Origin of the sequence: Curtobacterium sp. 9128 (assembly GCF_900086645.1) — a bacterium.
Lineage (GTDB): Bacteria > Actinomycetota > Actinomycetes > Actinomycetales > Microbacteriaceae > Curtobacterium.
Map to the genome: position 1 here is coordinate 341106 of NZ_LT576451.1, position 111679 is coordinate 452784.

Genomic DNA, 111679 nt, shown 5'->3' on the forward strand with positions numbered 1-111679 from the left:
GCGACGCGATGGCGGCGGACGACGGCATCGTCGTGCGGATCCCCGAGACGGACGCCGAACCGCCGGGCGCGGACCTGTTCGTCTTCGAGCGGGACGACCTCGAAGCGCTCGTCACCGACGAGGTCGGCGGGTCTGCGCTGTTCGCCGCGCGCTTCCGCGAGTGTGCTGCACGTGCGCTGCTGCTCCCGCGCCGCAACCCGGGCCAGCGTTCGCCGCTGTGGCAGCAACGGCAGCGGGCATCGCAGCTGCTCGAGGTCGCACAGAAGTACCCGTCGTTCCCGATCGTGCTCGAGACCGTGCGCGAAGTCCTGCAGGACGTCTACGACGTGCCGTCCTTGCTCGGCATCGCGGACGAGATCGCCCGCCGGAAGATCCGCCTGGTCGAGAGCGAGACCGAGCAGCCGTCGCCCTTCGCCCGCTCACTGCTGTTCGGGTACGTCGCTGCCTTCATGTACGAGGGCGACACCCCGCTCGCCGAGCGTCGTGCGGCGGCCCTGTCGCTCGACTCGACACTGCTCGGGGAGCTGCTCGGGCGGGCCGAGCTCCGCGAGCTCCTCGACCCGGCCGTCATCGCGTCGACCGAGCAGGACCTGCAGCGGCTCTCCCCCGACCGTCGAGCACGCGACGCCGAGGGGCTGGTGGACGTGCTCCGACTCGTGGGCGCGCTCGACCTCGACGAGGCGGTGGACCGGAGCTGGGTCGCTTCCGCGGAGGACCGCGACGCGGCTCGGGCGACCGTCCGGACGACGCTCGAATCGCTCGAACGCGATCGTCGCGTGCTGTCGTTCTCACACGCGGGGTCCACACGCTGGGCCGTCATCGAGGACGCCGCCCGGCTCCGCGACGCCCTCGGCGTCCCGTTGCCCATCGGCGTCCCCACCGCGTTCATCGAGCCCGTGGCCGATCCCCTCGGTGACCTCGTCGGCCGGTACGCCCGGTCGCACGGCCCCTTCGCCGCGCAGGACGCCGCGACGCGCCTCGGGCTCGGCGTCGCCGTCGTCCAGGACACCCTGCGTCGGCTCGTCGCGGACCGGCGACTGGTGGAGGGCGAGTTCCGCCCGGACCGTCAGGGAGCCGAGTGGTGCGACGCCGAGGTCCTGCGGCGCATCCGCACGCGGTCGCTCGCGGCGCTCCGGCACGAGGTCGAGCCGGTCTCCCCGGACACCCTCGGTCGGTTCCTGCCCGCGTGGCAGCACGTCCAGACACCAGGCGTCCGCGGGGGCCTTCGCGGGATCGACGGTGTGCTGCAGGTCGTCGACCAGCTCGCCGGGGTCGCCCTGCCCGCCAGTGCCTGGGAATCGCTCGTGCTCCCCGCCCGCGTGTCCGACTACGCCCCGAGCATGCTGGACGAGCTCACCGCCACGGGAGAGGTCCTGTGGTCCGGCGGCGGGACCCTGCCGGGGAACGACGGCTGGGTCCGCCTCCACCTCGCCGACACGGCACCGACCACCCTCGCCGAGCCGGCTGGTGACGAGACGACCGAACTGCAGCGCGACGTGCTCGGCGCCCTCGCTGGCGGTGGCGCGTACTTCTTCCGGCAGCTCGGGCAGGCCGTCGGCAGCACCGACGACCAGGCGCTCACGACCGCGCTGTGGGACCTCGTGTGGGCCGGGCAGATCACGAACGACACGTTCGCCCCGCTCCGCGCGATGCTCGGCGGCAAGGCCCGGTCGAGTACAGCGCCGCGGACCAGGGCGTACCGCGGGCGTCGGCGTCCGACGATGCCGTCGCAGTCTGGGCCGCCCAGTGTCGGCGGCCGGTGGTCGCTCCTGCCCCTGGCCGAGGCGGACGCGACCGTGCGGGCAGCGGCGACCGCGGAGCAGCTGCTCGAACGGTACGGCGTCGTGACCCGCGGCGCCGTGCAGGTCGAGGGCGTCCGCGGCGGGTTCGCCGGCGTGTACCGGGTGCTCTCGCGCTTCGAGGAGTCGGGTCGTGCACGGCGCGGGTACTTCATCGAGGGGCTCGGGGCGGCGCAGTTCGCGACGAGCCCGACCGTCGACCGGCTCCGCACGTTCGCCAGGGACCTCGACGACGACGAACGCGCGAACCCGGACCGCGCACGGACGGCCCTGGTGCTGGCAGCCACCGACCCCGCGAACCCGTACGGGGCGGCGCTGCCGTGGCCGACCGAAGCGGATCCCGACGACGGATCCGTCGCGACGACGGCCGAGCCGAAGTCCCGCGGGCACCGCCCCGGTCGCAAGGCGGGTGCGCTCGTCGCGCTCATCGACGGGGAACTCGCGGTCTACGTCGAGCGCGGCGGCAAGTCCGTGCTGACCTTCACCGAGGACCCGGCCGACCTCGCCGCAGCTGCCACCGCCGTCGCGGGCGCGGTGCGGAGCGGTCTCGGCAAGCTCTCCGTCGAGCGGGTCGACGGCGTCTTCGTGCTCGAGGCCCCGCTCGGCGAGGCACTCCGCGCCGCGGGGTTCACGGCGACACCGCAGGGGGTCCGGCTCCGTGCCTGAGGGTGACACCGTCTTCCGTGCCGCCGGTCGACTGCACGCCGCGCTCGCCGGCAAGGTCCTGACGCGCAGTGACTTCCGGGTACCGGCGTTCGCCACGCTCGACCTCGTCGGGCGCACCGTCGACGAGGTAGTCCCGCGCGGGAAGCACATCCTGCACCGCATCGGTGACCTGACCGTGCACTCGCACCTCAAGATGGAGGGGCGGTGGGACGTCTACACCCCCGGCGACCGCTGGCGTCGACCGGCGCACCAGGCCCGGGCGATCCTCGACGCGGACGACGTGTCGACGGTCGGCTTCGCGCTCGGTGTCCTCGAGGTCGTCCCACGCGACCAGGAGTCCGAGATCGTCGGGTACCTCGGACCCGACCTGCTCGGACCCGACTGGGACGCCGGACTCGCGGAGGCGAACCTCACCGCCGATCCGGCACGCCCGGTCGGACTCGCGCTGCTCGACCAGCGCGTGCTCGCGGGGCTCGGCAACGTCTACCGGAACGAGCTCTGCTTCCTCCGCGGGGTGCTGCCGACGCGCCCCGTCGGCGAGGTGCACGACACGGCGCGGATGATCGACCTGGCACGCCGGCTCATCGTGATGAACCGTGACCGCAGCGCGCGGGTGACGACCGGCGTCGATCGGCCGGGGTCGCGGTTCTGGGTGTACAACCGTCGCGGCAAGCCGTGTCTGCGGTGCCGGACGCCGATCCGCGCGGGGGAGCTCGGCGATTCCGAGCTCACCCTGCGCGACACGTACTGGTGCCCGCGCTGCCAGACCTGAGCGGGGTAGGGCGGCGCTGCCGAACCTGAGTCGCGGGGGCCGCCCGAGAACGACAGAGTCGCTGTCGTTGCTTGCGGACGCAACGATCCGAAGGACGCGCACCGGGCGCTGGTCGCGCCCGGCGCCGGACGGGAGGCTCGGTGCCGGACACGAGCCGAGCCTCCCGTCCGGCAGACGCGAACCCGCCCACCCCACCCGACCCAGAACGACAGGCTCGTTGTCGTACGACGACGATCCTGTCGCTCGTTGCGGACGCAACGGTTGCACGCGCGCCCTTGCGACAGGCTCGCTGTCGTACGACAGCGACGCTGTCGCTCATTGCGGACGCAACGGTTGCACGCGCGCCCTTGCGACAGGCTCGGTGCCGGACACGAGCCGAGCCTCCCGTCCGGCAGACGCGAACCCGCCCACCCCACCCGCTCCAGAACGACAGAGTCGCTGTCGCTCGTTGCGGACGCGCGTCAGGCGGACGCGGAGCGGTCGCCGAGCGAGCGGCGACGCAGCGTCGGCTGCAGGACGGCCGGCGGGTTGTACTGCTGGTCGAGGCGACCGACGTCGGTGCCCGGCGGGACGATCGCGTCGATGCGGTCGAGGACCTCGTCCGAGAGCGCCACGTCGGCACCGGCGAGCAGGTCGTCGAGCTGCTCCATCGATCGCGGTCCGATGAGCGCGCTCGTCACACCAGGGTGCGCGATCGCGAACGCCATCGCGAGGTGGGTCATCGGGATGCCGGTCTCCTCGGACAGCGCGACGACCTGCTCGACGGCGTCGATGCGTCGTTCGTCCTGGTTGTGCCGGAACATCCCGACGCGCGCGAGGTCGCTCTCCTGGCCCTTCCGGAAGCGGCCGGTGAGCATGCCCCCGGCGAGCGGACTCCACACCAGGGTGCCCATGCCGTAGCGCTCGGCGGTGGGGAGGACCTCGCGCTCGATGCCGCGGTTGAGGATCGAGTAGGTCGGCTGCTCGGTCCGGAAGCGCTCGAGGCCGCGACGCTCGGACGTCCACTGCGCCTCGACCTGCATCGACGCGGGGAAGTCGGAGCTGCCGATCGCGCGGACCTTGCCGCTCCGGACGAGGTCGGTCAGGGCGGACAGCGTCTCCTCGATGTCGACCGTGTCGTCCGGGCGGTGCGCCTGGTAGAGGTCGATGTGGTCGGTCTGCAGACGGCGGAGCGAGTCCTCGACGGCGCGCATGATCCACCGGCGGGAGTTGCCACGGCGGTTCGGGTCCTCGCCCATCGGACCGTGGAACTTCGTGGCGAGGACGACGTCGTCGCGGCGGCCCTTGAGCGCCTTGCCGACGAGTTCTTCGGAGCCGCCCTGTGAGTAGCGGTCGGCGGTGTCGATGATGTTGATCCCGGCGTCGAGCGCACGGTGGACGATGCGGATGGAGTCCTGCTCGTCGCCGTTGCCGATCCGGCCGTCGGTGCCGAGCATCATCGCGCCGAGTGCGAAGGGGCTGACCTGGATCCCGGTCTTGCCGAGGGTGCGGTACTGCATGGTTCCTCCTGTCGATGGCGTCCGCTGCGTCCGTGCCGTATCGTGGGCCGAACTGGAACGCTCTTCCGGAACTATACGGAACGGCGTTCCGTTTACGCAAGCAGCAAGGAGGACTCTGTGCGCGCCGATGCCCGACGCAACCTCGACGCGTTGACCGACGCCGCGAAGGCCGTCTTCGCGACGGACGGGGTTGACGCACCCGCGAAGGTGATCGCGGACCGCGCGGGAGTCGGCGTCGGCACGCTCTACCGGCACTTCCCGCAGCGTTCCGACCTGGTCGTCGCCGTGTTCCAGCGCGCGGTCGACGCCTGCGCGGACGCCGCCCCCACACTCGCGGCCGAGTACGCACCGGACGAGGCACTCGCCCGGTGGCTCCAGCGGTTCACCGAGTTCGTCGCGACGAAGCGCGGGCTCGCCTCAGCGCTCCACTCCGGAGATCCTGCCTTCGAGGCCCTGCCGGACTACTTCCTCGGGCGCCTCGGCGACGCGCTCACCGGGCTGCTCGACGCCGCCGCGGCAGCCGGCACGATCCGCGCCGACGTCGACGCACGCCAGCTCCTGCACGCCGTCGCGAACCTCTGCCATGGTGCACCGACACCGGAACAGAGCCAACTGATGGTCGGACTCCTGGTGGACGGACTGCGCTACCGCGCGACCGTCTGAGGCCTCAGCGCCCCGGGTGCAGGCGTGACGCGGCGGTCGAGCGCACGGCGTCGGTGACCCGGTCCAGCAGGGGCGAGGCCAGGTTCCAGCGCTGCCACCACAGCGCGACGTCCGCTCGACGCCCCGGGGTGAGTTCCACGAGCGCCCCCTGCGCGAGGGCGTCGAGACACTGGGCCTCCGGCAACAGCCCCCACCCGAAGCCGAGCGTCACGGCCCGTGCGAAGTCCGCCGAGGTCGGCACGAAGTGTCGCGGTGCCCGGGGCGCGTGACCGACGACCCGGCGCAGGAAGCCCTGCTGCAGGTCGTCGTCGTGGTCGTAGTCGACGAGCGGGACGCGATCGAGCCGCTGCAGCATCCGCCGTTCGGTGTCCGCGCCGTCGAGGTACCTCGTGACGAAGTCCGGCGATGCCACGGCGCGGTACCGATCGATCCCGAGCAGGACCGACGAGCATCCCTGGACGGGCTCGGCCTCTGCCGTGACCGCGGCCATCACCGTGCCGGCTCGCAGCAGCTCGGCCGTGCGGTCCTGGTCCTCGCGGTGCAGGTCGAACACGACCTCGGTGTCCGCCCGGACCAGGGCGAGGGCGTCGAGGAACCACGTGCCGAGGGAGTCGGCGTTGACCGCGAGCGGGATCGACGGGATCCCGCCGGCGTCGGCCCCACCGCCGGCGCCGAGGGAACGGGCGGTCTCCTCGTCGAGGAGCCGGACCTGTCTCGCGTGGCGGAGCACCACGGCGCCGTCGGCGGTGGGGACGATCGGCGTCGTGCGCTGCACCAGCACCCGGCCGACGAGCTGCTCCATCGCCTTGATCCGCTGCGACACCGCGGAGGGAGTGATCGCCAGCGCCCGGGCGGCCGCGTCGAAGGTCCCGAGGTCGACCGCGGCAAGCAGCGTCTCGAGGTGGTCGCGGTGGAGGCACAGCATGAGCAGAGCTTATGGTGCATCAGGAACGTGAGCTGTACTACACGACTCCGTGTCCGTACCGTCGACGTGTGACCGCACTCCTCCCCGCTCTCTCCGGCCTCGGTACCGGGCTCGCGCTCATCGTGGCGATCGGTGTGCAGAACACGTACCTGCTCCGGCTCGCCGTGAGTGCTCGACTCCGGGTGGTGGCGGCAGCGGTCGTCGTGTGTGCGGTGTCCGACGCGGTGCTCATCCTCGCGGGGGTGCTCGGCGTGGGCGCGGTGGTCGAGCGGTTCCCGGTGGCGCTCGTCGTGATCCGGTTCGTGGGTGCGGCGTTCCTGCTGACCTACGGCGTGCTGGCCGCGCGTCGGGCGTTGCGGCCGTCCGGGGACGCGATCAGGGTCGGAGCCCCGGACGACGGGGTCCCCGTGGGGTCGGGGTCGGGGTCCGCCGTGATGGCGCCCGCTGATGGACCTCGCGCCCCGGCACATGCGGGCGCGACGGTCGTGGCGGGGTGCGATGCGGTCGCGGACGGGGCGGACGAAGCGGACCAAGCCGGCCGAGCCGGACGAGCCGCACCCACCCTGCGCGCCGCGGTCCTGACCATGCTCGTCTTCACGTGGGCGAACCCGCACGTCTACCTCGACACGCTCGTGTTCCTCGGGTCCGTCGCGAACCAGCAGGGTGTGGACGACCGCTGGTGGTGGACGATCGGTGCCGTCGCCGCGAGCTGCCTGTGGTTCGGGGCGCTCGGGTTCGGCGGGCGGCTGCTGCGCCCGCTCTTCGCGAAGCCGATCACATGGCGCGTGTTCGACGCGGTGGTCGCCCTCGTGATGCTGGCGTTCGGGGTCGCGCTGCTCGTCGGCGCCTGACGCACGCCGGGTCCGCGGCCGTTCGCACAACCAAGAGCAGTCCGTGCCACGGAACGTCGTGGCGCGGACTGCTTCCTGTTGTGCGGGAGCGATCGGCGCCGCGCGCCCGTTCGGGCGCGGCCGCCCTGACGCGACTACTGCAGCCCGCGGCCCACCCGGCTGTGCCGGCGGCTGTACCCGAAGTAGACGATGAACCCGATCGCGAGCCAGATCACGAAGCGCAGCCAGGTCTCGACCTCGAGGTTGAGCATCAGCCAGAAGCACAGCACCGCCGACAGGATCGGCAGCACGGGCGACCACGGCACGCGGAAGGATCGCGGTGCATCCGGCCGCGAGCGACGCAGCACGACGATGCCGATCGACACGAGCACGAACGCGGACAGCGTGCCGATGTTGATCATGCCCTCGAGCTTGTCGACCGCCGTGAACCCGGCGAGTACCGCGACGACGACGCCCGCGACGACCTGCACCCGGACCGGGGTCTGCGTCTTCGGGTTCGTGACCGAGAACCAGCGGGGCAGGAGCCCGTCGCGGCTCATCGAGAACACGATGCGCGACAGGCCGAGGAGCAGCACCATGACCACCGTGGTGAGGCCGATGAGCGACCCGATCGCGATGATGCCGGCGGCCCACGGGAGCCCGACGAGGTCGAACGCGGTGACGAGCGACGGCGAGTCGGCCGATGCGAGCTGCTTGTACGACACCATGCCCGTGATCACGACGCTGACGCCGACGTACAGCAGCGTCACGATGCCGAGCCCGATGAAGATGCCGCGCGGCAGGGTCTTCTGCGGGTTCTCGGTCTCCTCGGCGCTGGTCGCGACGACGTCGAAGCCGATGAACGCGAAGAACACCAGCGACGCCGCGGCGAGCAGCCCGAAGACGCCGTACTGCGCCGGCTCGGAGCCGGTGAACCACGAGACGAGCGACTGGGTCCAGACGCTGCCCTCCTGGCCCTTCGTCGGCTGGGCCGGTGGGATGAACGGGGTGAAGTTGGCCGCCTTGACGAAGAACGCACCGACGACGATGACGAACACGACGATCGCGACCTTGATGATCGTGATGACGGCCGAGACGCGCGACGACAGCCGGGTGCCGAACGCGAGCAGCACGGTGAAGATGCCGACGATCAGGACCGGCCCCCACGTGAAGCCGATCGGCCCGAGTGCGATCGTGCTCGGCAGGTCCACGCCGAACACCTCGAACGCCTGGCTCAGGTAGATGCCCCAGTACTTCGCGATCACGGCGCTGGCGGTCAGCGTCTCGAGGATCAAGTCCCAGCCGACGATCCACGCCAGGAGCTCGCCCATCGTGGCGTAGGTGAACGTGTACGCGGAACCGGCGACGGGGATCGTCGAGGCGAACTCGGCGTAGCACATGATCGCCAGGCCACACGTGACGGCGGCGAGGAGGAACGAGATGATGACGCCGGGTCCGGCGAAGTTCGCCGCGGCGTTCGCGCCGACGGAGAAGATGCCGGCACCGACGGCGACCGCGATGCCCATGGCCGCGATGTCGAAGGTCTTCAACGATCGCTTGAGCGACCGCCCCTGTTCTTCGGAGTCGGCGAGGGAGGCCTCGATCGACTTCGTGCGGAGCTTCGTTGCCATGGGTGGATCCCGTCATCGGCTGGCGGTGGACCCCGGAAGGGTACTGGTGTACCACCCCGGCACGCAAAGCGTGCGTCGGCCTGTTCGGCCTGCTCGGCCTGCTCGGCCTGGAGGCTCGGTGTCAGTCCGCCGCGCGACGCCAGTCCGACAGGTAGCGGGCTCCCGCCTCGTCGTGGATCACGCCGTCGGGTGCGGTGAGCACCGGGTACGGCGTCGCCGGGACACCGTCGGACGGACGCACGTCGACGTGCGCCACCTCATGGCCGTTCGCGTGCAGCCAGTCCGCCATCGCGTAGTCGCTGCGCGAGTCGCCCATCGTGCGCCACGCGAGCGGCAGGTCGCCGTCCTCGGCCAGGAGCTCGAGGGAACGCTCGGCTCCCATGTCCTTGCCGCTGCGGTCGGCCTCGACGTCGGTGGAGATGATCGTCGGGTCGATGCGCCACTGCACGGAGCCGTCGGCCGCCGGACGGACGTCGTCGAGTCGGCGGACCCCGAGTCCACGGCGCTGGAGTGCGGCCATCGCCCGCTCGTCGAACTCCGACTGTCGGGCGAGGTACGTGGCGTTCGGGACCTCGACGCGCTGCTCGATCGACACCATCGCCCGCTTCGTCTCGTCGAAGAAGACCAGATCGGCGTAGTCGCTCCTGACGAGCTCGCGCATCTCGTCCGCGTAGTCGCGGGGCAGCGCGAGGTCCTCGGCGACCGTGATGTCGCCCATGCCGTCCTCGTACTGCGGGCCGATCGAGCACCACACGGCACCCTTCTCGCACACCGCGTGCACCCGACCGCCCGGGGCGAGGCCACCGGCGAGCAGGGGCTTCACGACCTGCTCACGGATGAAGGCATCGCTGCGGCCGGTGTTGAACACCACGGGGATGCCCTCTGCGGCGAGCGCGATGAGGTCGTCGACGATGCTGGGGATCGCGATGGTGCGGGAGACGGGACTGGCGATGGGGCCGTCGACGTCCAGCAGGAGTCCGAGTCGTGGTGCGCTCACCCGACCATCCTCCCCCACGTTCAGCGCTGCAGTGCCCCGACCCGGGTGAGGAGCCCCTGGAGGGTGGCGGCATCCGGCGAGTGGTCCTGCCCGGGAACCACGACGAGTTCCGACCCCGGGATGGCGTCGGCGGTGGCCCTGGCGGCGAGGCCAAGCCAGCCGGCGCTGTCGGTGCCGGATCCGACGACGACCGGGACCCCGACAGCGGACAGCGTCCGTTCCGGGATCGCGAGGCCGTTCAGCATCCGGACGTCGCGGGCGAGCACGTGCGCGTCGGCGAGGAAGGTGCGCCAGAGCGCCGGTCGCAGGCGGTAGGCGCTGACCTGCCCCATCGGGAGCCCGAGCACCTGCGCGAGGAACGCCCGGACAGCAGCTGCTCGACGGCCGGCCGCGACGTGCTCGTCCAGGCTGTCGGCGAAGACGACGTCGTCCGCGTGCGGGTCGACGGTCGCGCGGTACGGCGGTTCCCAGAGCACCGCGGCCGTCACCGGCAACCCGGTGGCGAGGGCGTGCAGGACGACACCGGCGCCGACGCACACGGCGACGACGGTGACAGGACCCTCCACGGAGTCGACGACGGCACGGAGGTCGTCGACCTCGCGCTCGATCGACCACGGGTCGGTGTCGCCGCTGTCGCCTCGACCGCGCCGGTCGTAGGTGACCACACGGCGGTCGACCGCGAGTCCCTGCACGACCTCTTCGACGAAGGGGGTACCGCGGTGGCCGAAGGCTCCCCCCACGACCACCACCGCCGGGCCGGAGCCGGCGTCGGACACCGCGATGCGGGTGCCGTCGGTGGAGACGACCGTACGGTCGACTGATGCGTGCATGGAGTCCTCGGAGGTGGGTCGACGGCGCTGCGTCGGGTCCTCGGGTGGACCGTGCGAGTCGGTTGTCTGCAGTGTCGCAGCAATGGTGACCGTTGCAACATCCCACCTTCCGGGGGCAGACAGTTCCGACCCGGAACGGAACCGGGGTACCTCAGCGGTCCCGGTAGACCTCGCGTCGGTGCGCCGCTGCCACGACCACCACGACGAGGCGACCGTCGTCGATGCGGTAGATCACGCGGTACTCGGCGACGCGCACACGCCACTCCGCACTGCCGACGAGCTTGCGTGCGGCCGGCGGTCGGGGTTCCTCAGCGAGGAGCACGAGGACGCCCTCCACCAGCCGTCGGGCGTGCGGCGGGAGTTTCCGGATGGCTCGTCGCGCGTGTGGTTCGACATCGACCTCGTAGGTCATCCGAGCCCGAGTTCGCGCTTGAGGTCCTCCCACTTGACGTTCTGGCCGCCGAGTCGGGCGTTTTCACGCTTCGCTTCTTCCACGGCGCGGAGATCGTCGAGTTCCTCGGCGTCGTCCATCAGCCGTTCGAGGATGTCAGCGTCCACCACGGCCGCGACCCGCTTGCCGCGGCGCGTGAGGTAGACCGGTTCCTTCCTGGCGTCATCGATGATCGACGCCAGGCGGGTGCGTGCTTCGGAGATCGACACTTCGCTCACTCGTACATTCTAGAGCGTTTTGTACAAGTCAGACAGGTCAGACGAGCGCCGTGGTGCCCACGGACTCCCGCTCGAGCAACGACCGCTTGACGTCGACGCCCCACGCGAACCCGCCGAGCGAGCCGTCCGAGCGGAGCACCCGATGGCACGGCACGAACAGCGCCGGGGCGTTCCGTGCACACACGCTCGCAGCCGCCCGGACGGCCTCGGGACGCCCCATCGCCGCGGCGAGCTCGGTGTACGTGAAGGTCGACCCCGCGGGGATCTGCCGGAGCTGCCGCCAGCCTTCTGCGAAGAGCTCGGTGCCGAACTGCCGGACGGGGACCTGCATGGCGTGCTCGATCTCGCCGGCGTAGAACGCGTCGACGGCATCGGCCGAGGAGACGGTGCCCGCGCGCACGAGTGCCGGTCGGTGGCGGGCGACGACGCGGGCGACGATGCGCTCCGCGGAGTCCGTCCAGCCGGATGCGAGCACCCGGCCGTCATCGTCTTCGAGCACCGTGAACGGGCCGTCGGGGGTGTCGAGCGTGGCGATCACTGCGTCGGTCATGGGGTGTCCTTCCGAGGGTTGTGGTGAGCTGCACGGGCGGCGAGGGCCGCGCGGTCGACGATCGGCCGCCAGCAGTGCATCGTGAGGTAGCTCCGCCAGGGGGCGACCTGCTCCGACCATAGGGACAGCTCGCGCGCCGAACCGGGCAACCCGAGTTCCTGTGCACCGTTGCGCACGGCGAGGTCGGTGTGGAGGAACAAGTCCGGATGGTGCCGGACCCGCAGCGCGACGTAGTCCGCCGTCCACCGCCCGATGCCGCGCACCGCGAGGAGCCCGTTCCGGAGGTCGTCGAGCGACTGCCCGCCGTCGACGACGAGCGAGCCGTCCGCCAGCGCCTCGGCGACCCGCAGGATCGTCTGGATCCGGGCACCCGGCCCCCGCAGGACCGCGCCGCCACGCGACGCGATGTCCGCCGCGGAGGGGAAGAGCAGGCCGTCCGATGCGATCGCCGTCGGCACCGGCGTCCCGAGCGCGGCCACGAGTCGGCCCTGCGCGGTGCGGGCCGCCGCCACCGAGACCTGCTGGCCGATGAGGGTGCGGAACACGACCTCGTGCGCGTCGACCGCGCCGGGCAGCCGGATGCCCGGGACCCGTTCGACCGCTGGCACGAGCGTCGGCACCGACGCGAGGACCGAGTCGACCGCGACCGGGTCGGCATCGAGGTCGAAGAGTGCCCGCACCCGCGCGACCAGCGTGGGCAGGTCACTGAGGTCCGTGACCCGGACGACCAGGTCGATCCCGGCGCCCCGGCCGGCCGCGTCCGGGACCGCGGCCGACGCGCTGAACCAGCCAGGGCCTCCAGGCAGGGCGACCAGGCGACCGTAGGAGGTGACGGTGCCGTCGGCGGACCGGACCACGTGCTCCAACCCGGGGAGCGCGTGCAGGGCGTGCCAGTCGAGGAGTCCCTGCCCGTCGAAGGGCGCCCGTGCCGGCAGGTGCACGTGCAGGCCGCCGTCGGCGACCGGACGGACCCGGCGTCGGGCACGGAGCTCCGACGGTGTGACGGCGAAGACCTCGCGCACAGTGTCGTTGAACTGGCGGACGCTCGCGAACCCGGCTGCGAACGCCACGTCCGCGATCGGCAGGTCCGACGAGGTGAGCAGCGTCCGCGCGGTCTGCGCACGGTGGGCACGGCTCAGGGCCTTCGGTCCGGCGCCGAGCTCCTCGGTCATGATCCGGCCGAGGTGCCGCTCCGAGTACCCCACGCGGGCAGCGAGACCGGGAACGCCCTCCCGCTCGACGACGCCGTCGAGGACCAGCCGCATCGCGCGGCCGGCGACGTCCTCGCGCAGGTCCCACTCCGGGCTCCCAGGGGTGGCCTCCGGCAGGCACCGCTTGCACGCGCGGAAACCGGCGAGGTGGGCGGCGGCACTGGTCCGGTAGAAGGTGACGCCCGTCGAGCGCGGTGTCCGGGCGGGGCAGCTCGGCCGGCAGTAGATGCCCGTGGAGTGCACGGCGGTCACGAACTGCCCGTCGAACCGGGCGTCGCGGGACGCCGCGATGCGGTACCGCTCGTCGTGCAGCGGGTCGGGTCCAGTGGCGGTCATGTGCCAAGCCTGACACGCGCCACCGTCATCGACTGGCGGAAATCGGACGCGGCAGCGGCCGGGCGGTCACCGTCGGACTGGAGGCACGGCTAGCGTCGTCCGCATGGCTTCCGGTGTCGACGCGCGCGCGTCCAGTGCCCTGGTTCACGTCGCGCAGGTCGAGGTCGCCATGCTCCTCGTGTCCAGACGGCACCGCTACGAAGGACGTCCCGCGGACGGCGCGCTGCCCGTGGACGAAGAGGAACTCCGCGACCGGATCTCGCTTCGCGCGGGGCTCGGCATCGTCGGCGACCGGTACTTCGCGTCACGGGCGCACGTGCACGCGTCGGTCACCGTGATCGGACTCGAGGCGCTCGAGGACGTCGGCCGCTCCCTCGGCACCACCCTCGACCCCGCGAAGACCCGGCGGAACGTGTACCTGCGCGGGGTCGACGTCGAGGCGTTGCGCGGGGAGTCGTTCTCGCTCGACACCGGCGACGGCCCCGTGCTGTTCCGCGGGTACCGCCCGGCGAACCCCTGCGCCTGGATGGACCACGAGCTCGCTCCTGGTGCATTCCGGGCGATGCGCGGTCGGGGCGGGGTGCGGTGCGACCCGGAGTCCGACGGGGTGCTCACCCTCGGCGCGGCGGTGCTCCGCACGGCCGTCCCCGTCGCGCTCGCATAGCGCGTCGGGGCGTCGGCGTTTCGGGGCGTCGGCGCTTCGGGGCGTCCTCCGGGCATCGAGTGCGCAGAAACGACGACCAGCCTGCCCCGGAGCCCGCCACTTCCGCGCACTCGACCGGAGAACCGGCGAGCGCCCGCCCCGGAGACCGCTAGACGGAGGCGGGGACGAGCGCCGCCTGGATCGCGTCGACGAACGCGGGCAGGTCGTCCGGGTTCCGCGACGTGATCACGGTGCCGTTCGTCTCGTCGACCTGGACCTCGCGGTCGACCCACTCGGCGCCGGCGTTCCGCACGTCGGTCTGCAGCGACGGGTACGAGGTGATCGTGCGACCCGGCAGGACCCCTGCTTCGACGAGGGTCCACGGCCCGTGGCAGATCGCCGCGACGGGCTTGCCCTGCTCGACGAAGGCCTTGACCAGGTCGATCGCCGCCGTCTCGCCGCGGATGGTGTCCGCGTTGATCGTGCCACCGGGCACGACGAGGGCGTCGAAGTCGCCGGCGGAGACCGCGTCGAACGTGGTGTCGGGGTCGAGTGACTTGCCCGGGTCCTTGTCGCCGACGAGGGTCTGCACGGTGTCGGTGGTCTTCGCGGCGATCGTCACCGAGGCGCCGCGCTTCCGGAGTTCCTCGGTGGGGACGATGATCTCGTCCTGCTCCACGCCGTAGTTCGTGGTGATGACGAGGACGGTGGTTCCGTCGAGGGCTGCCATGGGTCGCTCCTTCCGCGGGTCGGGGTCTCCGACCACACCTCCACGGTGCTCGGTCGCGCTGGACGCCGACTCAGCCGCGCGGGCGACTCAGCCGCGCAGGCGGAACGTGCCGTCCTCGGCCGAGACCTCGATGCCGTCGAAGCCGTGCACGCGGGCGAGGCCGATCGTGACGTCGTCCTCGAGTTCGCCGACGACCACCGTCGTCGCTCCCGAATCCACGGCCGCCTGGAGACCGGCAGGGGCGTCCTCGAACGCGACGCACTCCTCGGCACGCAGCCCGAGCAGCGCCGCCCCGCGGACGTAGCCGTCCGGGTGGGGCTTGCCGTGCTCGACGTCCTCCGAGGTGACGACCGCCTCGGGCACGTCCACCCCGGCGGCTCGCATGCGGTTCAGGGCGAGGTCACGAGGAGCACTCGTGACGAGCGCGACGGGCACATCAGCCTCGACGAGCCGTCGGACGAACGCCGCCGCCCCGGGGATCTCGATGATGCCGTGGGTGTTCTCGACCTCGTCCGCGACGAGCTCGTCGGCCAGCCGGCGCTGCTCGGTGGGATCGAGGTCCGGCAGGAAGTGCCGGACGGTGTCGATCGTCTGCCGCCCGTGCGAGAACGCCAGGATGGTCGACGGCGCGATGTCGTGCTGCGCGCCGAATCGTCCCCACGCCCCTTCGACGATCGCGGTCGAGTCCACCAGGGTCCCGTCCATGTCGAAGAGGACCCCGGACGCCACGATGTCGATCACGCGCCCGACCCTACCTGCCACTGCCCGGTCGGCAGCCGGGCAGGTACTACCCGAGGCTGGTCAGCGATGCCTACGGCGGCGTGCACGGATCGCGACGATGAGTGCGGCGACGAGAAGGACGAGTGCGCTCGCCCAAACTGCGATCGGAGCACTTCGGACGCCCGGCACGACCTGGCCGAGCGCCATCACGATCCCGGCGGCGAGACAGAGCACCGCCGCGGAGCGACTCCCGTTCCTTCGAGCACTCATCGTCATCGGCCTCCCTCTCCGCGGTCAGGTTATCCGATGTGTAACACTTCAGTCCGCGTGTCGGACGTAGCGGGTCAGCAGCACGTCGCCCTCGCCGCGGAGCACGTGCGCGAGCCGCATCCGCCGTAGGTCGGGCGAAGAACCCCGGGCGATCCTGGGCCCGGCGCCACCTTCGAGGGACGGGTCGATCGTCAGGCAGAGCTCGTCGACCAGGTCCGCCGCGATCAAGGAGCCGAGGAACGACGGTCCGCCCTCGCAGTGGATCCGTCCGAGGCCGCGCGACACCAGGGCGTCCCGCACGAGCCCGACGTCGACGGAGTCCTCCCCGCAGGACACGACGTCCGCCACGGCTGCCAGCGCCTCGCGGCGGTCGGCGGGCGCGGACGACGAGGTCAGCACGAGCGGACGCACCGGCGCTTCGGTGAACACCGGCGAGGACGGATCCAACGACAGCGACCCGGACACGATCGCGAACACCGGGTGGTCGGGCATCCCGTGCGCACGACGCCAGGCGACGTCGGCGTCCCGCACCCGCATCGGGCCGTAGCCCTCGTCGCGGACGGTCCCCGCGGCGACGAGCACCACGTCCGTGACCCGGCGCAACAGGTCGAACACCCGCAGGTCGTCCGGGCCGCCGATGCCCGCCGTCACACCGCCGGCCGATGCCGACCCGTCCAGGGTGGCCACGAAGTTGACCCGCAGCCACCCGACGGCCGACGTACCGGACGCAGGCCGGGCCTCCAGCCCGGAACCGGGACGACCGCCGGCCGCAGTGCCGGACCCGGGCCGAGCCTCCAGTCCGTACAGGGCGACCACCTGCTCGTCCGAAAGGTCCGCGATCGACGGCGGGAGCACCGCCGACGGCAGCCCGCTCACGTGTTGTGCCGCGCTTCCACCGGCTCGCGCCAGCCGAGCGTCGCCTCCACCATGCGCATCGCGTCGACGGACTCCTGGACGTCGTGCATCCGGACGATCCGCGCGCCGAGCATCGCGCTCACCGTCGCGACCGCGAGCGATCCGGACAGCCGCTCGCCCCGGGGACGGCCGAGGGACTCGCCGACGAAGTCCTTGTTCGAGACCGCAGCGAGCACGGGGTAGCCGAGCGCGACCACCTCGGGCAGCCGACGGGTGAGCTCGAGCGTGTGGACGGTGTTCTTGTTGAGGTCGTGCCCTGGGTCGACGATGATCCGCGACTCCGGGATGCCGGCGGCGAGCGCCCGGTCGACCCGTTCTCGGAGGAACGCGACCACCTCCCCGGCGACGTCGGCGTACCGGGGCGGGGACGCCAGCGCGGTCCGTGGTGCCGCGAGCGAGTGCGTGATGACGATCGTGGCCTCGGAGTCGGCGACGACGGACGCCATCCGCGGGTCCGACAGCCCCGTCGTGTCGTTGACGACGCTCGCGCCGGCGGCGATCGCGGCCTGCGCGACCTCCGGGCGGAAGGTGTCGACGCTGATCGTGACGTCCGATTGCCGGACGAGCTGCGCGACGACGGGGACCACGCGGTCGATCTCGTCGGCGGCGGGGAGCTCGGGGCCCGGAGCGAACTTCACGCCGCCGATGTCGACCCAGTCGGCGCCCTGTTCGGCGGCGCGGACCGCTGCGGCCACGGCGCGGTCGAGCTCGAACGTGGCGCCGTGGTCGTGGAAGGAGTCCGGCGTGCGGTTGACGATCGCCATCACCGCGATGCGGCGGTCGAAGTCGAAGGTGCGTCGGCCGATGGTGCGGACCGGGTGGCGCAGGGCGGGGACCACCCAGCCGGGTCCGGTGGCGGCCTGGAGGCTCGTGGTGCGCCCGTCGGCGGTCATCGGTCCGCCTCGGTGTGGGTCCCGATCGGTGCGGCGTGCGTCCCGACCGGTGCCGTCGCCGCGGCGTGCGTCCCGACCGGTGCCGTCGCCGCGGCGTGCGTCCCGATCAGGGCGATCGCCTCGGCACGTCCCGCCGGGTCGGCGAGCGCCCCGGTCGCGGCGACCGTGACCGTCGTGGACGCCGTCTGGCGCTCACCCCTGGTCGTCACGCACTGGTGTTGCGCGTCGAGGACCACGAGGACCCCGCGCGCGGCCAGCCCTTCTTGCACCGCGGCGACGACCTGCTCGCCGAGTCGCTCCTGCAGCTGCGGACGCGAGGCGAGCGCATCGACGACCCGCGACAGCGTCCCGAGCCCGATGAGCCGCTCGCCGGGGGCGTACGCCAGGTGCGCGACACCCGTGAACGGCAGCAGGTGGTGCTCGCACACCGAGCGGAAGCGGATGTCGCGGACGACGACCAGCTGCCCGCGTTCGGCGTCTCCGGCGTGCACCGTGCCGTCCCGCGCGATCGCCACCGCGTCGACGCCGGCGCCGTGGAAGAACTCAGCGAACGCGTCCGTGACCCGCTCCGGGGTGCGGGCGAGTTCGGGGCGGTCGGGATCCTCGCCGAAGGCCACCAGCAGCTCGCGCACCGCGGCCTCCGCGCGGGCACGGTCCATGCGCGACGTCACCCGTCCATCCAACACCAGGCCGCCGACGTTGCCAGCGTCCTTTAAACTTCGTTGGTGAGCGCCCCGCAGACAACCGAAACGCCGTCCCGGAACCGAGTCGCTTCCGGCCTCGACCGCTTCTTCTCCATCACCCAGCGCGGTTCGACCATCCCCCGCGAGGTCCGCGGTGGCCTCGTGTCCTTCGTGACGATGGCGTACATCGTCATCCTCAACCCGCTCATCCTCGGTGGGTTCAGCGCCGACCAGGCCGCGAAGGACGTCACGGGCGGCTGGCTCGAGAACGCCCAGGTCGCCGCGGCCACCGGGCTCGTGGCTGGGCTCATGACGATCGCGATGGGCGTGATCGCGAACCTGCCGTTCGGCATCGCGGCGGGGCTCGGGATCAACTCGTTCCTCGCGGTGAGCGTCGTGCACCAGGTGACGTGGGCCGAGGCGATGGGCCTCGTGGTGATCAACGGCATCATCATCGTGATCCTGGCGCTGACCGGGATCCGGACGATGATCTTCACCGCGGTGCCGGCGCAGCTCAAGGCCGCGATCACCGTCGGCATCGGCCTGTTCATCGCGTTCATCGGCCTCGTGGACTCCGGCTTCGTCCGCTCGTCCGGCCTGGCGTCGCCCCCGCTGCAGCTCGGCGAGGACGGCTCCGTCGGCGCGCTGCCGACGATCGTGTTCCTCATCGGCCTGGTCATCATCGGCACGCTCATGGCCAGGAAGGTCAAGGGCGCGCTGCTCATCGGCATCATCGCGACGACGATCATCGCGATCATCCTGCAGGCGATCTTCAACGTGCCCACCTCGGTCGACTCGAAGACCGGCTGGAACCTCATCGCCCCCGGCCTGCCGAGCGCGCTCTTCGCCTTCCCCGACCTGTCGCTCGTCGGCCACTTCGACTTCGGCGCGTTCAGCCGCATCGGGCCGTTGGCCGCGTCGATGCTCGTCTTCACACTGGTCTTCACGAACTTCTTCGACGCCATGGGCACGATGACCGGTCTGGCGAAGGCCGCCGGTGTCGCCAAGCCCGACGGCACCTTCCCCCGCCTGCGTTCGGCGCTCGTCGTCGAGGGCGCAGGCGCCATCGCGGGCGGTGGCGCGTCGGTGTCGTCGAACACGGTGTTCATCGACTCCGCGGCCGGCATCGGCGAAGGAGCCCGCACCGGGTTCGCCTCGGTCGTCACGGGGCTGCTGTTCCTGGCGTCGATGTTCCTCACGCCGCTGACCCAGGTCGTCCCGCTCGAGGTCGCCGCCGCCGGGCTCGTGGTCGTGGGTGCGCTCATGGTCGCCCAGGTGAAGGACATCGACTGGACCGACTTCGGCTCGGCGCTGCCGGCGTTCCTGACGATCGTCGTGATGCCGCTGACGTACTCGATCGCGAACGGCATCGGCGCGGGCTTCATCAGCTGGGTGCTCATCAAGGCGCTGTCCGGCCGTGGCCGCGAGGTCTCGTGGCTGCTCTACGTCGTCGCCGCCGGGTTCCTGCTGTACTTCGCGCGCGGCCCGCTGGAGTCGGTGCTCGGCGTCGGCTGACCCGCCGGTCCGTCATGCGAAAGCGACAGTTCCCTGCCAGGATCCGGCGGGGAACTGTCGCTTTCGCGGTCGCGGCGGGTGAGCGGGCCGACCGGGAGGCCGTGAGTCAGCCCGGCTGGTCGGCCGGGGTCGCCTCGTGGTGGCGTCGGCCGTGCGTGCGCCGGTCCTCCTTCATGCCCGCCTCGAACAGGTGGCGGCGGCCGTCGACGAGTTCGTCCCGTGCGGTGCGCTCCAGCTCCTTGGCGAGGGCGTAGTACCCGTCGTCGTAGTCCTCGACGACCTGGAACGTCCACCATCCCGCGATGACGTTCCGACCGACGAGCTCCGTGTCGATGCGGTCCGCCAGGTCGGTGTGCCCGGCCTTCCTGAGCTGTTCGACGGCCTCGCCGAGGTCGAGGTCCGCGCTGCCCGTCAGCCGGTGGAACCCGTAGAGCAGCCCGCGTGCGTGCTCGATCGTCTCGAGCGCTGCCGACAGGGTCCCGAGTGCCTCAACCGTCGCTTCCGACACCCCGTCGGGTACCTGGTGCTGGTCGTCCGGGCCCTGTTCGTCCTCATTCATGCCCTCCCGTGTACACGGGCTCGCCCGCACGGTCGCCGAGACTCGGCGCGGGGCGCTCCATGAGGCGCCATGAGCCACCGAGCAGGGGCGCGAGCGTGACCACGGTGTAGATGCACGCGACGACGCCGAACGTCATGGAGACGCCGATGCCGTCCGCGGCGACCCCGGCGAGCAGACCACCGAGCGGGATCCCCGCCCACGAGCCGGCCCCGAGCAACCCGAAGACCCTGGCGCGCATGTGCACCGGGATCCGCTCGAGCTCGACGGCGCCGAGGATCGGGTTGAGCGCCCCGGCCGCGAGTCCGGACAGGGCGGCAGCCCCGAGGACCCACGGCAGCCCCAGACCGAGCGCGGGGGCGAGCAACGACGGGCCGCCCGCGAGCACGAAGCACACCACGAACGTGATCCGCCGCGGGACCCGGTGCGCGACGTACCCGAACACCAGCGAGCCGAGGAACGCCGCCCCACCGAACGTCCCCGTGACGAAGCCGAGCGACTGCGCGCCGCCGAGTCGTTCGTCCGCGTAGAGCGGCAGCAGGGTCGTGGACCGTGCCGCGTCGAGCAGGTTCGTGACGAGCACCAGCGCGATGATCAGCCGGAAGAACGGGTCCCGCACGCAGAACCGGAAGCCCTCGGCGATGTCACGCCAGTAGCCGGCCGACTCCGGTGCCACGGCCGCGACGTCGGCGACCGGTGTCGGGGCCTCCCGCACCACGAGCGCCGTCAGCAGTGCGGCGGCGCCGAACACGAGCGCCGTGCAGGCGAGCGCCGCCATCGGGCCGAGTGCCGCGACCAAGACCCCACCGACCGGTGCGCCGACCAGCACGGACAGACGCGCAGAGGCCTCGAAGTGCCCGACGGCCCGTTCGAGCGGCACACCCGCCGCCGTCGCGAGCCCCGGGAGGAGCACCCGCCGGGCCGACTCCCCCGGCATGTCGAAGAGCCCGCTGACGAAAACCAGCGCCAGCAGGGCCCAGAACGGCAGTCCGACGGTCCAGGCGAGCACCGGCATGGCGAGGAGTGTCGCGCCGCTGATGACGTCCGACCAGGCACTCGACCGGACGAACCCCACGCGCTCGACCAGCGCGCCACCGAACGGTCCCCCGAGCACGATCGGGACGGTCGCCATGAACGCGGTGATCCCGACGTCCGTCGCCGAACCACCTCGCGCGAGCACGGCGAACGGCACGGCCACCGTGGTGACGACGTTGCCCACGCGCGAGACGACCTGGACGGCGAGGAGCGCCCGGAGCCGTCCGCGCGGGCTCAGGTGCGCGGCCATCGGTACGCCTGCTGCAGCACGAAGACCTGTTCCGATCCGTCGTCCGCGGTGTGGTCTGCACTGACGGGCAGCCAGCGCTCGACGACGTCGCGGAGCTCGGCGCCGAACCGCTCGAGCTCCGGCGCGGTGAGCCGGAGGACACGGTCGGCACTCATCGCCGCGGCCACCCACTCGCGCTCCATGCCCGGTGCCCGGTCGACGAAGGCCTCGTAGTTCGCGGCGTAGACCCGGGCGACGGCACGGTCCAGCGCGCTGGCCGCCATCAACTGGTCCGGGTCGTCCATCGCGTCGGCCAGGTACCAGGACGACGAGGTGTGGGACGCTCGCCACCAGCGCTCGCGGCGGTCGGTCCCCTGCCCCTCGGCGGGCTCGATGAACCCGGCACCGGCCAGGCGCGTGCAGTGGTAGCTGATCGTGCCGGGTGCCTCGTCGATGAGGTCGCCGAGCATCGCGGCCGTCTGCGGACCGTTCGCCCGCAGCAGCCCGAGGATGCGCAGCCGGGTGGGGTGCGCCAGGGCCCGCATGTGTGCCGGGTCGTCGATCCGTCCGTCGTCCATGTCGCTCAGCGTAGATCCACAAGACATGTTGTGCAAGAGTTCTTGTAGACTTGGGCCCACGTCATCCGCGCCACGCCGTGCTGTTGCACACCGTCGAGACGCGACCTAGCATTCGAACACACGTTCGAACGAGGGAGGACCCGATGATCGTCATCGATGCGGCCACGACGGTCTGGTGGGCGGACGGGGCACCGGTCCGTCTCGTCTGGCAGGGGCGACGCTGGCGGGTGACCGACCACCCGACGCGGCTCACCGTCACACCGGCCGCGCTGCCGACCGCGATCACGCACGCCCCCGAACGCACGGTCGGGTGGCGCTTCCAGGTCACGGCGGAGGACGGCGAGACGCTCGTCGTCGACATTGTGCCCGACGGCTCCGCCTGGACCGTCGCGCGGACGTGGAACTGACCCCGGGATCCGGGTACGGTCGCGACATGAGCAGGTGGATCGCGCTGCTGCGCGGCGTGAACGTCAACGGGATCACGATCCGGTCCGCCGAGCTGCGGTCCCTGTTCGAGTCGCGCGGGTACCGCGACGTCCGCACCGTCCTCGCCTCGGGCAACGTCGTGTTCGACGCGGACGCTGGCGCCGCCGAGCTCAAGCGGGACGTCGAGCAGGCGCTCCGTGACCGGTTCGGCTACGACGCCTGGATCGTGCTCGTCCCGCACGACGCACTGGCCGCCGTGGTCGACGGGTTCCCGTTCGAGAGCGCCGCGGACCGGCACGACTACGTGGTGTTCGGGTCGGACGACGCCGCACTCGACGACCTGCTCGCGGACCTCGAGCTGGACCCCGCGCTCGAACGGGCCGCCCGCGGGGACGGCGTCGTCTACTGGTCCTGCCCGAAGGGGTCGAGCACGGACACGCCCTTCGCGAAGCGAGCAGCGGCAGCCCGGTTCAAGCGGACGACGACGACCCGGAACGTGAACACGCTCCGGAAGCTGCTCTGAACCCGAGGCCAGCAGCCGTCCGGGGTCAGGCGCTCGTCTCGTCCACCTCGTACTCCCGCTCGAGCGAGATCGTCGGGATCGACGCCGTGATGACGGAGCCGTCAGCGCGCAGGGTGCCCTGGATGTCACTGGTGGTCGGCGCGTGCCCGTCCATCCGCGGACCCTGGTGCGGCAGCGGCACGACCGTCGGTGCCTCCGCCGTGACGTCGAACGGCTGGTTGTGCACCCAGGCGGTGAAGCCGTCGCCGGTCTCGACCGTGAACGTCATGCGCTCCTGTTCGAGGTCGACGCGGGTCCGGGAGCCCCGCACGGTGATCCGGTAGGTCAGGCGGTCCCACGACTTCGGCAGCCGCGGGTTGAACGTCATCTTCCCGCCGTGGTCCCGCATCCCGCCGAACCCGTTCACGAGCCCGCCCCAGATGCCACCCGTCGACGCGATGTGCACGCCGTCCGTGGTGTTGCCGTGCAGGTCGGCCAGGTCGACGTAGAGCGCCGTGTTGAAGTACTGCTCCGCGAGCTCGTGGTAGCCGACCTCGGCCGCCATGATCGACTGCACGACGGCCGACAGGGTGGAGTCGCCCGTCGTCAGCGCGTCGTAGTAGTCGAAGTCGCGGCGCTTCTCGGCCGGGGTGAACTCGTGGCCCTGCAGGAACAGCGCGAGGACGACGTCGGCCTGCTTGAGCACCTGGAAGCGGTAGATGACCAGCGGGTGGTAGTGCAGCAGCAGCGGACGCTTGGACTCCGGCGTGTTCTCGAGGTCCCAGAGCTCCTTGTCGAGGAACTGGGCGTCCTGCGGGTGGATCCCCCGGTGCGGGTCGAACGGGATCTCCATCGACTCGGCGGCGCGCTCCCAGTCCACGATCTCGGACTCGTCGAGCCCGGTCCGCCTGACCATGCGGGCGTACTCCTCGGGGTCGTCGACCGCGAGCTCACGGCACGCGTTGACCGCGAACCACAGGTTCGCCCTGGCCATCACGTTCGTGTACATGTTGTCGTCGACGACGGTCGTGTACTCGTCCGGGCCGGTGACCCCGTCGATGTGGAACTTCTGGTCACCGTTCGAACGCCAGAATCCCAGGTCCTCCCACAGACGAGCGGTCTCGACGAGGATGTCGATCGCGCCGCGCTTCAGGAACTCCCGGTCACCGGATGCCCGCACGTACTGCATGAGGGCATGCGCGATGTCGGCATCGATGTGGTACTGCGCGGTGCCGGCGGCGTAGTACGCGCTCGACTCCTCGCCGTTGATCGTCCGCCACGGGAAGAGCGCGCCGTGCTGGTTCAGCTCCCGCGCACGGGAGCGCGCGGCGTCGAGCATGTTGTAGCGGAACCGCAGTGCGTTCCTGGCGACGATCGGAGCCGTGTACGACAGGAACGGCAGGACGTAGATCTCCATGTCCCAGAAGTAGTGTCCGCCGTAGCCGGACCCGGTGACGCCCTTCGCCGCGATGCCGTGCCCGTCGGTGCGTGCGGTGGCCTGCGCGAGCATGAAGAGGTTCCAGCGGACGGCCTGCTGGATCTCCGGCTGCCCCGCGATCTCGACGTCGCTGCGCTCCCAGTAGTCGTCCATCCACGTGCGCTGCTTGGCGAACGTCTCCTCGACCGTCTCGGCGTGTGCACGGTCCAGCGTGCGGTCGCACCGATCGGCGAGTTCGCGCGCCGGCACCCCGCGGGACGTGTGGTAGACCACGTTCTTGGTCAGGCGGATCGGCTGCCCGGCCTTCGCCTGGACCCGGTAGATGTGCTTGGCGAGGTCGTCCTCGATCGACGACGACTCGTCCCAGGTGTTGTCCGTCTCGAGCCGGTGCTCGACACCGACGCAGATCGTCATGCCCGAGCTGGCGGCCTGGTACCCGAGCAACGACCGGGTGCCGGAGTTGCGCTTGATCTTCGGCTCGAGGACCCGCTCGGTGAACGCCTCGGCCTTGCGCGGGTCGAACGCGGTCGCCGCCGCACGCATCCCCGCGTGGTACTCGTCGACGACGTCCTGCCGGTTCAGGATCTGGCTCGACAGCAGCACCGAGGCGTCCGCGTCGAGCATCGTGACCTCGTAGTCGATGACGGCGAGGTGTCGGTCCGTGAACGAGACGAGCCGACGCGAGCGGATGAGCACGCGCTTGCCGGACGGCGTCGACCACTCCGTCTCGCGCAGCAGGTACCCGCCGCGGAAGTCCAGCCTGCGGGTGTGCCGCAGGATGTCCGCTTCGGCCAGCACCAGCGGCTCGTCGTCGACGTAGAGCCGGATCACCTTGGCGTCGGGCGCGTTGATGATCGTCTGCCCGGTCTTGGCGAAGCCGAACGCGTCCTCGGCGTGCCGGATCGGCCACGTCTCGTGGAACCCGTTGATGTACGTGCCGTACTGCACACCGCCGCGGCCCTCGTCGAGGTTGCCGCGGAGGCCGAGGTAGCCGTTGCCGACCGCGAAGTTCGTCTCCGCGACACCCTGCTGGTCGGGCGCGTACTCCGTCTCGACGAGCGCCCACTCGTCGACGGGGTAGCGCACGCGGTCGAGGGGATCCGAGGTGATGGGGTTCATGGGTGCTCCGTGGGAAGGGAGGTGGTCGGGGACGGCCTGGAGGCACGGATCGCGCCGTGCAGGCCGCCTACGTCGTCAGCGTGGCCGGCTGGGGCAGTTCGGCGATGAGGTCGGCGAGGTCCGTCACGACGACGTCGGCACCGTTCGCGAGCAGCTCGTCGGCGCCCGCTCCGCGGTCGACGCCGATGACGAGCCCGAAGGCGCCGTTCCGTCCGGCCGCCACACCACTCGTGGCGTCCTCCACCACGACGCACTCGGCCGCCGTCAGCCCGAACCGGCTCGCCGCGTCGAGGTAGGTGTCCGGAGCGGGCTTGCCGGGGAGACCGTCCTCGCGGGCGACGAGCCCGTCGACGATGACCGGGAACCGTTCGAGGATGCCGGCCGTCCGGAGGACCTCCACCGCGTTCGCCGAGCTCGACACCACCGCGACCGACAGCCCGGCGTCGATGGCCGCGACGAGGAACCGCAGCGAGCCCGGGTAGGGCTCGACGCCGTGCTCGTGCAGCTCCGCCGTGAACTCGGCGTTCTTCCGGTTGCCGAGCCCGCACACGGTGTCCTGGTCGGGGGCGTCGTCGGGGGTGCCCTGCGGCAGCTCGATGCCGCGGGAGTCGAGCAGCGAGCGGACTCCGTCGTACCGGGGCTTGCCGTCGATGGACGCGAAGTAGTCCTGCTCCGTGTACGGATCGACGCCGTGCGCGGCGAGGTACGGCGTGAAGAGTCGGCTCCAGGCGCGCATGTGCACGTCGGCCGTCGGCGTCAGCACCCCGTCGAGATCGAAGAGGAGGGCTCGCGTGTCAGCGAGGCGCGCAGGGATCCGCCGGTCCGACGACGTCATGGACAACCTTCCAGGGGTGGTGTCGTACGAGTGCTGCGCCCGAGTCTAGGACCGCTCCAGTCCCCTCGGTCGACCGACCCACCAGGTACGGTCGGGGCATGCCGGGAACACCAGCGGGGATCCGTGTCCGCGCCGTCGCCGTCGGCGTGCGTGACCGGGAGGTGCTCGTCGTCCTCCGCCACCGCGACGATCGGTCGTACGCCGTGCTCCCCGGGGGCGGCCTCGAGGCCGGCGAGACCCCGCAACAGGCGTGCGTGCGGGAGCTCCGCGAGGAGACCGGTCTCGTGGGCGTCGCCGAGTCGCTGTTGCCCGTCGGGCTCGATCGCGATGCCCCGGCGCTGTACTTCCGGGTCAGCGTCGAGGACGGGACGCCGCGGATGCCCGACACCGCACCGGAGGCCAGGCGCGCGACCGCCGAGAACCGGTACGACCCCGCGTGGGTGCCGGTCGACGACCTCGAGCGCATCGGACTCCGCCCCGAGCGCGCCCGCCGGGCCGTGGAGCTCGCGCTCAGCGGACCGCGCTGACGGCGGCGTCGAGCTGGTCGAGCACCGCATCGAGGCCCTGGTCGGGACCACCGACCCACGTGAGGTGCATGCGGGTGGCGAGGAAGGCCTCCAGTTCGACCAGGACGTCCGCCATCAGGTCGCCGCCCAGATCGCCGTGGATCACCGGACCCGATGCGGCACGCGCCGTGAAGCGGCGGTCCGCCTCGGCGGCGTCGAGGCGGAGTGCGCACTCGACGAACCCCGCGCCCTCGTCGGCGGCGAGCGCCGCGAGCTCGTCGATGAACGCGTCGGACCTGGCGTACTGCGGCACGATCACGTCTCGGCCGGAGCCGAGGTGCGCGCGCATCGCGGCCATGGCCATCGCGCGGGCGGCGTTCCCGGCCGGGCGGAGCTGCACGTCCCACCCGCCGATCATCGCGCGCAGCACGTCGATGTCGAACGCGACGGGCATCGTCGCCGCGTGCCGCTCCGCCCAAGCACGAGCGGTGGTGGACTTCCCGCTCGCCGGGATGCCGTTCAGGTGGACGAGGACGGGCCGCGGCATCAGCTGAGTCCGGCCGAGCGGAGCTCCTCGGTCCAGCGTTCGATCGCCGTGCTGATCTGGCCGCGGGCATCGGCGCGGGAGATGGTCGCGGTGCGGTCCCCCGGCTGCGCACCGTACGCCCCGAAGTCGGCGTGGTTCGAGCCCTGGATCTCGGTCATCGTCGCGTCCGCGGGCAGCAGGTGCCGCGCGGCGTCGATCTTCTCCGGCGTCGACAGGCCGTCGCGCGACCCGGAGACGCTCAGCGCGTCGAGGCCGGTGTCGGACAGGTCGTTCGCGCAGTAGCTCCCGAGCAGCAGGAGGCCGCTGACCCCGGGGTCGTCGGCGAGCTGGCACGCCCGGACCCCGCCGAGCGAGTGGCCACCGACCGCCCAGGCCCGGACCTCCGGCGCGTGCGACTCGAACGTGGCGAGCGGTCGGGTGTCGAAGAACGCCAGGTGCAGCGTCGGCTTCGTGATCACGACCGTCGTACCGCTCGCGACCACCTGCCGGAACGTCGCCATGTACGCGTACGGGTCGACCTTCGCGCCCGGGATGAACACGACCCCGACGCCGTTCGCGGACCCGGTCGGCGTCATCACGACGGCGTCCCCCGCGTCCCGTACGGCGACGCGATCATCCCGCCAGACCTGCAGCGCAGCGGACCGGGTGCCCTGCATGACGATGTTCGCCCACACCAGGAAGACGACCACGACGACGAGCAGCACCGCCACGATCCAGGCGGTCCAGCGCAGTGCTCGGTTCATCGGGTCTCCTCCGGTCGTCGTGCGGTGACGGTCAGCCAGCGTTCCTCGGCGCCCGGCGCGGTCGTCTCGCGGACGACGACGTCGGTCCACCCGGTCTCGGACACGACGGACGCGAGTTCGTCCTCGGTCCAGTAGGTGAAGTGCCGGGGGCGGTCGAGCTTCCGCGTGCTCCAGTCGTCACCGTCGCCGCGCTTCACGGTGGCGGCGAGGACCCCACCGAGGACGACGGCCACGAGCGCACGACGGAGCACGCCGGGGAGTTCCGCGCGCCGGACGTGGAGCAGCACCGCGTTCGCGAACACGGCGTCGTACCCGCTGCCGAACACCCCGGTGCGGACGTCGAGCACCCGGGCGGCGTGCCCGTCGGCGCGGAGCCGCTCGACGAACGAGCGGGCGCCGTCGGTCCGATCGACGCGGAGCCCGGCGGTTTCGAGGGCGAGTGCATCCCGCCCGGGGCCGGAGCCGAGTTCGAGGACGCGTGCACCGGGCGTCACGAGCGTCAGCAGGTCGTCGACGAGGCCGGCGCGGTGCCCGTCGGTCCGCTCGGCGTACAGTCCGGCCGCCCGCTCGTAGGTGTCGAGCGTCCGGTCGGCGGTGAGGTCCCGGCGCATGACGACCTCGTGTCGGCCGTCCGGGAGCCGGTCGCCGAGGACGTCGGCGACCGTGAAGCCGTTGCGCTCGTAGGTGCGGCGGGCGGTGTCGTTGTCGGGCATCACCGAGAGCTCCAGCTCGGTCGTGCCCGTCTGAGCGGCCCATCGCGCGATCGCCTCGATGAGCAGTCCGGCGACACCACGCCCGCGGACGGCGGGGGCGACCCACATCGAGATGAGCTCGGCGCGGTCCTCGTCGGTCGGCGCACCGCTGGCCATGCCGACGACGCGGTCGCCCTCGACGGCGAGCAGGTCGAGCGCTCCGGGGATCGACAGGCGTGTCCGCCACCGGTCCTCTGGTGCGTCCGCCCAGTCGGCGAGACGGGACCCGAACGCGTCCGGCGCATCGGCGAGCGCCGCCAGTCGGACGGGCCGCCACTCCCGCCAGTCGTCGGCGGTCACCGCGCGGAGCTCGATCGTCACGCCCCGACGCTACCGCTCCGCGCGGCGGCGCTCACGTCCGTTCCGGCCCGGTCGTCCCGACGTTTCGGCGCCGTTGCACCCCCGTTCGAACATCGCGCCCCGTCAGGACGGGGCGCGATGTTCGTGTCGGGGTGTGACGGAGCGGCCGTCTCGCGGGCCGGTCAGAGCGGTCGGGACCATGCGACCTCGTGCGCGAGCTGGCCGGTGGCACGGAACAGGCGCACCTGGGTCGTCTCGGCGAGCACGTCGGCGAGCTCGAAGCGATCGGCGGGTGCGAACCCGAGGCCGTTCCAGAACGCGCCGGACCGGCGGCTGAACAACCACGCATGCTCTGCACCGGCAGCGGCGGCCGCGTCGAGCGCGAACCGCGCGAGCCGGGTGCCGGTACCGGAGCCGCGGAACGCCTGGCCGACGGCGACGCTGCGGACGAGGGCGTGCCTCCCGTCCGCACTGCGTTCGAACCCGGTGGAGCCGACGACCGCGCCGGCGTCGTCACGGACCGCCCAGAGCCGTACGGCCGGGTGGTCGAGGCCGGCGACCGTCAGGTCGCAGGAGGCGAGGAAGCCGTGCACGTCCGCGACGTCAGCGGGGCTGACGGGAAGCGGTTCGTGCACGGCTCCGAGCCGAGGCGAGCTCTACTCGGTGATGGCAGCGCGGATCTCGGCGGCGGCGGCACCGACGTCGGAGGCGCTGTAGATCGCGCTGCCGGCGACGGCGACCGTCGCACCGGATGCCTGGACGTCCGCGACGGATGCGGCCGTGACGCCACCGGCGACCGAGAACGGGACGCCGGAGGCCTTGCCGTCGTCGAGGAGCGTGGAGAACGTGAAGCCCTCCTCGGCCTGCTCGTCGAGGCCGGCGTGCATCTCGACGAACTCGGCGCCGAGGGCGATGACCTCGCGGGCACGTGCTGCCTTGTCGGCGACACCGATGAGGTCGACGACGACGCCCTTGCCGTGCTGCTTCGCCGCCGTGACGGCGCCGGCGATCGTGCTGTCACCGGCGACGCCGAGCACGGTCACCAGGTCGGCACCGGCTTCGAACGCGATCCCGGCCTCGAGCTCGCCCGCGTCCATCGTCTTGAGGTCGGCGAACACGGTCTTGTCCGGGTGCGCCTGCTTGATCGCGGTGATCGCGGAGAGCCCGGCGCTCTTGATGAGCGGGGTGCCGAGCTCGAGGATGTCGACGTGCGGGGCGGCCGCTCCGGCGAGCTCGAGGGCGGCTTCGGTGGTCAGGGTGTCCATGGCGAACTGGAGCTGCATGGTGGTGGTGCCTTTCATTCGAGGTTGGCGTGTCGGGGCCAGAGGTCGTCGGCGGACTGCCCGCCGCGGGCCCAGAGCGTGTGGAAGAGCGCGTCACCGAGGAGGGCGACGGCCTGTTCGAACAGCCCGCCGGCGTACTGCGCGGACGCGGTGCCGGAGCGGTCGGTCTTCGTCGCGGCGGGGAGCACGACGGTCGTCGTCGCGACGGACGACAGCGGGGAGTCCGACGTCGTGGAGACCGCCACGACCGATGCGCCGACGGAGGCTGCGGTGCGTGCCGCCTGCACGATCCCGGTCGTCGTGCCGGAGCCGCTCGCGACGACGAGCAGGTCGCCGGGGCCGATCGCCGGGGTGGTCACCTCGCCGACGACGTGGACGTCGAGCCCGAGGTGCATCAGGCGCATCGCGGTCATCCGGAGTGCGAGCCCGGATCGACCGGCGCCGTGCACGAACACCCGCCTGGCGCCCTCGACGAGCGTGACGAACTGCGCGGTCGCCTCGGGGTCGATCCGCGACGCGAGGTCGTCGAGCTCACGGAGGACGAGCCCGAGGGATTCGGGGACGGTCGGTTCCTGCATGTCGACGAGCCTGTCGTGCGGCGGCCGATCCCACCGCTCCCCGACACGGCGGGAGTCCCACCCGATCGGGTGGCCCCGTCCTCTCGGGTGGGACCGGTACGTTCGGCCGCGTGGACGAGACGGATCAGGACGGCACGGATCGGGACGGCACGGAGGCTCGGCTCGGCCCCGTCAGTCGGCTGGCGGCTGCGGAGCACGCCAGGACGGTCGCCGAACAGGCCGACCGGCACGCGCTCACGCTGGAGTCCGTGCTCGCCGTGCTCCGGTCCCCGCGGGTGGGCGACGCCGCTGCCCGGTCAGAGGCCGTCGAGATCGCCTCGGCTGCGCTCGTCGAGCTCCGGACGCTGACCGACCGGCAGCGGAGCACGCTGCTCGAACCCGTCACGGGCGCGTTCTCACGGCTGCGGGCGGACCTGCGTCCCCTCGTCCGGTTCGGCGACCTCGACGTGCAGTTCGTCGAACCGCCGGCGACCGGCCGCGCCCTGCCCGGTGACGTCGCCCACGCGGCCCGCGCCATCGTCCGCACCGCCGTGCTCGCACTCGTCGACGCCGGCGAGGCCCACCGCGTCCGGATCCAGTGGGACTGCGACGGCCGGAATCTCCTCATGCAGCTCCGCGACGACGGCGCGGGCACCCTGGACGCGCACGACGACACCATGCGGCCGATCGCCGAACGGGTCGTGGCGCTCGACGGGCGGCTCGCCGTCGAGTCGACGCCGGCGTGGGGATCCGTCCTGGACATCTCGCTCCCGCTCGACCCGGCACCCGGCACGGTCGACGTGGCCGACGACACCGACCTCACCCCGCGCGAGCAGGACGTGCTGCGGCTCGTCGCGACGGGGGTGGGCAACCAGGAGATCGCCGACGGTCTCGGGATCAGCGTGAACACGGTGAAGTACCACGTCGCGAACCTGCTCAGGAAGCACGGCGCGAGGACCCGGGCGGAGCTGGCAGCGGCCAGGTCCTAGGGGGTGAAGCGGTACCCCATGCCCGACTCCGTGACGATGTAGCGCGGGGACGACGGATCCGGCTCGAGCTTCCGCCGCAGCTGCGCGACGTAGAGCCGGAGGTACCCGGAGTCGTTGCCGTGCGACGGTCCCCACACCTCGGTGAGCAGCATCTCCCGCGTCATCAGCCGGTCCGGGTTGGCGATCAGGACCTCGAGCAACCGCCACTCGGTCGGGGTCAGGCGGATCGCCGGGCCCTCCGCCGGCAGGACCTGCTTCGCGACGAGGTCCACCACGAGGCTCCCGATCCGCACCGTCGGACTCGTGTCGGTCGCCGCGGCGGCGGCCGCCTGCCGCCGCCCGAGCGCCCGGAGCCTGGCGAGCAGTTCGTCCATCTGGAACGGCTTCGTCACGTAGTCGTCCGCGCCGGCGTCGAGCGCGTCGACCTTGTCGGCGGAGTCCGTCCGCCCGGACAACACCAGCACCGGCACCTGCGACCAGGAGCGGATGCCCTCGAGCACGCCGATCCCATCGAGCCGCGGCATGCCGAGGTCGAGCATCACGAGGTCCGGCCGCTCGGTGATCACCGCGTCGATCGCGGCGCGGCCGTCCCGGGCGGTGACGACGTCGTACCCGCGCGCCGTCAGCGTCACGCCGAGGGCACGGACGAGCTGCGGGTCGTCGTCCGCGACGAGGACCTTCATCGTGCCTCCACCCCGACGTGCCCGGCGATCGGGAGCCGTACCACCATCGTCAGGCCGCCGCCTGGGGTGTCGTCGGCCTCGATCGTCCCACCCATCCCCTCGGTGAACCCCCGCGCCAGGGCGAGCCCGAGCCCGAGCCCCGTGTCGTTGTCGGTGTCCCCGAGCCGCTGGAACGGCTGGAACACGTCGTCGCGCAGCGCCTCGGGGATCCCGGGTCCGTGGTCGGCGACGCGGAGCTCCACCGACCCGCTGAACGCACTCGCCGCGACGCGCACCGTCGTCCCCGCCGGGCTGTGCCGCACCGCGTTCGCGAGCAGGTTCACGACGACGCGCTGCAGCAGCACCGGGTCGGCGAGCACCGGCGGCAGGTCGCCGGGCAGGTCGAGGTCGACGTCGTCCGGCCCGAGCTCCAGCTCGTCGAGTGCCGGCGCGACCACGGTCTCCAACGGGAGGGCGACGGGGGTGACCGCGAGCACCCCCGCTTGCACCCGCGAGACGTCGAGCAGGTCGCCCAACAGCACCGCGAGCTGGCCGAGGCTCTCGTCGGCGGTGGCGAGCAGTGCCTCCCGGTCGGCGTCGGAGAGCCGGATGTCGCTGGCACGGAGCGTCTGCACGCTCGCACTGGCGGCCGCGATCGGCCGCCGGACGTCGTGGCCGACGGCCGCGAGGATCGCGCTCCTGACCCGGTCCGCCGCGGCGATGCGTTCCGCGTCGACCGCGGTCCTGGTCAGCTCGCGGTGCTCCAGCGCCGCGTCGATCTGCTGCTCAACCACCCGCAGCAACCGGCGCTGGGTCGGGTCGTCCGGTGCGCCGGCGAACTCCAGGACCGCACCGGACGGGAGGCTCGTGGTGGCGTCCGGCACGTCGCCGAACGTCCCAGACGTGGCCGGCACCACGTCCCCCTGGCGGACGCGCAGACCGGTGTAGCCGAACGCCTCGCGGGTCCGCTCGACGAGGGCCTGGAGCGCGTCGTCACCGCGGAGCACGCTGCCGGCGATGCCGATGAGCAGCCCGGACTCGGCCGCGGCACGGCGAGCCGTCCGCGAGCGTCGGGCCGAACGGTCGACGACGAAGCTGACGAGCACGGCGCTGATCACGTACATCACGAGGGCGACGAGGTGCCAGGGCTGCTGCACGGTGACGCGGTACAGCGGCTGGACGAAGAAGTAGTCGAGGCTCAGCCCGGACAGCACCGCGGCGAACACGGCGGGCCACATCCCGCCGACGAGCGCCACGACGAGCACGAGCAGCTGGTACGCGAGGACGTCCACGGTGATCGCGTCGGGGGTCTTGCCGAACGACAGCAGCCAGGTCAGCAGCGGTCCGACGACGAGGGCGAGGCCGAACGCGCTGAGCACACGGCCACGGGACAGGCTGCCCCCGAGCCGCGGGAGCGCGAAGCCACCGCCGGCGCGTTCGTGGGTGACCACGTGCACGTCGATGTCGCCGGACTCGCGGATGACGGTGTTGCCGATGCCGGGGCCGGTGAGCGCGGCGGCCGCCCGCGTGCGCCGGCTGACCCCGATGACGATCTGTGTGGCGTCGATCGACCGCGCGAAGCGGACGAGCGTCGTGGGCACGTCGTCGCCCACCACCTGGTGGTACGTCCCACCGAGCTGCTCGAGCAGTGCGCGCTGCGCACCGAGCGCGCCAGGGTGCCGTTCGCGCAGCCCGTCGTTCGTGGTGACGTGCACGGCGGCGAGCTCGCCGCCGGAGGACCTGGCGGCGATCCGGGCCCCGCGACGGAGGAGCGTCTCGCCCTCCGGACCGCCGGTGAGGGCGACGAGGACGCGCTCGCGCGCCTCCCACCGGTGCTCGATGCCGTGCTCGGCCCGGTAGCGCTTCAGGGCGTCGTCGACCTCGTCCGCGAGCCACAGCAGGGCGATCTCGCGGAGCGCGGTGAGGTTGCCGAGGCGGAAGTAGTTCGACAGTGCGGCGTCGATCCTGGCGGCCGGGTACACGAGGCCCTCGGAGAGCCGCTCGCGCAGCGCCTGCGGCGACAGGTCGACGACCTCGATCTGGTCCGCTGCCCGGACGACCGCGTCGGGGACGGTCTCGCGCTGGACGGTCCCGGTGATCTCGTGCACGACGTCACCGAGGGACTGCATGTGCTGGACGTTCACCGTCGAGACCACGTCGATGCCCGCGGCCAGCAGGGTTTCGACGTCCTGCCACCGCTTGTCGTGCCGGCCGCCAGGTGCGTTCGTGTGCGCGAGCTCGTCGACCAGCGCGACGTCGGGGTGACGGGCGATCACGGCGTCGAGGTCCATCTCGTCCAGCTCCACGTCGCGGTGCCGTTCGACCCGGCGGGGGACGACCTCGAGCCCCTCGACGAGGGCGGCCGTGGCGGCGCGGCCGTGGGTCTCCACGACGGCGACGACCACGTCCCGGCCCTCGTCGCGGAGCCGGCGTCCCTCCTCGAGCATCGTGAAGGTCTTCCCGACGCCGGGTGCGGCCCCGAGCAGCACCCGCAGCTTGCCTCGCTTCACGCGCTCATCCTCGCATCAGCCGAGCGTCGCGAGGGCGAGGTTCAGCTGCAGGACGTCCACCGCCGGTGCACCGAGGACGCCGAGCTCGCGGGACTCCGTGTGCTCCTCGACGAGCTTCCGCACGTCGTCGTCGCTGAGCCCGCGAGCCGAGGCCACGCGCTGCACCTGCTGGAGCGCGTACTCCGGGCTGATGTCCGGGTCGAGGCCGGAGCCCGACGCCGTCACCGCGTCGGCGGGCACGTCAGACGGGTCGACGTGGTCGGCCGCGGCCACGGCCGCACGGCGGGACTCGATGGCCTTCTCCAAGTCGGGGTTCGACGGCCCGAGGTTCGAACCGGACGAGGCGTTCGCGTCGTACCCCTCGTCGCCGGCGGCGGACGGTCGCGACTGGAACCAGCGGTCGGCCTGCTTCCCGGTGAAGGACTGGCCGATGAGGGACGACCCGACGGGCTTGCCGTCCCGGGACACGATCGAGCCGTTCGCCTGGTCGTGGAAGGCGGCCTGGCCGACGCCCCAGACGGCGAGCGGGTAGGCGATGCCGAGCACCACGGTGGCGAGGAGGGTGAGCCGGACGGCGACGCCGAGCGAGCGGAGGGACGAGCGAGATGTGGTTGCCATGACTAGAACCCCGGGAGGAGACCGACGACGAGGTCGATCAGTTTGATGCCGATGAAGGGGACGATCACGCCGCCGACCCCGTAGAGGAGCAGGTTGCGGCCGAGGATCGACGACGCCGATGCTGCGCGGTACTTGACGCCGCGCAGGGACAGCGGGATGAGCGCCACGATGACGAGCGCGTTGAAGATCACGGCCGACAGGATCGCGGACGACGGGCTGTGCAGGCCCATGACGTTCAGCGCGGCCAGGCCGGGGAACGCCAGCTGGAACATCGCCGGGATGATCGCGAAGTACTTCGCGACGTCGTTCGCGATCGAGAACGTGGTGAGCGCCCCACGGGTGATGAGCAGCTGCTTGCCGATCCGGACGACGTCGATGAGCTTGGTCGGGTCCGAGTCCAGGTCGACCATGTTTCCGGCCTCCTTCGCCGCGGTCGTCCCGGTGTTCATCGCGACGCCGACGTCCGCCTGCGCCAGGGCCGGGGCGTCGTTCGTGCCGTCGCCCGTCATCGCGACGAGGTTCCCGCCGTCCTGCTCCCGCTTGATGAGCGCGAGCTTGTCCTCCGGCGTGGCCTCGGCGAGGAAGTCGTCCACACCGGCCTCGGCCGCGATGGCCTTCGCCGTCCGCGGGTTGTCCCCCGTGATCATCACGGTGCGGATGCCCATGCTCCGCAGCTCGCCGAACCGCTCGCTGAGCCCGTCCTTGACGACGTCCTTGAGGTGCACGACGCCGAGCAGCGACACGACGCCGTCGGCCGAGCGACGCCCGACGACGAGCGGTGTCCCGCCCTGGTCGGAGATCTCCGCGATGCTCGTCTCCAGCGCAGCCACGACACCGCTCTCGGGGGTTCCAGCCCAGGCCATGACCGCTGAACCGGCACCCTTCCGCACCGACGACCCGTCCGGCAAGTCCATGCCGGACATCCGGGTCTGCGCGGTGAACGGCACCTCGACGGCCCCGTCAGACGCGTCCACGACGACCCCCGCCTGCGCCGCGAGCTCCACGATCGAGCGGCCCTCGGGCGTGCCGTCCGCGGCACTCGAACGTGCTGCCGCCTCCATCAGCTCCGCCTCGGTGACGCCGGGCACCGGGACGACCCGCGACGCCCGACGGTTGCCGTACGTGATCGTGCCGGTCTTGTCGAGGAGCAGCGTCGTGATGTCCCCGGCCGCCTCGACCGCACGGCCGGACATCGCGAGGACGTTGTGCTGCACGAGCCGGTCCATGCCCGCGATGCCGATCGCCGAGAGCAGCGCGCCGATCGTCGTCGGGATGAGGCACACGAGCAGGGCGATGAGCACCGGGACGCTGACGTCGGCGCCGACGAGGCCCGCGATGGGCTGCATCGTCAGGCAGACGATGACGAAGACGATCGACAGCGACGCGAGCAGGATGTTCAGCGCGATCTCGTTCGGCGTCTTCTGGCGCGCGGCTCCCTCGACCAACCGGATCATCCGGTCGATGAAGGTCTCACCCGGCGTCGAGGTGATGCGCACGACGATCCGGTCGGACAGCACCGTGGTGCCCCCGGTGACGGCGCTGCGGTCACCACCGGACTCCCGGATCACCGGTGCGGACTCACCCGTGACGGCCGACTCGTCGACCGACGCGATCCCGTCGACCACGTCGCCGTCGCCGGGGATCACCTCGCCCGCGACCACGACGACCACGTCCCCCTTCGCGAGGTCGACGGATGCGATCTCCTCCGTGTCCGCGGCGAGCGCCGACGGGGCGGACGTGTCGTACCCGAGGACGCGGCGAGCCGTGGTGGTCGAGCGCGTCTTCCGCAGCGCCTCCGCCTGTGCCTTGCCGCGCCCCTCTGCGACGGACTCCGCCAGGTTCGCGAACACGACGGTCAGCCAGAGCCAGACCGCGATGGCGATCGTGAACGCGGACGGCTCGACGACGGCCGCCGCCGTGGTGAGGGCTGCGCCCACCTCCACGATGAACATGACGGGGTTCCGCCACATGAGCCGCGGATCGAGCTTCCGGAGTGCGCCCGGGAGGCCCGACACCAGTTGCCGGGGTCCGAATGCGGACCGGTGCGTGGCCGGTTCCGAGGTGGTGTGCGACTCCGGTACGGAGGTCACGGATGTCATGACAGTCCTTCTGCGAGGGGACCCAGTGCGAGCACCGGGAAGTAGGTGAGTGCGGTGACGATGACGGCGACGCCGCCGAGCAGGCCGATGAAGAGCGGCCGGTGGGTGGGGAGCGTGCCGGCGGTCGCCGGGACCTTCTCCTGGGACGCGAGCGAGCCGGCGAGCGCCAGGACGAAGGCGATCGGCACGAAGCGGCCGAGCAGCATCGCGACGCCGAGAGCGGTGTTCATCCAGGTGGTGTTCGCGGTGAACCCGCCGAACGCCGAGCCGTTGTTGTTGCCGGCACTCGTGAACGCGTAGAGCAGCTCGGACAGCCCGTGGTTGCCGGGGTTGAACAGCGAGGTGCCGATCGTCTGTTCGCGGACGCCGGGGATGACGAGCGAGAGCCCGGTCCCGAGGAGCACGACCGTCGGCGTGACGAGGATGTACAGCGCGGCGTAGGTCATCTCGCGGGCGCGGATCTTCTTGCCGAGGTACTCCGGCGTCCGCCCGACGAGCAGCCCGCCGATGAACACCGTGATCACGGCGAGGACGAGCATGCCGTAGAGACCGGAGCCGACCCCGCCCGGGGTGACCTCGCCGAGCATCATGTTGACGAGTGCCATCAGCCCGCCGACCGGGGTGAAGCTGTCGAACATGCCGTTCACCGCCCCGGTCGAGGTGGCCGTCGACGTCGTGCCGAAGAGCGTCGTGCCGAGGATCCCGAACCGGACCTCCTTGCCCTCCATCGCAGCGCCTGCCGCCTGCGTGGCCGATCCACCGCCGGCGAGCTCGGCGATGGACATCACCGAGAGCGAGACGAGGAACAGGACGCCCATCACGACGAGGATCGCGCGACCCTGGCGGCGGTCGCCGACCATCGTGCCGAACGTCCGGGGCAGGCTGAACGGGATGACGAGCATCAGGAACACCTCGACGAGGTTCGTCCACGCGTTCGGGTTCTCGAACGGGTGCGCCGAGTTCGCGTTGAAGTAGCCGCCGCCGTTCGTGCCGAGGAGCTTGATCGCCTCCTGCGACGCGACGAACCCGTCCGGGATGTGCTGCGTGCCGCCGACGAGCGTCGTGACGTCGGTGCCGCTCCCCCACGACTGGATGACGCCACCCGCCACGAGCACGATCGCGAACACGAAGGACAGCGGCAGGAGCAGCCGGCCGGTCCCCCGGACGACGTCCACCCAGACGTTGCCGATCGTGCCCGAGCGTCGGCGGGCGAACCCGCGGACCAGGGCGACCGCGACGGCGAGCCCGACGGCTGCCGACAGGAAGTTCTGCACCGCGAGGCCGGCCATCTGGACCGAGGAGCCGAGCGTCGCCTCCGGCGAGTACGACTGCCAGTTCGTGTTCGTGACGAACGACACCGCGGTGTTGAAGGACAGCGCCCATCCGACGTTCGGCAGCCCGAGCGAACCAGGCAGCACCGACTGGATGCGCTGCAGGACGATGATGACGACGATCCCGACGGCGCTGAACAGCAGCACGCCGCGCAGGTACGCGCGGGACGACTGCTCGGCGTCCGGGTCGACCCCGATCACCCGGTACACGAGTCGTTCGACCCGGCCGTGGTGGGTGGACGTGAAGACCCGCGCCATCCAGTCACCGAGCGGGCGGTGGCAGACGGCGAGCAGCAGGACGAGCACGGCGACCTGGGCGATGCCGGCCCAGGTCGTTGCCGCGCTGCCCATCAGAACTGTTCTGGACGCACGAGCGCCCAGACGAGGTAGACGACCGCGGCGATGCCGAGGACGGCGGCGGCGATGGTGATGCCGAGCACGAGGACTCCTGGAGATCTGGAGGTCCGCGACCGGTGCCGTGGACCGCACCGTGTGTGGTGCCGGATCCGATGCTGGATCCGGAACCGGGCCTCCAGGCCGTTCCTAACGCGCTCCTAACGGCCCGCGGCGCGACGCATGCGCCCCGCTAACGTCAGCGCTGCATCCCGGAGCGCTCGCGGGCCCTCGATGGAGAAGCCGGCGTCGAAGCCGGCGAACCGAGCGGCCAAGGCCGTCCACGACCACGAGCCGATCGTCAGCCGGCACCGGTCGCCATCGAGCTCCTCGAGCACCGCGTCCGCGTCGAGGTAGGGCGCGATCGACCCCGCCGGCACCGCGAGGACAGCTGTGCCGGTGCACGGCCACTCGTCCGCCCCGGTGGAGCCCTTCGCCCTCGCCGCGAGGAAGCCCGCCGCATCTCCGCCCGGGACGGGTCGCGGCGTGAACCGGACGCCCGTCGGCGCCCGCGGGTGCATCCGGTCGATGCGGTAGGTGCGCCAGTCGTCCCGCTCCGGCACCCACGCCAGCAGGTACCACCGGCCGTTCCTGGCGACGACCGCGTGCGGCTCGACCCGTCGCGACGGGCGGCCGTGCTGGTCGCCGCCCCACGCGGAGTCGTAGTCGAAGCGGAGCACCTGCCGGGTGCGCACGGCGTCGGAGACCGCGACGAGCACCCCGGGGTCGACCGTCGTCGTGCCGGGGGTCGTCACCACGTCCACGGAGTCGATCCGGTGCCGCAGGCGCGAGGGCATCACCTGTCGGACGGCCCCCAGTGCCCGCGCTGCCGCCTCGGCGATGTCTGCGCCGGACGCCGGTGCGACGGCGAGCGCGAGGGCGATCGCCACGGCCTGCTCGTCGTCGAAGAGCAGCGGCGGGAGTTCCGATCCGGCGGACAGCCGGTAGCCGCCGGTCGGCCCGCGGAGCGCCTCGACCCGGTAGCCGAGCTCCCGGAGCCGATCGACGTCACGACGGACGGTTCGCGGGCTGACCTCGAGCCGTTCGGCCAGGACGTCACCCGGCCAGTCCCGGTGCACCTGCAGCAGGGAGAGGAGCGCGAGCATGCGCGAGGACGGTCCGGACACGCATCAAGTGTCCGTCGAGAAGCGGACATGATCTGACCGCATTGCCGAGCAGACTCACTCCCATGACGATCACAACCACTCCGCACCTCAACTTCGACGGCAACGCCCGCGAGGCGCTCGACTTCTACGCGAAGGCCCTCGGCACCGAGCCGGCGACCATGACCTACGGCGCGATGGGCGCCACCGACGACCCGGCGTGGGCCGACCGGATCGTCTGGGGCCAGGTCCAGACGGCGAGCGGCATCCGCGTGATGGCGTTCGACGTGTGGCCCGGGCAGCCCTACGACCAGGGCACGAACGCCTTCTACGTGTACCTGAGCGGCACGGACGCGGACGAGATCACCGCTGCGTGGGAGGGGCTCTCCGACGGCGCCGAGATCCGGCAGCCGTTCGGTCCCGCCGCGTGGTCGCCCCTCGCCGGGCAGCTCCGCGACAAGTTCGGCGTGATCTGGGCCCTCGACGTGGCCCCGGAGCCCACCGACCACTGAGCGACGCCTGCGTCGGCATACTGGGCGGATGGGGGACACGACCACCGCTGCCCAGCAGGCCAGGAAACGGAAGCTCCGCGGACGACGAGAGCTCCGGAAGAACCTGCGGCAGCAACTGGACTGGCGCGGTCGACCCGTTCCGCCGCTCGGCTGGTACATCGCCGCGCTGGCCGTCGCCTGCGGCATCGCCTACGGCGTCCTGCACGACCGCGGCGACGCTGATCCATCCGGGATCGGCGTCGTCGTGGCCGGTGCCGCCGCCGGAGTGCTCTGGGGCGCGATGGTCATGGCCGTCGCGCCGCCGATCATCGCCGTCCCGGTCATCGTGGCGGGGATCTTCGTGTTCGGGCCGCTGTTCGGCTCTGCGTACCCGAGCGCACTCTCCGCGTGGATCACGAGCACGGTCGCCGGCTGGTTCGTCGGCATCGCGATCCGGTACCGCACCGTCGGACGCCGTCGACCGCCGCCGGCACAGCCGCTCGTCGACCGCACCCGTCCGCGCCGGAAGGCCCCGATCGGCAAGTCGGAGCGGAGCAGCCTGGTGTCGTCGGCGATCGCGGGCGTCGGGTTCCTCGCCCTCCCGGTGCTGCTGTTCGTCGTCCCCACTCCCCGGTTCCTCACCGGGTGGCTGCTGCTCGCCGGGTTGGCGCTGGCGTGGGCGATCCCGACTGGATGGTGGAGCGCGAGGGCGCAGAGTCACCACGCTGTCGGTGGTGCACCGTTGCAGGCAGCGACCTGGGGCGTCTTGTTCAACGCATGGGGTGCGGCCGGTGCGCACGGCATGCCGTTCGCACTCACCGCGGGGCTGGGCGGCGTCGCCATCGGCTTCGTTCTGCGCCGGCTCTGGGAGGCCCGGGTCGGCCGCTACCCCCGGCAGCGACCGGCTCCGTGAACCGGATTCGTCACCTCGCGGAACGGGAATCTGTCTCCGGCGCCCAGGTCGACACCGTCACGGCGGCGGTGACCGTCGTCGGGGCGAAGACCGCGTCGGGAGCGACGTGGTGGTGGCTCGGGCCCATGTGCACGACGTCGTGGACGTCCTCGGCGGACAGGTCCATCGTCCAGGTCAGGTCCTCGGACGAGCGCTGCACGAACGACGGCGTGAGGGAATCGTGCAACCGCCGTTCCTTCTCGGGGTCGACGCTGATCGTCGCCTCGGCGAGTTCGGCCAGGTGCCCGGTGCGTGGCGTGACGACGACGAGCACGCCGTCCTCGTGCAGGACCCGGGCGTACTCGCGCTGGTTCCGCGGGGCGAACACGTCGAGGACGACCGCGGCAGCGCCGTCGACGATCGGCAGCCGCTCCGTGACGTCACCGACCACTGCGCCCGCCGCCACGTGCATGCGAGCCGCCCGGCGGATCGCGACGGCGGACAAGTCCAACGCCACCCCGAGCCTCCCGTCCGCCGCGCGCAGCGCATGGGCCAGGTAGGTCCCCGGACCGGAACCGACGTCGAGGACGATGCCGGGTGCGGCGGCGGACGCGACCACCGCGGCGAGCGCCCGCTCGACGGGTGCGTAGTGCCCGCGACCCAGGAACCGGATGCGGGCGTCGACCATCTCCGGCGTGTCCGCGGTGAGCGCACGGCGCTTCGTCGGCAGGAGCGTCAGGTGGCCCTGCTTCGCCTCGTCGAAGCGGTGCCCGTTCGTGCAGCCGGCCTGGCCCGCCCCCGTCCGCGACAGCGGCTCGGTGCACACGGGGCAGGCGAGCACGGGGAGCAGGTCGTCACGCACGCCGTCCAGCGTACGGGCGTCGGTAGCCTGGCCGGATGTCGCTGCAGCAGCTCTTCGGTCTCGACGGACGCACCGCACTCGTCACCGGCGGCAGCTCGGGCATCGGGCGGGCGATCGCCGGGGCGCTGGCCGACGCCGGAGCCCACGTCCTCGTCGCTGCCCGGACGGCGGCGACCATCGATGAGGCCGTCGCGGAGGTCCGCGCGGCAGGAGGCGCCGCGGACGGCGTCGTCGCGGACCTGTCGACCCGCGGCGGAGCACACGCGCTCGCTGACGCCGTCGGGGACGTCGACGTCCTCGTCAACTCCGCGGGGATCAACCTGCGGCCACCGATGCCCGACCTCGACGAGGACACGTGGGACACCACGATGGCCGTGAACCTCGATGCCCCGTTCGTCCTCGGACAGCGCCTCGCGCCCGGCATGGCGGCGCGCGGCTACGGCCGGATCATCGGCATCAGCTCGCAGCAGGCCCACCGCCCCTTCGCCGCCAGCGGCGCGTACGGGGTCTCCAAGGCCGGACTGGAGGCACTGGCCAGGTCCCAGGCAGAAGCCTGGTCCGGGCAGGGGGTCACCTCGAACGTCCTCGTGCCCGGGTTCGTGCAGACGCCGCTGAACCGACGGCTCAGCTCGGACCCGGCGACCGTCGAGCGCCTGGCAGCGCGCACGCTCGTCGGACGGAACGGCCTGGCCTCGGACTTCGCGGCGGCGGCGGTCTTCCTCGCCGGACCCGGGTCTGCCTACGTCACGGGGCAGTCGATCGCTGTCGACGGCGGCTTCTCCGTCCACTAGAACGTGTCTCGTCGTGGGTCGCGAGCGCGCGGGCGATGAGTAGGTTTGTTCCGTGGATTGGCGTGAAGACCGCATCGGAGCGGCACATCGCGGCGAGAACCCGACCGTGCTGGCCGAGCTTGCCGGCGGCTTCGCGGTCATCGGGGACGCGCAGTTCCTTCCCGGCTACTGCGTGCTGCTCGGGAAGGATCCATCGGTCACCGCCCTCGCCGACATGCCCCGAGGTGACCGAGTGCAGTTCCTGGCGGATGCCGATCTGCTCGCCACCGCTGTCGAGCGCGCATGCCGGGCGATCGACCCGGCGTTCCGACGGGTGAATCTCGACGTGCTCGGCAACGCGGACGCGTTCGTCCACGCCCACATCTGGCCACGGTACGAATGGGAGCCTCAGTCGTTGGTGACCCGTCCGGTCTGGCTCTACGAGCCCGATCGGTGGCTCGACCCTCGGACCGCGCTCGGCACCGAACACGCCGGACTGCGCGCGCGCATCACGACTGAGCTCGATGTCCTCGCGAACGCTGACACGGTGCGCATCAGCGGATGACGACGGTCAGGTGGCGCCTCGACGCGACCACGGCGCTGTCGACGGCGGCTTCTCCGTCCACTAGTTTCGGCTCATGGCCGTCATCCACAACGCCGAACTCCGTCCGTCGAAGACCGAGGCGATCGGTGGATGGCTGCCCGATCAGCCGTGGAGCGGGGTCGAACCCGGCGCCGAGGTCGTCGTCGACGGGCGCTTCCGGTTCGACGACCCGGACGGCGAGGTCGGCGTGGAGACGTACCTCGTGCACGTCGGGGAGGGCCCGGTCCTGCACGTGCCGCTCACCTACCGCGGCGCCCCGCTCGCCGGCGCGTCTGACTTCCTGATCACCGAGATGGACCACTCCGTGCTCGGTCGACGCTGGGTGTACGACGCCGCGGGCGACCCCGTGTACGCCGACGTCCTCCGTCGTGCGATCGCCACCGGCGGGCACGAGGCCCGCCTGGAGGCAGCCGTCGCGTCCGACGCCCCGCCGCCGTCGCTCGGGTCGGCGGTCGGCAGTGGCTCCGCATCGTCGTCGCCGACGGTGCACGTGGTCTCGCCGACGACCGACGGCGCGCTGACCACGATCGGGGACCTCGTCATCGTGCGGGTCGTCGGGACGCCCCTGCCCGACGGTGAGACGCTCACGGCGACCTGGGCCGGCTCGGAGCCCACCGTCGTGGCGACCCTGCGCGCCTGAGAGGTACGGCCAGGACCTCGTTGTCCGCGCCGGGTCCTGGCAGGATCGAGGACGTGAAGACACTGGAGTTGCCACAGACGGACCTCACCGCATCCGACGTCATCGTCGGCCTGATGCGGATCAACGACATGAGCGACGAGGACATCCGCTCGCTCTACACGGCCTCGCGCGACGCGGGCGTGACGATGTTCGACCACGCCGCGGTCTACGGCGGGTGGCACGGCTGCGAGGAGCGCTTCGGCGCAGCGGTCACGCTGTCACCGTCCGAACGTGCCGCCATCCAGCTGCAGACGAAGGTCGGCATCCGGCCGACGGACCACGGCGCGTACTTCGACTTCTCGTACGACCACATCATGGAGTCCGTGGAGGAGTCGCTCGCGGCGCTCCGCACCGACTACATCGACGTCCTGCTGCTGCACCGCCCCGACGCCCTCGTCGAGCCGGAAGAGGTCGCGAAAGCGTTCGACGAGTTGCACGCCGCCGGCAAGGTCCACCACTTCGGCGTCTCGAACCACACCCCCGGGCAGGTCGAGCTCCTGAAGAAGTTCGTCACGCGGCCGCTCGCCTTCAACCAGGTGCAGCTGAGCATCACGCACGCGAACGTCATCACGCAGGGCCTCGCGGCGAACATGGGCGGCCTGGACCAGTCGATCGACCGCGACAACGACATCCTCAACTACTCTCGCCTGCACGACATCACGCCGCAGGCATGGTCGCCGTTCCAGAAGGGCTTCTTCGACGGGGTCTTCCTCGGCGACCGCGAGCAGTACGCGGAGCTCAACGACGTGCTCGAGGAGCTCGCATCGGCGCACGGGGTCACCCCGACGGGCATCGCCGTCGCGTGGATCACCCGGCACCCCGCGCACTTCCAGGTCGTCCTCGGCACGACGAACCCGCAGCGCGTGCGGGACTCGGCCGCCGGCTCGGACGTCGAGCTCTCGCGCGAGGAGTGGTACCGCGTGCTGACCGCCGCCGGGCACACCGTTCCCTGAACCACCTGTTCCCTGAACCACCTGCGAACGGGCAGGGTGGGATCGTGCTCGACGATCTCACCCTGCCCGTTCCGCTGTCCGCTCACGCCGGCTCGTTCATGCTGCGGTCCGCGGTGTCCGACGACCTCGATGCGCTGATGGCGCTGCTGTCCGACGACCCGATCAGCGCCGCGCGCGGGGACGTCGCCGCTGCGGGTGACCGGGAGGCCTACGCTGCCGCGCTCCTCGCGATCGTCGAGGACCCCGCGAACGCGCTGCTCGTCGTGGTCGACCTGACGGGCTCGGTCGTGGGGACGATGCAGCTCACCCGGATCCCCGGCATGGCCCGTCGCGGCTCGACCCGGCTGCTCGTCGAGGCCGTGCGCGTCTCGTCCGCCCTCCGGTCGAGCGGCATCGGGAGCGCCATGATGCGATGGGTGACCGACGTCGCCGCACCCGCGCTCGGCGCGTCCCTCGTGCAGCTGACGTCCGACGCCGCACGCACGGACGCCCACCGGTTCTACGAGCGCCTCGATTTCACGGGCTCCCACGTCGGTTTCAAGTACCGCGTCGAGCCGTCCTGAGCAGCATGAGCGGCGCCCCACGCTCCGACCGGGGTTGCACCCCCTGGCGAACATCGCACCCCGTCACGACGGGGTGCGATGTTCGTGTGCGGGTGCGATCACCGCAGAGTTCTGCTACTCCGGGTCGGACGGGGACGGGGTGGGGATCGGGGCGAGGAACAGGGACGGCGCAGCCGGGTCGGCAGCGGCACCGCTGACGACCTCGACCGCGATGTCCAGCCCGTGTGCGGGGTCCTCGTCGAGCTCGAGGCCGTTCTCGGACACCTGGTCTTCGGGGATGGCGCGGCCCTGCGAGGGATCGAACGCGCTGCTCATCGACATGGGACGAGCATGCCCGTCCCGTATGAGCAGCGCCTCAGAGCCGCCCGTCGGCAGCGATGAGTTCCAGCTGGGTCAGCTCCACGTCCGTTCCAGCGGTGAACGCGAACGACGCCCCGCCGCCGGTGATCGGGAACACGCGGGTCTGGCCTGCCCACTCGAACACGGCGTCGGTGACGTCGACCGAGGACGACCCGAGCGCGACGTGCCACGAATAGGTCCCCGGCGCCGCGGCGGTCACCGTGTAGAGCGACGCCGACTCGATCGACACGTCGAACGACACGGTCGTCCCCGCGGCGAGCGCCGTCACCGTCCGTCCGGTGTCGTCCGTCAGCGCGGACGACCGCACGGGGAGGACGTCCGTCGGGGTGTCGCGGTACCCGTGCACGTCGGACGCCGAGACGGGTCGCGTGTCCGACGCCCAGCCCGTCGGCGTCTCGGACAGCTCGACGACGATCGACGATGCGCCGACCACGACCGCGTGCGAGATGCTGACGGACGTCCAGGGCGAGCCGTCGACGGTGACCGAGGCGACGAACCGACCAGCGCGAGTGGTCTCGATGACGGTGGACGAGCCTCCTGGGGGTCGCAGCACCGACCGGCGGACCGCCGGCGGCACGATCACGTAGGAACCGCTGGCCGGTGCCAACGGGTACAGGCCGATGGTGGCGAAGACGTACCACGCGCTCATCTCGCCGTTGTCCTCGTCGCCCGGGTAGCCCTGGCCGAGGTCGGACCCGACGAAGAGCCGGTCCAGCGCCGACCGGACGACGCGGTGCGCGTCGTCGTGGCGCCCGGTGAACATCGGGAAGAACGGGATGTGGTGCGCCGGCTGGTTCGACAGCCCGAGCATGCCGATCCGGACGTCGCGGGCCTCGGTCATCTCGTGGATCGGGACGCCGTAGTGCCCGGCACGGTCGGTCGCGCCGGTCTCCTGCGTCGCGAAGAACCGGTCGATCGCGGCGTCGAAGCCCTCCGGCCCCCCGTGCAGGTCGACGATCCCGGAGCCGTCGTGCGGGGCGGTGAACATCGTGCCCCACGCGTTCGTCTCGGTGTAGTCGCCGCCCCACTGGTCCGGGTCGTAGCCCTCGCCCTCGCGCCACTGCCCGTCGGGGGTCCGTCCGATGAAGAACCCGCGGCGACGGTCGAACAGGTTCCGGTACTGCAGGGACCGACGGGCGAACCACTCCGCCTCTGCCGTGTACCGCTCGCGTTCCACGGCGTCGGTGGTCCGGTCCGCCAGGGCGGTCGCCATCACCGAGACGCTCCAGTCGTTGATCGCGGCGTCGAGGGTCCAGGACATCCCCTCGGACGTGTCGGTGTCGACGTGGCCGCGGAACGCACCCGGGAGGCTCCCCTTCCGCCCGACACGCTCGTCACGCGGCGGGACGGTCGCGTTCTTCACGGCGCTCCGGTACGCCTGCTCCAGGTCGAACCCGTCGACACCCTTCGACAGCAGGTCCCCGAAGACGGTGTCGCTCGTCGTGCCGGTCATGCAGTCCTCTGCGCCGGGGGCGCTCCACCGCGGGGTCCAGCCGCCGTCGTGGAAGTGCTGGACGAAGCCCTGCGCGAGCTCGCCAGCGGTGTCCGGGGTGAGGAGCCCGAGGAGCGGCCACGCGGTGCGGTAGGTGTCCCAGAAGCCGTTCGTGGTGGTCATCGCACCATCGACGATCTCCGGCCCCGGCTCGTCGCGGATCGGTTCGGCGAGGACGTCGCCGTACGGGGAGCGGTAGTGCGGCGCACCCGTCAGGGCCGTCTCCCCGGCGCGGTTCGGGTAGAGGAACAACCGGTAGAGGCCCGAGTAGATCGAGGTCAGCTGGTCCTCCGTGGCACCGTCGACGTCGAGCGTCGCGAGCTTCTCGGTCCACTCGCGCTCGGCCCGCTCGCGCATCGCGTCGAAGGGACCGGCGGCGTCGAGGTTCGCGCGGGCGTCCTCGTACGAGACCGTCGAGATGCCGAGGAGCACGTCGGTGTCCCCCTCGACGCCGATCCAGCCGCGGAGCTGCTGGTCCGTGGTGGTCGTGTGGTCCGCCGTCGCGCCGGGCACCCGGACGTGCACGAAGTGCGGGGGCGTGCCGGGTCGGTCGTCGAGGTGCGCCTCCACGATCGCGGTGCCGTCCTCGATGCGCACGGTGGACTCGAGCACCCGGCCGTGGTGGTCGAGCACGATGCTCCTCGTGCCGGTGAAGCGGAAGCCCAGGGCGAACTCGCCGGGGGTCATCTCCGCGGTGACGCCGTGCTCGAGCGCGACGCCGTAGCGGTGCGGGCCGTCGAGCTCGTCGTCGTGGTCGAACGCCAGGGCCCGTGCGACACGGTCGACGTCCGGCGACCCGAGCGGGGACGGCATCACCTGGAAGACCCCGCGGTCCCCCATCCACGGCGACGGGATGTGGCTCGTGGCGAACGCCTGGATCGCGGGGCGGTTGTCGCTCGCCCGGTTGTGCTCCTGGTACGCGTACGGCCAGCGGTTGCTCGCCGCGTCGGTCATCGGCAGGCCGAACACCCCGCCGTGCGGGAGCCCGACGAGCGGGGCGTTGTTGCCGCGGGAGAACCGGGAGGACGCCTGCGTGCCGCGGGTCGTGCGGACGTGGTCGAGGGGACGGGTCGCCGCGGGACGACGGGGCTGCTCGATCCGGACGTCGTCGAGCCAGCCACGGAGCCCGGTGACCGGCGCGCCGGAGCCGAGCCGAGCCTCCAGGCGGTCGACGACCCGACCCGCGAACGGCGTGAGGTCCACCGCGCGACGGTTCCACTGGTCGACCCAGGCCTTGCGGGCGGTGTCCTGCGCCTCCGCGGTCAGCGCGTCGCCGTACTGGTCCGCTGCCTGCTCGCTGAGCCGGGTGCCGTCGTCGAAGACGATGTCGAGCGTGAACGCCGTGGCGTCCCAGAAGTGGTCGAGGTCCTGCTCCTCGGGCTCGGACCCGCCGTCCGGGAGGGTCCGCTCGGGGAACCACACCCACGAGAGCTCGTCGCCGGACTCGATCGTCCGCCCGGCGAACCCGGGCACGATCGCTTCCGGCTCGTCCACCAGGAACGCCTCGAGGGACGTGAAGCCGACACCGTTCTTCGCGGCGACGGCCGTCGTCGGGCCACCGCTCCGTTGCAGTTCTCGCACACCCCCACCCTATTTGCTCCAGCGGATGGACGAAACCCGTTGCCGCCGGCGCGCGCGAGTCTCGCATTCAGCGACAGTTCACGCGGCGCGGGGCCCGAGAACTGTCGCTCAGCCCGAGACTCGGGGCCGGACGCTCAGGCGTCGGCGATCCGGGCGAGCCAGTCGCGCATCAGCGCCCGCTCCGACGGCGACAGGGCGGCGAGCGCGTCGTCGTCAGCGGCGAGCTGCACGGCCGCGGCGTGCGACCCGTGATCGACCTCCGGCGCCGCCGTCAGGATCGCGAACGCCAGCGCATCCCACGCCGCAGCGACGAGCGCCGGGTCACGCTCCTCGGCCGGCGTGCCGATCAGGTCGAGGACGACGCCGACCCCGATGGCGTGCACGAGCGACACCGCGCGAGGCTCGGGGACCCGGAGCCGTCCGGCGAGCGCCACGCGGTGGATGCGCTCACGGAGGACCGCGATCCCCTGGTCCTCGGTCGTCGAGTGCGAGCGCAGCGGGTCCGAGAACAGCGCCGTCAGCCCGGGGTTGGCGAGCCCGAACGCGATGTGCGCGTCGAACGAGTCGCGGAGGTGCTCGACGGGGTCGACGTCGTCCGGAACCGTCTTGCCGGCGACGTATGCGGCGAAGACACGGTCGGCGACGGCCTCGAGCAGACCGTCCTTGTCGCCGAACTGTCGGTAGATCGTCGGCGCCTGCACCCCGGCGGCGGCCGCGACGGCTCGGGTGGTGACCCCGGCCGGCCCGACGTCGGCGAGCAGATCGGCGGCGGCGTCGACGATGCGATCACGGACGGAGTCGGTCATGGATCAACGATAACGGATGCTTGTTAGCGCTGTGTTTACAGTGTTACGCTCACGGCGTTTCCAACGATAACGAAGGGTTGTCCCCATGATCATCGTCACCGGCGCCACCGGAGCACTCGGCTCCGCCACCGTCCGCGCACTGCTCGACCGCATGCCGGCGGACCAGATCGGCGTCAGCGTCCGCGACACCGCGAAGGCCGCCGACCTCGCCGCGACGGGCGTGCGCATCCGGACGGGTGACTTCGCCGACCCCGCATCGCTGGCCCGCGCCTTCGAGGGCGCCGACCGCGTGCTCGTCGTCTCCGGCTCGACGCTCGGGCCCGACGGCGTCGCCATGCACGCGGCAGCCGCTCGGGCTGCGGCGGACGCCGGCGCCGAACGCGTCTTCTACACGGCCCACCAGAACACGAAGGCGGACTCCCCCGTCGCGTTCTCGGTCGACCACGCCCACACCGAGGCCGCACTCGCCGAGATCGGCACGCCGTGGACCTCGCTCCGCAACGGCTTCTACGCGCACACCGTCGGCTGGCTCATCGCCGGCGCCACGGAGACGGGCGAGTTGCTCCTGCCCGAGGACGGCCCGATCTCGTGGACCGCTCGCGAGGACCTGGCCCTCGCGGACGCGGTCCTGCTCACCGACGGCCCGACGTTCGACGGACCGACACCAGCACTCACGGCGACCGAGGCCGTGACCTTCGAGGACGTCGCCCGGACCCTGTCCGAGGTCACCGGCACGACCGTCCGCCGCACCGTGATCGCCGACGACGAGTGGCTCGCCCGGCAGACCGCCGCCGGCATGCCCGACGCCGCGGCGCAGATGATGCTCGGCATGTTCCGCGGCGCCCGTGCCGGCGAGTTCGACGAGGTCGACCCACTGCTCGCCCAGCTGCTCGGCCGCGAGCCGGTGTCGATCAGGGCGATCATCGAGCGCACGCTGGCCTGACGCCGGCCCGTCAGCCCTTGTTGTGGCCGGGGGCGTTCTCGGAGTTGCCGGGGCCGCTGTTGCTGAGCGGGGTCTGCACCGGGAGCGTGGGCTGCACCGACGGCTCCGGCCCGTTCGAGGGCTCGGTGGGCTGCGACGGTTCGACCGGCTGCGAGGGCTCCGGTTCGACGGGCTCGGACGGCTGGGGCTGCACGGGCTCCTGCGACGGCTGCTCCTCGGGCTGCGACGGCTCGTCGCTCGGCTGCTGCTCGGTCGGTGCCGTCGAGCTCGACTCCGTCGGCGCGGGCGTCTCGTCGCCCCCGCCGAGCGCGAGCACCGCGGCCACGATGCCGGCGAGCACGAGCACCCCGACGATCACGAGCGTGATCACCAGGCCGCGGCGGCGCTTCTCCACCGGGGGCTCCGACGACACGGGTGGGGCCGACACGGGTGCGCCGCCTCCGCCGGTCGGACCACCCGATCCGCGTTGTGCGCCGAGCACGGTGGTCGCCACGTCGTCCGGACCAGACGGACTGGAGGCCGTGCTCGCCGGCAGCACGCGTGTCGCGTCGTCCGCGGGCCGGCTCGCGGGCATCGCCTGCGTCGCGACGTCGGCCTGCGCCGCTCGCGCGGTCTCGGCCCCAGCGGCAGCGCCGGCCACTCCGGCGGCCGCAGCCGCCGCTGTCAGGGTGCCAGGGCCTCCAGGCAGGAGCTGGGTGGCGGGCGCTCCGTCGTCGTACGAGAGTGCGCGCAGGCGTTCGGCCGCCTCGGTGGCGGACGGCCGCTCGGCCGGGTCGGTCGCCGTCATGACGTGCAGGAGCACGCGCCAGGCCGTGGGCAGGGCGGAGTCGATCTCCGGCGAGCGCGTGAGCCGCGCGGTGGCGGACTCGACGGCGCTGCCGGGGAAGGGCATGCGACCCGACAGGCACTCCAGGAGCACGAGGCCGAGCGAGTAGACGTCGGACTTCCCGCTGATCCCCTGGGCGGTGACCTGCTCCGGAGCCAGGTAGGCGGCCGTCCCCATGACGGTGCCGGTCCCCGTGACCCGGGCGGCGTCGCGGAGCAGCGCGATGCCGAAGTCGGCGAGCTTGACGTGCGAGCCGTCGGCTTCGAGGAGCACGTTCGCGGGCTTCACGTCGCGGTGCACGATGCCCTGCGCGTGCACGGCGGCGAGGCCGTCAGCGACCTGGGCGCCGACGCGGGCGGTGGTGGGACGGTCGAGGGGCCCTTCGCGGAGCCGCGTGGCGAGGTCGCTGCCGGGGACGAGCTCCATCACGAGGTACGAGTCGCCGTCGGCGTCGTCGAGTGCCGCGTCGTACAGCGTGACGAGCGCCGGGCTCCTGAGGCCCGCGAGGACCTGGATCTCTGCCTCGGCACGCGCCCGCTCCCCGTGGTCGACGGGGCCCATCCGGAACACCTTGACCGCGACCTCGCGGCCGAGCTGCTCGTCGACCGCGCGGTACACGGACGCCATCCCACCGTGACCGAGCGTGCCCGTGACCCGGTACCTGCCGCCGAAGACCCGTTCTTCCATGCCGGGCAACCTATCGGCTGTTCCTGACGGACGGGGTGACTCCGGCTGCCCGGAGCCACCCCGCTGACCTACAGCAACCGCAGGATCGCGCCCGCGAGGGTCGCGAGTGCCGTCAACAGCCCGAGGATCTCGAGCACGAGGACGAACCGCCCACGATCGCCGTCACGATGCCGATGTCTCGCCATCGCCGGCCTCCGTTCCCAGGGCAGGAGACCGCGGTCCGAGCTCCCCTACCGGATGGCCGGAGGGTCGCGTAGACTCGAACACCGAGGCGGTTCGAGTTACTACGCAACTCAGACCACTGACCTCTTCACGAGGTGAGATCAGCCCCCGGTTGCAGCCGGGGGCTTTTCTCGTGCTTCTTCGAGTCCGGCCGGGCTTCGCCTGGATTCCCGGCCGACCCTTGATCCTCGCGCGATCCGCGAGCGCTCACGAAGCCCTGTGGACATCGCCGGGACGGCGGTGGACGGCTGTGAGGTACAGCCGGTGGGCAGTGATCACGAGCGCGAGCCACGCCAGCCCGAGGGCCCACGCCGCGAGCACGTCGGTCAGCCAGTGGTGCCCCAGGTACACGCGCGACAGCCCGATCGACACGACGAACACCGCACCGAGGACCACCGTCCAGACCCGGGTCACACGCCGGGACTCACGGAGCAGCAGCAGGTACACGATCGTGCCGACGACGACCGTCGCGTTCAGGGTGTGCCCGGACGGGAACGAGGGCGAGTGCTCGTACGGCGGGACGGCGTCGGCGAGCGGGGGACGCGCACGCCCGATGAGGTCCTTGCCCGCGATCGTCATGAGCAGCGATCCGGTGCTCGCAGCGACGAGGAGCACCACCGGGGTCCAGGCCCGGCGCTGGATCGTGAAGCCGACGAGGAACCCGAGCGCGACGATCGGCATCCCGATCGTGCCCGCGACGTTGGTCCACCAGGTCACGGCGGTGTCGAGGCCAGGCGAACGGAGCGTCATCATCCAGTCGAGCACCGGACGGTCGAGCACGGCGACGTCGTCCGCTTCCCGGACGGCGTCGTAGACCTCGGAGGCGATCCACGTGCACACCGCGGCGATGCCGATCCCGATGACCAGGGTGACGATCAGCAGGGGCAGCGCACCGAAGCGGTCGCCCAGCCGCGTCCACACGGTGGCGGATGCGCGCCCGGCGCGCGTCCGCCAGGTGGTCAGGTCGACGTCGCCGACCGACCGTTCCTCGGTACGTGCTGCTTCGTCGTCCATCGGTCCACCCTGCCCGAGGACGATGTGCGCGTCGCGTCAGCCCGTCGTCAGTCCTTCGCGCTGCCGTAGTCGTCGACGATCGCGACGGACAGCGGGAACGTGATCGGGAACGACCCGAACAGGATCCGCCCGGCGTCCGCGGCGGCCGCGTCGACCTGCTCGGCGACCCACGGCGCGTCGGCTTCCGGCACGTGCAGCACGATCTCGTCGTGCACGAAGAACACCAGGTGCGCGCCGTCCCGGACCGGCCCGTGGTACCGCGCGGCGAGCCGGGTCCGCAGCGACGCCATCCACGACAGAGCCCACTCGGCCGCCGTCCCCTGCACCACGAAGTTCCGGGTGAACCGTCCCCAGCTCCGGGCACGCGACTCCACGGCGCGCTGCATCGCCGCAGTGCCGTCGACCGACCACGCGCGGTTCCGTGCTGCGAACCACGACGACTCCGGGATCGGCGACGTCCGCCCGAGCCGTGTCGTCACCGGCTCGCCGCGTTCCCCCGCCGCCGCCGCACGCGACACCAGGTCCAGCGCGCGCGGGAACGCCCGAGCGAGCCGTGGCACGAGCCGACCGCCCTCACCCTGGGTGGCGCCGTACATCGCGCCGAGCATCGCGCCCTTCGCCTGCTGCCGGGTCTCGACCGCTCCGGATGCGACGACGCCGTCGTAGAGATCGCGACCGTTCCCCGCCGCGGCCATCGCCTGGTCGCCGGCCATCGCCGCGAGCACCCGCGGTTCGAGCTGTGCGGCATCGGCGACCACGAGCTTCCACCCCTCGTCGGCGACCACAGCCGGCCGGACGAGCTTGGGGAGCTGCATCGCCCCGCCACCGTTCGCTGCCCAGCGCCCGGTGACGACACCGCCGACCGCGTACTCCGGGTGGAACCGACCGTCCTGCACCCACTCGTCGAGCCACGACCAGCCGTTCGCGGTGAGTAGCCGGTACAGCCGCTTGTACTCGAGCAGCGGTTCGATCGCCGGGTGCTCCAGGCGCTGGAGCTCCCACTTCCGGGTGCTGTCCACCACCAGACCCGCGCGGCGGAGGGACCGCAGCACGTCCGCCGGTGAGTCGGGGTTCAGGGCGGGGTCGTCGAGCCGCTGTCGGAGGACCACGGCGATCTCCTCCAGCCGCCGTGGTCGGACGCCGTAGGGCACCCGCGGGCCGAGGGCGTCCTCGAGCAGGCGTTCGTGCACGTCGGCACGCCACGGCAGCCCGGCGAACCGCATCTCGGCGGCGACGAGCGCCCCGGCGGACTCTGCGGCGAGGAGCAGTCGCAGTGCTCCAGGATCGGACGCACCGGCGACCGCCGCGAGTTGCGCACGGAGTTCCGCGACCGGGTCGGCGGCGTCCGCGGGGCGGGTCCCGTCGAGGAGTGCGTCGTCGAAGAGCTGCGCCTGCGTCGCGCGGACGACGCGTTCCTGCTGCGCGGGCGCGTCCCAGCTCCCTGCGGGTGCGGTGGCGAGGGCCGACCCGCGCGCGGCCAGCGCCGTGCGCAGGATGCGATGGCACAGCCGCAGGTCGACGCAGCGTGCCACCCGACCACCACCGCGGAGCACGAGCGGGTACCAGCGCGCGGTGTCGTCCCACACCCATCGGACGCCTGGTGCTTCCCGCGCGGCGACGAACGCCGGGAGTTCCGGGTCGGGAACCGCGACCGGCTCACCGCCCGGGTCGCCGGAGTCGGTCAGGGGCGTCGCGAGGACGCCACCGTCGACACGGCTGAGGACGAGGTGCACGGAACGATCATGCCGTGCCCCACCGTCCCCGCCGAACTGGTGGCGACGGCGTCGGTCGAGTCCGACGTCCTATCGCTCCTGGGTGCGCTCCGTTCCACCGGGTCGCACGGCAGCGGAGTCCGCGACGTCGATGCGCACGGTGCCGTCGGGTTCCTCGGAGACCTCGACGCGCGGCGCTTCGTCGTGGGCGTCCGAACCGGACATCCGGCGCAGCGTGTCGTGTCGACGTTCCTCGAAGGACATGTCGACACCGTCGGCGAGGTGGTCGCGATCTGGCTCGGTCATGCCGACGACGGTACGCCAGGCGACCTGGTCCGGCTCACGCGATCGGCGCGGTCCCGGTGCGCTCGGTCCAGTGCCCGCCGTCCGCCCACCGGTCGTGGACGGCCTGCTGCACACGCCCGGCGGGACGTGCGGCACGCGCCGCGGCGAGCCCGGTCCCGAAGACGAACTTCGCCGCGCTGTCGTCGCCCTCGGTCGCGTCGTGCGGGCCGGGCGGGAGCAACCGGAACCGTCGGGCGAACCGGACGACGTTGGCGTCGGGTCCGAGTGCGGTCGCGAGCCCGGGATCGAGGAGCCACGACCGGCAGGACCACGACGTCGCGCCGTGGCCCGGTGCGAGCCGTCGGAGCAGGTCAGGGGCGTCGGCGAACGCCCGGTCGCAGGCGACCGGGTCCAGCGGCCCGGTCTCCGGGACGTGCACGCTCCACGTCGGCGTCCCGTCCGGCAGGTGGGCACCGAGTTCGAACTGGAGGCGCCCCACTGCCACCACGCGTCCGGTCGCGACCGCGCAGAACCAGTCCAGCCCGGTCCCCCGGATCCCGTACCGGTCGCGTTTGCGTGCGACGTCGGCGGTACTCGCGGACGCCTGTTCGGCGGTCGCCCCGTGGGCGGCGAGCCACGTGGCGGTCTGCGGGAGGACCGCGTCCACGGCCGCCATCGCGAGCGCGTCGCGCTCGACCGGCGGGGCGTCGGCGACGCTCGCCGCGAGGTCCGCGGCGAGCGCCCCCGGGTCCTGGAGGCGACCGATCGCGGAGGCGAGCAGCGCGACGGAGCCGGGGCGGGCCTCCCGGCTCACTTCAGGCCGGACGAGGCCAGCCCGTCGATCACGCGACGCTGCAGGACGATGAACATGATGAGCACCGGTGCCATCGCCATCAGGCTCGCGGCCATGAGCACCGGGTAGTCGATCGTCCGGTCGCTCGACAGCGTCGCGAGACCGGCGGCGAGGGGCATGTCCTCGGCGCGGGTCGACACGACCAGCGGCCAGAGCAGCTCGTTCCACGACCACAGCACCGTCGTGATCGCGAGCACGCTGATCGAGGGCCGGGCGAGCGGCAGCATGATCCGCCAGAACACCTGGAACGGGTTCGCGCCGTCCATGCGCGCCGCCTCTTCGAGCTCCGGTGGCATGTTGAGGAACGCGGTCCGCATCAGGAACGTGCCGAACGCACTGAACAGACCGGGCGCGACGATCCCGGCGAGGGTGTCGAGCCAGCCGAGCCCCTGCACGATCTGGTACTGCGAGATCAGGTACACCTGCGACGGCACCAGGAGGATCGACAGGACGATCCCGAGCAGGACCGCGCGACCGCGGAACCGCATCCGGGCGAAGGCGTAGCCGGCCAAGGTGCACAGGATGATCTGCGCGATCGTCCGGATGATCGTGACGTACACCGACGTGCCGAGCTGGCTGAGGAACGGCAGGCGCTCGAAGACCTCGGCGAAGTTGTGCCACTGGAGCTCGCCGGGCCAGAACGTCGGGGTGACGGACTGGACCTGCGCGTTCGTGGACAGCGCCATGATGATCTGCCACAGGAACGGGAACGCCATCGCGAACCCGCCGATGCCGAGGACGACGTGGATCCACCAGTGGGAGCCGCCGCGGCGGCCAGGGCGCTTCCCGGTCCTGATCGTGGTGGTGGTCATGACTGCACCCACTTCTTCTGGAACCGGAACTGCACGAGCGTCACGATGCCGATGAGCACGAAGATGATCATCGCGATCGCGGCCGCGAAGCCCTTGTCGTTGTCGATGAACCCGGCGCTGTAGAAGTAGAAGACGAGTGACATCGTCTTCGGGATCACCGGGTTGGTGCTGCCGAGGATGGCGTAGAGCAGGTCGAACAGCTGGAAGCTGGAGATCGTCGTGACGATGACCACGAAGAAGATGCTCGGCGTCAGGAGCGGCACGGTCACGGAGCGGAACTGGCGCCAGCGACTGGCGCCGTCGAGCTCGGCCGCCTCGTACAGCTCTGGCGGGATGTCCTTGAGGCCGGCGCCGAGGATGATCATCGAGAAACCGAGCGACGACCACAGGCCGACGAGGCTCACCGCGACGAGCGCGAAGCCCGGGGTCGAGATCCAGTACGGGCCGTCGATGCCGAACAGCCCGAGGAACCAGTTCACGATCCCGTAGTCGCCGTTGAACATGATCCGCCAGACCAGGGCGATCGCCGCGGGCATCGCGACGTAGGGCAGGAAGAACAGCACGCGGTAGAACTGCGCGAACCGCAGACCAGGGGTGTTCAGCAGGCTCGCGAGCCACACCGCGATCGGGATGCCGACGAGCACGATGGCCGTGTAGATCACGGTGTTGAGCAGCGACTGGTACAGCTGCGGGTCGGACAGCAGGCGACCGTAGTTGGCGAGACCCGAGAACGTCGCGCCGCCGAAGACGCCCCACGTGGTGAACGAGTACCAGAACGTCTGGAGGATCGGCCAGATGTAGAACGTGCCGACGCCGATGAGCAGCGGCAGGACGAACAGCCACGGCCATGCACCGTCGGTCCGGATCAGGCGGCGGGGGCACCGCCGGGGCGCCCCGCCCGGACGCGTGCTGCGTCCGGGCGGGGCCGACGGCGGGTGTCGCCGCCGTGTCGGGGTGCTGCTCGGTGTGGATCGTCATCGGGTCACTCCCTGACGCCGGGGCGTCACTTCTCCTTGCCGAGGGCGGCGTCCATCTTCTGGGCGAGGTCCTTCGCGACCTCGTCGACGGGCTTCGACCCGTCGAACGCACTCGGGAGCAGGTTCGTCTCGAGGGTGTTCCACGCGGCGGTGTTCTTCGAGACGGGCAGCGGCTTGGCGTAGTCGACCGCGTCGAGGAAGACCTGCAGGTCGGCGTCGGGCATCGTCTTCGTGAAGGCGTCCTGCGTGCCGGTGTAGGCCGGGATCACGGCGCCCATGTCGCCCTGCTGCTGCTGTGCGGTCTTGCCGGCGAGGTACACCTGCAGTGCCTGGGCCGCTGCCTTGTTCTTGCTGCCCTCGGCGACCACGTTCGAGACGCCGTGGATGACCGTCGCCTGCTCCTTGCCCTTCGGCAGCGGGTAGACGACGACGTCCTTCTCCATGTCGGTGCCGGTCAGCGCCGAGCGGAACCAGCTGCCGCCCTGGTACATCGCGAGCTTCCCGGACGTGAACCACTGGTCGGCGGTCGTGTCGGTCAGCTGCTTGATCGAGGGCGACGCCCCCGACTTGATGAGGTCGGTCCAGAACTGCAGGCCCTCCTCGGACGCCTTCGACGCGTACTCGGACTTCGTGGCGTCGTCGTTCAGGACGGATCCGCCGGCCTGGAAGATGGTGTCGTAGTAGGTCGTCTGCCCGTCCATGCCGCCGGCGGCACCGTACGCGCCCTGTGCCTTGAGCTTCTCGGAGAGCTCGGCGCCGGTCTTCTGGAAGTCGTCCCAGGTCCAGTCCTTCGACGGCATCGCGACGCCGGCCTGCTCGAACAGCGCCTTGTTCATCCAGACGCCGATCGTGTCGAAGTCCTTCGGGACGCCGTATTGGGTGCCGTCGTACGTGTACAGGTCGTTGAGCGCCGACGAGTAGTTCTTCGGGTCGATCGCGCCGGCCTTCACCTCGCCGGTGATCGGCGCGATCTTGCCGTTGGCCGCGTACAGCTGGAAGTTCGGGCCGTTCATCCAGAACAGGTCGGGGAGCGTGTTGCTCGAGCCCTGCGTCTGGAGCTTCGTCCAGTAGTTGGCGAACGGGGTGACGTCGACGTTGACCGTGATGTCGGGGTACTCCTCGTTGAAGCCCTTGATGTTGGCCTTGATCGCCTTGACCTGGTTCTCGTCCCAGACGGCGTAGTCGAGGGTCGCCTTGGTGTCCTTCGACACCTTCTCGTAGTCGCCGCCGGAACCCGCGGCGCCCGAGGAGGTCGAGCACCCGGCGAGCAGGGCGGCCGCGCCGAGGGCGGCGACAGCGCCGAGGAGGATGCGTCGGGCTCCTCGGGCGGGGAAGTGTGCGGTCATCGGGTGGTCCTTTCGCACGGCCGTCAGCGCGTGACGGTCTGGGTGGGGAGGGTGAAGTGGGAGATCGTCTCGGCCGGGAGGCTCGGGACGTCGATGGGCACGGAGCCGCCCCGCAGCGAGCGGGTCGCCAGGGCGCCGGCGGCGACCGCGGCTCGCGCCGCGACCGGGGACAGTGAGGTCGGTTCGCCGAGTGCGACGCTGCGCAGGAACTCGGTCATGGTGAGCAGGTCGGCGTCCGCGTGGCCGGAGTCGACGCCGTCGATCGGGTACTCGCGGTCGCCCTGGACGTCCCACCCGCGGCGGTGGTTCCAGACCTTGACCACGCCGCCGCCGGTGTCGCCGATGTTCTCGAGACGGCCTTCGGTCCCGATCACGGTGTAGTTCCGCCAGTAGTCCGGCGTGAAGTGGCACTGCTCGTAGCTCGCCTGCACGCCGTTGTCGAGCGTCATCATCACCATCGAGACGTCCTCGACGTCGACGACGGGGTTCAGGCCGGTCTGCTCGAGCGGCGGCCAGTTGTCGAGCGAGAACCAGTCCCCCATGAGCTCACCGCTTCGGTCGCGACGATCGGTGACGTCGCCGTAGACGGACAGCGAGCCCATCCCGACGACACGGCTCGTGTACCCGCCGGCGAGGGCGTGGATGACGTCGAGGTCGTGGCTCGCCTTCTGCAGCAGCAGGGAGTTGACCTTGGTGCGGTCGGCGTGCCAGTCCTTGAAGTAGTAGTCGCCGCCGTTCCCGACGAAGTGGCGGCACCAGACGGCCTTGACCTCGCCGATCTCGCCCCGTTCGACGATCTCCCGCATGAGCCGGACGACGGCGGCGTGCCGGAAGTTGTGGCCGACGTACAGCGGGGTGCCCGTCTCCGCAGCGGTGTTGAGCACGGCGTCCGCGTCCTCCACCGTGATGGCGAGGGGCTTCTCGAGGTAGACCGCGATGCCCGCGCGGAGCAGGTCGATCGCGATCTCGGCGTGCGTCCAGTCCGGGGTCGTGACGATCGCCGCGTCCACCGCGCCGACGAGGTCGCGGTGGGACTCCACCACCAGCGCGTCGGGGTACTCGCTGCGTCCGCGCTCCCGTCCGTCGGCGGTGACGTCCGCGACGGCGATGACCCGGGCCTCCAGATCGGTGCTCGAGGCGACCGCCTCGGCGACGTGGCGTGCGATGGCGGACCGTTGGCCCATGCCGATCACCGCGATGCGGAGTCCTTCGTACGTGTCGACGCTCATCTCGCTCCCTTGCGTGATTGTGACGCCAATGATGCCGAATCGATCATGAATGCACAATAGGCGCTCACGGATCGCTCATGGAAGTGAGATGCGAGGGTTTTACACGCCGGTAACGTCCGGGCACGACGTCGTGGTGCCGGCGGGCCCGTCAGCCCCGGTCCAGCTCAGTCGGCTCAGTCGGCTCAGTCGGCTACGACGAGCTCCACGCCGGCGGCGGCGAGGTCGGCCGCGAACGTCGGCGGGACCGGCTGGTCGGTGACCAGGACGTCGATCCGGTCGAGCGGACAGATCCGCGCGAACGTCGAGCGCTCGATCTTGGTGGAGTCCGCCACGACGATCACCCGACGCCCGACGGAGGCGAAGTGCCGACTGACCTCGGCCTCTCCCTCGTGCATGGTGGTGGCGCCGTACTGGCCCGTCAGGCCGTCGACGCCGAGCACGACGACGTCGAGCGCGAACTCGTCGAGGGTGTCGCGGACGAGCGGGCCGACGAGTTCGTAGGACTGACGACGTGCGACGCCGCCGGTGACGACGATCTTGACGTTGGCGCGCACCGACAGCTCGTACCCGATGTTCAGCGCGTTGGTCACGATCGTGACGCCGTACTCGCCGTCCGCCCGGATGAAGCGTTCGCTCTTGCCGAGCTCCCTGGCGACCTCGGTGGTGGTGGTCCCGCCGTTCAGCCCGACGGTGTCACCCGGGGCGATGAGCGCCGCCGTCGCACGGGCGATCGCCGTCTTGGCCTCTGCCTGCCTGGCGATCTTGTACTGCAGCGGCAGCTCGTACCCGGCGCCGAGCGCGGCGGCCCCGCCGTGCGTGCGGGTGACCAGCCGCTGGTCGGCGAGGGTCGCGAGGTCGCGGCGAGCGGTGGCCGGGGAGATCCCGAGCATCTCGCCGATCTCGGAGATCGACACGTTGCCCCGTTCGCTCACGAGTTCGAGCAGGGCGTTGAGCCGCTGTTGCGGAGTCATGAGGGCCATCCTACGGGCGTGCAGCGCTCGGTCGCTGATCGGAAATGACGTTTTGCTCTCGCATCGAGCACGATCGCTCGCTATGCTTCCGACCATCGATCACCCGGATCGAGACCGGACCGGAAGGCACCCATGACCGACACCTTCGTGAGCGAAGAGCTCGCGTCGCAGCCGGAGACCTGGCGCGCTGCGGCCGCCCTGCTCCCCTCCTTCGTCGACACCCTCCCCCAGCCAGGCGAGCGCGTCGCCGTCGTCGGGTGCGGGACCAGCTGGTTCATCGCGATGAGCTACGCCGTGGCCCGCGAGCAGGCCGGCCTCGGCGTCACCGACGCGTTCGCGGGCTCCGAGTACCCGACCGGACGCGAGTACGACCGCGTCGTGACGATCAGCCGGTCCGGCACGACGACCGAGATCGTCTCCCTGCTCTCCGACCTCCCCACGCAGCGCACGGTGCTGATCACCGCCGTGCCGGACAGCCCGGCGGCGGCGGTCGCGGACGACACGATCGCGCTGCCGTTCGCCGACGAGCGTTCGGTTGTCCAGACCCGCTTCGCGACGACGGCGCTCGCCCTGCTGCGCGCGTCCATCGGCGATGACGTCGATGCACTGGCCGTCCAGGCGGAAGCGGCGCTCGCGCTGCCCATCGAGGACCTCCTCGACGCCGAGCAGGTGACGTTCGTGGGTCGCGGCGCCGCCGTCGGCCTGACGTTCGAGGCAGCACTCAAGACCCGCGAAGCCGCGCAGTTCTGGGCCGAGTCGTACCCGGCGATGGACTACCGGCACGGCCCGATCGCGATCGCGCAGCCCGGTCGACTCGTCTGGTCCCTCGGCAGCACGCCCGACGGGCTGCCGGACGAGGTCGCCGCGACCGGTGCCCGGTTCGTCCACCACGACCTCGACCCCATCGCGGGGCTCGTCGTCGTGCACCGTTTCGCGGTCGCGCTGGCCGAGCGTCGCGGGCTCGACCCGGACCACCCGCGTTCCCTGACCCGCTCGGTCATCCTCACCTGATGGCCGGCCGCGGGGCCGTGCTCGGGGTCGACGTCGGCGGCACGGGCATCAAGGCCCGACTGACCGACGCCGACGGGCAGGTCCTCGCCGAGTACCGCGTGCCGACGCCGAAGGACGACCCCGACGCGCAGCGGCTCGCGGAGACCGTCGCGGACCTCGCCGTCGGCGCTGTCCCGCGCGATGCCGACAGCACCGTCCAGCTCGATGCCGACAGCACCGTCCCGCTCGATGCCGTCGGGATCGTCGTCCCCGGTGTCGTCGACGAGCGCGCCGGCACCTCGGTGCTCTCGGTCAACCTCGGCTGGCGGGACGTCCCGGTGCGTGCACGGGTGCTCGCAGCGTTGCTCGCCCGCGGCGTCGACGTTCCGCTCGCCTTCGGGCACGACGTCCGTGCCGGTGCCCTCGCCGAGGTGCGATCAGGTGGCCTCGACGAAGGCTCCGCCGTGTTCCTGCCGATCGGCACCGGGCTCGCGAGTGCGCTCGTCGTCGACGGCACCGTGGTGGACGGCGGCGGATGGGCCGGCGAGGTCGGCCAGGTCCGGCTCGTACACGGACCGCACGCCGGGGCCCGGGTCGAGGAGATCGCCTCGGCCGGCGCCGTCGCACGCCGGACCGGTGTCGAGAGCGCGCACGCCGCCATGCTCCTCGTCCAGCAGGGCGATGCGACGGCCGCCCGGGTCTGGCACGAGTGCGTCGAGGTCCTCGCCGACGTGATCGGGTGGACCACCGCGGTGGCCGGGTGCCACACCGTCGTCGTCGGCGGCGGCCTGGCCCGGTCCGGCCCGCTCCTGCTCGACCCCCTCCGTGCGGCGGTCGCGGACCGGCTGGCCGGGCTCCGTGTGCCCGCGGTCGTGCCGGCCCGTCACGGAGACGCGGCGGGCGCGATCGGGGCGGGCCTGCTCGCACGCGATCTCCTCGCGCGTGGCACCCGCGTCGCAGAGGGCACGCGGTGAGCACGCTGGTCCGCTCCGCGCGGCTCGTCACCCCGACCCGGACGATCGACGAGGGTTGGCTGCTCGTCGAGGACGGGCGGGTGGCCGCCGTGGGTTCCGGGGACGCTCCTCCGCACGACCGCGTCGTCGAGACCGACGGCACGGTCGTGCCAGGTTTCGTCGACCTGCACGCGCACGGTGCGCTCGGCCACGACTTCGCGACCTGCACCGCGGACGACGCCCGCGCCGTGGCCGCCTTCCACGCCGACCGCGGGACGACGTCGCTCGTCGCGTCGATCGCGAGTGGTACCCCTGCGGACACCCTGTCGGCGCTCCGTCGGCTCCGGCCACTGGTCGCGGACGGCACGCTCCTCGGACTGCACCTCGAGGGGCCGTGGCTCTCGCCCACCCGACGGGGAGCACACGCACCGGACCTGCTGCACGCACCGACGACGGCCGAGGTGGACGAGTACCTCGACGCCGCGGCCGACGAGCTCCGGATCGTCACCCTGGCACCGGAGCTGCCCGGCGCACTCGACGCGGTCGGCCGGCTCACGGACGCCGGGATCGTCGTCGCGATCGGGCACACCGACGCGGACGCCGACACGGTCCTGCGCGCCGTCGATGCCGGTGCGCGACTCGTCACCCACGTCTTCAACGGCATGCCCCCGCTGCACCACCGCGATCCCGGCCCGGTCGGCGTCGCCCTGACCGACGACCGCCTGTCCGTCGAAGCGATCGTGGACGGTCACCACCTCGACGCAGTCGCGGTGGACCTGGTCCGTCGCAGCGCCGCCGGCCGGATGGTGCTGGTGTCCGATGCGATGGCCGCGACCGGGTGCCCGGACGGACGCTACCGGATCGCCGGATCGGACGTCGTGGTGTCCGACGGTGTCGCGATGCTCGCGGACGGGTCGTCGCTCGCCGGCAGCACGAGCACGATCGCGGACGCCGTCGCCCGTGTCCTCGCGAGCGGTCCGGACGCGATCGCCGAAGCCGTCGCCATCTCCTCGGGGAACGCCGCGGCGTTGCTCGGTCTCCCGGAGCCGCTCAGCCCCGGGTCACGCGCCGACCTGCTCGCGCTCGACGCCGATCGGCTCCGCGCCCGTCCGCTCACCGAAGGGGTCCGCACATGATCGTCGTCGTCACGCCGAACCCCGCGGTGGACGTCACCTACCGCGTCGACGAACAGCGTGTCGGCACGACCCAACGCGTCCGGGACGTGGACCGGCGACCCGGCGGCAAGGGGCTCAACGTCGCACGTGTGCTGCACGCCGAGGGTGTCCGGACCCACTCGGTCCTGCCACTCGGCGGCGCCGCAGGGGCCTGGGTGGCCGATGCGGTGGCCGCCCTCGGGCTCGATGCGACCACGGTCCCGGTCCCCGGCGAGACCCGCACCACCGTGACGGTGGTCGACGACCTCGCCCACCCCACGATGTTCGGCGAGCCCGGGCCGTCGGTCCCACCCGGGTCGTGGTCCCACGTCGACGACGCCGTCCGGTCCGCCCTCGGGACGGCTGCTCCGGGTGGACCCGTCGCGCTCGTGCTCTCGGGCTCGCTCCCCGCCGGTGCCGAGCCGACCGTGGTCGTCCCCTGGGTGACCGACGCCGTCGCGGCGGGGGTCCTCGTGGTCGCCGACCTCTCCGGCCCGTCCCTCCTCGCGGCGGCCGACGCCGGTACCACCGTGTGCAAGCCGAACCGCGAGGAACTCGCCGAGGCCACGGGCCTGCCGGACGAACGGGACGGCGCGCTCGACCTGCTCCGGCGCGGTGCCGGGCTGGTCGTGGTCTCACGCGGAGCCGACGGCATCGCGGCACACGCGCTCGACGACGTGGTCGAGGTGCCCGCCGTGCCCGGCGTCACCGGCAACCCCACCGGCGCGGGGGACGCCGCGACCGCCGGCCTGGTCCTCGCACTGTCCCGCGGTGCCGACACCGCCCTGGCACTGCGCACGGCCGCGGCCTTCGGCGCAGCGGCGGTCCTCCGTCCCGTCGCCGGCGAGATCGACCACGACGCCGCACACCGGTTCCTCTCCGCCCTCGACCCCACCAGGAGTCCCGCATGATCACCGACCTGGCCCTCACCGGGCTCCTCGACACCGCCCGATCGACCCGGCACGGCATCGGGGCGTTCAACGTCGTCCTGCTCGAGCACGCCGAGGCGATCGTCGCGGGTGCCGCCGCCGCCGGTCTGCCGGTGATCCTGCAGATCAGCGAGAACTGCGTCCGCTACCACGGCGGGCTCGCACCCATCACGACCGCGACCCAGGCGATCGCGCGCTCGGCCGACGTCGAGGTCCTCGTGCACCTCGACCACGTCGAGGACGCCGACCTGGTCGCCGAGGGCATCGCGCTCGGGGTGGACTCGATCATGTACGACGGTTCGCACCTCGACTACGCCGCGAACGTCGCCGCCACCCGTGTCCTGGCGGACCGCTGCCACGCGGCCGGTATCGCGATCGAGGCCGAACTCGGCGAGGTCGGCGGCAAGGACGGCGTGCACGCACCGGGCGTCCGCACCGACCCGGCCGACGCAGCGGCGTTCGTCGCCGCGACGGGGGTGGACGCCCTCGCGGTCGCCGTCGGGACCTCGCACGCGATGCAGACCCGCGAGGCCGCCGTCGACCGCGACCTGATCGGGCGGCTGCACGACAGCGTGCCGGTGCCCCTCGTGCTCCACGGGTCGTCGGGACTGTCGGACGACGAGCTCCGTGGTGCGGTGGCGGCGGGGATGACGAAGATCAACATCTCGACGCACCTCAACGGGCTCTTCACCCGGGCGCTCCGCGACGTGCTCGACGAGCGGCCGGAATTGGTCGACCCGCGGAAGTACGTCGCCGCCGGCCGCGACGCCATCACGACCGAGACCGCGAGACTCCTGACACTCCTGGCACGCTGACGCGACGAGGCCGCGGCGCTCAGCCCCTCGTCCTGGAGTGCCACCTCGTCGTCGTCCCCTGCGCGAGCACCAGGTCACCGTTGGTCTGCATCCGCAACTGCATGTTCTTCCCCCCGTACCGCCACGTCGCGGTCGACCACTTGGCCTTGCCCACGGCGTCGTAGAGCACCACGTTGCCGTCCGTCTGCACCCGCAGGGAGCTGCCCCGGCCACCGGAGACGGCGAACACCGTCTTCGAACCAAGGATGATCCGGAGCTGACCGTCGTCCCGGACGATGAAACGACGGTGTCCGGTGGTGTCCCGGATCTCCTGTCCGGGGACGAGGCTGGCGCCGGGCACCAGGCGGTCGCGCGTGCCAGGGACCTGCTGCCACAGGACCGTCGTCCCACGGACGAGCTGGACCACGCCGAGGTCGGTGACCTGCAGCACGGGAGCATCTCCCGCGGAGGGCTTGCCGGCGGCCCAGACGGTCGCACCGGTGGTCGACCGGATCGCGAGCGTGCCGTCGGTACCGACCGTGAGGGTCGCGCCCGCGGACGCGACGTTCGACGACCACAGCGCCCGTCCGCCGCCCCACTCGACGAGGCGGCCGTCGGACTGCAGGTCGAGCCAGTACAGCCCGTGCGGCGACCGGATCGACGTGCCGGAGGGCACCGGCGTCGACGACCCCGTGATCCCCGTGGCCGTGGCTCCCGCCGCGGCCGGCCCGACAGCGGCAGGAGCACCGGCGCCACCGCCAGCGCACCCGCCGGTCGGCAGCAGGGCCCCGAGCACGCCCCAGTTCGGCGTCCCGAGTCCTGTTGCCTGGTCGTACCCGGTGGTCGCCGCCGCAGTGCCGTTCGTCCCCGACGTCACGTCGCGGAACGCCGTCGGGTTCGAGTACAGCGTCTGGTGCAGGTCCCCGATGCCGACGGTGCACCCGCGGGTTCCGAGTGCCGCGGCGAGCTGGCCGGCGACGACCGGCGACGCGAGACTCGTGCCGCCACCGAGCGCGAAGCCGTGCGCCGTGCCGAGGTAGATCCCGGGCCCGGTCGCGGGGTCCGCGACCGAGGCGATGTCGGGGACGAGGCGCTTCGTCCCCGTGACACCGGTGCCGGACTGCCACGCCGGGCGGTCGTACGCCGCGGAGACGCCGCCCCCGCCTGCTCCGTACGTGTTCGACCATGCGGACTCCGAGGTGCCCGACGACGTGGTCTGCAGCGAGGTCCCACCGACCGCGACCACGGCGGGCGACGATGCCGGGTACGTCACCGAGCGGACCGACGAGCGGGGCCCGGTCGGGCACATCGCGCCGTCGTCACCGGAGGCGGCGAACACGGTCGCCCCGGCGGCCACGATGCGGTCGAGCGCGTCGTCGAGCGCCCCGCGGGCTGCCGCGGACGTCAGCGACTCGCAGGAGCCCCACGAGACGCTGACGGCCGTGATGCCGGCACGCTGGACGTCGTCCGCGATGCGGCTGTAGGCGTCGTAGAGCCCCTGGAACGAGTTCGGTGCCACGTAGACGCGCTGCCGGGCCGACGGCGCCGTGGCGAGGAGGGCCTCCTGGTCGAGCGCGACCTCGGTCTCGCCGCCGGAGCCGTCCGCCCGGTGGACGTCGGCGCCGTCGACGGCGATCTGGTCGAGCGCGGGGACCGGTCGCCCGACGGCCGCCGCGTAGGCGACGAGGTCGTTGCGGTCCCAGCCGGAGAGCTGCACGGTCGCGACGGTGGTGCCGGCTCCGGCGCTCGCCGCACTCGAGGAGCCGTAGGCCCTGGCGAGGTCAGCAGGGGCGTAGCCGCCCGGGAGCGCGGCGTGCGATGCGGCGGGCCGGGCGTCGAGCCCGAACACCGTGGTCACGGAGTCGCCGAAGGACGCCGGGATGACGACGTCGCCGGTGGGGTGCATGCCGTCGCCGCTGCCCACCAGGGTGGTCGCGAAGAGCGCCTCGGCCTGCGCAGCCGTTCCGGTGGCCTCGAGCTCCCACGTGTCCAGGTCCGTGACCGTGAACCCCGCCGCGGCGAGCGCCGACCGGACCGCTGCGCCGCGCGGCTCCTCGGGCGCCAGGGCGTCGACCGCGTCGCTCCGCTCGTCGGGACCGGCTCCGGCCGTGGTGGCCGGCAGGTCCCGCAGCGCCGTCCGGTCGGTCGGGCGCAGCACGACGGTGAGGTCGACCGGGGTGTCGGCGGGGGTCCTGCCGTCCGTCGGGTCCGAGGACGTCGGCACGGACCCCGAGGACACGACGGTCGGCGGGACGGTCGGCGTGGGGCCGTCCCGGCCGAGGCGGGTGCGGCGACACCGACGGCGAGCGTCGCCCCGAGGGCGGCCGCCGTCAGGAAGGCGAGGGTGCGGTGGTGCATCGGCGTCACTCCATGACTCTGCACGGCGCCCGATCCGTGGGCACCGGCCCGCTCGGTGATCGAGCAGACGCGAGCACGCTAACCCGCGGAGGCGCCACTCCGACAGCGGTGACGCCGGAATGCGCGCCCCCAGTTGTGGAGCGTCGTACCCCGCCCGGTCCCCCACACGTCGCCCTGGAGGCTCGGCTCGGCCCCGGCACGCCGGTCACGTCAGCAGAGCGGGACGTTCACCGCCAGACCGCCCATCGCGGTCTCCTTGTACTTGGTCGACATGTCGGCACCGGTCTGCCGCATGGTCTCGACGACCTGGTCCAGCGACACGTGGTGCACGCCGTCCCCGCGGAGCGCCATCCTGGCCGCGTTGACCGCCTTGTTCGCGGCGATCGCGTTGCGCTCGATGCAGGGGATCTGCACGAGCCCGCCGATCGGGTCGCAGGTCAGTCCGAGGTTGTGTTCCATCGCGATCTCGGCGGCGTTCTCGACCTGTTCCGGGGTTCCGCCGAGGACCTCGGCGAGCCCGGCGGCCGCCATCGACGCGGCGGAACCCACCTCGCCCTGGCAGCCGACCTCGGCACCGGAGATCGAGGCGCGCTCCTTGTAGATCGACCCGATCGCGCCGGCGGTGAGGAGGAAGCGGACCACGGCCTCGTCACGGTCGAGCCCGTCGACGTAGTGCAGTGCGTAGGCCAGGACCGCGGGGATGATGCCCGCCGCACCGTTCGTCGGCGCCGTCACGACGCGTCCGCCCGATGCGTTCTCCTCGTTCACCGCCATCGCCCAGAGGTTCACCCACTCCATCGCGAACAGCGGGTCGTGGTCGGGGTCTTCCCGGGTGAGCTGTTCGAACCAGGTGGCAGCGCGACGACGGACGTCGAGTCCGCCGGGGAGCGTGCCGGTGCGTCGGACGCTGCGGTCGACGCACGCGTCCATCACGTCGTGGATCCGCAGCAGACCGGCGCGGACGTCGTCCTCGGAACGGGTCGCGCCCTCGTTCGCCAGGGCGATGCCACTCACCGGCAACCCCGTCGAAGCGCAGGCGGCGAGCAGCTCGGCACCGCTGGAGAACGGGTGCGGCACGGCGTCGTCGACGGGGATCGCGGCCTCGGCCACGGCGGCGGGTTCGTCGTCGCCGTCGCGGGTGATGAACCCACCGCCGACCGAGTAGTAGGTCTCGACGGCGATCTCGGAGCCGGAGTCGTCGAACGCGCGGAGCCGCATGGCGTTCGGGTGTCTGGGCAACATCGTCAAGGGGTGCTGGACGATGTCGCGGAGCCGGAACGGCACGCGCTGCCCGCCGGACATCCGCAGGACGCCGGTCTCCTCGAGCGTGTCGAGCGCCGCCGTCATCGCGTCGGGGTCGACGTCCTCCGGCAGCTCGCCGGTGAGCCCGATCGCGACGGCGCCGAGCGTTCCGTGTCCCTGCCCGGTGGACGCGAGCGAGCCGTAGAGGTCGACGCGGATCGTCACGACGGGCAGTGCCCGGACGCGATCGGCGAACTCGGCTGCGGCGCGCATCGGCCCCACCGTGTGGGAGCTCGACGGGCCGACACCGATGCTGAACAGATCGAAGACGGAGACCGGCACGTCGCCACCCTAACCCGTCTGGACGGACGGACGTTCAGCGGCGGTTGCCCTCGGCGGGCATCAGGAACCACAGCACGACGTAGGCGATCCAGAGCGGACCGGGGAAGAAGCTCAGGATGACCCAGGCGACGCGGACGAAGGTGCGGGACCAGCCGAAGCGGTCGGCGATACCGGCACAGACGCCGGCGAGGACACGGCCGTTGCGGGGGCGGGTGAGTGCGTTCATGTCCATGACGCTACGCACCCGACGACCGCCGCAGAAGGTGGTCTCCCTCCGGATCCGGGGTGGGGAGAACCCCCGGGTCAGGGAACGAGGACGATCTTGCCGCGGGTGTGCCCCTGCTCGAGTTCCGCGACGGCGTCCTGGACCCGGTCGAGCGGGTAGGTCGCCGCGATCGGCACCTCGATCGCACCCTCCGCCACCATGTTCGCCAGCGCGCCGAGGATCTCGGGATCGGCGGTGTCCGAGCTGCCCGATGCGTGCGCACCGACCTCGGCCGCCGCCTCGAACGCGATGATCGTCTCGATGCGGTCGGCGGGGATCCCGAGCGCGATGCCGAGGTGGACGTACTCGGCGCCGTGCGTGTCGATGAGCGCGTCGACCCCGTTCGTCGCGAGCTCCTCGATGCGCTGCTGCAGTCCGTCCCCGTAGGCGACCGGACGTGCCTTCTTGGACGCGAGCCACTCGTGGTTCGACTCCGACGCGACGGCGATGACGTCGATGCCCTCGTTCGTGAGGAGCTGCGTGACGAACCCGCCGACGCCCCCTGCGGCGCCGGAGACGACGACGGTCTCCCCCGGCCTCGGGTCCACGGCACGGACGGCAGCCGCCGCGGTCGTCGCGATGACGTCCAGCCCACCGGCCACGGTCCAGTCGAGCAACCGCGGCTTCTGCACGACCTGCTCGGCCGGGACGGACACGTACTCGGCCTGGCTCGACCGGTCCCACGACCAGCCGATGACCTCTTCGGCCTCGTCGACGCCGTCGACACCCTCGCCGACCGCGACGACGATCCCGGCGAAGTCGGTGCCCTGGCCGGACGGCAGGTCCCCGCCGAACACCCCCTGGCGGATGGCGGACTCCCCCGGGTTGATCCCGGCGGCCCGGACACGGACGAGGACGCGCCCCGGCAGGGCGGCTGGCACGGGAACCTCGGCGACGCGGAGCACGGTCCGGTCGCCCCACTCGTCGAAACGGACGGCGCGCATGGTCTCAGGAAGATCGGTCATCTCCGGAGACGCTACGCCTCCGCGCCACCACGACGCATCCCAGTCCGGTGGTGGACCGCTCCATCCCCGTCGGCACGCGGACCGAGGAGCATGCGACACTGGCCACATGCCCATCCTCAACAAGGACATGCAGGTGTGCATGTCGCTCGCCGCCCGTCCGAGCAACATCGGCACCCGGTTCCACAACTTCCTCTACGACGAGCTCGGGCTGAACTTCCTCTACAAGGCGTTCACCACCACCGACCTCCCCGGAGCCGTCACCGGCATCCGTGCCCTCGGCATCCGCGGGTGCTCGGTGTCCATGCCGTTCAAAGAGGCGGTCATCCCCCTCGTCGACGTCGTCGAGGAGTCCGCCGCGGCCATCCAGTCCGTGAACACCGTGGTCAACGACGACGGTGTGCTCACCGCCTCGAACACCGACTACGAGGCCGTTGCAGCACTGCTCGGCACGCACGACGTCGACCCCACGTCCCGCGTGCTGCTCCGCGGGTCCGGCGGCATGGCGAAGGCCGTCACCGCGGCGTTCCGTGGCGCCGGGTTCGACCACCTCACCGTCGTCGCCCGCAACGGGGACACCGGCTCGGCCCTCGCGTCGCAGTACGGGTTCGGCTGGGTCCGCACCGAGGACGAGGCCGGCGACGCCGACCTGCTGGTCAACGTCACGCCGCTCGGCATGGACGGGGACCAGTCGGACACCGTCGCGTTCACCGCGGACCGGATCACCGCGGCCCACACCGTGTTCGACGTGGTCGCCTTCCCCTCCGAGACGCCGCTCGTGCGGGCCGGACGCGCGGCGGACAAGCACGTCATCACCGGCGCCGAGGTCATCGCGCTCCAGGCAGCCCGCCAGTTCGAGCGCTACACGGGCGTCGCACTCACCGACGACGAAGTTGCCCGGGCGAGCGAGTTCAGTCGCGCTGAGTAGGGCGCGTCAGCCGTTCCGGGCGCGACCCGTCGCGACCCAGCGGAGGCGCCGCAGGGTCTCGCGGTTCCTGATCCACACCAGCGGCTGCAGCAGGAACCCCGGGACGTACGTGGCAGGGCCGGCCACGGCGTCCTCGACGATGGTGACCTTGCAGCCCCGGGGATGCGGCTCGACGGCCAGTTCCACGCGCGCCTCACCGAGGGGCCAGCCCTTCGGCTGCATGACCATCCGCCGGGGCGCATCCCACACGAGCGACGTCGTCACGTCGTCGATCACGAACGGCCACACACCGAACGAGTGGTGCAGGCGTTTCCCGACCGCTGGCCAGCCGGGTTCCGCACCGCGCATCCGGGACGCGCCGACCACCCAGGTCGTGAAGAGCCAGCCGTCGCCGAGCACGTCGAAGACGTCCTCGGGCGTGCAGTGCATGATGCGGACGTTCTTCGCCATGATCAGTCCTCCGGTGCCAGGTCGACGTCGTCCGGCAACCCGAAGGTGTGCCGCAGTGCGCTCTTCGCGGCCCGCCAACCGGCCATGCCGTGCACGCCGGGGCCCGGGGCAGCGGCCTCGGAGCAGAGGTACATCCCGCCGCCCATCCGCCACGGGTCGTTCGACAGCAACGGACGCTTCACGAGCTGCCAGAAGCTCGCCGCACCCGAGGCGATGTCCCCGCCGACGTAGTTCGGGTTGTAGGCAGCCATCTCCACGGCGGTCCGGGAGCTCGTCGCGAGGATCGTGTCGCGGAACCCCGGCGCGAACCGCTCGATCTGGCGGGTGACGGCCTCGGTGTGGTCGATGTCGGAACCGGCCGGGACGTGCGCGTAGGCCCAGAACACGTGCCGGCCCTCTGGTGCGCGTGACGGGTCCACGACGGTGGGCTCCGCACCGAGGACGTACGGGCGCTCGGCGTGCCGTCCCCGCGCCACCGCGCCCTCTGCTGCGGCGATCTCGGCGCGGGTGCCGCCCAGGTGCACCGTGCCGGCCCGACGCAGGTCCTCGTGCGTCCACGGCACCGGTTCGGACAGGGCGAAGTCGACCTTGGCCGCGGCGTTGCCGAACCGGAACCGTCGGAGCGCACCGCGACGCGGCGTCGGGATCTGCGAGCCCGCGATCCGGAGCATCCCCGGCACGCTCGTGTCGAACAGCACCGCCTTCGCCGGGGTGAGGTCCCCGAGCGATCGGACGTCCTGTCCGGTGACGATCCGCCCGCCGTGCGCGACGAGGTCGGCGGCGAGCGCGTCGACGATCGCCTGGCTGCCGCCGATCGGCACCGGCCAACCGCGGGCGTGCGCGTAGCTGCCGAGCGACAGGGCCGCTGCGGCGGTCGCGAGGGACGGCATGTGTTGGATGGAGTGCGCGGCCACCCCGGTCACCATCGCGGGTGCGACCTCGTCCCGGAACCGGGCGTTCCAGGCGCCGCTCCCCTGCTCCAGCGCCCGCAGGCCGAACCGCAGGACGGTGAGCGGGTGCCGCGGGACGTTCAGCAGCGCGTTCGTGGCGAAGTCCGACACCTGGTCCGCGTTCCGCGAGAGCGGGGCCATCAGGGTCCGGAAGGCGGGGCCGTCGACACCGAGTTCCGCTGCCGTGCGGTCGAGGTCCTGGTGGGCGATCCCCGCGCGGCCGCCGTCGAGCGGGTGGCCGTACTGCACCTCGGGTAGCCGCAGGTCGATCCGCTCGTCGAGGCGGAAGCGACGGAAGAACTCCGACTGCAGCGCCATCGGGTGCACGGCCGAGCAGACGTCGTGGCGGAAGCCGGGCAACGTGAGCTCTGCGGTGCGTGCTCCTCCGCCGATGGTGTCGTTCCGCTCGACGACCTCGACGGACAGGCCGGCCCGCGCCAGGGTCACCGCTGCGGCGAGCCCGTTCGGCCCCGCCCCGACCACCACTGCGTCCACCACGCGTCGAGCCTACGGACGCGCGGTGTCCGCACTCGCAGGGTCGGTGCCCTCGTCGCCGTCGGTGTCGGCGTCCGTGGGCTCGTCGGCGTCCGCCGCGACCGCACTCGGGCCGGACCCGAGCGGATGCTCCGCGAGCAGCGCAGCGAAGTCCTCGTCGAGCATCTGCTGCACCCGGTCGTCTCGACCGATCTCGTAGCCCTCGGTCGGGCGCTGCGCCCACCCCAGACGCCCGACGACGGTCGTGCCGATGTCGTCCCATGCGCGGGCGCGGGCGGCGAGCACGATGCCGTCGACGAACACCTGGTCGTCCCGGCGGCGATCGAGCATCGCCGCGAGCTCTTCGTAGGTGGCTTCGCGCGTCCGGAGCTTCAGGTCGTCGCCGCGCTTGTAGTCGTGCTGGTGCTTCGACCGGCCCTTCTGCTTGATCGCCTTCGAGCGGATCTCCCGCATGCGCTCGGCGTCGCCGCGCTGCTCCTCCGCCATCCGGTGCAGCTCTTCGCGCACGGTCTCGGCGGCGACGGCGTGGTCGAAGAAGCCCTGGTCACGGAGCGAGTTGGTGATGATGCGGTTGGCGACGGCGATCGTCACGGCGGCCTTCGAGATGAGGAAGCCCTCGTCGACGGCGCGGCGGAGTTCCACCTGGCTGACGGGTCGCTCGGTCGAGGTCTTGCTGCGCCGTCCGAACAGAGCCATGGCATCGACGATACCGGCGACGGGTGACCATCAGCCCGCAGGTGGACCCGGATCACCGCCTGGAGGGACGACTCGCCTCCGCAGCGTCCCTAGCGTGGAGCGCATGGTCACCACCACGACATCTCCCAGGACCGGACTGGGTACCGCCAGTCTCGTGCTCGGCATCTGCTCGCTGCTCGCAGGCTGGACGTTCTTCGCGCCGGTCGTCGGGCTCTGCCTCGGCATCGCGTCCCGCAGCCGCGAACCGCTGGCGCGTGGTCGTGCCGGCTGGGGCATCCTCCTGAACGTGGTCGCACTGGCGATCTGGATCGTGCTCGTCGTCGTGTTCATCGCCGCGGGCGCCCTCGCCGCCTGGCAGCACGCGACGCAGGGCTCCTGACCCGACGCGTCCCTACTCGTAGCGGAGGGCCTCGATCGGGTTCTGGCGTGCAGCCCGGCGTGCGGGCAGCGTGCCGGCGAGGAACGCGATGAACATCACCACGAGGATGATCGTGATCACCGAGGACGGCGCGAACTGCATGATCTGCAGGCCAGGCAGGTCCTTGAGCACCGTGCCGGCCAGGATGTTCGAGATCCCCGTGCCGAGCGCGATCGCCACGCCGGCGCCGATCGCACTGCCGAGGAAGCCGATGAACACCGCCTCCAGCGAGAACAGCGTGTAGACCTTGCCGCCGCCCATGCCCATCGCCTTCATCAGGCCGATCTCACGGGTCCGCTCCTGCACGCTCATCAGCAGCGTGTTGATGATGCCGAAGCCCGCTGCGATGAGGGCGATCACCGCGAACGCGTTGAGGACGCCGACGATGCCGTTGATGACGGTCTGGAACTGGCCGAGCTGGTCCTGGATCGTCTGTCCGGTGTAGCCGTCCTTCGACAGGGCGCTCTTCACGTCGGACGCGGTCGCGCCGCTGTCAAGGGTCGCCGAGGCACTGGCGTAGGAGGTCGCGATCGACGCGGGCTTCCCCGTCTCCTGCGCGGACTGCATCGCGTCCGTCAGTGCCGCGTTCGCACCGGCCCCGCCGCCGAACAGCGACTCGTTCTGCACGCCGACGACGGTCGCCGTCAGGGTGTGCTCTGCGCCCTGGTAGTCGTCCACCGCGAAGGTGAGCTCCTTGCCGACGGCCGCCTTCTCGCTGCCGAGCCCGAGGTTCTTCAGGTAGTTCGTCGGCAGGATGACCTGGTTCGCGTCCGTGTCGTCGTCGAGCTGCTTGCCCGATGCCAGGTCGGCCTTCAGCTCCCCCGCGTTGGCGGACAGCGTGACGACGTACTTGCCCTCGTTGCCGTACTCCGCGTACTTCGGGCTGAGCGCGACGGCCGGACGGACGGAGTCGATGCCCGAGACGCCCTTGATCTTGTCGACGTCGGACTGGGACAGGTACCCGAAGGACGCCGGCCCGCGGTCGACGCTCTGCGTGGACGCGTCGGGGTCGTACTTCGCGGGGCCGCTGTCGGTCGACGACGAGTCGACGGTCTTCGTGATCGTCAGGGCCCCGGTGTCGCCGATCGAGGCCACCTGGGTGTCGATGTAGTTCCCGACGCCGGTGCCGATCGCCGAGGTGAGCGTGATGGTGAACGCGCCGATGAAGATCGCGATCACGGTCAGGGTGGTGCGGAGCTTGGACCGGAACGTGTTGCCGACCGCGGTCCGCAGGAGGTCGAGGAAGTTCATGCGGAGTGCCTTCCGTGCTCGTGGGCACCCGGGGCGGGCGCATCGGCCTCCGTCGACCCGCCGACGATCAGCCCGTCGCGCACGTTCACGCTCCGGTCGCAGCGTGCCGCCAGTTCGTCGTCGTGGGTGACGACGACCAGGGTGATCCCCCGCTCGCGCTGCAGTCCGAAGAGCATGTCCTCGACCACCTCACCCGTGTTCGTGTCGAGGTTGCCCGTCGGCTCGTCAGCGAAGATGACGCTCGGCTCGCCGACGAGCGCTCGGGCGATGACCACGCGCTGCTTCTGTCCACCGGAAAGGTCGTTCGCGTCGTTCTTGGCCTTGTCCGCCAGCCCGAGCGCGTCGAGCGCCGCCATCCCCCGGCGCTTCCGCTCCGCACCGGAGACGCCCGCGATCTTCAGCGGCAGCACGACGTTGTCGAGCACGGAGGTCTTCGGCGTCAGGAAGAACTGCTGGAACACGAACCCGAAGGTGCTGTTCCGCGTGCGGTTCACGTCGCGGGCGCTGAGCGTCGCGGCATCCGTGCCGTCGAGCAGGATCTGCCCGGTGGACGGCTTGTCGAGCAGCGCGAGCAGGTGCATCAGCGTCGACTTGCCGGAGCCGGACTTGCCGACGATCGCCAGGCTCTCCCCCTGGTTCACGGCGAGGGACACCCCCTTGAGCGCATCGAACCGGGTGGAACCTCGGCCGTAGGTCCTCGTGAGGCCCCTGGCCTCGAGCACGGGAGTGGTCATGCGCCCGAGCGTACTGTCCGTTGCACGACTGAAAGTTTGCGTTTGCTGCAAACGATGTGACGTTCCGGTTACAGTCGAGCCATGCCCGACAGTGCCACCCCGTCCGAGATGGGTCTGCGCGACCGCAAACGCATCGAGACCCGCAGCCGCATCGCCGAGGCCGCGCGGTCACTCGCGCTCGAGGACGGCATCGACCACACCACGATCGAGCAGATCGCCGCGCGCGCGGACATCTCGCCGCGGACGTTCTTCAACTACTTCGAGAGCAAGGAGGACGCGGTCCTCGGGCACACCGAGCTCGATCTCTCCGCCGAGACCCTCGAGTCGCACGTCCGGGCCGTCGCTGGAGAACCGGCGGCGCAGGCGGTCGTCGACCTGGCGTTCCTGGTGTTCGGCGAGACCTTCGGGGACGAACGACACCGCCACGAGCGCAAGGAACTCATCGTGCGCTTCCCGCAGCTCATGCGCCGCCAGGTCACGCGCATGTCGATCGTCGCCGAGGCGATGACCGGCGCCGTCCGCACCGTGCTCGAGCGCGACCCGGCGTGGGGGCCGGAGGCGGCGACGCCGCAGGCGGCGGAGATGCTGCTCGGCATGGTGATGACGGCGCTCCGCAGCTCCGCCCGGAACGAGGGCACGGAACCCGAGCAGGTGCGCACCCAGGTGGTCGCGTTGATGCGCGACACCGCGGCCCGGATCGCAGCAGGATGACGGACGGGAGGCTCGGTGCCAGCTGGCACCGAGCCTCCCGTCCGTCCGCTGGTCGCGTCGCGACCCGTCAGGACTTCGAGATGAAGCCCTCCTTCACCATCCAGTCGAACGCGACGTCCGCGGGCTCCCGGCCCTCGACGTCGACCTGCCGGTTCAGCTCCTGCAGGACGGCGTCCGTCAGCTTCGGGGAGATCTGGTCGTAGACGTCCTCGAGCTGCGGGTACTCCTTGAGCACCGACGTGGAGAGCACCGGGGCGACGTTGTAGGCCGGGAAGAAGCCCTTGTCGTCCTCGAGCACCTGCAGCCCGAGCGACTTGATGCGACCGTCGGTGGTGAACACCTCGCCGAAGTTGCACTTCCCCCGGTCGGTCGCCGTGTAGACGGTGCCGGTGTCGAGGATGTCGACGTTGCCCTTCGGGATCGCGGAGTCGCCGGAGCCACCGAGCTGCAGACCGTACTTCTCGAGCATCGGCTTGAAGCCGTCCGACCGCGAGTTGAACTCCGACTCGACGCAGAACGTGCGCTGGTCGGCCGGGAGGTCGGCGATCTGCGACAGCTTCGTGATGCCACCGAGCTCCTTGACCGCTTCCTTCCGCACGGCGAACGCGTACGTGTTGTTCATCGGGGCGGGCGGCAGCCAGGTCAGTCCGTTGCCGGCGTCCTCCTTCTTGACGGCCTCGTACTGCTCCTGCTTGTCCGGGATGCCCTCCTTGTGGCCCATGTAGGTGAGCCAGGCGGTGCCGGTGTACTCGTACGTCATGTCTGCGTCGTGGCCGGTCATGAGCTGACGGACCGCCACACTGCCGGGGACGTTCGTCTCGTCGGTGACGTCGAAGCCGGCGGCCTTCGCGGCGAGCACCGCGATCTTCCCGAGCACGAGCTGCTCGGTGAAGTTCTTCGACGTGACGGTGAGGTGCGCGCCCTCCGGCAGGTCGTCGATCTTTTCGATCGTGCCGGGGGCCGCTGCCGGGACGAACGAGGTCGCGGGCTGCAGGCCGCAGCCGGTCAGTGCGAACGCTGCGGCGCCGGCGACGAGCGTCGCCGCGATGCGCCTGGTGCGGCGCTGGGTGCGGGTCGTCATCGGAGTCCCTTCGGTCGGGCGACGGTCTCGACGATGCGGCCGAGCCAGTCGATGGACAGCGCCAGGAGCGCGATGAGGAGGGCGCCGGACACCAGCACCTTCGGCAGGAACAGGTTCACGCCGGTGGTGATGAGAAGCCCGAGGCCGCCGGCACCGATGAAGGTCGCGAGCGCGGCGGAGCCGACGAGCAGCACGAGTGCGGTGCGGATGCCGGAGAGCATGACCGGGACGGCCAGGGGCAGTTCGACCCGCATCAGCACGGAGAACGCGCTCATGCCCATGCCGCGACCGGCCTCGACCGTCCGCTGGTCGACGCTCTCGATGCCGATGATCGTGTTCCGCAGCACCGGCAGGATCGCGTAGAGCACGAGGGCGATCACCGCTGCCCAGAACGAGAACCCGAGCCAGAACGCGAGCAGGACCACGAGGCCGACGGCCGGTGCGGCCTGCCCGAAGTTCGCGACCGCGAGGATCACGCCGCTGGCCCGGCGGAGGGGTCCGCGTGTGAGGACGATGCCGAGCGGGATGCCGATGATCAGCACGATCACGGTCGAGACGATCGTCAGGAGCACGTGCTGCCAGGTGAGCGACACGAGGTCGGCCGGGTTGAGCGTGGAGCGCTCGGTAGCGGTGAGGTCGGCCGTGTTCAGCCAGACGGCGAACGCGGCGAGCACGACGAGGATCGCGACCGGCTGGATGACGAGCCCGCGCCAGCTGGCCTTCGCGGGCTTCGCGACGGGATCGGCGACGACGTCACTCATCGACGGGCTCCTCTGCGCGGACCGGGGACGACGGCAGCGTCTCGATCGGGTTCGTGTTCGTGCCGACCGGGGTGTACGCCTGCTCCTCGGCCGCTGCGGCACGGGAACGGGTGATCGCGTCCATGACCGTCTCGACCGTGATGACGCCCTGGAATGCGTCGCGGCGACCCGTGACGAGCGCGGCACCGGCGCTGGACACGAGCATCGTGTCGAGCGCGTCGTTGAGCGTCGCGGCCTCGCCGACGACGGGCAGGTCGGGGTCGGTGCCGTCCGGGATGCGGTCGAGGCGCTCGAGCTGCCGGCGGGTCGGCCAGCCGATCGGACGCTGACGGGCGTCCACCACGACGGCGTGCCCGTGGCCGCCGGCCTCGCGCATGCGCTGCAGGACGGCCTTCGCCTCTTCACCGGGCGAGCAGGTCACCGCGGGGGCGAGCTCGACGTCGCGCACGCGGTTGAGCGTCAGCTGCTTGAGTCCGGCACCCGAGCCGATGAAGTTCTCCACGAACTCGTTCGCGGGCTCGGCCAGGATGCGCTCCGGGGTGTCGTACTGCACGATGTGCGCACCCTCGGAGAAGATCACGATCCAGTCGCCGAGCTTCACGGCCTCGTCGAAGTCGTGCGTGACGATGACGATCGTCTTGTGCAGCTCTTCCTGGATGCGGAGGAGCTCGTCCTGCAGGCGCTGGCGGGTGATCGGGTCGACGGCACCGAACGGCTCGTCCATGAGCAGGACGGGCGGGTCCGCGGCGAGGGCCCTGGCGACGCCGACGCGCTGCTGCTGCCCGCCGGAGAGTTCACGGGGGAAGCGGTCGCGGTAGGTGTCGGGGTCGAGGGAGACCAGGTCGAGGAGCTCGTCGACGCGCGCGGCGATCTTCTCCTTGGACCAGCCGAGCATCTTCGGCACGATCGCGATGTTCGCCGCGACGGTCATGTGCGGGAAGAGCCCGCCGGCTTGGATGACGTAGCCCATGCGGCGGCGGAGCTCGTCGCCGTCGATCGAGGTGACGTCGTCGTCGCCCACCACGATCCGGCCCTCGGTGGGCTCGATCAGGCGGTTGATCATCTTCAGCGTGGTCGTCTTGCCGCAGCCGGAGGGGCCGACGAGCATGACGATCTTGCCCGCGGGGATCTCGAGCGTGATGCCGTCCACGGCGGGCTTCGACTGGCCCGCGTAGCGCTTGGTGACGGTGTCGAGCAGGATGCTGCGACCCGTGACGTCGCTCTCGGCGGAGGAGCCGTTCGTGTGGGACAGGGTTGCGTCAGTGCTGGACACGGATACCTCGCGAGATGGTCAGGCGGCCGAGGCCGAGGAGCAGGAGATCGAGGACGAGGGCGAGCAGGACGACACCGACCACGCCCACCACGACCGAGTTGAGGGAGTTCGCGCCGCCGAGACGCGAGAGCCCGGAGAAGATGAACCCGCCGAGCCCCGGGCCGAGCGCGTACGCGGCGACGGCGGCGACGCCCATCACCATCTGCGCGGAGACCCGGACGCCGGTGAGGATGATCGGCCACGCCATCGGCAGCTCGACCTGCACCAGGGTGCGGAAGCGGCTCATCCCGATGCCACGGGCCGACTCGACGACGGCGGGGGAGATCTCGGAGAGCCCGACGACCGCGTTGCGGAGGATCGGCAGGGCGGCGAAGAACGTGACCGTGACGACGGACGGCACGACGCCGAAGCCGAGCGGCACGAGCAGCAGACCGATCACGGCGAACGACGGCAGTGTCAACCCGATGGTCGACACCTCGTTCGCGACCGATCTCAGCCGCGGGATGCGGTAGACGAGTGCTGCGAGCAGCACGGCGATGACGGTGGCGAGCACGGTGCACTGGAGGACCAGCGAGAAGTGCTGCCACGACGCGAACCAGATCTGGTCCCATCGCTCCGTGACGTAGTTGAAGAACACCTGACGCTGGTTCCCCTCGGGTCGGTCGTTCTGCCCACGGGTCGGGGCACAAGTGCCGCCCAACGTACGCAATGGCGCGGCGACTTGTACAACCGCAAATGTCGCGAACGCAGGGTTCCTGCGGATTCTTCAATCACGAAACCCCAGGTCAGCGCCGTGTGACGTCCGTGATCCTGGGAGAACGGTAACGATCGAACGGGCCGCCCGGCTACAGGCCCGCTTCTCGGAGCCCGGCCTGCTCGGCGATCGAGACGAGCCGCTCCCGCCACTCGATCCACTCCTCGGGCGTCTTCTCCGCGAGGTTCCCGTCACCGTCGCCCGCGAGGCCGTCGAGCATCTCGCGCACGATGTCCGCGTGCCCGGCGTGCCGAGCGGTCTCGTACGCCATGTGCACCAGCACACGGTGCAGCGTGACGTCACGGTGCTCGGGTGCCCACCACGGAACCACCCCGCGCGCGTCGAGGTCGAGCGCCTCGATCGTGGCGTCGGCGTGGGCGGCGCTGGCGTGGTGGAACGCCACGATGTCCGCCATCGTCTCGTCGAGCGTCGCGTACATGTCCCGGTCGTCGTCGGAGTCGAGCCATGCCGGCGGATCGGGGAGCGGGCGGTCGAACACCCGCCCGAAGTACTCGGACTGCACGGCGGCCACGTGCTTCACGAGCCCGAGGACGTTCGTGCCCGTCGGGGTCACCGGCCACCTGGCCTGCCGTTCCGCGAGTCCGTCGAGCTTCGCGAGCAGCGCTGCCCGGTGCTTCTGGAGGTATCGGTGCAGCGTCTGCTTCACGAGTGCCTGGTCGGTGACCGGGGACGCCCCCTCGTCGGTGAGCAGGGAGTTCCCGGTCGCCGCGATGGTGCCGGACGGCGGTGCAGGTCGCACCGCCGGCGGCTCCTCGGTGATGTCGCTCATGCCCTCGATCGTGCCACCGCGCGCTCGCGGATGCGCTCCGACTCGGCCACGGCGACGCGCTCGGCGGTGAGCAGCAGTCCGGCGACGTCCGCGGAGTTCCGCGACGGTGCGTCGTTCCAGCTGGTCAGGTCGCGCACGCGGCCCATCCGGACGTCCGGGGCTGGGCACCAGAGGACCGGCGCGCCTTCTTCGACCGCGAGTGCGTGCCAGACGACGTCGAGGGCGCGCTGGACCGGCTGGGAGTGCACCGCGTGCGGACCACCGGCCGCGTAGACCACGGCACCGACGAGGCACGCACCGACGAGCGGGCGTCCGGCGACGTCCATCGCCGCGGCACTCGACGCCTTGCGGGTACGGCCCTTCTCGTCGACGTAGGAGAACCACGCGTGCTGGATCCACCCGCGTTCGACGACACCGCGCGCACCGGACAGCAGCCGCTCCACGTCGGCGAGATCGCGGAGCTGCGCTTCGGCTCGACGGACCCTGGCAGCGGCACGGCGTTCGGCGAGCCGGTCGAGGAGGCCGCGGAACCCGGAGCGGGTGGGCGTGGGGAGGGAGGGAGAGGCGTCGGTGTCGACGTCGTGCTGGACGCGGAACTCGAGGGTCATCAGGCCCCTCCGATCTTCACGTGCACGGATGGTGTGGAGAGACGATAACCCCGTTCGGGTCAGCCGTCGAGAGCGGCGTCGATCCCACGCTCGGCGACGATCCGGAACGCGCTGTCGTCGCTGAGGTGCATCGCCGAGGCGATGGACACGGCCCAGCCCCGTGCCCTGGTCCAGGTGGCGTCGTCGGCGGGGACCAGCGCGCGGAAGGTGCGCCGGGCCTCCCGGTCGAGCGTCAGCCAAGCGGTCGCGAGGTCCACCGCCGGGTCGCCCGCCGTCACGTCCCCGAAGTCCACGACCGCCGACAGGCGGTCACCGGTGCCGTCCGGCGCGGGTTCGACGAGCAGGTTGAAGGGGTGCAGGTCGCCGTGCACCCAGACGGGAGGCCCGGCGTACGCGGGCAGGGCGGCCGCGGTCCGCCAGAGCGCGGCCAGCTCCACGGCACGTGGTACGTCCGCGGTGGCGAGCCGTTCCAGGACGGCCTCCGAGCGGGTGCGCAGGGGGACGGCGCGCACCGGGTTGACCGGCGCGTCCGCCGGCGCGGGCACGTGCAGCAGCCGGACGAAGGCCGCGAGCGCCTCGGCCACCGCCGTCCCGCCGGCGCGTTCGCCCGCCGGGACGCCGGGGAGCCAGCGCACGACGCTCCACGACCACGGGTACCCCGGCGCCGGGCGACCGGTCCGCACCGGATCGGGGACGGGCACGATCGCGGCGACCCGGTGGGCGATCTCGGGCAGCCAGCGCTGCTCGTGCTCGATGAGCCGGGCGGCGGCGGCACGGCGGGGGAGCCGGACGGCCAGCAGCTCCCCGAGCCGGACGACCACGTTGTCCCAGCCGTTCGCGACGACCTCGAGCGGCAGGTCCGCGAGGTCGGGGTGCTGGTCGGCGAGCAGCGCGCGGACGAGCTCGGCGTCGACGTCGATCTCTGCTTCCGGGGTGGGCATCGGGTCAGGCTAGCCGGGGCGGCCCCTCCCCGCGAACGGGGGCTCTCGGGGCGAACCTACCGCTTGGTATCTTCATAGGGTCGGAGACGTGGGTGTCGCTGGGGGGACTCACGACCCGTGGTCGTGTCGGACCGGCGTCAGGGCGCCCCGGTCCGCGCGACGTGCTCGTCCGGTGCTCGTTCGTCCGGGGCGATGAGGGCCACCAGCCGCGGGATCTCCGGGCGCATCCGCTCCGTGACGATCGCGGCGAGCAGGACCGTCCAGAGGTCGCGGAGCCGTTCGAACAGGTCCGCGCGGTCGGCCAGCACGTCGGAGACCGTCTGGACGCCGGTGTACGCGGGGATGATCACCCGCCCGAGCACCTCCGGGTCCCAGGCATCGTCGACCTCGCCCGCGGCGATCCCCTGCCGCATCAGTTCGGCGACGACCGCCATCCAGTCGGTGTACGGGTTCTGCCGTGCCACCTCGGCGGTCGCGGCCTCGGTCGACAGCCGGATGCCGGCGCTCACGACGACCTCGGACACCATCTGCGTCGCGAGTCCCTGCGACATCCACATCATCGCCTCGAGCGGGGACGTCGCCCGGGTGGACGCCGCTTCGCCGTACCGCCGGGACACCTCGTGCTGCTGGGCGATGACCGCTCCTGCGAGGTCGCGCTTCGACCCGAAGTGGAAGTAGAGCGCTCCCTTGGTCAGCCCGGCTCGCTCGGCGACGGCGTCCATCGACGCGCCGACGTACCCGTGCTCGTCGAACTCGTGGGCCGCGGCCTCGAGGATCGCCGCCCGTGTCGCCACCGCGCGCTGCTGCCGCGACCGTCCGTCCTCCGCCATGTGGGTGCCTCCGAGGCCGATCGTATCGGCGGGTCCCGGGCGGTGTCGGGCAGATCCCCGGCAACCGTCAGGTGACGTGTCCTACGGTTCCCGGCATGGACGGATGGCGGAACCCGACACGGTGGGCCCGAGCGGGTCGATGGCTGCTCGTGCCCATCGCGGTCCTCGACTGGTTCGCGCTGCCGGCCCAGGGGGTCTTCGTCACCGCGTTCCTCATCGCGGTCGTCGGGCTCGTCGGGATCGCCGCCGCGCTCGTCGTGCGGATGCTCCGCGGTAGCCGTGGCGCGATGGCGGCCCTCGGCGTCGTGATGCTGCTCGGCGGTCTTGCCGTGTTCGGGCTCGACCCCTTCCCGGGGTCCTTCCCGCTCATCGACTCGTGGTGGCCGGACGCCATCACGCAGCCGCAGCACGTCGGTAGCGCCTACTGGCAGCTCGCCGGACTCGGGATCGAGCTGTGCGGGTTCGGCCTGCTCGCGACGCTGCTCGTCGTCACGCTGACGCGTCCGACCCTGCACGGCGGGTCAGCACCGCGACGCTGACGTCGGCGGCGGGTGCGGCCTCGCGCAGTGCCCGGATGCGGTCGACGAACGCCGTGGCCTCCTCCGCTGCCGCCAGGGCCGCGACGGCACCGATGTCGTCGAGCCCACCGAGCGACAGGAGCCCCGCGGTGAACAGCACGAGGCGGTCGCCCGGTGCGAGGTCGACCTCGACGTGGGTCCGCGCGGTGCCCTCCGGCTGCAGCCCGATCGGCAGGTCGATCGTCCTGAGCACCGTGTGGGTGCCGTCGGCGCGGACGTGCAGCGCCAGGCCGTGGCCGGCGTCCACGGACGAGACGTGACCGGTCGTCGGGTCGATCCGTGCGTGGAAGAGCGACCCGACGGCACCGGCGGCCTCCAGGTCGGCGCCGATCTGGGCCTCCAGTGCCTGGCCGTCCGCTCCCAGCTGCACGTCGGTGCGTGCCACGACGGCGGCGCGGAGCGTCGACGCGAGCAGGCCGGCCGCACTGCCGGCGGCGGACACCGAACCGATCGTCAGCCGGATGGTGCCGTCGGCCGCGACGCGCCAGTCCGCGACGTCGCCGGACCCCTCGCGTGACGAGGACACGGCGGCGAAGTCGTAGCCGGGGACGTCGATCGGATCGGGGACGAGCGCGTCGAGCACCCGCCGGACCCGGTCCCGGTCGATCGCGTGGCCCAGCTCCCGCTCCGCCCAGCGGGCGAGGTCACGGAGCATCTCCACGTCCTGCGGCGAGAGCTCGCGGGGCTTCGCGTCCATGATGCAGAGCGTGCCGACACGGGTGCCGTCGAGCATGGACAGCGGCGCACCCGCGTAGAAGCGGATGCCCGGCTCGCCCGTCACGGCGGGGAGCCCGCTGAACCGCGGGTCGAGCGCGGTGTCCGACACCACCATCGGCCCGTCCTGCAGCACGGTCGTCGAGCAGAACACGTCACTCGCGGCGGCGCTCCCGCCCTGCTGCCAGCCCTGCGCGGACTGTGCCGTGACGAGGTCGCCGTGCACGAGGTTGAGGAAGCTCAACGGCACCCCGAACGCCGCCTGCGTCATCCGGGTGATGCGGTCGAACCGCTCCTCGGGACCGCTGCCGAGCACCCCGAGGGCCTCGACGAGCGCGTTCCGTCGGTCCGCCTGGGTGTCAGTCACGCGTCCTGTCTACCGCACCCTCGGCGAGGAACCAGTCGCGGGGGTGCTCGTCGGCCGTCAGCACCCGGCGCGGCGTGGTGGGAGCGGCCCACTCCGCGGCGTTCGAGAGCACCCGCTGGATGTCCGGGTGGTGGTACACGGGGTACTCCTGGTCACCGGGCGAGAAGTAGAAGACCCTGCCGCGGCCACGACGGTAGGCGACGCCGGAGCGGAACACCTCGCCGCCGGTGAACGTCGACAGGAAGACCTCTTCGTCGGGGCGGGGGATGTCGAAGTACTCGCCGTACATCTCCTGGCGGTCGATGACGATCGGGTGCGGGACGCCCTTCGCGATGGGGTGGTCGGGCGCCGTCGTCCAGACGAGCTCCCGCTCGCCGTCGTTGCGCCACTTCAGGGAGCACGTCGTGCCCATCAGCCGCTTGAACGGCTTCGAGTAGTGCCCGGAGTGCAGCACCACGAGGCCCATGCCGGCGTGCACGGCGTCCACGACGCGCTGCACGACCTCGTCGCTGACCTCCTCGTGGGCCGCGTGGCCCCACCAGAACAGCACGTCCGTGGCGTCGAGGCGCTCCTGCGTCAGACCGTGCTCCGGCTCCTGCAGCGTCGCCGTGCCGACCGAGGCCTCCGGCAGGTGCTCCTGCAGCGCGGCCGCGACGACGGTGTGGATGCCGTTCGGGTAGTGCTCGACGACCGTCGCGTCACCGCGGGTCTCGTGCACGTTCTCGTTCCAGACGACGATGTTCTTCACTGCTCGATCTCCATCTCGTGTCCTGCCTGTGCCGACGCGTAGATCGCGTCGACGACCCTGCTGCGATGCAGCGCGAACTCGCCGTGGTGTCCGTCATGGAGGCCGCTGCGGATCGTGGCGATGAACTCCTCGATCACCCGCTGGTGGTGCCCGCCGGGGACCTGCACGCCCGGCCGGGTGACCGTCGGGATGCCCTGCTCGTCGGAGTAGAGCGTCACGGTGCCCTCCGTCGCGTAGTCGCGCACGAACAGCCGCGCACCACCCGTCGACCCGAGGAGCTCGACCTCGATGTCCTCGACGTCCTTCGAGTAGCTCGCCCAGCTCGCCTGCAACAACAGGCTCGAACCGTTGTCGAACCGGAGCAGGGCGCTCGCGAAGTCCTCGACGTCGAACGGACGGTCCGTCGCCGCCGACACCGGGGTCCGCTCGCTGCCGCCACGGCCGGCGCTGCCGAGTTCGTTGTACGTGACGGCGCTCGCCGTGACCACGCGCGGTTCGCCCATCAGGTGCAGTGCGATGTCGAGCACGTGCGACCCGAGGTCGATGAGGGGGCCACCGCCGGCGGTCTCCTTGTTCGCGAACCAGCTCCGGATCCCGGGGATGCCGGCGCGACGGAGCCAGCTCGCGCGGGCGTGGTAGACGTGGCCGAGCGGGTTCTCTGCGCCGCCGTTCCGCAGGTGGTCGGCGAGGAACTGCACATCGGCGCGACGGCGGTGGTTGTAGGCGACCTCGAGCACGCGGTCGTTCCGGACGGCGGCGTCGACCATCTCCTGCGCCTGGGCGCCGGTCGTCGCGAGGGGCTTCTCGCAGAAGACGTGCTTGCCGGATTCGAGCGCGGCGACCGCGATGGGGTGGTGCAGGGCGTTCGGGACGCCGATCGACACGATGTCGAGGTCGTCCCTGGCGACGAGGTCCTGCCAGTCCTCGTAGGTGTTCGGCACGTGCCGGGTCTCGGCCAGCTCGGCCAGTCGAGCCGTCTCCTGTCCCGCGAGCGCCACCACCTCGACCCCCGGGAGTGCGGTGTAGGCATCGAGGTGCGTGGTCCCGGCGAACCCGAGACCGACCACCCCGACGCGGAGCGTGCGTGCTGCATCCGTCGTCGTGTTCGTCGTCATCGACATGACACCGACGCTACCGGAGGCTCGGGTCGAATCGATACGACAGGCGGCGTGTTGCCGTCCCGGGGGTGGTGGTGGGCGGACCGCGCGGAGGCGGTCGAATCGCGCGTAGGAGGTCGAATCGCGCGTAGGAGGTCGAATCGCGCGCAGGAGGTCGAATCGCGCGTAGGAGGCCCGAAGTTCTGACCCCCTACGCGCGATTCGGCTTGCTATCGCGCGTGTGAGGGGAAGGAACGCGCGCGGAGGTCTCCCATCCGTGGTCCGCGACGATGGAGGCATGACGCCTCGATCCCTGTTCCGTGCCCTCGCGGTCGCCGAACTCGTGACCTGGACGATGCTCCTCGTGGGCATGCTGATGAAGTACGGCTTCGGGCTGGGGGACCTCCCGGTGCGCATCGGCGGCAGCGTGCACGGCTTCGTGTTCCTCGCGTACCTCGTCGTCACGACGGTGGTCGCGGTGAACCAGCGGTGGTCGTTCGGCACGCTGGCGCTCGGATGGGCGAGTGCGGTGGTGCCGTACACCACGCTGCCGTTCGAGGTCGGTGTCGCACGCCGGGGCATGCTCGATGGCCCCTGGCGGCGCTCCGCTCCGGCCGGGACGCAGCCCGGCTTCTGGGACCGCCTGCTCTTCTCCGTGGTGCGTCGCCCGGCGGTCGCCGTCGTGGTGGGCGTGGTGCTCGTCGTCCTGGTGTTCGTGGTGTTGCTGACGATCGGCCCGCCGGTCCCGTCCCGCTGACCGGTCACAACACCCCGCTCACCGCCGCCGAGCGGTCGTGAGTCGTCGGTGCGGAAGCACCGGAGCGACGGATGGCGACCAGTCGGCGGAACCGGGCGGGGTGTCGTGGCCGGTCGCGAGCGCTGCTTGGTCCGGACAGACAGACAGACAGACAGACGGACAGACGGACGGACAGACGGACGGACAGACGGACGGGAGGCACGGTGCCAGCTGGCACCGTGCCTCCCGTCCGTGGACCGCCTGCGTTACAGGGCGGCCAGGACCGCGTTCAACGTTGCGGACGGGCGCATGACCGCGCTCGCCTTGGCATCGTCCGGACGGTAGTAACCACCGATGTCGGCGGGGGAGCCCTGGACGGCGATCAGCTCTTCGACGATCTGCTGCTCCTGACCGTCGAGCTGCTTCGCGATCTCGGCGAACGCCGCAGCGAGCTCGGTGTCCTCGGTCTGCGCCGCGAGCTCTTCCGCCCAGTACTTCGCGAGGAAGAAGTGGCTGCCGCGGTTGTCGATCGTGCCGAGCTTGCGCCCGGGGGACTTGTCCTGCTCGAGGAACGTCCCGGTGGCCCGGTCGAGGGTCTCACCGAGGATCTTCGCGCGCTGGTTCCCGGTCACGCCGGCGAGGTGCTCGAGGCTGACCGCCAGCGCCAGGAACTCGCCGAGGCTGTCCCAGCGCAGGTAGTTCTGCTGGACGAGCTGCTGCACGTGCTTCGGCGCGGAACCACCGGCCCCGGTCTCGAACAGGCCGCCGCCGCCGAGGAGCGGCACGACCGAGAGCATCTTCGCCGAGGTGCCGAGCTCCATGATCGGGAACAGGTCGGTGAGGTAGTCGCGGAGGACGTTGCCCGTGACCGAGATCGTGTCCTCGCCGCGGCGGATGCGCTCCAGCGAGAACCGCATCGCGTCTTCCGGCGAGAGGACCTCGATCTGCAGACCGTCGGTGTCGTGCTCGCCGAGGTACCGGTGGACGAGCTCGATGAGTGCTGCGTCGTGCGAGCGGGTCTCGTCGAGCCAGAACACGGCCGGCGTCGCGCTGGCGCGGGACCGGGTGACGGCGAGCTTCACCCAGTCGCGGATGGCGACGTCCTTGGTCTGGCACGCGCGCCAGATGTCACCCTGCGCGACCTGGTGCTCGATCACGACATCACCGGCGGAGTTGGTCACGCGGACGGTGCCGTCGGCGGGGACCTCGAAGGTCTTGTCGTGGGAGCCGTACTCCTCGGCCTTCTGCGCCATCAGGCCGACGTTCGGCACCGAGCCCATGGTCGCGGGGTCGAAGGCGCCGTTCGCACGGCAGTCCTCGATCACGGTCTGGTAGATGCCGGCGTAGCTGGAGTCCGGGATCACGGCGAGGGTGTCGTGCTCGTCGCCGTCCGGGCCCCACATGTGGCCCGAGGTGCGGATCATCGCGGGCATCGAGGCGTCGACGATGACGTCGCTCGGGACGTGCAGGTTCGTGATGCCCTTGTCCGAGTCGACCATGGCGAGCTCGGGACCAGCGGCGATGCCGTCCGTGAACGCCTGCTTGATCTCCGCACCGTTCGGCAGCGCGTCGAGCCCGGTGAGGATCGAGTTCAGCCCGTCGTTCGGGGTGAGACCGGCCGCGGCGAGGTCGGCGCCGTAGCGGTCGAACACGTCGGGGAAGAAGGCGCGGATCACGTGCCCGAAGATGATCGGGTCGGAGACCTTCATCATCGTGGCCTTGAGGTGCACCGAGAACAGGATGCCTTCGTCCTGGGCGCGCTTGATCTGCGCGCGCAGGAACTGCTCGAGCGGACCGACGTGCAGCACGGTGCCGTCGATGACCTCTCCGGCGAGGACCGGGATCGACTGCTTGAGGACCTGTTCCTGCCCGTCGGCACCGACGAACGTGATCGTCAGCGTGTCGTCGGCGGGAGCGACCCATGTCTTCTCGTTCGAGCGGAAGTCGTCGACGCCCATGGTCACGACGTTCGTCTTCGACTCGGGGCTCCACGCACCCATGCGGTGCGGGTGCTTGCGGGCGTAGTTCTTGACCGACAGCGGTGCACGGCGGTCGGAGTTGCCCTCGCGCAGGACCGGGTTGACGGCGCTGCCCTTCACCTTGTCGTACCGGGCGCGGGTGTCGCGCTCGGCGTCCGTCGACGGCTCGTCCGGGTAGTCCGGCAGGTCGTAGCCCTGCGACTGGAGCTCCTTGATCGCCGTCTTGAGCTGCGGGATCGACGCCGAGATGTTCGGCAGCTTGATGATGTTGGCTTCCGGCGTCTTCGCCAGGTCGCCCAGCTCCGCGAGTGCGTCGTCGAGGCGCTGCTCGTCGGTGAGCCGCTCCGGGAACAAGGCGATGATGCGGCCGGAGAGCGAGATGTCCCGCGTCTCGACGTCCACACCGGCGGTGCCGGCGAACGCCTGGATGACGGGGAGGAAGGAGTGGGTGGCGAGGAACGGTGCCTCGTCCGTGAGCGTGTAGATGATCTTGGCCATGCTGGCGGGTACTCCCTTGTTCGCGCGTCGGTGGTTCCACGCTACTCGTCGTGAGCGATATCTCGACATCAAGATACATGGGCTGTGGAGAGAGTTTGTCGAGACCCCAACTGTGGCCAGCCATCGCGCAGGCGACATCCAGACGCGTCACTGCGTGCACATAGGGAACCGCCGTGCACTGGAGGGGTCGAGAGGAGCACACCATGCCCACTGCACGTCGCTGCCCCGAGGACTTCGGGTGGACCGCCGAGGACCTCCGCTCCGCGTACGCCTCGGACGGCAGCGGTCCGTTCCGCTACGCACCGGACGGATCCGGCCCGTTCTCCTACGACGCCGACGGCAGCGGCCCGTGGCTCGTCGGCCCCGAACCCGCCCGCGGTCTCGCGGTGTTCGCGCCGCGGAACCGCGGATCCGCGTCCCGCCTGCGGCGCATCGGGACGGCGTGCACGGCCGGAGCGCTCGCACTGACGCTCATCGCCGGGAGCATCGCGATCGTGGACGTCGTGGCTCCTCCACACCACGCAGTGAACGCCGCGTCCGTCCACGAACCGGGGCACGACGGAGACTGACCCGCCGAACGGTGCCACCCTGGGGGAGTGACAGAACTCCTCGTCGTGGGCGTGATCGCCCTGCTGGTCATCGCGGCCGCCGCCGTGCTCGGCCCGCGCATCGGCATCGCCGCGCCGCTCGTCCTGGTCGCGGTGGGCATCCTCGCGAGCCTGGTGCCGTGGATCCCGAACACCGAGATCGACCCGGAGTGGATCCTCGCCGGGGTCCTGCCGCCGCTGCTGTACTCGTCGGCGGTGTCCATGCCGACGATGAACTTCCGGCGAGAGTTCGGTGCGATCAGCGGCCTGTCGGTCGTGCTCGTGGTCGCGAGCTCACTCGTGCTCGGACTCTTCTTCGCGTGGGTCATCCCGGGGCTCGGGCTCGCCTGGGGCATCGCCCTCGGCGCGATCGTCAGCCCGACGGACGCCGTCGCCACGTCGATCGTGAAGCAGACCTCGGTGTCCCGTCGTGTCATCGCGATCCTCGACGGCGAGTCCCTGCTCAACGACGCCACGGCGCTCGTGCTCCTCCGGACCGCGATCGTCGCCGGTGCCGCGTCGTTCTCGTTCTGGGGTGCCGTCGGGGACTTCGCGTTCGCGGTCGCCGTCGCCGTGGCGATCGGGCTCGGCGTCGGCTGGCTGAACCTGCGGGTCCGGTCGCGCATCACGAACCCGACCGTCAACACCGCGCTGTCGTTCGCGGTGCCGTTCGTCGCGTCGATCCCGGCCGAGCACGTCGGAGCGTCCGGACTGGTCGCCGCCGTGGTCGCCGGGCTGGTCACGGGCATCCGGGCGCCACGGGTGCTGCCGCCGAACCACCGACTGTCAGACGCTCAGAACTGGGGCACCGTCGAGTTCGTGCTCGAAGGCGCGGTGTTCCTGGTGATGGGCCTCGAGCTCGCCTCGATCGTCTCGGACGTGCAGTCCGACCACGCCGGGATCGGTCCGGCGCTGCTCATCGCCGTCGGGGCACTCGTGCTCACGATCCTCGTCCGCACCGCCTACGTCGTGCCGCTGCTGTTCGGGCTGTCCAAGAGCGCCCGGCGCGGCGCCCGGATGCAGGAGCGCCTCCAGGGGTTCCAGAACGCGGACACGCAGTCCACGACGCAGGCGCTGACCGATCACCGGTTCGGCAACCGCGCACCGTCAGAACGCGACCTCGAGCGCTTCGGCACCCGGGTCCGCCGGATGCTCGCGGACATCCAGTACTTCACGAAGGCGCCGATGGGGTGGCGCGAGGGCACGGCGGTCGTGTGGGCCGGCATGCGTGGTGCGGTCACCGTCGCGGCAGCACAGACGCTGCCGCAGGACACCCCGCAGCGGTCCCTGCTGGTGTTCGTCGCGTTCGTCGTGGCCGGGCTCTCGCTGCTGATCCAGGGCGGCACGATCGGCCCGCTGCTGCGGAGGATCAGTCCGCCGACGGCCGACGCCTCGAGTGGGGATGCCGAGGAACGCGGCCGCCTGATGACCGTGATGCGGACGGCCGCCGAGTCGGTGCGGGCCGACGACGCGAACGAACTCACACCGCGGACCCGCGAAGAACTCGAGGCGACCGACCCCGCCGAGCTCCGCGCGTGGTTCGGACGCGAGAAGGTCCGACGGCTGCAGGTGCTCGACGCGCAGCGTTCCGCGTTGCTCGACGCCCGTGACGACGGCGTGTTCGATGCCGAGGTGCTCGAGTCGGTGCTGCGGAACCTCGACGCGGAGCAGATCGCCCTCGAACTCCGGGGCGGCCCGACGGGCTGAGCGCGCGTCGAGCCGCTCAGCACCCGACCGTGATGCGTCAGTGCCCGATCGTGATGCGTCAGTGCCCGATCGTGATGCGGAACACCCGGACGCCAGCCGTCTGCAGCGCGGCGAGCCCCAGGCGCATGCGGAGGTTCCGGAACGGCGCCTTGAAGGCGTTCGGCGCCGATGCCGAACCGATCTGGTGGAGCACCTCGGCGGTGAGCGTCCGTTCGAGCTTGGGCGCCAGACGCGTGAGCCCGGACACCGTGACGACGATGCGGACCGCGTTGGGCGCGAGCAGCGGGTCGATGCGCTCGGCCGCCTCTTGCGCACGGTGGAACGCCGGGTCGTCGCCAGGACGCCGGATCGCGATGACGGCCAGCTCCGCCGCCCCCGAGCCCTCCGGCTCCGGCAGGTCGTCGACCCCGATCACCCGCATCCGCCTTGCGTCCACCCCGGCACGGACCGCGGCGACCCTGAGCACCGGGAGGAGCTCCTGGGTGCCCGCCAGCACGACGTCCGCCGTCCGGAGATCGACTGGTTCGTGCCGCTCTCGCGACGATCGGGCCATGAGGGGTCCTTCCGCTCGCTCTCCTCGGACCCTACTGAAGTGCCGACGGACACGCCGCCCGGATCAGTCGTCTCCCAGGCCGGCCCCGAGGCTGCTCGGCGCGTCGGACATCGCCGCCCGCAGGACGACCTCGACCGCCGAGACCTGCGCTGCGACGGGCCACGACGCCGGATCAGCCGCGGCGAGCGCCGAGATCCCCTCGACCGCACCGGCGAGTGCGCCCACCCTTGCTGCCGTGTCCGTCGCCGACGGCGCTGCCCGGTGGAGGAGCCCGGTGAGCCGTTCCCGGAACGCGGCGTTGTGCGCCGCGTGCCGTTCGGCGAGCGTCTGGTCGGCGAGCGCTGCGGCGAGGAAACCGATCCAGACGCGCGAGTTCGCGAGCCGCTGCTCGTCGACGGGCAGGGCATCGAGCACGATCGCGCGGAGGGCCTCTGCCGGTCCGGTGGCGGAGCGTTCGCTGGCGTCCATCCGGGTTCGTGTCCGCTCGTGGAGCAGGTCCCTGGCGTGCAGGAGCAACGCGCGTTTGTCCCGGAAGGTGTGCAGCACGAGGCCCGTCGTGCACCCGGCGCGCTCGGCGACCGCGCGGAGGGTCAGGCCGGGCGCACCACGGTCGGCGAGGACCTGCCAGACCGCTTCGGACAGGTCCCTGCGCTGCGCATCGACGTCCCGGGTTCGCGGCATACTCCAACCGTAACATCTGTTACCGTAACGATCGATACGGATCCGACACCGCCGGGAGACGCCATGTGGACCATCGACCTCGTTCCCTTCGACGACGAGGACGCAGCCGCGCTCCGCGCCGCGCAGCGCGTCGAACTCGACTCCCGGTACGGATCCGACGACCACGAGCCGGGGAGCGTGCCGAGTGCGGTCGACGTCCCCGTGTTCCTCGTCGCGAGGACGACCGACACCCCGACGACGGGCACCCCGATCGCCTGCGGCGGCCTGCGCCCCCTCGGACCAGCGCTCTTCGACGGCACCGCGGTCGAGGTCAAGCGGATGTACGTCGCCCCGGCGGCCCGGGGGTCCGGTGTCGCCGCCGCCGTGCTCCGGGAACTCGAACGGCACGCGGCGCGACTCGGCGCCGAACGGGTCGTCCTCGAGACCGGAACGATGCAGCCCGACGCGATGCGGTTCTACGAGCGCGAGGGGTACACCGCGATCCCGCGCTACGGCCACTACGCCGACTCCGAACTCTCGGTCTGCTACGAGCGGGTCCTGGAGCCCTAGGCTGGCGCCATGGCGCGGATGCTGCGGACGGAACGGGGCCTCGACCGGCTCGTCAACTTCTCCGACGCGACCGTCGCGATCGCGATCACCCTGCTGCTCCTGCCGCTGGTCGACGTCGCGGGCGAGATCGACGAGAAGTCACTCGGCGACCTGCTGTCGGACAACATCGGCACGGTCATCGCCTTCATCGTGAGCTTCGTCGTCATCTCGCGGCTGTGGCTGTCGCACCACCGGCTGTTCGAGGCGACACAGTCGTACTCGACCCTGGTGCTGCGGGTGAACTTCGTCTGGCTCGCGAGCATCGCCTTCCTGCCGTTCTCGTCGAACCTCATCGCCCACGAGGCCGAGGACGCCGGCGTGAACGCGTTCTACATCGGCACCATCGCCCTGTCGAGCCTCAGCATGTCCGTGATGCAGTGGGCCGTGTGGCGCGACCCCGAACTCATCCGGCCCGGTGGTCGGCAGATGCTGCACCCGATCGACGGCACCGTGACCTTCGTCGCGCTGATCGTCGCGCTCGTGGGTGCCACGATCCTGCCGGCGCCCGGTCCGTTCTGGCTCTTCATCCTGGTTCCGGCCGGGTGGGTCTCGACGTGGCTGGAGCGGCGGTACAGCGCCCGCGAGAAGACGTCACAGCACGACACGTGACGCCGAGGGGGCTGTACAACCGGACAGGTTCGTGCAGAATGGTCTGCGGCCATGACGACTCTCCGCGACGCAGACCAGCACCCCGGCACCCCGGTGGTGCACACTTCTCGTCGCGCTGCCCTCGAGGCCGAGCGCGCCGCCGCCAAGGCGAAGCCCGTGAGACCCGCGAAGCCCATGAGACCCGCCAAGCCCGCGAAGCCGACCTCCCGCTTCACCCGCGTCCCCCGCCGCAGTGTCGCCACCACGAAGCCACCGCTCACCACGAAGCAGCGCACCAGTCGCCTCACCGTGACGAGCGCCCTCGCCGCCTTCGTGATGTTCGCCGCGTCCGCGATGCCCGCACACGCGAGCCCGACGACGTCGACCGCGACCACCACGCTCGCACCCACGGTCAGCACCCAGGACTTCGCCGTCACCCAGGCCGTCGCCACGGCGACCACGAACCGCGACGGCTTCACCGTCGGCGGCAGCGGCGGCGCGACCGCCGGCGCCGAGGTCACCTTCGGCGGCGACGTCCGTTCCCCGTTCCCGAAGCCGGTCAGGATGAGCTCGGGCTTCGGGTACCGCTCCGCTCCCTGCGGCGCGTGCTCGTCGCTCCACCAGGGTCTCGACTTCAACCCCGGCATGGGCGCACCGATCGGCGCGGTCGCGGCGGGGACGGTCCGGGTCTCCGGCACGTACTTCTCGTACGGCAACGCGGTCATCATCGACCACGTGGTCGACGGCCGCGAGGTCTCCACGCTCTACGGCCACATGATCCCGGGGTCGTCGCCGCTCAAGGTGGGGGACGAGGTCACGGCCGGGCAGTTCGTCGGCTTGGTCGGCTCGTCGGGTGTCTCGACCGGTGCACACCTGCACCTCGAGGTCCTGATGGACGGAACGCTGCCAGTGGACCCCCGCGCCTGGATCGAGTCCCACACAGGGCGCTCGCTCTAGGGATCCGTCCACATTCGCAGCCCGCTGTGGCGGGAATCCCAGCGGACCTGTGCAAGATCACAGGCATGGATGACTCCCACAGTCCCGGGCCCCGCTGATGGGCGCCGACACCTGGATCGCCTTCGGGCTGGTCGTGCTCTTCGTCCTCGTCGGCGGGGTGTTCGCCGCCGCGGAGATCGCGCTCGTCTCGCTCCGCGAGTCGCAGCTCCAGCAGCTGGAGCACCGCGGCAGCAGGGGCGCCAGGGTCGCAGCACTCGGCCGTGACCCGAACCGCTTCCTCTCCGCGGTGCAGATCGGCGTGACCGTCGCGGGGTTCTTCTCCGCCGCGTACGGTGCGTCCTCGATCGCCCCCGACGTCGCACCGCTGTTCCAGGGCCTCGGTCTCGCGCAGGGCACCGCCGAGACGGTCGCCCTCGTCGCGATGACCCTCGTGATCGCCTACCTGTCGCTCGTCTTCGGCGAACTCGTCCCGAAACGCCTGGCACTGCAGCGCGCGGAGGGCTTCTCGATGCTCGTCGCGCCGACGCTCGACCGCTTCGCGACGCTGATGCGCCCGACGATCTGGGTCCTGTCGAAGAGCACCGACGCCGTGGTGCGGCTGCTCGGCGGCGACCCGAACGCTCGGAGTGAGTCCATGAGCACCGAGGAGCTCCGCGGCCTGGTCTCCGAGCACGACGCCATCGACGAGCAGGGCCGCCGGATCGCCCGCAGCGCACTCGACGCCCAGGGCCGGATCCTCCGGGAGTCGATGCGCCCGTGGTACGACGTCGCGACGCTCGACGCCGGGCAGAGCATCGCCGAGGCCACCGACCTCGCGCTCGACCTCGGCCACACCCGGTACCTCGTCACCGCGGGCTCGCGAGACGACGTGGCGGGGTTCGTGCACCTCCGCGACCTCCTCCGGCCAGCGGACGCGAGCGCCCCGGTGCACACGATCGCGCGCCCGCTCGTCGCGTTCCCCGAGACCAAGTCCCTGTCGAGCACGATCGCCGAACTCCGCACCGGCGGGCAGCAGATCGCGTTGGTCGTCGACGAGTACGGCGGCAGCGCCGGCATGGTCACGCTCGAAGCGCTGCTCGAGGACCTCGTCGGCCGCATCCGCGACGAGTACGACGAACCCGTCTCCGTCAGCGACGGTGTGGAGGGATCGACCGTGCTGGAGGACCTCGCCGCCGACGGTGGCCCGGTCCTGCCCGACGGCGACTACGAGACGGTCGGCGGCCTGGTCCAGGTCCACCTGGACCGCGTCCCGCAGGTGGGCGACGTCGTCGAGGTGGGGGAGCACCGCCTCGCGGTGACCGCCATGGACGGTCACCGCGTCGCCCGGGTCACGATCGAGCAGCAGCCGGCCAGTAGACAGGACGCGACCAGCTGACGGACAGGAGGCTCGGTGCCAGCCGACACCGAGCCTCCAGTCCGACGGTCCACCAGTCAGAAGTCGGTGCCCCGGCTCACCGACTCCCACGCGTCCACCTCGGCGCGCAGCGCGTCGAGCGCCGCGCGGAAACCGTCGGACGCGTCGTTGCCGAGCAGCAGCAGGTACGGGGTCTCGTCGGCCTCGACCGCGGTGATCAGCGCCTGCGCTGCCTTCGCCGGATCGCCCGGCTGCGTCCCGTGCACCGTGTCGTGCTCGATGCGGCGCTTCCCCGCGGTGTCCGCGTAGGCCTCGATCGGCGTGGCGGACTGCGTCAGGGACCGCCCGGCGAAGTCGGTCCGGAACGCTCCCGGCTCCACGACCATCACGTCGATGCCGAGCGGCTGGACCTCTTTCCGGAGCGACGCGGACAGGGCCTCGGTCGCGGCCTTGACCGCGGAGTAGAAGCCGGAGCCCGCGGGGGAGATCCGCGCGCCGATCGACGAGATGTTCACGATCGTGCCGGTCCCGCGCGCCCGCATGCCGGGCAGCACGGCCTGGACGAGCCGGGTCGGCCCGAAGACGTGTGTGTCGAACAGGCGCTGGACGGCCTCCGGCTCGCCCTCCTCGACGGCGGCGCGGTACCCGTACCCGGCGTTGTTCACGAGCACGTCGACCCGGCCGAACCGCTCCTCGGCAGCGGCGACCGCTGCGGTCACGGCGGACGGGTCGGTGACGTCGAGCGACAGGGCGAGGGCGCGGTCGGGTGCGGTGTCGGCGATGTCCTGCACGCGTGCGGCGTCCCGTGCGGTGACGACGACGGACCCGCCGGCGGCGAGTACCGCCTCGGCGAAGGCCCGCCCGAGTCCGGTGGAGCAGCCGGTGATGAACCATGTGGTGTCGGTCATGTCGCCCATGCTGGCGCGCAGCGGGGGTCCGAGACGGGTTCCGCTGGTACCTGCCTCGCTCCCGGGTGCAGCACGTACCCTTCTCGCCATGGGTATCGACGTGCGCAGCGAGATCCGCGACTTCCTGTCCTCACGGCGGGCGCGGATCACTCCGGACCAGGCTGGCATGCCCTCGTTCGGCGGTGGGGTCCGTCGGGTGCCCGGGCTGCGGCGGCACGAGGTCGCGATGCTGGCCGGGGTCAGCGTGGACTACTACACGCGGCTCGAACGGGGCTCGCTCAAGGGTGTCTCGGACAGCGTGCTCGACGGCCTCGCGCGGGCGCTGCAGCTCGACGAGGACGAGCGGACGCACCTGTGGGACCTCGCCCGGCTCGCCAACTCCGGCGTGAAGACCCTGCACAAGACGATGCCGACCCGGATCCGCCCGGGCGTGCAGCGACTCCTCGACGCGATCACGGGTGCGCCGGCGTGGGTGCGGAACGAGCGCGGGGACGTCCTCGCGGCGAACGAGCTCGGCCGGGCCCTGTACGCGCCGATGTTCGCCGGACCCGGTCGCCCGGTGAACTCCGCGCGCTTCACCTTCCTCGACCCGGCAGCCCGGATGTTCTTCATGGACTGGGCGCGGACGGCGCGGGACTCGGTCGCGATCCTCCGTGCGGCAGCGGTGGCGAACCCGTGCGAACCGGGGCTCGTGACACTCGTCGGGGAGCTCTCCACCCGCAGCGAGGAGTTCCGCACGTGGTGGGCCGAGCACGACGTCCGCATGCACCGCACCGGCAAGAAGCGGATCGACCACCCCGTCGTCGGTGCGCTCGAACTCGACTACGAGGCACTCGAGCTCGTCGCCGACCCCGGCCTGACGATGTTCACGTACAGCGCGGAGCCCGGTTCGCCGTCCGAGCGTTCGCTGGCGCTCCTCGGCACCTGGGCCGCGACGGAGCGGGCGGAGCAGTACGCCGCCCTGCGCGAGTCCGAGTCCGAGTCGATCGACTGACGCGGGCGCGTCGCGCTCCGCCGTAGGCTGAGCCCGTGACCAGGACTGCGGACGGCTCGGCGGGGGACGCCGACTACGGCACGATCGGCGCCGGGTACGGCAGGTACCGCCGCCCGGAGCCCACGTTCGCCCGGGCGATCGCGAAGGCCCTCGGCGATGCCCGTACCGTCCTCAACGTCGGCGCAGGAGCCGGTTCGTACGAGCCCAGGGACCGCGACGTCACGGCCGTGGAGCCGTCGGAGTCCATGCGGGCGCAGCGCCCCCCGGAGCTCGCGACGGCGATCGACGCCACCGCCGAGGACCTACCGTTCGCGGACGACACATTCGACGCCGCGATGACGACGTTCTCCGTGCACCAGTGGACCGACCTGGAACGCGGTCTCGCCGAGGTGCGCCGTGTGACGAGGGGACCGGTCGTCGTGCTCACGTGCGACCCCGACCGCGTCGAGGACTACTGGCTCGCCGAGTACGCCCCCGACGTGATGGCGACCGAGGCCCGTCGGTACCCCGCGCTCGACCGCATCGCCAGCGCCCTCGGCGGCGACGTCGACACCACCCGCATCCCGATCCCCTTCACGTGCGTCGACGGGTTCTCCGAGGCGTACTACGGCCGACCCGAGCGGCTCCTCGACCCAGGCGCCCGCAAGGCGAACTCGGCGTGGTCCTTCGTCGACGAGATGAGCGCGGCCCGCAGTGTCGCCGCACTCCGGACCGCGCTCGAGACCGGCGCGTGGGACGACCGACACGGCGCCCTGCGCGTCCAGCCCTCGTACGACGGCTCGCTCGTGCTCTTGACAGCGGCTCCTAGACTGGTCGGATGAGCAACCGTTCCGAGGAGGTCGTCGGCGCCCACAGCGCCGGCATCAGGGCCTGACGCCCCCGGTCGTGTCCGTCGGACGCGGCCACCGTCGTCGTGCACACGGCGTCGACCCTCCTCCAGAACACCCGCTCGGTGCGGCGCATCCACGCGCCCCGAGCGGCTCGACCGAAACGGTTCACCATGCTCCCCATCAGCGAGACGACCATCCGCGCGTCCTTCGTCAACGCCTCCCGCAAGGAGACGAGCGACATCACCCTGCCCACCGACTTCGAGGACATCGTCTGGGACGACCTCGACTACCTCGGCTGGCGCGACCCGAAGATCGGTCGGCGTGCGTACGTCGTCGTGCCGACCCTCGACGGCGAACTCGTCGGCATCCTGTTCCGCCAGGCCGACGCCTCGCCGAACTCCCGGGCGCAGTGCACGTGGTGCCAGGACGTGAAGCTCCCGAACGACGTCGTGTTCTACAGCGCGAAGCGGTCCGGCAAGGCCGGTCGGAACGGCAACACCGTCGGCACCCTGGTGTGCGAGGAGTTCCAGTGCTCCCGCAACGTCCGGAAGCTGCCGCCGCCCGCCTACGAGGGCTACGACGTCGAGGCTGCTCGGATCCAGCGGATCGAGGACCTGCAGCTCCGCGCGGCGGCCTTCGCCGCCGAGGTCTGAGGCGACCACAGCGTCTGAGACGTCCACAGCGTCTGGGACGGCCACAGCGTCTGAGACGACCACAGGGCGGACGGGAGGCACGGTGCCAGGCCGCCACGAGCCTCCCGTCCGTCGTCGGCCGCGTTTCAGGTCTGTGGCCGGCCGACCAAGGGGACACCGGACGGAAATGCCCGTGAAACACGCGTTCCATAGCGTTGCCGCATGGACCTCGGCGATTTCAACGACGCGACCGCCCTCGACGCAGCCACGACCGTCCGCGGGTGGGCCGATGTGCCCGATTGGGTGGACGCCCTCGTCGCAGCACGGCCGTTCGGCTCCGTCGCCGCACTGATCGACCGTGCGCGCGCCGACGCTGCGGACTGGGGCGGGCCCGAGCTCGACGCGGCACTCGCGCACCACCCGCGCATCGGGGAGCGGGCGACCGACGCGTCCTCGGCGCGGGAGCAGTCCTCGATGCGCACCGCCGACGACGACGTCGCCGCACGGATCGCCTCCGGCAACACGGCCTACGAGGAACGGTTCGGCCGCGTGTTCCTGGTGCGCGCTGCCGGACGGACCCCCTCGGAGCTGCTCGCGGAGCTGACCCGACGGCTGTCGAACGAGCCGTCCCGCGAGACGGACGAAGCCGCCCGGGCGTTGGCCGACATCGCCGTGCACCGCATCCGCGCGACGTTCGGCGTCGCGCACCTGACCACGCACGTCCTCGACGCGACGACCGGCACGCCTGCCGTCGGCGTCGGGCTGACGCTCCGCGGACCAGCCGGGGACGTCGTCGCGACCGGGACGACGGACGCCGACGGCCGTGCCGCCCTCGGACCGGACGTGCTCGCTCGCGGTGACCACGAACTCCGCTTCGCGACCGGCGCCTGGTTCGCCGACGCGGGCGTCCCGACGTTCCACCCGTCCGTGACCGTGGCGTTCACCGTCGCGGGCACCGACCACCTGCACGTACCACTGCTGCTGAGCCCCTTCGCCTACAGCACCTACCGAGGGAGTTGACCCATGACCGTCCACCTGGGACCGAACAAGTACGGCAAGGCCGAGAACCGTCTGGTGCGGGTCACCCGTCACGGTGACCGGCACGAGCTCGCCGACCTGACGGTGACGTCGCAGCTCACGGGCGCCTTCGACGAGTCCTTCACGACCGGCGACAACGCGTCGATCATCGCGACGGACACGCAGAAGAACACGGTGTTCGCCTTCGCCAAGGAGTACGGCGTGGGCGCACCGGAGGACTTCCTCGCGCTGCTCGCCTCGCACTTCACCACCGAGTTCGACTGGGTGACCGGCGGGCTCTGGCAGGCGGAGGTCCACCCGTGGGAGCGCATCACCGTCGACGGGCAGCCGCACGACCACTCGTTCCGGCGGACCGGTTCGGGCACCAGGCTCGCGGCCGTGCAGGTGTCGGACGGGCAGCAGCACGTCACCGGCGGGGTGAAGGACCTCGTCGTCCTGAAGTCGACCGGCTCGGAGTTCCACGGGTTCCCGCGGACGCGGTTCACGACGCTGCCGGAGGTCACGGACCGGATCATGGCGACCGAGGTCACCGCGCGCTGGCGCTACCTGCCGGAAGCGGTGTCGGCCGGGATCGACTACGACGAGGTGTACGCGTCCGTCGTGGAGGTCATGCTCGAGCAGTTCGCGACCGTGCACTCCCTCGCGCTGCAGCAGACCCTGTTCGAGATGGGCCGCGCGGCGATCGAGCTCCGACCGGAACTCGCCGAGGTGCGCTTCGCGATGCCGAACAAGCACCACTTCGTCGTGGACCTGTCGCCGTTCGACATGACGAACGAGAACGAGGTGTTCATCGCTGCCGATCGTCCCTACGGACTCATCGAGGGGACGGTCGTGCGCGACGGTGTCGAGGACGCCCCCGCGGCGTGGGAGCACCTCCCCGCGTTCATCTGACGGGGACGCCCCCTTCGCGCCGAGACGCCGCCGAAACCCCGAGACGCCGCCGAAACCCCGGGCGTCTCGGGGGTTCGGCGGCGTCTCGCGGAGCGCGGGAGCCGGCCACCGAGCGCGACCCGAGCAGCAGGTTCAGCAGGATCGCGGCGACGGCCCCGGCCGAGATACCCGAGTCGAAGATCAGCGTGAACCACGTCGGGAACTCGCCGTAGATCGCGGGCGCGATCGTCGGCAGCAGCCCGATGCCGAGGGGCAGCGCCACCACGAGCACGTTCCGGTTGTCGAACCGCACCTTCGAGAGCGTCCTGATGCCGCTCGCCGCGACCATCCCGAACAGCGCCACCCCGGCACCACCGAGGACCGCGTGCGGGATCGCCTCGACCACCGCGGCGACCTTCGGCACCAGCCCGAGTACGACGAGGATCCCGCCGGCAGCCGTGGCGACGTAGCGCGAGCGCACCCCGGTCAACGCCACGAGGCCGACGTTCTGCGCGAAGGCCGTGTACGGGAACGTGTTGAACACCCCGCCGACGACCGTGCCGAGCCCGTCCGCCCGGAGTCCGTCGGCCAGGGTGCGCTTCGACACGGGACGCCCGGTGACCTCACCGACGGCGATCATGTCCCCGGTGGTCTCGGTCATGATCACGAGTCCGACGACGAGCATCGACACGATGGAAGCCGGGTCGAACGTCGGCAACCCGAAGTGGAACGGCGTGACGAGCGCGAACCACGACGCGGACCCGATGCCCGATCCGTCCACCATGCCCGGCACGAACAGTGCTGCCACGGTGCCGACAAACAGCCCGAAGAGCACCGAGACCCGTGCGAGTCCCCGGGGCGCGAACCGCTCCACGAGGACGATCGCCAGCAGCACCCCGGCGGCGAACGCGACGTCGAGCGGCTTCGCTGCGCCGTCCTTCCCGCCGTCGGTGACCCACCCGGCAGCGACGCTCATGAGCGACAGCCCGATGATGAGGATGACGGTCCCGGTGACGATCGGCGGGAACAACCGGACCAACTGGGCGAACCAGGGCGCGACCACCACCATGAACACGCCGCACGCGATCGTCGCCCCGTAGACGGCGGTGATCCCGTGCTGCGACCCGATCGCGATCATCGGTCCGACCGCGGCGAACGTCACGCCCTGCACGAGCGGCAGCCGGACGCCGAACCGCCAGAAGCCGACGGACTGCACGATCGTGGCGAGCCCGGCGACGAACAGGTCGGCGCTGATCAGGAACGCGAGATCGGCGCTCGAGAACCCGAGCGCCCCGCCGACGATGAGCGGGACGGCGATCGCTCCGGCGTACATCGCGAGGACGTGCTGCAGCCCGAGCGGCAGCAGTCGTGCGAGCGGCGGAACGGCGTCGACGCCGTCCTCGCCCCTGGTCTTCGTGGTCGTCATGACTGCCCCTCGCGGTCGGCGGATTCCCTGTCCTCCGGACGCTATGCAGCCCCTGTTTCGCCGAGATGACGGCGGTGGGTCGCGTGGGTCACGCGCCCCACCGCCCGAAACGCACCCCGGAACGGACGGGAGGCTCGGTGCCAGCCGGCACCGAGCCTCCAGTCCTGGACACGGCCGGGTTACCGGCCGATGCCCGACATGTCGGGGTAGCGGTCGCCGGTCGGGGCGGGCAGCGCCGACAGGCGCGCCACCTGGTCGGCGGTGAGGGTGAGGTCGGCTGCGCCGACGTTCTCCTCGAGCCGGGAGACCCGCTTCGTGCCGGGGATCGGGACGATGTCGTCGCCCTGGGCCAGGAGCCACGCGAGGGCGACCTGCGCGGGAGTCGCGCCGGCCTCGGTGGCGACGCTCTTCACCTCATCGACGATGCGCATGTTCGTGGCGAACGCTTCCTCTTGGAAGCGCGGGTTCACGCGGCGGAAGTCGTCGGCGTCGAGGTCGGACGGCTTCGTGATCGCGCCCGTCAGGAACCCGCGGCCGAGCGGGGAGTACGGCACCAGGCCGATGCCGAGCTCGCGGAGGGTGTCGAGCACGCCGTCCTCGGGGTCGCGCGTCCACAGGGAGTACTCGCTCTGCAGCGCCGTGATCGGGTGGACGGCGTGCGCCTTCCTGATCGTCTCGGCGCCGGCCTCCGACAGGCCGATGTGGCGGATCTTGCCCTCCTGCACGAAGCCGGCGAGCTGGCCGACGACGTCCTCGATCGGCACGTTCGGGTCGACGCGGTGCTGGTACCAGAGGTCGATGTGGTCGGTGCCGAGGCGCTGGAGCGATCCCTCCAGGGCGATGCGCACCGACTCGGGGTCCGAGCTGATCGCCCGTTCGGTGCTCGGCGTGATCTCGCCGGGCGTGTGCGTGATGATGCCGAACTTCGTGGCGAGGACGACGTCGTCGCGGCGGTCCGCGATCGCGCGGGCGACGAGCTCCTCGTTGATGTACGGGCCGTACATCTCGGCGGTGTCGATGAGCGTGACGCCCAGGTCGAGTGCGCGGTGGATGGTGCGGATCGACTCGTCGTCGTCCGTGCCGGCGCCCGAGTAGAAGGCGCTCATCCCCATGGTGCCGAGGCCGATCGCGCCGACCTCGAGTTCTCCGAGCTTCCGTGTCTGCATGCTCCCGGTCTACTCCGCGCGGCTCGGTTGGAGGGAGGCACCGGTCGTACCGGTCACGGGCGGGCCCTGGTTCGTCCGGTTCCTCCAACGTCCGGGTCCGGTCGGCGCCCGTCTGCTCTGATCGGATGCGTGAACCTGTACTTCCGACTGCTGCTCCTGCGCCTGCGGACCCGCACCGGTCCGCGACTGTCGCTCTGGGACGAAGCGCGGACACCGTTCCGGGTGACCCTCACCGACCTCGATCCGCTGCGGCACGTGAACAACGGCAAGTACCTGTCGATGCTCGACCTCGGGCGGCTCGACCTGATGATCCGGTCGGGGTTCTGGGGTTCGTTGACCGACCGCGGGTGGTACCCGGTCGTCGCGGCGCAGACGATCACGTACAAGCGGTCGCTGACGCTCGGGCAGCGGTTCGAACTGGTGACGCGGGTGCTCGGCGTGGACGAGCGGTCGGTGTACCTCGAGCAGACGTTCGTCCGGCGGGGGGAGGTCATCGCGCGCGCCGTCGTGCAGGGGCGGTTCCTCCGGAAGACGGGTGGGACGGTGTCCCCGTCGGAGCTCCTCGACGCCGTGGGTGGGGCGCCGTCCGACCTCTCGCTGCCCGAGTGGGTGCACGAGTGGGCCGGTGCCGTCCGGATCAGCAGCGACGCGGCGTGACGCTCGCCCACGTGCCCACGCGCTCACCGGCGCCACCGCCGCGCGATCGAGGAAGGGGAGCGCGGGCGGGGAGCGCGTAGAAAGGGTGGGTGACCGAGGGACGCAGCACGACCACACGCAGCACGACCACACGCAGGGGGCTCATCGCCGGGGGAGTCGGGCTCGGGCTCGCGGGGGTCCTGGCCGCGTGCACCGGGCCGTCGCCGTCGCCGACCCGCACGCGGACACCGAGTCCCACCCCGACACCGTCGTCACCTCAGGGCCCGGATTCGTGGGACGCGCTGGCCGCCGCGGTCTCCGGCACGCTGCTGCGCTCCGGCTCGACGGGGTGGGACGGCGCGCGCGTGCTCGAGAACCCCCGGTACGACGACGCCGACCCGCAGGGCATCCTCCGCGTGGCGAACAGCGACGACGTCGTCGCCGGGCTCGCGTTCGCCAGGAACACGCACACCCCGGTGGCGCTCCGGGCCGGCGGCCACTCGTACACGGGGTGGTCGGCCGGCGGTGCGTCCGGGACCGACGTCCCGCGGTCGCTGGTGATCAGCACGCAGGCGCTGGACGGGATCGACGTCTCCGGCGACTCCGTGACGATCGGCCCCGGCGCACAGCTCGGCGACGTCTATGCGGCGCTGGCGAAAGCCGGCCGGGCGATCGGCGCGGGATCCTGCCCGACGGTGGGCATCGGCGGGCTGACGCTCGGCGGCGGTGTCGGCGTCCTCGTCCGGTCGTTCGGGCTGACGTGCGACCAGCTCACCGGAGCCACGGTCGTCACCGCCGACGGAGCCGTGCACGAGGTCTCGGCCACGCGCGAACCGGACCTGTTCTGGGCCTGCCGCGGTGGGGGCGGTGGAACCGTCGGCGTCGTGACGTCGATGACGTTCCGGACGCAAGCCGCGCCTCCCGTCCTGCTCTTCAGCATCGTGTTCCCCTGGTCGGCCGCTCGGGACGTCGTGCGCGCCTGGCAGGACTGGGCGCCGAAGGCGGACCCGAAGCTCTGGTCGACGCTGAAGCTGCTCGCCGGATCCCGGCACAGCGCACCGACCGTGACGGTCACCGGTACCTGGACAGGCGAGAAGTCAGGTGCTGACACCAGCGTCGACGGTTTCATCCAGGCGACCGGGGTGACGCCGACCACACACACGGCGACCGAGCTGACGTACGGACAGGCCATGGCGCAGCTCGGCGGGAAGGCGCAGCGGGTGTCGCAGGCGGCGACCTCGTCGATCGGGACCGCCGCGTTGACGGACGCCCAGATCGACGTGCTCGTGCAGCAGGCCGCGGGTGCGGGGGAGGTGTCCGGCGTGCTCGAGGGCGGGGTCGCGCTCGACGCACTCGGCGGGGTCGTGGCCGATGTCGGGCGGACGGACAGTGCGTTCCCGTGGCGGTCGGCGCTCTGCACGGTGCAGTACACCGCGGTGTTCCGGAACGGTGCCGACCCGGCGCCGTTCGACCAGTACGTGCGCGGGTTCCGGAAGGCGATGACGCCGGCGTGGGGCGACGGGGCGTACGCGAACTACTGCGACGCGGCGATCACGGACCCGGCGGCGTACTTCGACGTGAACACCTCGCGGCTGCACCGGATCGCCGAGCAGGCGGACCCCGATGGCCGCTTCGCCCAGCCGAACTGGGTGTGACGCGGGGGCGGCGGCGGCGCGCGTCGGGCGGTGCCGTTTGCGCCTGCACAACCAAAAGCAGCTCGAACCGCCGACTTGCATGGTTCGAGCTGCTCTTGGTTGTGCGGATGCGAAGCGCGCCGGGCGCGGCGCCAGCCCGCGTCAGCGGCGGAAGTAGGCGTTCGAGGCCGGGAGGAACATCAGGATCGTCGCGATGATCACGGCGATGAGGCCGATCGTGCCGACGATGCTGAACGCGCTCACGACGCCGAGGACCTGCAGGATCGCCAGGACCAGCAGCACGATGCGGGCCCAGTTCCGGCCGTCGCGCATGCGGAACACGATGAAGAGCTCGACCAGGGCGATGACGATCGCGATGACCGCACCGATCACGAGGGCGGTGCCGCCGGCGGCTCCCTGCACCTGCGAACCGGAGGAAGCGAAGCCCACGATGCCGCCAATGATCCCGATCAGGACCGTCACCAGCCAGAGGACGAACGAGATGGTGACCGTGGTCGGCCGACCCGAGGCGGAAGAGCTGCTCATGATGTGTTCCCTTTCGTGGCCGACCTCGGCCGTGGCGACCGGATAGTCGCTCGGATCAGAAGGTAGTCGCGCGCATCACTCACGTCCGGACCATCCGATCGACGCGTCCTACGATGTGCCGCATGGAGATCGAGCCGTTCGTCGTCGTGAACGCCGCAGCCTGGCGCGCGTGGCTCGACGCGAACGAGGACTCCTCCGACGGGGTCTGGCTCGTGCTCGCGAAGAAGGGCACGACGGAGCCGACGTCCGTGACCTACGCCCAGGCGCTCGACGAGGCACTCTGCTCCGGGTGGATCGACGGTCAGAAGCGCAGCCTCGACGCCGCGACGTTCCTGCAGCGGTTCACGCCGCGTCGGAAGGCCTCGCTGTGGTCCGAGCGCAACATCGGGCTCGTCGCGACGCTCATCGCCGACGGGCGGATGCGGGACCGGGGTCAGGCGGAGATCGACCGCGCGAAGGAGGACGGGCGCTGGGACCGCGCCTACGCCGGAGCCGCCTCGATCACGGTGCCCGACGACCTGCAGGCAGCGCTCGACGCCGCTCCGGCCGCAGCCGCACTGTTCGCCGACCTCGACGCCACGAACCGGTACGCGGTGCTGCACCGGATCACGACCGCCCCGAGCGCGACCGCGCGGACGAACCGGCTGACGAAGCTCGTCGGGATGCTGGAGCGCGGCGAGACCCCGTACCCGCGCCCGGCAGGGGGACAGGTCCGCTGAGGACGGAGCGGCCGGACGGGGTAGACCGGACACATGACGACAGGTCCTGACACCACCACCCGTCCCGCCGACGCCTCCGGTACGTTCCGCATCGGCGGCG

116 protein-coding genes and 1 pseudogene (2 of these 117 only partly in view) are annotated in these 111679 nt (G+C 71.6%); 44 read left to right on the forward strand and 73 right to left on the reverse strand.

The window, feature by feature from the left end:
- Both QK288_RS01650 and QK288_RS01655 read left to right on the forward strand, forming a co-directional pair.
- A protein-coding gene (locus tag QK288_RS01650) for an ATP-dependent helicase (RefSeq protein ID WP_281266078.1) crosses the window boundary here: on the forward strand, window positions 1-2465 show its 3' portion. It extends 2227 nt beyond the left edge of the window; only the last 2465 of its 4692 coding nucleotides appear in the window; its start codon lies beyond the left edge, outside the window; it ends in the stop codon at window positions 2463-2465.
- Window positions 2458-3237 carry a DNA-formamidopyrimidine glycosylase family protein gene (locus tag QK288_RS01655; RefSeq protein ID WP_281266079.1) on the forward strand — a complete coding sequence of 260 codons (780 nt, stop codon included), beginning with the start codon at window positions 2458-2460 and terminating at the stop codon, window positions 3235-3237. The genes QK288_RS01650 and QK288_RS01655 overlap by 8 nt, the downstream gene beginning before the upstream one ends.
- A gap of 461 nt (window positions 3238-3698) precedes the next feature.
- Here the strand turns inward: QK288_RS01655 and QK288_RS01660 are convergent, their stop codons facing one another.
- On the reverse strand, window positions 3699-4736 hold the full coding sequence (locus tag QK288_RS01660; protein ID WP_281266080.1) for an aldo/keto reductase: 1038 nt from the start codon (window positions 4734-4736) through the stop codon (window positions 3699-3701).
- Between the two features lie 117 nt (window positions 4737-4853).
- Between QK288_RS01660 and QK288_RS01665 the strand changes: the two genes are divergently transcribed.
- Window positions 4854-5399, forward strand: coding sequence for a TetR/AcrR family transcriptional regulator (locus QK288_RS01665; RefSeq protein ID WP_281266081.1), 546 nt, complete (start codon window positions 4854-4856; stop codon window positions 5397-5399).
- A 4-nt stretch (window positions 5400-5403) separates the two neighbouring features.
- On the opposite strand, the gene QK288_RS01670 is transcribed toward QK288_RS01665, so the two are convergent.
- Window positions 5404-6324 carry a LysR family transcriptional regulator ArgP gene (locus tag QK288_RS01670; RefSeq protein WP_281266082.1) on the reverse strand — a complete coding sequence of 307 codons (921 nt, stop codon included), beginning with the start codon at window positions 6322-6324 and terminating at the stop codon, window positions 5404-5406.
- 68 nt (window positions 6325-6392) lie between these two features.
- On the opposite strand from QK288_RS01670, the gene QK288_RS01675 reads away from it, so the two are divergent.
- Window positions 6393-7175, forward strand: coding sequence for a LysE family transporter (locus QK288_RS01675; RefSeq protein WP_281266083.1), 783 nt, complete (start codon window positions 6393-6395; stop codon window positions 7173-7175).
- Window positions 7176-7309: 134 nt separating this feature from the next.
- Here the strand turns inward: QK288_RS01675 and QK288_RS01680 are convergent, their stop codons facing one another.
- The 7 genes from QK288_RS01680 to QK288_RS01710 form a co-directional block, all read right to left on the reverse strand.
- Window positions 7310-8785, reverse strand: a complete 1476-nt coding sequence (locus QK288_RS01680; RefSeq protein ID WP_281266084.1) for an amino acid permease — start codon at window positions 8783-8785, stop codon at window positions 7310-7312.
- A gap of 121 nt (window positions 8786-8906) precedes the next feature.
- Complete coding sequence (locus tag QK288_RS01685; protein WP_281266085.1) at window positions 8907-9782, reverse strand: hypothetical protein; 876 nt, start codon at window positions 9780-9782, stop codon at window positions 8907-8909.
- Window positions 9783-9802: 20 nt separating this feature from the next.
- Window positions 9803-10612, reverse strand: a complete 810-nt coding sequence (locus QK288_RS01690) for an alpha/beta fold hydrolase (RefSeq protein ID WP_281266086.1) — start codon at window positions 10610-10612, stop codon at window positions 9803-9805.
- Between the two features lie 151 nt (window positions 10613-10763).
- Complete coding sequence (locus tag QK288_RS01695; protein WP_281266087.1) at window positions 10764-11024, reverse strand: type II toxin-antitoxin system RelE/ParE family toxin; 261 nt, start codon at window positions 11022-11024, stop codon at window positions 10764-10766.
- Window positions 11021-11281 (reverse strand): type II toxin-antitoxin system Phd/YefM family antitoxin, encoded by a 261-nt coding sequence (locus QK288_RS01700; RefSeq protein ID WP_281266088.1) that lies wholly within the window; start codon window positions 11279-11281, stop codon window positions 11021-11023. Before QK288_RS01700 ends, QK288_RS01695 begins: the two co-directional genes overlap by 4 nt.
- 37 nt (window positions 11282-11318) lie before the next feature.
- A complete protein-coding gene (locus QK288_RS01705) occupies window positions 11319-11831 on the reverse strand; it encodes a methylated-DNA--[protein]-cysteine S-methyltransferase (RefSeq protein WP_281266089.1) in 513 nt (170 codons plus the stop codon).
- On the reverse strand, window positions 11828-13378 hold the full coding sequence (locus tag QK288_RS01710; protein WP_281266090.1) for an AlkA N-terminal domain-containing protein: 1551 nt from the start codon (window positions 13376-13378) through the stop codon (window positions 11828-11830). The genes QK288_RS01705 and QK288_RS01710 overlap by 4 nt, the downstream gene beginning before the upstream one ends.
- 103 nt (window positions 13379-13481) lie before the next feature.
- On the opposite strand from QK288_RS01710, the gene QK288_RS01715 reads away from it, so the two are divergent.
- Window positions 13482-14042: a molybdenum cofactor biosysynthesis protein gene (locus tag QK288_RS01715; RefSeq protein WP_281266091.1), complete on the forward strand. Its 561-nt coding sequence runs from the start codon at window positions 13482-13484 to the stop codon at window positions 14040-14042.
- 148 nt (window positions 14043-14190) lie between these two features.
- On the opposite strand, the gene QK288_RS01720 is transcribed toward QK288_RS01715, so the two are convergent.
- The 5 genes from QK288_RS01720 to folE form a co-directional block, all read right to left on the reverse strand.
- Window positions 14191-14751: a type 1 glutamine amidotransferase domain-containing protein gene (locus QK288_RS01720; protein WP_281266092.1), complete on the reverse strand. Its 561-nt coding sequence runs from the start codon at window positions 14749-14751 to the stop codon at window positions 14191-14193.
- 87 nt (window positions 14752-14838) lie between these two features.
- Entirely contained in the window at window positions 14839-15492 is a 654-nt protein-coding gene (locus QK288_RS01725) for an HAD-IA family hydrolase (protein ID WP_281266093.1), read from the reverse strand.
- A gap of 297 nt (window positions 15493-15789) precedes the next feature.
- Window positions 15790-16617: a pyrimidine reductase family protein gene (locus QK288_RS01730; RefSeq protein ID WP_281266094.1), complete on the reverse strand. Its 828-nt coding sequence runs from the start codon at window positions 16615-16617 to the stop codon at window positions 15790-15792.
- The gene (gene folP / locus QK288_RS01735; protein WP_281266095.1) at window positions 16614-17549 is read right to left on the reverse strand and encodes a dihydropteroate synthase; all 936 of its coding nucleotides are present in this window, start codon (window positions 17547-17549) and stop codon (window positions 16614-16616) included. Before folP ends, QK288_RS01730 begins: the two co-directional genes overlap by 4 nt.
- Window positions 17546-18208, reverse strand: a complete 663-nt coding sequence (folE, locus tag QK288_RS01740) for a GTP cyclohydrolase I (protein WP_281267642.1) — start codon at window positions 18206-18208, stop codon at window positions 17546-17548. Before folE ends, folP begins: the two co-directional genes overlap by 4 nt.
- Window positions 18209-18271: 63 nt before the next feature.
- Here folE and QK288_RS01745 point away from each other — a divergent pair, with 63 nt between their 5' ends.
- Complete coding sequence (locus QK288_RS01745; protein ID WP_281266096.1) at window positions 18272-19747, forward strand: NCS2 family permease; 1476 nt, start codon at window positions 18272-18274, stop codon at window positions 19745-19747.
- A 106-nt stretch (window positions 19748-19853) separates the two neighbouring features.
- Here QK288_RS01745 and QK288_RS01750 read toward each other — a convergent pair whose 3' ends face one another.
- The 3 genes from QK288_RS01750 to QK288_RS01760 are packed head-to-tail and all read right to left on the reverse strand — an operon-like array spanning window position 19854 to window position 22145.
- Window positions 19854-20306 (reverse strand): hypothetical protein, encoded by a 453-nt coding sequence (locus QK288_RS01750; protein ID WP_281266097.1) that lies wholly within the window; start codon window positions 20304-20306, stop codon window positions 19854-19856.
- Window positions 20299-21588 carry an MFS transporter gene (locus QK288_RS01755; protein WP_281266098.1) on the reverse strand — a complete coding sequence of 430 codons (1290 nt, stop codon included), beginning with the start codon at window positions 21586-21588 and terminating at the stop codon, window positions 20299-20301. Before QK288_RS01755 ends, QK288_RS01750 begins: the two co-directional genes overlap by 8 nt.
- Window positions 21573-22145 carry a helix-turn-helix domain-containing protein gene (locus QK288_RS01760; RefSeq protein WP_281266099.1) on the reverse strand — a complete coding sequence of 191 codons (573 nt, stop codon included), beginning with the start codon at window positions 22143-22145 and terminating at the stop codon, window positions 21573-21575. The genes QK288_RS01755 and QK288_RS01760 overlap by 16 nt, the downstream gene beginning before the upstream one ends.
- A 143-nt stretch (window positions 22146-22288) precedes the next feature.
- On the opposite strand from QK288_RS01760, the gene QK288_RS01765 reads away from it, so the two are divergent.
- Together QK288_RS01765 and QK288_RS01770 are read left to right on the forward strand one after the other, a co-directional pair.
- The gene (locus tag QK288_RS01765) at window positions 22289-22552 is read left to right on the forward strand and encodes a hypothetical protein (RefSeq protein WP_281266100.1); all 264 of its coding nucleotides are present in this window, start codon (window positions 22289-22291) and stop codon (window positions 22550-22552) included.
- Window positions 22553-22578: 26 nt separating this feature from the next.
- A complete protein-coding gene (locus QK288_RS01770) occupies window positions 22579-23094 on the forward strand; it encodes a DUF1697 domain-containing protein (protein ID WP_281266101.1) in 516 nt (171 codons plus the stop codon).
- A 25-nt stretch (window positions 23095-23119) separates the two neighbouring features.
- Here QK288_RS01770 and QK288_RS01775 read toward each other — a convergent pair whose 3' ends face one another.
- A complete protein-coding gene (locus QK288_RS01775; RefSeq protein ID WP_281266102.1) occupies window positions 23120-25630 on the reverse strand; it encodes a glycosyl hydrolase family 65 protein in 2511 nt (836 codons plus the stop codon).
- 67 nt (window positions 25631-25697) lie between these two features.
- Entirely contained in the window at window positions 25698-26465 is a 768-nt protein-coding gene (locus QK288_RS01780; RefSeq protein ID WP_281266103.1) for a beta-phosphoglucomutase family hydrolase, read from the reverse strand.
- A gap of 98 nt (window positions 26466-26563) precedes the next feature.
- Here QK288_RS01780 and QK288_RS01785 point away from each other — a divergent pair, with 98 nt between their 5' ends.
- Complete coding sequence (locus QK288_RS01785) at window positions 26564-26992, forward strand: NUDIX domain-containing protein (RefSeq protein WP_281266104.1); 429 nt, start codon at window positions 26564-26566, stop codon at window positions 26990-26992.
- On the opposite strand, the gene QK288_RS01790 is transcribed toward QK288_RS01785, so the two are convergent.
- The 6 genes from QK288_RS01790 to hxlB form a co-directional block, all read right to left on the reverse strand.
- Window positions 26976-27518, reverse strand: a complete 543-nt coding sequence (locus QK288_RS01790; protein WP_281266105.1) for an AAA family ATPase — start codon at window positions 27516-27518, stop codon at window positions 26976-26978. The two genes, QK288_RS01785 and QK288_RS01790, sit on opposite strands and share 17 nt — an antisense overlap.
- Window positions 27518-28261, reverse strand: a complete 744-nt coding sequence (locus tag QK288_RS01795; RefSeq protein WP_281266106.1) for an alpha/beta hydrolase — start codon at window positions 28259-28261, stop codon at window positions 27518-27520. The genes QK288_RS01790 and QK288_RS01795 overlap by 1 nt, the downstream gene beginning before the upstream one ends.
- Window positions 28258-29334, reverse strand: coding sequence for a bifunctional GNAT family N-acetyltransferase/class I SAM-dependent methyltransferase (locus QK288_RS01800; protein ID WP_281266107.1), 1077 nt, complete (start codon window positions 29332-29334; stop codon window positions 28258-28260). Before QK288_RS01800 ends, QK288_RS01795 begins: the two co-directional genes overlap by 4 nt.
- Window positions 29335-29495: 161 nt before the next feature.
- Complete coding sequence (locus tag QK288_RS01805) at window positions 29496-29948, reverse strand: GNAT family N-acetyltransferase (RefSeq protein ID WP_281266108.1); 453 nt, start codon at window positions 29946-29948, stop codon at window positions 29496-29498.
- Between the two features lie 21 nt (window positions 29949-29969).
- A complete protein-coding gene (gene hxlA / locus QK288_RS01810; RefSeq protein WP_281266109.1) occupies window positions 29970-30596 on the reverse strand; it encodes a 3-hexulose-6-phosphate synthase in 627 nt (208 codons plus the stop codon).
- A gap of 14 nt (window positions 30597-30610) precedes the next feature.
- Window positions 30611-31174: a 6-phospho-3-hexuloisomerase gene (gene hxlB / locus QK288_RS01815; RefSeq protein ID WP_281266110.1), complete on the reverse strand. Its 564-nt coding sequence runs from the start codon at window positions 31172-31174 to the stop codon at window positions 30611-30613.
- Window positions 31175-31284: 110 nt separating this feature from the next.
- On the opposite strand from hxlB, the gene QK288_RS01820 reads away from it, so the two are divergent.
- Window positions 31285-32142: a LuxR C-terminal-related transcriptional regulator gene (locus QK288_RS01820; protein ID WP_281266111.1), complete on the forward strand. Its 858-nt coding sequence runs from the start codon at window positions 31285-31287 to the stop codon at window positions 32140-32142.
- Here QK288_RS01820 and QK288_RS01825 read toward each other — a convergent pair.
- The 7 genes from QK288_RS01825 to QK288_RS01855 form a co-directional block, all read right to left on the reverse strand.
- The gene (locus QK288_RS01825) at window positions 32139-32825 is read right to left on the reverse strand and encodes a response regulator transcription factor (RefSeq protein WP_281266112.1); all 687 of its coding nucleotides are present in this window, start codon (window positions 32823-32825) and stop codon (window positions 32139-32141) included. The two genes, QK288_RS01820 and QK288_RS01825, sit on opposite strands and share 4 nt — an antisense overlap.
- A complete protein-coding gene (locus QK288_RS01830) occupies window positions 32822-35314 on the reverse strand; it encodes an ATP-binding protein (protein ID WP_281266113.1) in 2493 nt (830 codons plus the stop codon). Before QK288_RS01830 ends, QK288_RS01825 begins: the two co-directional genes overlap by 4 nt.
- Before the next feature lie 15 nt (window positions 35315-35329).
- Window positions 35330-35932: a potassium-transporting ATPase subunit KdpC gene (kdpC, locus tag QK288_RS01835; RefSeq protein ID WP_281266114.1), complete on the reverse strand. Its 603-nt coding sequence runs from the start codon at window positions 35930-35932 to the stop codon at window positions 35330-35332.
- Window positions 35933-35934: 2 nt separating this feature from the next.
- Window positions 35935-38031, reverse strand: a complete 2097-nt coding sequence (gene kdpB, locus QK288_RS01840) for a potassium-transporting ATPase subunit KdpB (RefSeq protein WP_281266115.1) — start codon at window positions 38029-38031, stop codon at window positions 35935-35937.
- Window positions 38028-39713 (reverse strand): potassium-transporting ATPase subunit KdpA, encoded by a 1686-nt coding sequence (kdpA, locus tag QK288_RS01845; RefSeq protein WP_281266116.1) that lies wholly within the window; start codon window positions 39711-39713, stop codon window positions 38028-38030. Before kdpA ends, kdpB begins: the two co-directional genes overlap by 4 nt.
- Entirely contained in the window at window positions 39713-39802 is a 90-nt protein-coding gene (locus QK288_RS01850) for a potassium-transporting ATPase subunit F (protein ID WP_281266117.1), read from the reverse strand. The genes kdpA and QK288_RS01850 overlap by 1 nt, the downstream gene beginning before the upstream one ends.
- Before the next feature lie 114 nt (window positions 39803-39916).
- The gene (locus QK288_RS01855) at window positions 39917-40882 is read right to left on the reverse strand and encodes a WYL domain-containing protein (protein WP_281266118.1); all 966 of its coding nucleotides are present in this window, start codon (window positions 40880-40882) and stop codon (window positions 39917-39919) included.
- A gap of 62 nt (window positions 40883-40944) precedes the next feature.
- On the opposite strand from QK288_RS01855, the gene QK288_RS01860 reads away from it, so the two are divergent.
- Window positions 40945-41370 (forward strand): VOC family protein, encoded by a 426-nt coding sequence (locus QK288_RS01860; RefSeq protein ID WP_281266119.1) that lies wholly within the window; start codon window positions 40945-40947, stop codon window positions 41368-41370.
- A gap of 28 nt (window positions 41371-41398) precedes the next feature.
- Entirely contained in the window at window positions 41399-42262 is an 864-nt protein-coding gene (locus QK288_RS01865; RefSeq protein ID WP_281266120.1) for a hypothetical protein, read from the forward strand.
- Between the two features lie 10 nt (window positions 42263-42272).
- Here the strand turns inward: QK288_RS01865 and QK288_RS01870 are convergent, their stop codons facing one another.
- The gene (locus QK288_RS01870) at window positions 42273-43103 is read right to left on the reverse strand and encodes a putative RNA methyltransferase (RefSeq protein WP_281266121.1); all 831 of its coding nucleotides are present in this window, start codon (window positions 43101-43103) and stop codon (window positions 42273-42275) included.
- Between the two features lie 35 nt (window positions 43104-43138).
- On the opposite strand from QK288_RS01870, the gene QK288_RS01875 reads away from it, so the two are divergent.
- From QK288_RS01875 to QK288_RS01895, 5 genes are all read left to right on the forward strand, one after another.
- Complete coding sequence (locus tag QK288_RS01875; protein ID WP_281266122.1) at window positions 43139-43894, forward strand: SDR family oxidoreductase; 756 nt, start codon at window positions 43139-43141, stop codon at window positions 43892-43894.
- Window positions 43895-43946: 52 nt separating this feature from the next.
- Window positions 43947-44438, forward strand: coding sequence for a diadenosine tetraphosphate hydrolase (locus QK288_RS01880; protein ID WP_281266123.1), 492 nt, complete (start codon window positions 43947-43949; stop codon window positions 44436-44438).
- Between the two features lie 73 nt (window positions 44439-44511).
- On the forward strand, window positions 44512-45117 hold the full coding sequence (locus QK288_RS01885; protein ID WP_281266124.1) for a hypothetical protein: 606 nt from the start codon (window positions 44512-44514) through the stop codon (window positions 45115-45117).
- A gap of 53 nt (window positions 45118-45170) precedes the next feature.
- A complete protein-coding gene (locus tag QK288_RS01890; protein WP_281266125.1) occupies window positions 45171-46109 on the forward strand; it encodes an aldo/keto reductase in 939 nt (312 codons plus the stop codon).
- Window positions 46110-46153: 44 nt separating this feature from the next.
- Complete coding sequence (locus QK288_RS01895) at window positions 46154-46672, forward strand: GNAT family N-acetyltransferase (protein ID WP_281266126.1); 519 nt, start codon at window positions 46154-46156, stop codon at window positions 46670-46672.
- A gap of 114 nt (window positions 46673-46786) precedes the next feature.
- Here QK288_RS01895 and QK288_RS01900 read toward each other — a convergent pair whose 3' ends face one another.
- The 3 genes from QK288_RS01900 to QK288_RS01910 form a co-directional block, all read right to left on the reverse strand.
- Window positions 46787-46993 carry a hypothetical protein gene (locus QK288_RS01900; protein WP_281266127.1) on the reverse strand — a complete coding sequence of 69 codons (207 nt, stop codon included), beginning with the start codon at window positions 46991-46993 and terminating at the stop codon, window positions 46787-46789.
- 34 nt (window positions 46994-47027) lie between these two features.
- Window positions 47028-50105 (reverse strand): GH92 family glycosyl hydrolase, encoded by a 3078-nt coding sequence (locus QK288_RS01905; protein ID WP_281266128.1) that lies wholly within the window; start codon window positions 50103-50105, stop codon window positions 47028-47030.
- 134 nt (window positions 50106-50239) lie between these two features.
- Window positions 50240-50911, reverse strand: a complete 672-nt coding sequence (locus tag QK288_RS01910) for a TetR/AcrR family transcriptional regulator (protein ID WP_281266129.1) — start codon at window positions 50909-50911, stop codon at window positions 50240-50242.
- 85 nt (window positions 50912-50996) lie between these two features.
- Between QK288_RS01910 and QK288_RS01915 the strand changes: the two genes are divergently transcribed.
- Entirely contained in the window at window positions 50997-51854 is an 858-nt protein-coding gene (locus tag QK288_RS01915) for an NmrA family NAD(P)-binding protein (RefSeq protein ID WP_281266130.1), read from the forward strand.
- 10 nt (window positions 51855-51864) lie between these two features.
- Here QK288_RS01915 and QK288_RS01920 read toward each other — a convergent pair whose 3' ends face one another.
- The 10 genes from QK288_RS01920 to QK288_RS01965 form a co-directional block, all read right to left on the reverse strand.
- Entirely contained in the window at window positions 51865-53367 is a 1503-nt protein-coding gene (locus QK288_RS01920; protein WP_281266131.1) for a serine/threonine-protein kinase, read from the reverse strand.
- Window positions 53368-53796: 429 nt separating this feature from the next.
- Window positions 53797-54603: a phosphatase PAP2 family protein gene (locus tag QK288_RS01925; RefSeq protein ID WP_281266132.1), complete on the reverse strand. Its 807-nt coding sequence runs from the start codon at window positions 54601-54603 to the stop codon at window positions 53797-53799.
- Window positions 54604-54650: 47 nt separating this feature from the next.
- A complete protein-coding gene (locus tag QK288_RS01930; RefSeq protein ID WP_281266133.1) occupies window positions 54651-56336 on the reverse strand; it encodes a bifunctional 3'-5' exonuclease/DNA polymerase in 1686 nt (561 codons plus the stop codon).
- A gap of 69 nt (window positions 56337-56405) precedes the next feature.
- A complete protein-coding gene (locus tag QK288_RS01935; protein ID WP_281266134.1) occupies window positions 56406-56621 on the reverse strand; it encodes a multidrug transporter in 216 nt (71 codons plus the stop codon).
- 34 nt (window positions 56622-56655) lie between these two features.
- Window positions 56656-57414 (reverse strand): hypothetical protein, encoded by a 759-nt coding sequence (locus tag QK288_RS01940; RefSeq protein WP_281266135.1) that lies wholly within the window; start codon window positions 57412-57414, stop codon window positions 56656-56658.
- Complete coding sequence (locus QK288_RS01945) at window positions 57411-58265, reverse strand: carbohydrate ABC transporter permease (RefSeq protein ID WP_281266136.1); 855 nt, start codon at window positions 58263-58265, stop codon at window positions 57411-57413. The genes QK288_RS01940 and QK288_RS01945 overlap by 4 nt, the downstream gene beginning before the upstream one ends.
- Entirely contained in the window at window positions 58262-58927 is a 666-nt protein-coding gene (locus QK288_RS01950) for a sugar ABC transporter permease (RefSeq protein ID WP_281266137.1), read from the reverse strand. The genes QK288_RS01945 and QK288_RS01950 overlap by 4 nt, the downstream gene beginning before the upstream one ends.
- Before the next feature lie 341 nt (window positions 58928-59268).
- Complete coding sequence (locus tag QK288_RS01955; RefSeq protein ID WP_281266138.1) at window positions 59269-60588, reverse strand: sugar ABC transporter substrate-binding protein; 1320 nt, start codon at window positions 60586-60588, stop codon at window positions 59269-59271.
- Window positions 60589-60611: 23 nt separating this feature from the next.
- Window positions 60612-61817, reverse strand: coding sequence for a Gfo/Idh/MocA family oxidoreductase (locus QK288_RS01960; RefSeq protein ID WP_281266139.1), 1206 nt, complete (start codon window positions 61815-61817; stop codon window positions 60612-60614).
- Between the two features lie 182 nt (window positions 61818-61999).
- Window positions 62000-62788, reverse strand: a complete 789-nt coding sequence (locus QK288_RS01965; RefSeq protein WP_281266140.1) for a DeoR/GlpR family DNA-binding transcription regulator — start codon at window positions 62786-62788, stop codon at window positions 62000-62002.
- A 132-nt stretch (window positions 62789-62920) separates the two neighbouring features.
- On the opposite strand from QK288_RS01965, the gene QK288_RS01970 reads away from it, so the two are divergent.
- The 5 genes from QK288_RS01970 to QK288_RS01990 are packed head-to-tail and all read left to right on the forward strand — an operon-like array spanning window position 62921 to window position 67629.
- A complete protein-coding gene (locus QK288_RS01970) occupies window positions 62921-63799 on the forward strand; it encodes an SIS domain-containing protein (RefSeq protein ID WP_281266141.1) in 879 nt (292 codons plus the stop codon).
- Window positions 63799-64752 carry an ROK family protein gene (locus QK288_RS01975; protein ID WP_281266142.1) on the forward strand — a complete coding sequence of 318 codons (954 nt, stop codon included), beginning with the start codon at window positions 63799-63801 and terminating at the stop codon, window positions 64750-64752. The genes QK288_RS01970 and QK288_RS01975 overlap by 1 nt, the downstream gene beginning before the upstream one ends.
- A complete protein-coding gene (gene nagA, locus QK288_RS01980; protein ID WP_281266143.1) occupies window positions 64749-65867 on the forward strand; it encodes an N-acetylglucosamine-6-phosphate deacetylase in 1119 nt (372 codons plus the stop codon). Before QK288_RS01975 ends, nagA begins: the two co-directional genes overlap by 4 nt.
- Window positions 65864-66796 (forward strand): hexose kinase, encoded by a 933-nt coding sequence (locus QK288_RS01985; RefSeq protein WP_281266144.1) that lies wholly within the window; start codon window positions 65864-65866, stop codon window positions 66794-66796. The genes nagA and QK288_RS01985 overlap by 4 nt, the downstream gene beginning before the upstream one ends.
- Complete coding sequence (locus QK288_RS01990) at window positions 66793-67629, forward strand: class II fructose-bisphosphate aldolase (protein ID WP_281266145.1); 837 nt, start codon at window positions 66793-66795, stop codon at window positions 67627-67629. Before QK288_RS01985 ends, QK288_RS01990 begins: the two co-directional genes overlap by 4 nt.
- A gap of 19 nt (window positions 67630-67648) precedes the next feature.
- Here the strand turns inward: QK288_RS01990 and QK288_RS01995 are convergent, their stop codons facing one another.
- The 4 genes from QK288_RS01995 to QK288_RS02010 form a co-directional block, all read right to left on the reverse strand.
- Complete coding sequence (locus tag QK288_RS01995) at window positions 67649-69832, reverse strand: hypothetical protein (protein ID WP_281266146.1); 2184 nt, start codon at window positions 69830-69832, stop codon at window positions 67649-67651.
- A gap of 344 nt (window positions 69833-70176) precedes the next feature.
- Window positions 70177-71550, reverse strand: a complete 1374-nt coding sequence (locus QK288_RS02000; protein ID WP_281266147.1) for an L-serine ammonia-lyase — start codon at window positions 71548-71550, stop codon at window positions 70177-70179.
- Between the two features lie 34 nt (window positions 71551-71584).
- Window positions 71585-71776, reverse strand: coding sequence for a PspC domain-containing protein (locus QK288_RS02005; protein WP_281266148.1), 192 nt, complete (start codon window positions 71774-71776; stop codon window positions 71585-71587).
- A gap of 77 nt (window positions 71777-71853) precedes the next feature.
- The gene (locus QK288_RS02010; RefSeq protein WP_281266149.1) at window positions 71854-72780 is read right to left on the reverse strand and encodes an NADP-dependent oxidoreductase; all 927 of its coding nucleotides are present in this window, start codon (window positions 72778-72780) and stop codon (window positions 71854-71856) included.
- Between the two features lie 106 nt (window positions 72781-72886).
- Between QK288_RS02010 and QK288_RS02015 the strand changes: the two genes are divergently transcribed.
- On the forward strand, window positions 72887-73705 hold the full coding sequence (locus QK288_RS02015) for a shikimate 5-dehydrogenase (protein WP_281266150.1): 819 nt from the start codon (window positions 72887-72889) through the stop codon (window positions 73703-73705).
- Window positions 73706-73711: 6 nt separating this feature from the next.
- On the opposite strand, the gene QK288_RS02020 is transcribed toward QK288_RS02015, so the two are convergent.
- The 3 genes from QK288_RS02020 to QK288_RS02030 are packed head-to-tail and all read right to left on the reverse strand — an operon-like array spanning window position 73712 to window position 76296.
- Entirely contained in the window at window positions 73712-74155 is a 444-nt protein-coding gene (locus QK288_RS02020; RefSeq protein ID WP_281266151.1) for an SRPBCC family protein, read from the reverse strand.
- Between the two features lie 2 nt (window positions 74156-74157).
- Window positions 74158-75603, reverse strand: coding sequence for an NAD(P)/FAD-dependent oxidoreductase (locus QK288_RS02025; protein WP_281266152.1), 1446 nt, complete (start codon window positions 75601-75603; stop codon window positions 74158-74160).
- Window positions 75604-75612: 9 nt separating this feature from the next.
- The gene (locus QK288_RS02030) at window positions 75613-76296 is read right to left on the reverse strand and encodes a hypothetical protein (protein ID WP_281266153.1); all 684 of its coding nucleotides are present in this window, start codon (window positions 76294-76296) and stop codon (window positions 75613-75615) included.
- A 103-nt stretch (window positions 76297-76399) separates the two neighbouring features.
- Between QK288_RS02030 and QK288_RS02035 the strand changes: the two genes are divergently transcribed.
- Window positions 76400-76675 (forward strand): hypothetical protein, encoded by a 276-nt coding sequence (locus tag QK288_RS02035; protein WP_281266154.1) that lies wholly within the window; start codon window positions 76400-76402, stop codon window positions 76673-76675.
- A 12-nt stretch (window positions 76676-76687) separates the two neighbouring features.
- On the opposite strand, the gene QK288_RS02040 is transcribed toward QK288_RS02035, so the two are convergent.
- Both QK288_RS02040 and QK288_RS02045 read right to left on the reverse strand, forming a co-directional pair.
- Window positions 76688-77965, reverse strand: a complete 1278-nt coding sequence (locus QK288_RS02040; RefSeq protein ID WP_281266155.1) for an ABC transporter permease — start codon at window positions 77963-77965, stop codon at window positions 76688-76690.
- Window positions 77962-78699 carry an ABC transporter ATP-binding protein gene (locus QK288_RS02045; protein WP_281266156.1) on the reverse strand — a complete coding sequence of 246 codons (738 nt, stop codon included), beginning with the start codon at window positions 78697-78699 and terminating at the stop codon, window positions 77962-77964. Before QK288_RS02045 ends, QK288_RS02040 begins: the two co-directional genes overlap by 4 nt.
- An 81-nt stretch (window positions 78700-78780) precedes the next feature.
- On the opposite strand from QK288_RS02045, the gene QK288_RS02050 reads away from it, so the two are divergent.
- Window positions 78781-79410 (forward strand): TetR/AcrR family transcriptional regulator, encoded by a 630-nt coding sequence (locus QK288_RS02050; protein WP_281266157.1) that lies wholly within the window; start codon window positions 78781-78783, stop codon window positions 79408-79410.
- Between the two features lie 67 nt (window positions 79411-79477).
- Here the strand turns inward: QK288_RS02050 and QK288_RS02055 are convergent, their stop codons facing one another.
- From QK288_RS02055 to QK288_RS02090, 8 genes are all read right to left on the reverse strand, one after another.
- Complete coding sequence (locus QK288_RS02055) at window positions 79478-80491, reverse strand: glycine betaine ABC transporter substrate-binding protein (protein ID WP_281266158.1); 1014 nt, start codon at window positions 80489-80491, stop codon at window positions 79478-79480.
- The gene (locus tag QK288_RS02060) at window positions 80488-81252 is read right to left on the reverse strand and encodes an ABC transporter permease (RefSeq protein ID WP_281266159.1); all 765 of its coding nucleotides are present in this window, start codon (window positions 81250-81252) and stop codon (window positions 80488-80490) included. Before QK288_RS02060 ends, QK288_RS02055 begins: the two co-directional genes overlap by 4 nt.
- The gene (locus tag QK288_RS02065) at window positions 81245-82525 is read right to left on the reverse strand and encodes an ABC transporter ATP-binding protein (protein WP_281266160.1); all 1281 of its coding nucleotides are present in this window, start codon (window positions 82523-82525) and stop codon (window positions 81245-81247) included. The genes QK288_RS02060 and QK288_RS02065 overlap by 8 nt, the downstream gene beginning before the upstream one ends.
- A complete protein-coding gene (locus QK288_RS02070; RefSeq protein ID WP_281266161.1) occupies window positions 82512-83162 on the reverse strand; it encodes an ABC transporter permease in 651 nt (216 codons plus the stop codon). Before QK288_RS02070 ends, QK288_RS02065 begins: the two co-directional genes overlap by 14 nt.
- A gap of 208 nt (window positions 83163-83370) precedes the next feature.
- Window positions 83371-84069 (reverse strand): DinB family protein, encoded by a 699-nt coding sequence (locus QK288_RS02075; protein WP_281266162.1) that lies wholly within the window; start codon window positions 84067-84069, stop codon window positions 83371-83373.
- Window positions 84066-84677 (reverse strand): hypothetical protein, encoded by a 612-nt coding sequence (locus QK288_RS02080; RefSeq protein WP_281266163.1) that lies wholly within the window; start codon window positions 84675-84677, stop codon window positions 84066-84068. Before QK288_RS02080 ends, QK288_RS02075 begins: the two co-directional genes overlap by 4 nt.
- Window positions 84678-84736: 59 nt before the next feature.
- Window positions 84737-85618, reverse strand: a complete 882-nt coding sequence (locus QK288_RS02085) for an aminoglycoside phosphotransferase family protein (protein WP_281266164.1) — start codon at window positions 85616-85618, stop codon at window positions 84737-84739.
- A 137-nt stretch (window positions 85619-85755) separates the two neighbouring features.
- Window positions 85756-86448, reverse strand: a complete 693-nt coding sequence (locus tag QK288_RS02090; protein ID WP_281266165.1) for a ScbR family autoregulator-binding transcription factor — start codon at window positions 86446-86448, stop codon at window positions 85756-85758.
- A 95-nt stretch (window positions 86449-86543) separates the two neighbouring features.
- Here QK288_RS02090 and QK288_RS02095 point away from each other — a divergent pair, with 95 nt between their 5' ends.
- A complete protein-coding gene (locus QK288_RS02095; RefSeq protein ID WP_281266166.1) occupies window positions 86544-86987 on the forward strand; it encodes a hypothetical protein in 444 nt (147 codons plus the stop codon).
- Here the strand turns inward: QK288_RS02095 and QK288_RS02100 are convergent.
- Genes QK288_RS02100 through QK288_RS02110 form a run of 3 tightly spaced genes read right to left on the reverse strand, consistent with a single transcriptional unit; the run spans window position 86938 to window position 89976 of the window.
- Complete coding sequence (locus QK288_RS02100) at window positions 86938-88107, reverse strand: GAF domain-containing protein (RefSeq protein ID WP_281266167.1); 1170 nt, start codon at window positions 88105-88107, stop codon at window positions 86938-86940. The genes QK288_RS02095 and QK288_RS02100 overlap by 50 nt on opposite strands.
- Window positions 88100-88855, reverse strand: a complete 756-nt coding sequence (locus tag QK288_RS02105) for a ThuA domain-containing protein (RefSeq protein WP_281266168.1) — start codon at window positions 88853-88855, stop codon at window positions 88100-88102. The genes QK288_RS02100 and QK288_RS02105 overlap by 8 nt, the downstream gene beginning before the upstream one ends.
- Window positions 88852-89976, reverse strand: a complete 1125-nt coding sequence (locus QK288_RS02110; RefSeq protein ID WP_281266169.1) for a Gfo/Idh/MocA family oxidoreductase — start codon at window positions 89974-89976, stop codon at window positions 88852-88854. Before QK288_RS02110 ends, QK288_RS02105 begins: the two co-directional genes overlap by 4 nt.
- Before the next feature lie 274 nt (window positions 89977-90250).
- On the opposite strand from QK288_RS02110, the gene QK288_RS02115 reads away from it, so the two are divergent.
- Window positions 90251-90709, forward strand: a complete 459-nt coding sequence (locus QK288_RS02115; RefSeq protein ID WP_281266170.1) for a DUF3817 domain-containing protein — start codon at window positions 90251-90253, stop codon at window positions 90707-90709.
- A 245-nt stretch (window positions 90710-90954) separates the two neighbouring features.
- On the opposite strand, the gene QK288_RS02120 is transcribed toward QK288_RS02115, so the two are convergent.
- Entirely contained in the window at window positions 90955-93165 is a 2211-nt protein-coding gene (locus QK288_RS02120) for an NADP-dependent isocitrate dehydrogenase (RefSeq protein WP_281266171.1), read from the reverse strand.
- A gap of 203 nt (window positions 93166-93368) precedes the next feature.
- On the opposite strand from QK288_RS02120, the gene QK288_RS02125 reads away from it, so the two are divergent.
- Together QK288_RS02125 and QK288_RS02130 are read left to right on the forward strand one after the other, a co-directional pair.
- Window positions 93369-93734: a hypothetical protein gene (locus tag QK288_RS02125; protein WP_281266172.1), complete on the forward strand. Its 366-nt coding sequence runs from the start codon at window positions 93369-93371 to the stop codon at window positions 93732-93734.
- A 27-nt stretch (window positions 93735-93761) separates the two neighbouring features.
- Window positions 93762-95459: a cation:proton antiporter gene (locus tag QK288_RS02130; RefSeq protein WP_281266173.1), complete on the forward strand. Its 1698-nt coding sequence runs from the start codon at window positions 93762-93764 to the stop codon at window positions 95457-95459.
- 58 nt (window positions 95460-95517) lie between these two features.
- Here QK288_RS02130 and QK288_RS02135 read toward each other — a convergent pair whose 3' ends face one another.
- Complete coding sequence (locus QK288_RS02135; RefSeq protein WP_281266174.1) at window positions 95518-96012, reverse strand: hypothetical protein; 495 nt, start codon at window positions 96010-96012, stop codon at window positions 95518-95520.
- A gap of 63 nt (window positions 96013-96075) precedes the next feature.
- A complete protein-coding gene (locus tag QK288_RS02140; protein ID WP_281266175.1) occupies window positions 96076-96693 on the reverse strand; it encodes a TetR/AcrR family transcriptional regulator in 618 nt (205 codons plus the stop codon).
- Window positions 96694-96756: 63 nt separating this feature from the next.
- On the opposite strand from QK288_RS02140, the gene QK288_RS02145 reads away from it, so the two are divergent.
- From QK288_RS02145 to QK288_RS02160, 4 genes are all read left to right on the forward strand, one after another.
- Window positions 96757-97242: a GNAT family N-acetyltransferase gene (locus QK288_RS02145; protein ID WP_281266176.1), complete on the forward strand. Its 486-nt coding sequence runs from the start codon at window positions 96757-96759 to the stop codon at window positions 97240-97242.
- Between the two features lie 9 nt (window positions 97243-97251).
- Window positions 97252-97890 (forward strand): TMEM175 family protein, encoded by a 639-nt coding sequence (locus QK288_RS02150; RefSeq protein ID WP_281266177.1) that lies wholly within the window; start codon window positions 97252-97254, stop codon window positions 97888-97890.
- A gap of 174 nt (window positions 97891-98064) precedes the next feature.
- A complete protein-coding gene (locus tag QK288_RS02155; protein ID WP_281266178.1) occupies window positions 98065-98826 on the forward strand; it encodes a M23 family metallopeptidase in 762 nt (253 codons plus the stop codon).
- Between the two features lie 97 nt (window positions 98827-98923).
- On the forward strand, window positions 98924-100201 hold the full coding sequence (locus QK288_RS02160) for a hemolysin family protein (protein WP_281266179.1): 1278 nt from the start codon (window positions 98924-98926) through the stop codon (window positions 100199-100201).
- 56 nt (window positions 100202-100257) lie between these two features.
- Here the strand turns inward: QK288_RS02160 and QK288_RS02165 are convergent, their stop codons facing one another.
- Window positions 100258-101088, reverse strand: a complete 831-nt coding sequence (locus tag QK288_RS02165) for an oxidoreductase (protein WP_281266180.1) — start codon at window positions 101086-101088, stop codon at window positions 100258-100260.
- An 88-nt stretch (window positions 101089-101176) separates the two neighbouring features.
- Between QK288_RS02165 and QK288_RS02170 the strand changes: the two genes are divergently transcribed.
- The 6 genes and pseudogenes from QK288_RS02170 to pucL all read left to right on the forward strand — a co-directional run bounded on the left by QK288_RS02170 (window position 101177) and on the right by pucL (window position 105473).
- Complete coding sequence (locus QK288_RS02170; RefSeq protein WP_281266181.1) at window positions 101177-102082, forward strand: helix-turn-helix transcriptional regulator; 906 nt, start codon at window positions 101177-101179, stop codon at window positions 102080-102082.
- Between the two features lie 35 nt (window positions 102083-102117).
- Complete coding sequence (locus QK288_RS02175; RefSeq protein ID WP_281266182.1) at window positions 102118-102903, forward strand: class I SAM-dependent methyltransferase; 786 nt, start codon at window positions 102118-102120, stop codon at window positions 102901-102903.
- A gap of 179 nt (window positions 102904-103082) precedes the next feature.
- Window positions 103083-103565, forward strand: a complete 483-nt coding sequence (locus QK288_RS02180) for an FBP domain-containing protein (protein ID WP_281266183.1) — start codon at window positions 103083-103085, stop codon at window positions 103563-103565.
- A 201-nt stretch (window positions 103566-103766) separates the two neighbouring features.
- Window positions 103767-104228, forward strand: a pseudogene (gene uraD / locus QK288_RS02185) (2-oxo-4-hydroxy-4-carboxy-5-ureidoimidazoline decarboxylase); the annotation flags it as partial.
- Window positions 104226-104564: a hydroxyisourate hydrolase gene (gene uraH / locus QK288_RS02190; RefSeq protein ID WP_281267643.1), complete on the forward strand. Its 339-nt coding sequence runs from the start codon at window positions 104226-104228 to the stop codon at window positions 104562-104564. The pseudogene uraD and the gene uraH, both read left to right, overlap by 3 nt.
- Before the next feature lie 3 nt (window positions 104565-104567).
- The gene (pucL, locus tag QK288_RS02195) at window positions 104568-105473 is read left to right on the forward strand and encodes a factor-independent urate hydroxylase (RefSeq protein ID WP_281266184.1); all 906 of its coding nucleotides are present in this window, start codon (window positions 104568-104570) and stop codon (window positions 105471-105473) included.
- Here the strand turns inward: pucL and QK288_RS02200 are convergent.
- Entirely contained in the window at window positions 105466-106878 is a 1413-nt protein-coding gene (locus tag QK288_RS02200) for a nucleobase:cation symporter-2 family protein (protein WP_281266185.1), read from the reverse strand. The two genes, pucL and QK288_RS02200, sit on opposite strands and share 8 nt — an antisense overlap.
- A 179-nt stretch (window positions 106879-107057) precedes the next feature.
- The gene (locus QK288_RS02205) at window positions 107058-108044 is read right to left on the reverse strand and encodes an aldo/keto reductase (RefSeq protein ID WP_281266186.1); all 987 of its coding nucleotides are present in this window, start codon (window positions 108042-108044) and stop codon (window positions 107058-107060) included.
- A gap of 129 nt (window positions 108045-108173) precedes the next feature.
- Here QK288_RS02205 and QK288_RS02210 point away from each other — a divergent pair, with 129 nt between their 5' ends.
- Entirely contained in the window at window positions 108174-108701 is a 528-nt protein-coding gene (locus QK288_RS02210) for an acyl-CoA thioesterase (protein WP_281266187.1), read from the forward strand.
- 89 nt (window positions 108702-108790) lie between these two features.
- Window positions 108791-110335, forward strand: a complete 1545-nt coding sequence (locus QK288_RS02215; protein WP_281266188.1) for an FAD-binding protein — start codon at window positions 108791-108793, stop codon at window positions 110333-110335.
- Window positions 110336-110476: 141 nt separating this feature from the next.
- Here the strand turns inward: QK288_RS02215 and QK288_RS02220 are convergent, their stop codons facing one another.
- Window positions 110477-110860, reverse strand: coding sequence for a hypothetical protein (locus QK288_RS02220; protein WP_281266189.1), 384 nt, complete (start codon window positions 110858-110860; stop codon window positions 110477-110479).
- A gap of 113 nt (window positions 110861-110973) precedes the next feature.
- Between QK288_RS02220 and QK288_RS02225 the strand changes: the two genes are divergently transcribed.
- Together QK288_RS02225 and QK288_RS02230 are read left to right on the forward strand one after the other, a co-directional pair.
- Window positions 110974-111579, forward strand: coding sequence for a YdeI/OmpD-associated family protein (locus QK288_RS02225; RefSeq protein WP_281266190.1), 606 nt, complete (start codon window positions 110974-110976; stop codon window positions 111577-111579).
- Between the two features lie 33 nt (window positions 111580-111612).
- Window positions 111613-111679, forward strand: partial view of an aldo/keto reductase gene (locus tag QK288_RS02230; protein ID WP_281266191.1) — the beginning only. 815 nt of this gene lie beyond the right edge of the window; only the first 67 of its 882 coding nucleotides appear in the window; the start codon lies at window positions 111613-111615; its stop codon lies off the right edge, out of view.

Coding starts and splice junctions, on each gene's coding strand:
- QK288_RS01660 (WP_281266080.1), bottom strand. CDS start 4,736: ATGCAGTACCGCACCCTCGGCAAGACCGGGATCCAGGTCAGCCCCTTC.
- QK288_RS01670 (WP_281266082.1), bottom strand. CDS start 6,324: ATGCTGTGCCTCCACCGCGACCACCTCGAGACGCTGCTTGCCGCGGTC.
- QK288_RS01680 (WP_281266084.1), bottom strand. CDS start 8,785: ATGGCAACGAAGCTCCGCACGAAGTCGATCGAGGCCTCCCTCGCCGAC.
- QK288_RS01690 (WP_281266086.1), bottom strand. CDS start 10,612: ATGCACGCATCAGTCGACCGTACGGTCGTCTCCACCGACGGCACCCGC.
- QK288_RS01695 (WP_281266087.1), bottom strand. CDS start 11,024: ATGACCTACGAGGTCGATGTCGAACCACACGCGCGACGAGCCATCCGG.
- QK288_RS01705 (WP_281266089.1), bottom strand. CDS start 11,831: ATGACCGACGCAGTGATCGCCACGCTCGACACCCCCGACGGCCCGTTC.
- QK288_RS01710 (WP_281266090.1), bottom strand. CDS start 13,378: ATGACCGCCACTGGACCCGACCCGCTGCACGACGAGCGGTACCGCATC.
- QK288_RS01715 (WP_281266091.1), top strand. CDS start 13,482: ATGGCTTCCGGTGTCGACGCGCGCGCGTCCAGTGCCCTGGTTCACGTC.
- QK288_RS01720 (WP_281266092.1), bottom strand. CDS start 14,751: ATGGCAGCCCTCGACGGAACCACCGTCCTCGTCATCACCACGAACTAC.
- folP (WP_281266095.1), bottom strand. CDS start 17,549: ATGACCGCCGACGGGCGCACCACGAGCCTCCAGGCCGCCACCGGACCC.
- folE (WP_281267642.1), bottom strand. CDS start 18,208: ATGGACCGTGCCCGCGCGGAGGCCGCGGTGCGCGAGCTGCTGGTGGCC.
- QK288_RS01750 (WP_281266097.1), bottom strand. CDS start 20,306: ATGAATGAGGACGAACAGGGCCCGGACGACCAGCACCAGGTACCCGAC.
- QK288_RS01755 (WP_281266098.1), bottom strand. CDS start 21,588: ATGGCCGCGCACCTGAGCCCGCGCGGACGGCTCCGGGCGCTCCTCGCC.
- QK288_RS01760 (WP_281266099.1), bottom strand. CDS start 22,145: ATGGACGACGGACGGATCGACGACCCGGCACACATGCGGGCCCTGGCG.
- QK288_RS01765 (WP_281266100.1), top strand. CDS start 22,289: ATGATCGTCATCGATGCGGCCACGACGGTCTGGTGGGCGGACGGGGCA.
- QK288_RS01770 (WP_281266101.1), top strand. CDS start 22,579: ATGAGCAGGTGGATCGCGCTGCTGCGCGGCGTGAACGTCAACGGGATC.
- QK288_RS01775 (WP_281266102.1), bottom strand. CDS start 25,630: ATGAACCCCATCACCTCGGATCCCCTCGACCGCGTGCGCTACCCCGTC.
- QK288_RS01780 (WP_281266103.1), bottom strand. CDS start 26,465: ATGACGTCGTCGGACCGGCGGATCCCTGCGCGCCTCGCTGACACGCGA.
- QK288_RS01785 (WP_281266104.1), top strand. CDS start 26,564: ATGCCGGGAACACCAGCGGGGATCCGTGTCCGCGCCGTCGCCGTCGGC.
- QK288_RS01790 (WP_281266105.1), bottom strand. CDS start 27,518: ATGCCGCGGCCCGTCCTCGTCCACCTGAACGGCATCCCGGCGAGCGGG.
- QK288_RS01795 (WP_281266106.1), bottom strand. CDS start 28,261: ATGAACCGAGCACTGCGCTGGACCGCCTGGATCGTGGCGGTGCTGCTC.
- hxlA (WP_281266109.1), bottom strand. CDS start 30,596: ATGCAGCTCCAGTTCGCCATGGACACCCTGACCACCGAAGCCGCCCTC.
- hxlB (WP_281266110.1), bottom strand. CDS start 31,174: ATGCAGGAACCGACCGTCCCCGAATCCCTCGGGCTCGTCCTCCGTGAG.
- QK288_RS01825 (WP_281266112.1), bottom strand. CDS start 32,825: ATGAAGGTCCTCGTCGCGGACGACGACCCGCAGCTCGTCCGTGCCCTC.
- kdpC (WP_281266114.1), bottom strand. CDS start 35,932: ATGGCAACCACATCTCGCTCGTCCCTCCGCTCGCTCGGCGTCGCCGTC.
- kdpB (WP_281266115.1), bottom strand. CDS start 38,031: ATGACATCCGTGACCTCCGTACCGGAGTCGCACACCACCTCGGAACCG.
- kdpA (WP_281266116.1), bottom strand. CDS start 39,713: ATGGGCAGCGCGGCAACGACCTGGGCCGGCATCGCCCAGGTCGCCGTG.
- QK288_RS01860 (WP_281266119.1), top strand. CDS start 40,945: ATGACGATCACAACCACTCCGCACCTCAACTTCGACGGCAACGCCCGC.
- QK288_RS01865 (WP_281266120.1), top strand. CDS start 41,399: ATGGGGGACACGACCACCGCTGCCCAGCAGGCCAGGAAACGGAAGCTC.
- QK288_RS01875 (WP_281266122.1), top strand. CDS start 43,139: ATGTCGCTGCAGCAGCTCTTCGGTCTCGACGGACGCACCGCACTCGTC.
- QK288_RS01885 (WP_281266124.1), top strand. CDS start 44,512: ATGGCCGTCATCCACAACGCCGAACTCCGTCCGTCGAAGACCGAGGCG.
- QK288_RS01900 (WP_281266127.1), bottom strand. CDS start 46,993: ATGTCGATGAGCAGCGCGTTCGATCCCTCGCAGGGCCGCGCCATCCCC.
- QK288_RS01910 (WP_281266129.1), bottom strand. CDS start 50,911: ATGACCGACTCCGTCCGTGATCGCATCGTCGACGCCGCCGCCGATCTG.
- QK288_RS01915 (WP_281266130.1), top strand. CDS start 50,997: ATGATCATCGTCACCGGCGCCACCGGAGCACTCGGCTCCGCCACCGTC.
- QK288_RS01920 (WP_281266131.1), bottom strand. CDS start 53,367: ATGGAAGAACGGGTCTTCGGCGGCAGGTACCGGGTCACGGGCACGCTC.
- QK288_RS01925 (WP_281266132.1), bottom strand. CDS start 54,603: ATGGACGACGAAGCAGCACGTACCGAGGAACGGTCGGTCGGCGACGTC.
- QK288_RS01935 (WP_281266134.1), bottom strand. CDS start 56,621: ATGACCGAGCCAGATCGCGACCACCTCGCCGACGGTGTCGACATGTCC.
- QK288_RS01945 (WP_281266136.1), bottom strand. CDS start 58,265: ATGACCACCACCACGATCAGGACCGGGAAGCGCCCTGGCCGCCGCGGC.
- QK288_RS01955 (WP_281266138.1), bottom strand. CDS start 60,588: ATGACCGCACACTTCCCCGCCCGAGGAGCCCGACGCATCCTCCTCGGC.
- QK288_RS01960 (WP_281266139.1), bottom strand. CDS start 61,817: ATGAGCGTCGACACGTACGAAGGACTCCGCATCGCGGTGATCGGCATG.
- QK288_RS01965 (WP_281266140.1), bottom strand. CDS start 62,788: ATGACTCCGCAACAGCGGCTCAACGCCCTGCTCGAACTCGTGAGCGAA.
- QK288_RS01970 (WP_281266141.1), top strand. CDS start 62,921: ATGACCGACACCTTCGTGAGCGAAGAGCTCGCGTCGCAGCCGGAGACC.
- QK288_RS01975 (WP_281266142.1), top strand. CDS start 63,799: ATGGCCGGCCGCGGGGCCGTGCTCGGGGTCGACGTCGGCGGCACGGGC.
- QK288_RS01985 (WP_281266144.1), top strand. CDS start 65,864: ATGATCGTCGTCGTCACGCCGAACCCCGCGGTGGACGTCACCTACCGC.
- QK288_RS01990 (WP_281266145.1), top strand. CDS start 66,793: ATGATCACCGACCTGGCCCTCACCGGGCTCCTCGACACCGCCCGATCG.
- QK288_RS02005 (WP_281266148.1), bottom strand. CDS start 71,776: ATGAACGCACTCACCCGCCCCCGCAACGGCCGTGTCCTCGCCGGCGTC.
- QK288_RS02010 (WP_281266149.1), bottom strand. CDS start 72,780: ATGACCGATCTTCCTGAGACCATGCGCGCCGTCCGTTTCGACGAGTGG.
- QK288_RS02015 (WP_281266150.1), top strand. CDS start 72,887: ATGCCCATCCTCAACAAGGACATGCAGGTGTGCATGTCGCTCGCCGCC.
- QK288_RS02020 (WP_281266151.1), bottom strand. CDS start 74,155: ATGGCGAAGAACGTCCGCATCATGCACTGCACGCCCGAGGACGTCTTC.
- QK288_RS02030 (WP_281266153.1), bottom strand. CDS start 76,296: ATGGCTCTGTTCGGACGGCGCAGCAAGACCTCGACCGAGCGACCCGTC.
- QK288_RS02035 (WP_281266154.1), top strand. CDS start 76,400: ATGGTCACCACCACGACATCTCCCAGGACCGGACTGGGTACCGCCAGT.
- QK288_RS02040 (WP_281266155.1), bottom strand. CDS start 77,965: ATGAACTTCCTCGACCTCCTGCGGACCGCGGTCGGCAACACGTTCCGG.
- QK288_RS02045 (WP_281266156.1), bottom strand. CDS start 78,699: ATGACCACTCCCGTGCTCGAGGCCAGGGGCCTCACGAGGACCTACGGC.
- QK288_RS02050 (WP_281266157.1), top strand. CDS start 78,781: ATGCCCGACAGTGCCACCCCGTCCGAGATGGGTCTGCGCGACCGCAAA.
- QK288_RS02055 (WP_281266158.1), bottom strand. CDS start 80,491: ATGACGACCCGCACCCAGCGCCGCACCAGGCGCATCGCGGCGACGCTC.
- QK288_RS02060 (WP_281266159.1), bottom strand. CDS start 81,252: ATGAGTGACGTCGTCGCCGATCCCGTCGCGAAGCCCGCGAAGGCCAGC.
- QK288_RS02075 (WP_281266162.1), bottom strand. CDS start 84,069: ATGAGCGACATCACCGAGGAGCCGCCGGCGGTGCGACCTGCACCGCCG.
- QK288_RS02080 (WP_281266163.1), bottom strand. CDS start 84,677: ATGACCCTCGAGTTCCGCGTCCAGCACGACGTCGACACCGACGCCTCT.
- QK288_RS02085 (WP_281266164.1), bottom strand. CDS start 85,618: ATGCCCACCCCGGAAGCAGAGATCGACGTCGACGCCGAGCTCGTCCGC.
- QK288_RS02090 (WP_281266165.1), bottom strand. CDS start 86,448: ATGGCGGAGGACGGACGGTCGCGGCAGCAGCGCGCGGTGGCGACACGG.
- QK288_RS02095 (WP_281266166.1), top strand. CDS start 86,544: ATGGACGGATGGCGGAACCCGACACGGTGGGCCCGAGCGGGTCGATGG.
- QK288_RS02110 (WP_281266169.1), bottom strand. CDS start 89,976: ATGTCGATGACGACGAACACGACGACGGATGCAGCACGCACGCTCCGC.
- QK288_RS02115 (WP_281266170.1), top strand. CDS start 90,251: ATGACGCCTCGATCCCTGTTCCGTGCCCTCGCGGTCGCCGAACTCGTG.
- QK288_RS02120 (WP_281266171.1), bottom strand. CDS start 93,165: ATGGCCAAGATCATCTACACGCTCACGGACGAGGCACCGTTCCTCGCC.
- QK288_RS02125 (WP_281266172.1), top strand. CDS start 93,369: ATGCCCACTGCACGTCGCTGCCCCGAGGACTTCGGGTGGACCGCCGAG.
- QK288_RS02135 (WP_281266174.1), bottom strand. CDS start 96,012: ATGGCCCGATCGTCGCGAGAGCGGCACGAACCAGTCGATCTCCGGACG.
- QK288_RS02140 (WP_281266175.1), bottom strand. CDS start 96,693: ATGCCGCGAACCCGGGACGTCGATGCGCAGCGCAGGGACCTGTCCGAA.
- QK288_RS02145 (WP_281266176.1), top strand. CDS start 96,757: ATGTGGACCATCGACCTCGTTCCCTTCGACGACGAGGACGCAGCCGCG.
- QK288_RS02150 (WP_281266177.1), top strand. CDS start 97,252: ATGGCGCGGATGCTGCGGACGGAACGGGGCCTCGACCGGCTCGTCAAC.
- QK288_RS02155 (WP_281266178.1), top strand. CDS start 98,065: ATGAGACCCGCCAAGCCCGCGAAGCCGACCTCCCGCTTCACCCGCGTC.
- QK288_RS02160 (WP_281266179.1), top strand. CDS start 98,924: ATGGGCGCCGACACCTGGATCGCCTTCGGGCTGGTCGTGCTCTTCGTC.
- QK288_RS02165 (WP_281266180.1), bottom strand. CDS start 101,088: ATGACCGACACCACATGGTTCATCACCGGCTGCTCCACCGGACTCGGG.
- QK288_RS02170 (WP_281266181.1), top strand. CDS start 101,177: ATGGGTATCGACGTGCGCAGCGAGATCCGCGACTTCCTGTCCTCACGG.
- QK288_RS02180 (WP_281266183.1), top strand. CDS start 103,083: ATGCTCCCCATCAGCGAGACGACCATCCGCGCGTCCTTCGTCAACGCC.
- pucL (WP_281266184.1), top strand. CDS start 104,568: ATGACCGTCCACCTGGGACCGAACAAGTACGGCAAGGCCGAGAACCGT.
- QK288_RS02200 (WP_281266185.1), bottom strand. CDS start 106,878: ATGACGACCACGAAGACCAGGGGCGAGGACGGCGTCGACGCCGTTCCG.
- QK288_RS02205 (WP_281266186.1), bottom strand. CDS start 108,044: ATGCAGACACGGAAGCTCGGAGAACTCGAGGTCGGCGCGATCGGCCTC.
- QK288_RS02220 (WP_281266189.1), bottom strand. CDS start 110,860: ATGAGCAGCTCTTCCGCCTCGGGTCGGCCGACCACGGTCACCATCTCG.
- QK288_RS02225 (WP_281266190.1), top strand. CDS start 110,974: ATGTGCCGCATGGAGATCGAGCCGTTCGTCGTCGTGAACGCCGCAGCC.